Source organism: Pseudomonadota bacterium, assembly GCA_013285445.1.
Lineage (GTDB): Bacteria > Pseudomonadota > Gammaproteobacteria > Xanthomonadales > Wenzhouxiangellaceae > Wenzhouxiangella.
The window spans coordinates 112,028-225,828 of sequence record CP053448.1 but is presented as its reverse complement, the minus strand read 5'-3'; the positions used below and the strand labels follow the sequence as shown (position 1 = coordinate 225,828).

The 113,801-nt window shown below is 62.0% G+C and carries 113 protein-coding genes, 2 tRNA genes, 1 pseudogene and 2 riboswitches (1 of these 118 cut by a window edge); of the genes and pseudogenes, 81 read left to right on the top strand and 35 right to left on the bottom strand.

The features are described 5' to 3' along the window. Positions 1-54: 54 nt before the first annotated feature. From HND55_01165 to HND55_01155, 3 genes are all read left to right on the top strand, one after another. Positions 55-2,133 carry a S9 family peptidase gene (locus HND55_01165; GenBank protein QKK01373.1) on the top strand — a complete coding sequence of 693 codons (2,079 nt, stop codon included), beginning with the start codon at positions 55-57 and terminating at the stop codon, positions 2,131-2,133. A 207-nt stretch (positions 2,134-2,340) separates the two neighbouring features. Then, positions 2,341-2,772, top strand: coding sequence for an META domain-containing protein (locus HND55_01160; GenBank protein QKK01372.1), 432 nt, complete (start codon positions 2,341-2,343; stop codon positions 2,770-2,772). Positions 2,773-2,958: 186 nt separating this feature from the next. Continuing rightward, positions 2,959-3,034, top strand: a tRNA-Ala gene (locus HND55_01155). 21 nt (positions 3,035-3,055) lie between these two features. Here HND55_01155 and HND55_01150 read toward each other — a convergent pair. The 3 genes from HND55_01150 to HND55_01140 form a co-directional block, all read right to left on the bottom strand. Further along, positions 3,056-3,132, bottom strand: a tRNA-Arg gene (locus HND55_01150). A gap of 6 nt (positions 3,133-3,138) precedes the next feature. Then, the gene (locus HND55_01145; protein ID QKK01371.1) at positions 3,139-5,490 is read right to left on the bottom strand and encodes a hypothetical protein; all 2,352 of its coding nucleotides are present in this window, start codon (positions 5,488-5,490) and stop codon (positions 3,139-3,141) included. 67 nt (positions 5,491-5,557) lie between these two features. Further along, entirely contained in the window at positions 5,558-6,310 is a 753-nt protein-coding gene (locus HND55_01140) for a protein-L-isoaspartate(D-aspartate) O-methyltransferase (GenBank protein QKK01370.1), read from the bottom strand. Between the two features lie 452 nt (positions 6,311-6,762). On the opposite strand from HND55_01140, the gene HND55_01135 reads away from it, so the two are divergent. The 5 genes from HND55_01135 (at position 6,763) to HND55_01115 (ending at position 11,010) form a co-directional block, all read left to right on the top strand. Continuing rightward, on the top strand, positions 6,763-8,451 hold the full coding sequence (locus HND55_01135; GenBank protein ID QKK01369.1) for a VWA domain-containing protein: 1,689 nt from the start codon (positions 6,763-6,765) through the stop codon (positions 8,449-8,451). Between the two features lie 56 nt (positions 8,452-8,507). Then, positions 8,508-9,071, top strand: coding sequence for a sigma-70 family RNA polymerase sigma factor (locus HND55_01130; GenBank protein ID QKK01368.1), 564 nt, complete (start codon positions 8,508-8,510; stop codon positions 9,069-9,071). After that, positions 9,068-9,709, top strand: coding sequence for a hypothetical protein (locus HND55_01125; protein QKK01367.1), 642 nt, complete (start codon positions 9,068-9,070; stop codon positions 9,707-9,709). The genes HND55_01130 and HND55_01125 overlap by 4 nt, the downstream gene beginning before the upstream one ends. A gap of 47 nt (positions 9,710-9,756) precedes the next feature. After that, positions 9,757-9,975, top strand: a complete 219-nt coding sequence (locus tag HND55_01120; protein QKK03941.1) for an EF-hand domain-containing protein — start codon at positions 9,757-9,759, stop codon at positions 9,973-9,975. A 171-nt stretch (positions 9,976-10,146) separates the two neighbouring features. Then, on the top strand, positions 10,147-11,010 hold the full coding sequence (locus HND55_01115; protein ID QKK01366.1) for a VPLPA-CTERM sorting domain-containing protein: 864 nt from the start codon (positions 10,147-10,149) through the stop codon (positions 11,008-11,010). An 83-nt stretch (positions 11,011-11,093) separates the two neighbouring features. Here HND55_01115 and HND55_01110 read toward each other — a convergent pair whose 3' ends face one another. Genes HND55_01110 through HND55_01100 form a run of 3 tightly spaced genes read right to left on the bottom strand, consistent with a single transcriptional unit; the run spans position 11,094 to position 14,345 of the window. After that, positions 11,094-12,179: a homoserine dehydrogenase gene (locus HND55_01110; protein QKK01365.1), complete on the bottom strand. Its 1,086-nt coding sequence runs from the start codon at positions 12,177-12,179 to the stop codon at positions 11,094-11,096. Further along, a complete protein-coding gene (gene metB / locus HND55_01105) occupies positions 12,166-13,374 on the bottom strand; it encodes a cystathionine gamma-synthase (GenBank protein QKK01364.1) in 1,209 nt (402 codons plus the stop codon). The genes HND55_01110 and metB overlap by 14 nt, the downstream gene beginning before the upstream one ends. After that, positions 13,371-14,345, bottom strand: a complete 975-nt coding sequence (locus HND55_01100; GenBank protein ID QKK01363.1) for a homoserine O-succinyltransferase — start codon at positions 14,343-14,345, stop codon at positions 13,371-13,373. The genes metB and HND55_01100 overlap by 4 nt, the downstream gene beginning before the upstream one ends. Before the next feature lie 113 nt (positions 14,346-14,458). Next, positions 14,459-14,576, bottom strand: a riboswitch (SAM riboswitch). Positions 14,577-14,696: 120 nt separating this feature from the next. Next, positions 14,697-14,772: riboswitch (SAM riboswitch) on the top strand. Between the two features lie 61 nt (positions 14,773-14,833). On the opposite strand from HND55_01100, the gene HND55_01095 reads away from it, so the two are divergent. Beyond that, positions 14,834-15,841, top strand: a complete 1,008-nt coding sequence (locus tag HND55_01095) for a LysR family transcriptional regulator (protein QKK01362.1) — start codon at positions 14,834-14,836, stop codon at positions 15,839-15,841. Between the two features lie 21 nt (positions 15,842-15,862). Here HND55_01095 and HND55_01090 read toward each other — a convergent pair whose 3' ends face one another. From HND55_01090 to HND55_01075, 4 genes are all read right to left on the bottom strand, one after another. Next, entirely contained in the window at positions 15,863-19,354 is a 3,492-nt protein-coding gene (locus HND55_01090; protein ID QKK01361.1) for a DUF11 domain-containing protein, read from the bottom strand. Positions 19,355-19,430: 76 nt separating this feature from the next. Continuing rightward, on the bottom strand, positions 19,431-20,165 hold the full coding sequence (locus HND55_01085; GenBank protein QKK01360.1) for a phosphoadenylyl-sulfate reductase: 735 nt from the start codon (positions 20,163-20,165) through the stop codon (positions 19,431-19,433). Then, the gene (gene cysI / locus HND55_01080; protein ID QKK01359.1) at positions 20,162-21,847 is read right to left on the bottom strand and encodes an assimilatory sulfite reductase (NADPH) hemoprotein subunit; all 1,686 of its coding nucleotides are present in this window, start codon (positions 21,845-21,847) and stop codon (positions 20,162-20,164) included. Before cysI ends, HND55_01085 begins: the two co-directional genes overlap by 4 nt. After that, positions 21,847-23,643 carry a hypothetical protein gene (locus HND55_01075; GenBank protein ID QKK01358.1) on the bottom strand — a complete coding sequence of 599 codons (1,797 nt, stop codon included), beginning with the start codon at positions 23,641-23,643 and terminating at the stop codon, positions 21,847-21,849. Before HND55_01075 ends, cysI begins: the two co-directional genes overlap by 1 nt. 201 nt (positions 23,644-23,844) lie before the next feature. Between HND55_01075 and cobA the strand changes: the two genes are divergently transcribed. Together cobA and cysK are read left to right on the top strand one after the other, a co-directional pair. Further along, positions 23,845-25,302 (top strand): uroporphyrinogen-III C-methyltransferase, encoded by a 1,458-nt coding sequence (gene cobA / locus HND55_01070; protein QKK01357.1) that lies wholly within the window; start codon positions 23,845-23,847, stop codon positions 25,300-25,302. A gap of 32 nt (positions 25,303-25,334) precedes the next feature. Continuing rightward, positions 25,335-26,297: a cysteine synthase A gene (gene cysK / locus HND55_01065; protein QKK01356.1), complete on the top strand. Its 963-nt coding sequence runs from the start codon at positions 25,335-25,337 to the stop codon at positions 26,295-26,297. A gap of 140 nt (positions 26,298-26,437) precedes the next feature. Here cysK and HND55_01060 read toward each other — a convergent pair whose 3' ends face one another. Next, complete coding sequence (locus HND55_01060) at positions 26,438-26,701, bottom strand: RNA-binding protein (protein QKK01355.1); 264 nt, start codon at positions 26,699-26,701, stop codon at positions 26,438-26,440. A 370-nt stretch (positions 26,702-27,071) separates the two neighbouring features. Here HND55_01060 and HND55_01055 point away from each other — a divergent pair, with 370 nt between their 5' ends. From HND55_01055 to HND55_01045, 3 genes are all read left to right on the top strand, one after another. After that, positions 27,072-27,281: a cold-shock protein gene (locus HND55_01055; protein ID QKK01354.1), complete on the top strand. Its 210-nt coding sequence runs from the start codon at positions 27,072-27,074 to the stop codon at positions 27,279-27,281. A 168-nt stretch (positions 27,282-27,449) separates the two neighbouring features. Next, complete coding sequence (locus HND55_01050) at positions 27,450-28,502, top strand: DUF2891 domain-containing protein (GenBank protein QKK03940.1); 1,053 nt, start codon at positions 27,450-27,452, stop codon at positions 28,500-28,502. Between the two features lie 2 nt (positions 28,503-28,504). After that, a complete protein-coding gene (locus tag HND55_01045) occupies positions 28,505-29,584 on the top strand; it encodes a hypothetical protein (protein ID QKK01353.1) in 1,080 nt (359 codons plus the stop codon). A 141-nt stretch (positions 29,585-29,725) separates the two neighbouring features. Here the strand turns inward: HND55_01045 and HND55_01040 are convergent, their stop codons facing one another. Then, entirely contained in the window at positions 29,726-30,886 is a 1,161-nt protein-coding gene (locus HND55_01040) for a DUF819 family protein (protein QKK01352.1), read from the bottom strand. A gap of 285 nt (positions 30,887-31,171) precedes the next feature. Here HND55_01040 and HND55_01035 point away from each other — a divergent pair, with 285 nt between their 5' ends. Together HND55_01035 and HND55_01030 are read left to right on the top strand one after the other, a co-directional pair. After that, positions 31,172-32,632 (top strand): DUF853 family protein, encoded by a 1,461-nt coding sequence (locus tag HND55_01035; protein ID QKK01351.1) that lies wholly within the window; start codon positions 31,172-31,174, stop codon positions 32,630-32,632. A 111-nt stretch (positions 32,633-32,743) separates the two neighbouring features. Beyond that, the gene (locus HND55_01030) at positions 32,744-35,494 is read left to right on the top strand and encodes an alpha/beta fold hydrolase (GenBank protein QKK01350.1); all 2,751 of its coding nucleotides are present in this window, start codon (positions 32,744-32,746) and stop codon (positions 35,492-35,494) included. Positions 35,495-35,623: 129 nt separating this feature from the next. Here the strand turns inward: HND55_01030 and HND55_01025 are convergent, their stop codons facing one another. Next, entirely contained in the window at positions 35,624-36,115 is a 492-nt protein-coding gene (locus HND55_01025; protein ID QKK03939.1) for an RNase III inhibitor, read from the bottom strand. Positions 36,116-36,473: 358 nt separating this feature from the next. On the opposite strand from HND55_01025, the gene mutM reads away from it, so the two are divergent. The 3 genes from mutM to HND55_01010 all read left to right on the top strand — a co-directional run bounded on the left by mutM (position 36,474) and on the right by HND55_01010 (position 38,763). Further along, positions 36,474-37,286, top strand: a complete 813-nt coding sequence (gene mutM, locus HND55_01020) for a bifunctional DNA-formamidopyrimidine glycosylase/DNA-(apurinic or apyrimidinic site) lyase (protein ID QKK01349.1) — start codon at positions 36,474-36,476, stop codon at positions 37,284-37,286. 94 nt (positions 37,287-37,380) lie between these two features. After that, positions 37,381-37,587, top strand: coding sequence for a DUF3185 family protein (locus HND55_01015; GenBank protein QKK01348.1), 207 nt, complete (start codon positions 37,381-37,383; stop codon positions 37,585-37,587). 39 nt (positions 37,588-37,626) lie between these two features. After that, entirely contained in the window at positions 37,627-38,763 is a 1,137-nt protein-coding gene (locus tag HND55_01010) for a cystathionine beta-lyase (protein ID QKK01347.1), read from the top strand. 215 nt (positions 38,764-38,978) lie between these two features. On the opposite strand, the gene HND55_01005 is transcribed toward HND55_01010, so the two are convergent. From HND55_01005 to HND55_00985, 5 genes are all read right to left on the bottom strand, one after another. Further along, positions 38,979-41,021 (bottom strand): S9 family peptidase, encoded by a 2,043-nt coding sequence (locus HND55_01005; GenBank protein QKK01346.1) that lies wholly within the window; start codon positions 41,019-41,021, stop codon positions 38,979-38,981. A 102-nt stretch (positions 41,022-41,123) separates the two neighbouring features. Beyond that, positions 41,124-41,642 (bottom strand): DUF3299 domain-containing protein, encoded by a 519-nt coding sequence (locus tag HND55_01000; protein QKK01345.1) that lies wholly within the window; start codon positions 41,640-41,642, stop codon positions 41,124-41,126. A 35-nt stretch (positions 41,643-41,677) separates the two neighbouring features. Further along, positions 41,678-42,943 carry an ABC transporter permease gene (locus tag HND55_00995; protein QKK01344.1) on the bottom strand — a complete coding sequence of 422 codons (1,266 nt, stop codon included), beginning with the start codon at positions 42,941-42,943 and terminating at the stop codon, positions 41,678-41,680. Next, positions 42,940-43,635: an ABC transporter ATP-binding protein gene (locus tag HND55_00990; GenBank protein QKK01343.1), complete on the bottom strand. Its 696-nt coding sequence runs from the start codon at positions 43,633-43,635 to the stop codon at positions 42,940-42,942. Before HND55_00990 ends, HND55_00995 begins: the two co-directional genes overlap by 4 nt. Next, positions 43,635-44,210 (bottom strand): DUF2796 domain-containing protein, encoded by a 576-nt coding sequence (locus HND55_00985; GenBank protein ID QKK01342.1) that lies wholly within the window; start codon positions 44,208-44,210, stop codon positions 43,635-43,637. Before HND55_00985 ends, HND55_00990 begins: the two co-directional genes overlap by 1 nt. 396 nt (positions 44,211-44,606) lie before the next feature. Here HND55_00985 and HND55_00980 point away from each other — a divergent pair, with 396 nt between their 5' ends. After that, positions 44,607-45,968, top strand: coding sequence for a sodium-dependent transporter (locus tag HND55_00980; protein QKK01341.1), 1,362 nt, complete (start codon positions 44,607-44,609; stop codon positions 45,966-45,968). A gap of 120 nt (positions 45,969-46,088) precedes the next feature. Here the strand turns inward: HND55_00980 and HND55_00975 are convergent, their stop codons facing one another. From HND55_00975 to HND55_00965, 3 genes are read right to left on the bottom strand one after another with little or no spacing between them, the layout of a single operon-like run. Further along, positions 46,089-47,444, bottom strand: coding sequence for an MBL fold metallo-hydrolase (locus tag HND55_00975; protein ID QKK03938.1), 1,356 nt, complete (start codon positions 47,442-47,444; stop codon positions 46,089-46,091). Position 47,445: 1 nt separating this feature from the next. Beyond that, positions 47,446-48,210 (bottom strand): glutamine amidotransferase, encoded by a 765-nt coding sequence (locus tag HND55_00970; GenBank protein ID QKK01340.1) that lies wholly within the window; start codon positions 48,208-48,210, stop codon positions 47,446-47,448. Positions 48,211-48,228: 18 nt separating this feature from the next. After that, the gene (locus HND55_00965; protein ID QKK01339.1) at positions 48,229-49,602 is read right to left on the bottom strand and encodes a choice-of-anchor B family protein; all 1,374 of its coding nucleotides are present in this window, start codon (positions 49,600-49,602) and stop codon (positions 48,229-48,231) included. Positions 49,603-49,751: 149 nt separating this feature from the next. On the opposite strand from HND55_00965, the gene glyQ reads away from it, so the two are divergent. The 3 genes from glyQ to HND55_00950 are packed head-to-tail and all read left to right on the top strand — an operon-like array spanning position 49,752 to position 53,205. After that, the gene (glyQ, locus tag HND55_00960; GenBank protein ID QKK01338.1) at positions 49,752-50,651 is read left to right on the top strand and encodes a glycine--tRNA ligase subunit alpha; all 900 of its coding nucleotides are present in this window, start codon (positions 49,752-49,754) and stop codon (positions 50,649-50,651) included. After that, positions 50,648-52,729, top strand: coding sequence for a glycine--tRNA ligase subunit beta (locus tag HND55_00955; protein QKK01337.1), 2,082 nt, complete (start codon positions 50,648-50,650; stop codon positions 52,727-52,729). The genes glyQ and HND55_00955 overlap by 4 nt, the downstream gene beginning before the upstream one ends. Beyond that, on the top strand, positions 52,726-53,205 hold the full coding sequence (locus HND55_00950) for a hypothetical protein (GenBank protein QKK01336.1): 480 nt from the start codon (positions 52,726-52,728) through the stop codon (positions 53,203-53,205). The genes HND55_00955 and HND55_00950 overlap by 4 nt, the downstream gene beginning before the upstream one ends. Before the next feature lie 45 nt (positions 53,206-53,250). On the opposite strand, the gene gyrB is transcribed toward HND55_00950, so the two are convergent. The 4 genes from gyrB to dnaA all read right to left on the bottom strand — a co-directional run bounded on the left by gyrB (position 53,251) and on the right by dnaA (position 59,497). After that, entirely contained in the window at positions 53,251-55,641 is a 2,391-nt protein-coding gene (gene gyrB, locus HND55_00945) for a DNA topoisomerase (ATP-hydrolyzing) subunit B (protein ID QKK01335.1), read from the bottom strand. A 61-nt stretch (positions 55,642-55,702) separates the two neighbouring features. Next, positions 55,703-56,755 (bottom strand): DNA replication/repair protein RecF, encoded by a 1,053-nt coding sequence (gene recF, locus HND55_00940; protein ID QKK01334.1) that lies wholly within the window; start codon positions 56,753-56,755, stop codon positions 55,703-55,705. Between the two features lie 114 nt (positions 56,756-56,869). After that, the gene (gene dnaN, locus HND55_00935; protein ID QKK01333.1) at positions 56,870-57,967 is read right to left on the bottom strand and encodes a DNA polymerase III subunit beta; all 1,098 of its coding nucleotides are present in this window, start codon (positions 57,965-57,967) and stop codon (positions 56,870-56,872) included. A gap of 228 nt (positions 57,968-58,195) precedes the next feature. Continuing rightward, on the bottom strand, positions 58,196-59,497 hold the full coding sequence (dnaA, locus tag HND55_00930) for a chromosomal replication initiator protein DnaA (protein QKK03937.1): 1,302 nt from the start codon (positions 59,495-59,497) through the stop codon (positions 58,196-58,198). A gap of 306 nt (positions 59,498-59,803) precedes the next feature. On the opposite strand from dnaA, the gene rpmH reads away from it, so the two are divergent. The 7 genes from rpmH to HND55_00895 all read left to right on the top strand — a co-directional run bounded on the left by rpmH (position 59,804) and on the right by HND55_00895 (position 66,251). Further along, positions 59,804-59,950 (top strand): 50S ribosomal protein L34, encoded by a 147-nt coding sequence (gene rpmH / locus HND55_00925; protein ID QKK01332.1) that lies wholly within the window; start codon positions 59,804-59,806, stop codon positions 59,948-59,950. Between the two features lie 9 nt (positions 59,951-59,959). Then, complete coding sequence (gene rnpA, locus HND55_00920; GenBank protein QKK01331.1) at positions 59,960-60,307, top strand: ribonuclease P protein component; 348 nt, start codon at positions 59,960-59,962, stop codon at positions 60,305-60,307. Next, positions 60,304-62,043: a membrane protein insertase YidC gene (yidC, locus tag HND55_00915; protein ID QKK01330.1), complete on the top strand. Its 1,740-nt coding sequence runs from the start codon at positions 60,304-60,306 to the stop codon at positions 62,041-62,043. The genes rnpA and yidC overlap by 4 nt, the downstream gene beginning before the upstream one ends. Before the next feature lie 367 nt (positions 62,044-62,410). Beyond that, entirely contained in the window at positions 62,411-63,730 is a 1,320-nt protein-coding gene (gene mnmE, locus HND55_00910; GenBank protein QKK03936.1) for a tRNA uridine-5-carboxymethylaminomethyl(34) synthesis GTPase MnmE, read from the top strand. A gap of 98 nt (positions 63,731-63,828) precedes the next feature. After that, complete coding sequence (locus tag HND55_00905; protein QKK01329.1) at positions 63,829-64,257, top strand: CBS domain-containing protein; 429 nt, start codon at positions 63,829-63,831, stop codon at positions 64,255-64,257. Positions 64,258-64,293: 36 nt separating this feature from the next. Further along, a complete protein-coding gene (locus HND55_00900; protein QKK01328.1) occupies positions 64,294-65,169 on the top strand; it encodes a fructosamine kinase family protein in 876 nt (291 codons plus the stop codon). 95 nt (positions 65,170-65,264) lie between these two features. Beyond that, the gene (locus HND55_00895; protein QKK01327.1) at positions 65,265-66,251 is read left to right on the top strand and encodes a glutathione S-transferase family protein; all 987 of its coding nucleotides are present in this window, start codon (positions 65,265-65,267) and stop codon (positions 66,249-66,251) included. 114 nt (positions 66,252-66,365) lie between these two features. Here the strand turns inward: HND55_00895 and HND55_00890 are convergent, their stop codons facing one another. From HND55_00890 to HND55_00875, 4 genes are all read right to left on the bottom strand, one after another. After that, positions 66,366-66,998 (bottom strand): response regulator transcription factor, encoded by a 633-nt coding sequence (locus HND55_00890; protein ID QKK01326.1) that lies wholly within the window; start codon positions 66,996-66,998, stop codon positions 66,366-66,368. Beyond that, on the bottom strand, positions 66,995-68,140 hold the full coding sequence (locus HND55_00885) for a sensor histidine kinase (protein ID QKK01325.1): 1,146 nt from the start codon (positions 68,138-68,140) through the stop codon (positions 66,995-66,997). Before HND55_00885 ends, HND55_00890 begins: the two co-directional genes overlap by 4 nt. Positions 68,141-68,236: 96 nt before the next feature. Next, positions 68,237-68,878: a thymidine kinase gene (locus HND55_00880; GenBank protein QKK01324.1), complete on the bottom strand. Its 642-nt coding sequence runs from the start codon at positions 68,876-68,878 to the stop codon at positions 68,237-68,239. Between the two features lie 12 nt (positions 68,879-68,890). After that, positions 68,891-69,412 carry a hypothetical protein gene (locus HND55_00875; protein ID QKK01323.1) on the bottom strand — a complete coding sequence of 174 codons (522 nt, stop codon included), beginning with the start codon at positions 69,410-69,412 and terminating at the stop codon, positions 68,891-68,893. A gap of 113 nt (positions 69,413-69,525) precedes the next feature. Here HND55_00875 and HND55_00870 point away from each other — a divergent pair, with 113 nt between their 5' ends. From HND55_00870 to HND55_00850, 5 genes are all read left to right on the top strand, one after another. Beyond that, the gene (locus HND55_00870; GenBank protein ID QKK01322.1) at positions 69,526-71,520 is read left to right on the top strand and encodes a UvrD-helicase domain-containing protein; all 1,995 of its coding nucleotides are present in this window, start codon (positions 69,526-69,528) and stop codon (positions 71,518-71,520) included. Between the two features lie 136 nt (positions 71,521-71,656). After that, positions 71,657-74,071, top strand: coding sequence for a S9 family peptidase (locus tag HND55_00865; GenBank protein QKK01321.1), 2,415 nt, complete (start codon positions 71,657-71,659; stop codon positions 74,069-74,071). A 70-nt stretch (positions 74,072-74,141) separates the two neighbouring features. After that, a complete protein-coding gene (locus HND55_00860) occupies positions 74,142-74,591 on the top strand; it encodes a DUF192 domain-containing protein (GenBank protein ID QKK01320.1) in 450 nt (149 codons plus the stop codon). A 323-nt stretch (positions 74,592-74,914) separates the two neighbouring features. Beyond that, the gene (locus tag HND55_00855) at positions 74,915-75,148 is read left to right on the top strand and encodes a hypothetical protein (GenBank protein ID QKK01319.1); all 234 of its coding nucleotides are present in this window, start codon (positions 74,915-74,917) and stop codon (positions 75,146-75,148) included. A gap of 188 nt (positions 75,149-75,336) precedes the next feature. Continuing rightward, entirely contained in the window at positions 75,337-76,110 is a 774-nt protein-coding gene (locus HND55_00850; protein ID QKK01318.1) for a hypothetical protein, read from the top strand. Between the two features lie 535 nt (positions 76,111-76,645). On the opposite strand, the gene HND55_00845 is transcribed toward HND55_00850, so the two are convergent. Beyond that, positions 76,646-76,798, bottom strand: a complete 153-nt coding sequence (locus tag HND55_00845) for a rubredoxin (protein ID QKK03935.1) — start codon at positions 76,796-76,798, stop codon at positions 76,646-76,648. A 239-nt stretch (positions 76,799-77,037) separates the two neighbouring features. Between HND55_00845 and hemL the strand changes: the two genes are divergently transcribed. Beyond that, complete coding sequence (gene hemL, locus HND55_00840; GenBank protein QKK01317.1) at positions 77,038-78,324, top strand: glutamate-1-semialdehyde 2,1-aminomutase; 1,287 nt, start codon at positions 77,038-77,040, stop codon at positions 78,322-78,324. Positions 78,325-78,507: 183 nt separating this feature from the next. On the opposite strand, the gene HND55_00835 is transcribed toward hemL, so the two are convergent. Beyond that, entirely contained in the window at positions 78,508-79,467 is a 960-nt protein-coding gene (locus tag HND55_00835; GenBank protein QKK01316.1) for an integron integrase, read from the bottom strand. Positions 79,468-80,264: 797 nt separating this feature from the next. On the opposite strand from HND55_00835, the gene HND55_00830 reads away from it, so the two are divergent. The 3 genes from HND55_00830 (at position 80,265) to HND55_00820 (ending at position 81,700) form a co-directional block, all read left to right on the top strand. Then, entirely contained in the window at positions 80,265-80,450 is a 186-nt protein-coding gene (locus HND55_00830) for an addiction module toxin, HicA family (GenBank protein ID QKK01315.1), read from the top strand. Between the two features lie 8 nt (positions 80,451-80,458). Then, positions 80,459-80,668, top strand: a complete 210-nt coding sequence (locus HND55_00825; GenBank protein ID QKK01314.1) for a type II toxin-antitoxin system HicB family antitoxin — start codon at positions 80,459-80,461, stop codon at positions 80,666-80,668. Positions 80,669-81,139: 471 nt separating this feature from the next. Next, the gene (locus tag HND55_00820; protein QKK01313.1) at positions 81,140-81,700 is read left to right on the top strand and encodes a hypothetical protein; all 561 of its coding nucleotides are present in this window, start codon (positions 81,140-81,142) and stop codon (positions 81,698-81,700) included. Positions 81,701-81,908: 208 nt separating this feature from the next. On the opposite strand, the gene HND55_00815 is transcribed toward HND55_00820, so the two are convergent. The 3 genes from HND55_00815 to HND55_00805 are packed head-to-tail and all read right to left on the bottom strand — an operon-like array spanning position 81,909 to position 84,144. Next, positions 81,909-83,447, bottom strand: coding sequence for an IS66 family transposase (locus tag HND55_00815; protein QKK01312.1), 1,539 nt, complete (start codon positions 83,445-83,447; stop codon positions 81,909-81,911). Between the two features lie 18 nt (positions 83,448-83,465). Further along, a complete protein-coding gene (gene tnpB, locus HND55_00810; protein ID QKK01311.1) occupies positions 83,466-83,849 on the bottom strand; it encodes an IS66 family insertion sequence element accessory protein TnpB in 384 nt (127 codons plus the stop codon). After that, entirely contained in the window at positions 83,833-84,144 is a 312-nt protein-coding gene (locus HND55_00805; GenBank protein QKK01310.1) for a hypothetical protein, read from the bottom strand. Before HND55_00805 ends, tnpB begins: the two co-directional genes overlap by 17 nt. 168 nt (positions 84,145-84,312) lie before the next feature. On the opposite strand from HND55_00805, the gene HND55_00800 reads away from it, so the two are divergent. From HND55_00800 to HND55_00605, 40 genes and pseudogenes are all read left to right on the top strand, one after another. After that, positions 84,313-84,696 (top strand): hypothetical protein, encoded by a 384-nt coding sequence (locus HND55_00800; protein ID QKK01309.1) that lies wholly within the window; start codon positions 84,313-84,315, stop codon positions 84,694-84,696. Between the two features lie 461 nt (positions 84,697-85,157). Further along, the gene (locus HND55_00795; GenBank protein ID QKK01308.1) at positions 85,158-85,547 is read left to right on the top strand and encodes a MerR family transcriptional regulator; all 390 of its coding nucleotides are present in this window, start codon (positions 85,158-85,160) and stop codon (positions 85,545-85,547) included. A 60-nt stretch (positions 85,548-85,607) separates the two neighbouring features. Further along, positions 85,608-85,991, top strand: a complete 384-nt coding sequence (locus HND55_00790; GenBank protein ID QKK01307.1) for a MerC domain-containing protein — start codon at positions 85,608-85,610, stop codon at positions 85,989-85,991. Next, entirely contained in the window at positions 85,973-86,188 is a 216-nt protein-coding gene (locus HND55_00785) for a hypothetical protein (GenBank protein QKK01306.1), read from the top strand. Before HND55_00790 ends, HND55_00785 begins: the two co-directional genes overlap by 19 nt. 1,981 nt (positions 86,189-88,169) lie before the next feature. Beyond that, entirely contained in the window at positions 88,170-88,757 is a 588-nt protein-coding gene (locus HND55_00780; protein ID QKK01305.1) for a hypothetical protein, read from the top strand. A gap of 98 nt (positions 88,758-88,855) precedes the next feature. Further along, positions 88,856-89,398, top strand: coding sequence for a hypothetical protein (locus HND55_00775; protein QKK01304.1), 543 nt, complete (start codon positions 88,856-88,858; stop codon positions 89,396-89,398). Between the two features lie 609 nt (positions 89,399-90,007). Then, positions 90,008-90,802: a hypothetical protein gene (locus HND55_00770; protein ID QKK01303.1), complete on the top strand. Its 795-nt coding sequence runs from the start codon at positions 90,008-90,010 to the stop codon at positions 90,800-90,802. Positions 90,803-90,900: 98 nt separating this feature from the next. After that, positions 90,901-91,323 carry a hypothetical protein gene (locus tag HND55_00765; GenBank protein QKK01302.1) on the top strand — a complete coding sequence of 141 codons (423 nt, stop codon included), beginning with the start codon at positions 90,901-90,903 and terminating at the stop codon, positions 91,321-91,323. 94 nt (positions 91,324-91,417) lie between these two features. Beyond that, positions 91,418-91,969 (top strand): hypothetical protein, encoded by a 552-nt coding sequence (locus HND55_00760; protein ID QKK01301.1) that lies wholly within the window; start codon positions 91,418-91,420, stop codon positions 91,967-91,969. Between the two features lie 49 nt (positions 91,970-92,018). After that, the gene (locus HND55_00755) at positions 92,019-92,501 is read left to right on the top strand and encodes a hypothetical protein (GenBank protein ID QKK01300.1); all 483 of its coding nucleotides are present in this window, start codon (positions 92,019-92,021) and stop codon (positions 92,499-92,501) included. A gap of 110 nt (positions 92,502-92,611) precedes the next feature. Continuing rightward, the gene (locus tag HND55_00750) at positions 92,612-93,562 is read left to right on the top strand and encodes an FRG domain-containing protein (GenBank protein ID QKK01299.1); all 951 of its coding nucleotides are present in this window, start codon (positions 92,612-92,614) and stop codon (positions 93,560-93,562) included. 1,209 nt (positions 93,563-94,771) lie between these two features. Beyond that, entirely contained in the window at positions 94,772-95,236 is a 465-nt protein-coding gene (locus HND55_00745) for a hypothetical protein (GenBank protein QKK01298.1), read from the top strand. 72 nt (positions 95,237-95,308) lie between these two features. Further along, entirely contained in the window at positions 95,309-96,049 is a 741-nt protein-coding gene (locus tag HND55_00740) for a hypothetical protein (protein QKK01297.1), read from the top strand. A gap of 98 nt (positions 96,050-96,147) precedes the next feature. Continuing rightward, a complete protein-coding gene (locus HND55_00735) occupies positions 96,148-96,846 on the top strand; it encodes a hypothetical protein (protein ID QKK01296.1) in 699 nt (232 codons plus the stop codon). Positions 96,847-96,923: 77 nt separating this feature from the next. After that, complete coding sequence (locus HND55_00730; GenBank protein QKK01295.1) at positions 96,924-97,394, top strand: hypothetical protein; 471 nt, start codon at positions 96,924-96,926, stop codon at positions 97,392-97,394. A gap of 450 nt (positions 97,395-97,844) precedes the next feature. Continuing rightward, positions 97,845-98,393, top strand: coding sequence for a hypothetical protein (locus tag HND55_00725; protein ID QKK01294.1), 549 nt, complete (start codon positions 97,845-97,847; stop codon positions 98,391-98,393). 72 nt (positions 98,394-98,465) lie between these two features. Further along, positions 98,466-98,990 carry a DUF1780 family protein gene (locus tag HND55_00720; GenBank protein ID QKK01293.1) on the top strand — a complete coding sequence of 175 codons (525 nt, stop codon included), beginning with the start codon at positions 98,466-98,468 and terminating at the stop codon, positions 98,988-98,990. A gap of 46 nt (positions 98,991-99,036) precedes the next feature. Continuing rightward, positions 99,037-100,266, top strand: a complete 1,230-nt coding sequence (locus tag HND55_00715) for an ISL3 family transposase (protein ID QKK01292.1) — start codon at positions 99,037-99,039, stop codon at positions 100,264-100,266. Between the two features lie 92 nt (positions 100,267-100,358). Further along, positions 100,359-101,156 carry a hypothetical protein gene (locus HND55_00710; protein ID QKK01291.1) on the top strand — a complete coding sequence of 266 codons (798 nt, stop codon included), beginning with the start codon at positions 100,359-100,361 and terminating at the stop codon, positions 101,154-101,156. Positions 101,157-101,859: 703 nt separating this feature from the next. After that, positions 101,860-102,450 (top strand): hypothetical protein, encoded by a 591-nt coding sequence (locus tag HND55_00705; protein QKK01290.1) that lies wholly within the window; start codon positions 101,860-101,862, stop codon positions 102,448-102,450. A gap of 126 nt (positions 102,451-102,576) precedes the next feature. Further along, on the top strand, positions 102,577-103,191 hold the full coding sequence (locus HND55_00700) for a DUF5343 domain-containing protein (protein ID QKK01289.1): 615 nt from the start codon (positions 102,577-102,579) through the stop codon (positions 103,189-103,191). After that, positions 103,188-103,766 carry a hypothetical protein gene (locus HND55_00695; protein ID QKK01288.1) on the top strand — a complete coding sequence of 193 codons (579 nt, stop codon included), beginning with the start codon at positions 103,188-103,190 and terminating at the stop codon, positions 103,764-103,766. The genes HND55_00700 and HND55_00695 overlap by 4 nt, the downstream gene beginning before the upstream one ends. Before the next feature lie 66 nt (positions 103,767-103,832). After that, entirely contained in the window at positions 103,833-104,375 is a 543-nt protein-coding gene (locus HND55_00690; protein QKK01287.1) for a hypothetical protein, read from the top strand. Positions 104,376-104,479: 104 nt separating this feature from the next. Next, a complete protein-coding gene (locus HND55_00685) occupies positions 104,480-105,067 on the top strand; it encodes a hypothetical protein (GenBank protein ID QKK01286.1) in 588 nt (195 codons plus the stop codon). 98 nt (positions 105,068-105,165) lie between these two features. Continuing rightward, positions 105,166-105,636 (top strand): aspartate ammonia-lyase, encoded by a 471-nt coding sequence (locus HND55_00680; protein QKK01285.1) that lies wholly within the window; start codon positions 105,166-105,168, stop codon positions 105,634-105,636. A 97-nt stretch (positions 105,637-105,733) separates the two neighbouring features. Further along, positions 105,734-105,970, top strand: coding sequence for a DUF4160 domain-containing protein (locus HND55_00675; GenBank protein ID QKK01284.1), 237 nt, complete (start codon positions 105,734-105,736; stop codon positions 105,968-105,970). Next, positions 105,951-106,244, top strand: a complete 294-nt coding sequence (locus HND55_00670) for a DUF2442 domain-containing protein (protein ID QKK01283.1) — start codon at positions 105,951-105,953, stop codon at positions 106,242-106,244. The genes HND55_00675 and HND55_00670 overlap by 20 nt, the downstream gene beginning before the upstream one ends. Before the next feature lie 675 nt (positions 106,245-106,919). Beyond that, the gene (locus tag HND55_00665; protein QKK01282.1) at positions 106,920-107,177 is read left to right on the top strand and encodes a type II toxin-antitoxin system Phd/YefM family antitoxin; all 258 of its coding nucleotides are present in this window, start codon (positions 106,920-106,922) and stop codon (positions 107,175-107,177) included. Beyond that, a complete protein-coding gene (locus tag HND55_00660; protein ID QKK01281.1) occupies positions 107,165-107,473 on the top strand; it encodes a type II toxin-antitoxin system RelE/ParE family toxin in 309 nt (102 codons plus the stop codon). The genes HND55_00665 and HND55_00660 overlap by 13 nt, the downstream gene beginning before the upstream one ends. A 491-nt stretch (positions 107,474-107,964) precedes the next feature. Continuing rightward, the gene (locus tag HND55_00655) at positions 107,965-108,150 is read left to right on the top strand and encodes an addiction module toxin, HicA family (GenBank protein ID QKK01280.1); all 186 of its coding nucleotides are present in this window, start codon (positions 107,965-107,967) and stop codon (positions 108,148-108,150) included. A gap of 8 nt (positions 108,151-108,158) precedes the next feature. Continuing rightward, the gene (locus HND55_00650) at positions 108,159-108,368 is read left to right on the top strand and encodes a type II toxin-antitoxin system HicB family antitoxin (protein QKK01279.1); all 210 of its coding nucleotides are present in this window, start codon (positions 108,159-108,161) and stop codon (positions 108,366-108,368) included. 93 nt (positions 108,369-108,461) lie between these two features. Next, positions 108,462-109,160: a DUF4386 domain-containing protein gene (locus HND55_00645; protein ID QKK01278.1), complete on the top strand. Its 699-nt coding sequence runs from the start codon at positions 108,462-108,464 to the stop codon at positions 109,158-109,160. A 72-nt stretch (positions 109,161-109,232) separates the two neighbouring features. Then, positions 109,233-109,469 (top strand): hypothetical protein, encoded by a 237-nt coding sequence (locus tag HND55_00640; GenBank protein ID QKK01277.1) that lies wholly within the window; start codon positions 109,233-109,235, stop codon positions 109,467-109,469. After that, positions 109,466-109,663, top strand: coding sequence for a DUF2283 domain-containing protein (locus HND55_00635; protein QKK01276.1), 198 nt, complete (start codon positions 109,466-109,468; stop codon positions 109,661-109,663). Before HND55_00640 ends, HND55_00635 begins: the two co-directional genes overlap by 4 nt. 88 nt (positions 109,664-109,751) lie before the next feature. Further along, on the top strand, positions 109,752-110,036 hold the full coding sequence (locus HND55_00630) for a hypothetical protein (GenBank protein ID QKK01275.1): 285 nt from the start codon (positions 109,752-109,754) through the stop codon (positions 110,034-110,036). Between the two features lie 48 nt (positions 110,037-110,084). Continuing rightward, complete coding sequence (locus HND55_00625) at positions 110,085-110,549, top strand: hypothetical protein (protein ID QKK01274.1); 465 nt, start codon at positions 110,085-110,087, stop codon at positions 110,547-110,549. A 140-nt stretch (positions 110,550-110,689) separates the two neighbouring features. Continuing rightward, positions 110,690-110,981: pseudogene (locus tag HND55_00620) on the top strand (type II toxin-antitoxin system RelE/ParE family toxin). 6 nt (positions 110,982-110,987) lie between these two features. Continuing rightward, a complete protein-coding gene (locus HND55_00615) occupies positions 110,988-111,311 on the top strand; it encodes a putative addiction module antidote protein (GenBank protein ID QKK01273.1) in 324 nt (107 codons plus the stop codon). Positions 111,312-111,411: 100 nt separating this feature from the next. Continuing rightward, entirely contained in the window at positions 111,412-111,678 is a 267-nt protein-coding gene (locus tag HND55_00610; GenBank protein ID QKK01272.1) for a BrnT family toxin, read from the top strand. After that, positions 111,671-111,922 carry a CopG family transcriptional regulator gene (locus tag HND55_00605; protein ID QKK01271.1) on the top strand — a complete coding sequence of 84 codons (252 nt, stop codon included), beginning with the start codon at positions 111,671-111,673 and terminating at the stop codon, positions 111,920-111,922. The genes HND55_00610 and HND55_00605 overlap by 8 nt, the downstream gene beginning before the upstream one ends. A gap of 405 nt (positions 111,923-112,327) precedes the next feature. Here the strand turns inward: HND55_00605 and HND55_00600 are convergent, their stop codons facing one another. After that, entirely contained in the window at positions 112,328-112,567 is a 240-nt protein-coding gene (locus HND55_00600) for an addiction module protein (protein ID QKK01270.1), read from the bottom strand. Positions 112,568-112,748: 181 nt separating this feature from the next. Here HND55_00600 and HND55_00595 point away from each other — a divergent pair, with 181 nt between their 5' ends. Both HND55_00595 and HND55_00590 read left to right on the top strand, forming a co-directional pair. Further along, entirely contained in the window at positions 112,749-113,021 is a 273-nt protein-coding gene (locus HND55_00595; protein QKK01269.1) for a hypothetical protein, read from the top strand. A gap of 176 nt (positions 113,022-113,197) precedes the next feature. Then, positions 113,198-113,801, top strand: partial view of a hypothetical protein gene (locus tag HND55_00590; GenBank protein ID QKK01268.1) — the 5' portion only. 47 nt of this gene lie beyond the right edge of the window; only the first 604 of its 651 coding nucleotides appear in the window; its start codon is at positions 113,198-113,200; its stop codon lies off the right edge, out of view.

The window sequence follows — 113,801 nt, the reverse complement described above, 5'->3', positions numbered from 1 at the left end:
CAGCCGTTGACTTCATGGTGGCTACAATGCCCCGGTCAAAACCCGGAGAAGACCATGATCAGGCACCTGTCGATGCTTGTCTGCATCCTGCTGCTCGCCGCGCCGCTGGCGGCCCAGGATGCTCAACTGCGGCCCGTGTCCCACCAGGACGTGTGGCTGATGAAGCGGCTGAGTGGACCGGCGGTCAGCCCGAATGGCCGCCTGGCCGTGGTCGCGGTGACCGAGCCGGCCTACGAGCAGGACGAAGAAGTCTCGGATCTCTGGCTGATTACCGTCGATGGTTCTGCGCCGCCGCGCCGGCTCACCGCCACGCCCGAAGGCGAATCGGGCGTCGACTGGCGGCCCGACGGCGGCGCGATCGCCTTCAGCGCCAAGCGCGGCCAGGACGAAAACGCCCAGCCCCAGATCTACGTCATGGACATGACCGGTCCGGGCGAGGCCCAGCGCATCACGAACCTCTCAACCGGCGCGTCGAACCCGAAATGGAGCCCGGACGGCCAGCGCATCGCTTTCGAGAGTCGGGTCTGGCCCGATGCCGCCGGCGACGAGGCCAACACCGAGCGCAGCAAGCAGGAAGAGGAAGACGGCATCAACGTCTCGCGCTACGAGTATTTCCCGGTTCGTGACTGGAACGCCTGGCGCGACGAGAAACAGCTGCGACTGTTCGTCCAGGCCGCGCAGGCCGGGGCCGAGCCGGCCGACCTGCTGTTCGGCACCGAGCTGGTCTCGGGGCCGGGCTACGAGGGCGGCCTGGAGGCGGCCTGGACACCGGACGGCAAAGCGCTGGTCTTCACCGCGACCGAAAACCTGCATGAGGCCGCCCACTCGGTGGTGCGCCGCCACATCTATCGCGTGTCCGCGCAGGGCGGCGAAGCCGAGCGCCTGGTCGGAGACGCATCGTTGAGCTGCACGGGGCCGATGTTTTCGGCTGCCGGCGACTGGCTCTACTGCGCCTTGTCGCCGATCAACGAGTGGGTCTACAACCACACGGAGATTGCCCGCATCGGCTGGAGCAACAGCGGCATCGACAGTGAGCTGCAGGTGCTGACCGGCGAGTTCGATCGCTCGGTGCGCGATTTCGACCTCAGCCCCGACGGGAAACGGCTCTATCTGACGGCCCTGGATCATGGCCGCGGGCGTCTGTTCACGCTGCCCGCCGGCGGTGGGCAGGCCGATCCGCTTGACGCCGAAAGCGCCGGCGTCTATTCGGGGGTCAAGGCTGCCGACGGTGCGCTGCTTGCGGTCTGGGAAAGCTCGACGGTGCCGGCCGAAGTGGTTCGGGTCGAACCGGACAGCGGCAACCGTTCGGCGCTGAGCGCATTCAATGCCGAGCGTCTGGAGGGTCTGGACCGGCCGGCGTTCAAGAGCTTCTGGTTCACCTCCAGGAAGGGTCGGGATATCCATAGCTGGCTGGTCCTGCCGCCGGGCTTCGATGAGAATGAACGCTATCCGCTGGTCCTGTTCATCCATGGCGGGCCGTTCAGTTCATCGCTCGACGCCGACCACGTGCGCTGGAGCCCGCATCTGCTGGCCGCACCGGGCTACGTCGTGCTACTGACCGACTACACCGGCTCGGTCGGCTACGGCGCCGAGTTCTCGCGCAATATCGAAGGCGATCCTCTGGCCACGCCCGGAGAGGAGCTGATCGAGGCCGCCGACGCCGCCATCGAGCGCTTCGCCTTTATCGATCCGAATCACCAGGCAGCCACGGGTGCGAGCTACGGCGGCCACCTGGTCAACTGGCTGCTGGCAACCACCGACCGCTTCGATGTCCTGGTCGGCCACGCCGGCCTGGTCGATCTCGAAGGTCAGTGGGCCACCAGCGACGTGGTCTACCATCGCGAGCGCATGAACGATGGCCTGCCCTGGGAAAGTGAGGTCTGGACGGACCAGAGCCCGTCGACCTACGCCAGCAGTTTCTCGACACCGACCATGCTGACCATTGGGGAGAAGGACTACCGGGTGCCACTCAACCAGACGCTCGCCGCCTGGACCTACCTGCAGCGCATGCAGGTGCCGTCCCGCCTGCTGGTCTTCCACGACGCCGATCACTGGATCATGAACGGCAAGGAGGCACGCTACTTCTGGGAGCAGGTGCATGTGTGGCTGGCCACTTATCTCGGCGGTGACTGACAGCCTGCGCCCCCAGCCGCGCCGTGGTCGGCAATCCTGGCCCGGGCGATTGGATAACGAAAACCTCATATTCACGCGGCTGATCGGGATCGCTGATGGCAGGCGGTTGCCTGTCAAGCGACGCGGGCCGCTGACTGAGTCTACCTGCGTGTCAACGGCGCCGGGTTTGGTGTAGAGTGAGGCGAGGTCGTCATCAACAGGCGGATCATGAACCGAACCCTGGCCCTGATCGCGGGCGCATCGGCGCTGCTGATCGCCTGCACGAATGGCGAACGAACACCGGCAGCCAGCGAGGCCGGCGCCTTGACGGAATTGCTGACCGGCCAGCCGTGGCAGGTTCGGAGTCTGGCCGGTCAGCCCATTGCGAAGAACTCCCGAATCACGCTCCAGTTCAGAAGCGAGCATCACCGGGTGACCGGCAACGCCACCTGCAACAACTACAGCGGCAGTTTCGAGCTGACCGGCGATCAGCTGCAGATCCAGCTGTCGGCCGTCACCCGAATGGCCTGCGCCGATCCGGCACTGTCGGAACAGGAGCAGCATTTTCTTCGCCTGCTGGCCGGATCCTGGCGCATCGAATTCGACCAGGCCGGCCGTCTGCTGCTCCGCGGCGAAGACACGATCGTCGCCGAGCGCTGAACTGACCTCGCCTGCGCCTGCAATCTGACACCGTCTGCGACCTGTCGACGAATCAGCGGCCACGCGGGCCCCGACGTTTCCTCCGAACCGGGACGCAAACGCGACCTTTGAGACCGACGGGGGCCGGCGGGCCAGGTGACTTTCGGACACGAAATTGGTTAAAATGCCCGGCCAGCCTGATCCTGTGGGGCCGTAGCTCAGTTGGGAGAGCGCAGCATTCGCATTGCTGAGGTCAGGGGTTCGACTCCCCTCGGCTCCACCATCCTCCCCGGGACCGAATGGCTGGCGCGCCCGGAGGGACTCGAACCCCCAACCGCCAGGTTCGAAGCCTGGTGCTCTATCCAATTGAGCTACGGGCGCATGCGGTCATGCTAACCGATCACGGGGCCTGGCATCGCCGCGCCAGCTCAAGGCCAGTCCCGCCGCTACGACATAGCCAGCAAATCCTGCGGCCAGGGTCGCCAGCTGGCCGGCGTGCACCGCCACCAGCGGCGCCAGCGCGGCAGCGGCCACCGACGCAAAGCCGTTGATGGCCCAGCCCCAGGGCATCCAGCGCGGCTGACCGACGAGCTGGGCAAGCGCCCAGGGAAACGGCCGCCCCATGGCCCAGGCCAGCGGCGCGAGCGCCGCCACCAGCGCGGCGATCCGAACGCCCTCGGGCCAGTGCAGCAGCGCGTCGGTGGCCAGCCACAGCACGGCCGCAGCCAGGACGCCGGCCAAAGCCAAGGCACCGAAAATCCGGAGGATGGCAGACCGGCGTGGCGGCATGGCCGCACCTGCCCCTGCGCCCAGAAGGAAAACCGAAAACACGACCGTGGCGGCGACTAGCGGCCGCTCCAGATACAGCACGCTGCGCTGGAAAACCGCCATCTCGACCAGCATGAAACCCAGACCCAGCGCCAGAAAATAACCGGCCAGCCGCGAGCGGGCGCGCAGCGGCGGCCGCAGCGGTGGCATGCGCCCCAGCGGCAGCACAATCAGAACAGCGGCCAGCAGGCTCACGACGATCATCGCGGCCAGTGACATCACCAGCGTCCAGTCGAGCAGGCTTGCCACACGCCGGCCGAGCCGCTCGTACAGGTCAGGCAGTTTGCTCCACCGCATCGCGTGCCAGAAGTAGGGACGATCGAGCGTGGCCGGTTCGGTCGCGAACCAGGCGGCTCCCGCCGGCATCGGCCGCTCTCCGAAGACCGCCGATGCGGCCTGGAAGAAAAGCGGTTCATTGAGCTGGTGGTGACGGTTGACCTGATCGCCCTGGATGCCGGGCAACCAGACCCGATCAAAACTCCATCGTTCAGCAAAACGCTCGATCTTCCGGAGGTCGCCGGGCCCGAGCGGACGCTCGCCGACGACGACCAGCAGCGACTGCAAGCCGCGCAGGGCGGCAACGTGCGCCGCCGGAGTCTCGGCGCCCTGGCGATCGAGCGCAGCGGCGACGGTCGCGAACAATCGCGGCCCGTCACGCGGCGGATAACTGGTCTTGATCGGTATGGCCAACAGGCCGCCGGGGGCCAGCCGGGCCAGGGCGGCCGCGATGCCTTCGCGGGTCAGAACCGGCGCCTCGCCGGCTGCATCGCCACCGCGATAGGCATGATCAAGGCTGATCACTTCGAAACGCGTCGATGCCGTGCGCAGGTAACGATAGTAGCCATCGCTCAGCGGCCGGAAAGAGACTCCGCGCGAACGCACAAGTTCGGTGATGCGCCGATCCGGCTCCAGCCAGCTCAACTCCCGCCCGGTTGCAAGCAGGGGCGTCGACCAGGTGGAGCTGCCAACTGCCAGCACCGCGCCGGTCGGGCGCAGCCGCAACGCCAGGCCACCCAGGGTGGCGGCCCTGAACGCCTCGCCAACCGGAGCCGCCGAGGGCAGCACCACGACCTGGTCGCTGCCGATGACGGCAACGTCACGCACCGGCACTTCACCGGTATAGTTCAGGCTCAGTCCGGGGGCAATGCGCAGGCTGGGTGAGCGCAGTTCGCTGAGCCGGCCCGACAGCCCGAACTCAAGCGACAGCAGCCGGATTCCAGGCAGTTCGCCCAGCCTGGCCAGGGCCTTGAAATCTGACACCGCCGGCGGCGGCGGCGCATACGCCAGCGGGCCGGCAAGCATCGCCAGCAGCAGGCTCGCCAGCAGCAGCGCGCGCTGGCGTCGTGCCAACGCCAGCAGCAGCACCGCCACGGCCAGCAGCAGGGCCAGTGCGGCCACCGCCCGTTCAGGCGAAACAAAAGCCAGCGCAGCGCTGGCCGTCACGGCGCCCAGGCCGGAGCCGATCAGATTGACGCTGTAGAGCCGGCCGGTGTGCGACCGCCAGCGCGGGAAGACCTGGCCGATGGCCAGGCCGGCGCCAAAAAACGGCAGAAACGCGGCCAGGTCCACGGCCAGCACACGCAGCAGCTCGGTGCCATCCCAGGCCGCCAGCAGCGGTCTCAGCGCGATGCGTGAGTTGAGCCACAGCACCAGCACAAACCCTGCCGCGGCAATCAGCATCCCGGCGCCGAACCAGCAATCGCCCCCGGCGAGCGCGCGTTGCCCGACCAACGCCAGGACGGTGCCGGCGGCACCCAGACCGAGCAGAGCCAGCGCGATCGACAACCCGGCGAAGTGATGCCAGTGGCTGAACTCGAACAGCCTGAGCAGGGCAATTTCAAAAGCCAGTACCGAACCGGACACGACGGCCAGCGCGGCCAGATCGAAACGACGCGGGGTCGGGTCAGTCATGATCGGGCGTTTCGGCATGCGGCGCTGCAGGCGGGTGTCACCCCGTGACGACCCACGGAGAATGCGTTCAATGATCGCCGGTCAGCGGGACGAAGGAGACCGCCATGAGATTGCGCGTCCGGGTCTTGCCGTCCCCGGTCTTTTCGACGCGCAGCAGATTCTGCGTCCAGCCGGCACGACCCACCGGGATGACCATGCGTCCGCCGGGCTTGAGCTGTTCGATCAGCGGCGGCGGCACATGTCCGGCCGCGGCGGTCACGATAATCGCATCGTAGGGTGCGTGTTCGGGGTCACCGTAGTAGCCGTCGCCGTGCAGCAGACGAATCGAGCCAAAGCCCCGATGCTCGAGTCGCTCGGCGGCGGTCTCGGCCAGCGGTTCGATGATCTCGATGCTGACCACATCGACACCCAGGGCCGCCAGCACTGCTGCCTGATAGCCCGAGCCGGTGCCGACCTCCAGTACGCGGTCGCCCCGGCCGACTCCGAGCTCTTCGGTCATGACGGCCACGATGTAGGGCTGGGAGATCGTCTGGCCGTGGCCAATCGGCAGCGGGTGGTCAGCGTAGGCGCGACGCTGCAGCCGTTCGGGCACGAACCAGTGACGCGGCACGGCCCGCATGACGTTCAGCACGTCCTCGGCGGACACGCCGCGCGCAGTAATCTGCTGTTCGACCATCTGCTGCCGCTCGGCCAGGCGCGTCTCGGGAAACTGCTGCGGCGCTTGTCCGCCGCCTTCAAGCAACAGCCGGACCTCGGCCGCTGCGCTCAGGGCCAGGACCATGCCGAAAACCAGGATCATCAGGTACAGGGCTCGATTCATCGCAGAACGCTCCGTGCCGCACGATCTGCACCAACCCTAGCAGACGATCAACCCCTTTTCCATGGCCCGGGCGTTGTTACTGACGAGTCCTGAACATTCCGAACAGGGCAGAACACAACCCAAGGAGAACACCGATGCAGGCAATGAATCGCAGTGGCCGCGCGCCGATCCTGCAGGCGCTGCCATTAACCCGGCAATCATACAGATCGCATTCAGGGCTTCAGGAATGGCTCGAATCAGGGCGTCGCTCGCCGGGAAGGATGATCCCCGTTGCAACAGCGACAACGCCAAGCGAGGCCATTTCCGGAGCCCCTGACTTGTTGACATTGAAAGACAGGCCGGGCTGTGCCTCCCGACAGACGGCCTTGTCGAAACTTGCTGTAGCCCCACCACTACAGCGGCGTTTGGCTGCCTTGCTGTCGGGATGCACGGCACGTCTGCACGCGATTTGTATGGTTGCCGGGTTAATCATGCTGACGGCCTGTAGCACGGGTCCCGGCCTGGACGAGCCAGCCGACAGCGGTGAAGAGGATTCCCGGCCCAGCGCGATCGAGCCGGACAACCCGACTCCCCGGCAATCGCCCGACCGCCTGCAGGCCCGGCCCGAACCCCGGCATGAGGCCGCTGATGTCGCGATGCTGCCGACCGCCCGGGTTCGCGAGGCCGCCCGGAGCCATGCCGCAGCGCCGCCGATGCCGCAGCGCCTTCAGCAGGTGGTCGATCGCGAGAACTATCATGCCTTCGACGACAACCCGGTGCACCGGGTCGCCGAACGGCCCGTTTCGACGTTTTCGATCGATGTCGACACCGGCAGCTACGCCAACGTGCGCCGCATGCTGGGCCAGGGCCGGCTGCCGCCGACCGATGCGGTCCGGGTCGAGGAGATGATCAATTACTTCGACTACGACTATCCCGCGCCGGCAGCGGGCCAGGCGCCGTTCAGCGTGACCGTGGAACAGGCGCCCACGCCCTGGAACCCCGCAACGCGCCTGCTGCAGATCGGCATTCGCGGCGCAAGCCCCCCCACCGAAGCCATCCCGCCGGCCAATCTGGTCTTCCTGATCGATGTCTCCGGTTCGATGAACTCGGCCGACAAGCTCGGTCTGCTGAGAAATGGTCTCAAACTGCTCGTCGGCCAGCTCGATGCCCACGACCGCGTTGCCATGGTGGTCTATGCCGGCACCACCGCGGTCGTGCTCGAATCGACACCCGGCGACCGCCACGGAACCATCAACGCCGCCATTGACCGGCTCAGCGCCGGCGGCAGCACCAACGGCGGTGCCGGAATCGCGCTGGCCTATGCGCAGGCGCGCCAGGGTTTCATCGAGGGCGGGATCAACCGGATCGTGCTGGCCACCGACGGCGACTTCAATGTCGGCACGGTCAGCTTCGAGGCCCTGCTCGACCAGGTCAAGCGCCAACGCAAATCCGGTATCGCCCTGACCACGCTCGGCTTCGGCACCGGCAACTACAACGACCACCTGATGGAACAGCTGGCCGATGCCGGGGACGGCAACCACGCCTATATCGATACGCTCAACGAGGCCCGCAAGGTGCTGGTTGAGGAAATGCACGCCACGCTGATGACCATCGCCCGCGACGTCAAGATCCAGCTCGAGTTCAATCCTGCCGTGGTCGCGGAGTATCGGCTGATCGGCTACGAGAACCGGGCGCTCAGACGCGAGGACTTCAACAATGATGCGGTCGATGCCGGCGATATCGGTGCCGGCCACACCGTCACCGCGCTGTATGAAATCGCACTGACCGGCTCCGGCGGCGAGCGCGTGGACGTCTTGCGCTACGGTTCCCGATCGCGCGCCACGACAATCGACGGCTCATCACGCGAGCTGGGCTTTCTGCGCCTGCGCTACAAGCGTCCCGGCGACGACAGCAGTCGTCTGATCGAGCAGGCCATCGAGCGTCAAGAACGCGACGACACAGGCTATCGCATCGGTTTTGCCGCCGCCGTTGCGGCCTTCGGACAGTATCTGCGCGGCGGCCGCTATCTGGAAGGCTATGATCTGTCGGCCATTCACGAGCTGGCCAGCCGCTCGCGCGGCGAGGATCCATCCGGCTACCGCGGGGAGTTCCTGCAGCTGCTGCGCCTGGCCGACAGCCTGTCGCCGGCCGACAGGGCCTGATCGGAATCTGCGCCCGGGCGCTGGCGCTCGGGCGTTCGGTTCGCTAAGCTCGGTTCATGCCCGACCCGCGCTGCGATGATGAGCTCATGCTGGCCTATGCCGGCGGTGATGTGCGTGCCTTCGAGATGCTCCATGACCGCTATCGTCAGCCGCTCTACCGCTATCTGGTGCACGCGGTCGGTGACCGCACGCTGGCCGACGACCTGTATCAGGAGGTGTGGGCGGCCATCATCGACCACCGCGATCGCTTTCGCCGCAAGCAGGGCTTTCGCCGTTACGCCTTCCGGATTGCCCACAACCGGGTTGTCGACCACTGGCGCCGGCGGGCACGCCAGGGCCAGCACGACAGCGACGCCACCGCCGGGCTGGTCGACGAACAGGCCACGCCGGAGCGGGCGGCCGAACGCCACGATCGCGCAGCCGCGCTCAGGCACGCGCTGATGTCGCTGCCGGTCGAACAGCGTTCGGCATTCCTGCTTCAGCAGGAGGCCGGCCTGTCGCTGACCGATATTGCCGAACGCCAGGGGGTCGGGCACGAAACGATCAAGAGTCGGCTGCGATATGCCGTGCGCAAACTGCGTGAGCGACTGTCGCCGGACGCTCAGCCGGAGCCACCATGAACGATCCCAAGAGCCAGCTGCCGCCGGACCAACGCGAGCGCCTCGCCGCGCTCTACCGCAAACAGCCCGATCTGGAACCACCGGCCGACATCGACCGAGTGGTCCTGGCCCGCGCCGCCGAGTCTGCCCGACGGCACAAGCAGCGCACACCCGTTCGCTGGATCGGGGCGGTCGCAACCGCCTGCGTGGCGGTGCTGGCCATTGGCGTGGTGGTTCGGCAGATGCCGCCGCAATCCGGTCCGCCCGCGCTCCACAAAGCCGATCGCGACGAAACGGTCCGGACCGAAGAACCCGCCGGCTCGCCTTCGCCGCCAGCGCCCCGGCGGCGGGCACCCCAGGCCAGCGATCGATTCGAGGTTTCCGAGCACCGAGAGGCCGGCGCCACCGATCAGGTCGCCGAACCGACCGCTGCCCGCGCCTCAGCCGAACAATCCCGGATCGCGCCCCGGATGCCGCGCGCGGCGGAAGAACAGGCCGACGCACTGCCGGAACCCGATGACTGGCTGCAAACGATTGAAACGCTGATCGAGCGCGGCGAGACCGAACGGGCGCGGCGCGAACTCGAGCGGCTGCTGACAGCCCATCCCGGGGCCGAAATTCCGTCCGCCATCCGCGAGGCACTGGCTGAAGCAGACTGAACTTCGCTACAATCAGCGCCTTCATGTCCCTATCCAGGAAGTGCCAAATGGAGCGAGAGGAGCTGGTTGACGCCCTGTTTCGGGAAGTGGATACGAACGGCGACGGCGTACTCTCTCGCGGCGAGTTCGTCGAGCTGATGCGCTGCCTGACCGGGGAACACGGCGTCGGCGTCAGTGCGCGCGTGTTCAACGAGTTCGACAGCAACCATGACGGCGTGATTACCCGCGATGAACTGATGGAGCTGATTATCCAGTATGCCCTTTGATCGGGTCGGACGGCACAATCGTGGCGACCTGATGCGTCATCCGGACATGTGGCGCAGCTTGCAAGATGGCAGGATTCGGGTGCACACTACGTTATGGGGTCGGGTGTCGTGGCTCGCGACGGGCGCACGACAACAACCGCCTCTGTTCACACGCACTGGAGGGACAACCACATGCTCTCAATTCGCAACACTGCAGCGGCCCGCTTCATCCCGGCCGTTGCCATCGTCGGCGTCCTGATCGGCGGGTCGGCGTTCGGCCAGGCCATCGAGTCCGGCTTCAATGCCAATACCCTGCCGCCGAACGACGATGGCTCGGCCGGGCCGGTCGCGCTCGGCTTCGACGTCAACTTTTTCGGCGTTACCCGCAATCAACTGTGGGTCAACAACAACGGCAATGTCACCTTCGACGCGGCACTGAGCACGTTTACGCCGTTCGACCTGACCTCGACCGGGCAGGAAATCATCGCCCCGTTCTTCGCCGACGTCGATACCCGCAATGCCGGCGACCCGGTCACCTACGGGCCAGGCACCTTCGAGGGACGGCCCGCGTTTGGCGTCAACTGGATCAACGTCGATTACTTCAGCAGCAGTGCGGCCCACACCAACCGCAACAGCTTTCAGCTGATTCTGGTCGATCGCTCCGATATCGGCGCCGGCGAATTCGATATCGTCTTCAACTACGACCAGATCCAGTGGGAGACCGGTGAAGCCAGCGGCGGCGATGCCGATGGGCTGGGCGGTGACTCGGCCCGGGTCGGCTACTCCAACGGCACCGGCGACCCCGACACCTTCTTCGAGCTGCCCGGTTCAGCGGTCAACGGCGCCTTCCTCGACGGTGGCCCCGACGCACTGGTCTCCAATCGCCTCAACAGCAATATCGACGGGCGATACATTTTCCAGTCGCGCGGCGGCGCGATCGGCGGCCCCGAGCCCTTCGACCCGATTCCGGTCCCGGCCGGTTCATTGCTGACCTGGCTGCTGCTGGTGCTGGCCCTGATCACAGCAGGCACCCTGGTCGTTCGTCGCTTCAGCTAGGAAACTGCTGAGCAAGCCTGTGCGGGCGTCCGGCAAGCCGGACGCCCGCTGTCTTTTCCGGCCGCTGGACGGGCGGGTTACGGTCACTGCCGAGCGGTCGCAGCCAGCCCGGCACAGATCTGCAGCGCCGTCACGCCGGCTCCGGCACCGGGACCGCGAATCCAGATCGGCTTCGGCGCATAGCCGGCACTGTGGATGGCAACGATGTTCTCGCCGGCACCGATAGCCGCAAACGGATGAAGCCTGCTCACGCGCCGCAGTCCAACGCGGGCACGCGCTGCGCCATCAACCGTGCGGGCCACTTCGCCGACATGGCAGAGCATCTCGCCCTGACCGGGGGCTGCCGCGACCGCGCCTGACCAGGCATCATCGATGCGCCTGTGCGCCGCGAGGAATGCCGGCAACGGCAGTCCGGCCAGATCCGGATCGAGCCACGCCTGAACCTCCACCTCATCGAGCTCGAGCGCCAGTCCGCCGGCCCGGGCCGCGATGACCAGCTTGCGGGCAACGTCCATGCCGCCGAGATCCAGGCGGGGATCAGGCTCGGTCAGCCCGTCGCGGTGCGCTCGCAGCAGGCTGTCGGCGAACGAGCGACCGTTGGCAACCTCGGCGAGCAGCGCGCTCAGAGTGCCCGACAGGACGCCATCGATGCGCTCGACCCGGTCACCGGCACGACGCAGGGCGCGCAGGGCGTCGAGAATCGGGAGTCCGGCACCGACGGTCGTGGCGTCGAAATAGGCGCTGCAGTCCAGTCGCGCCCAGCTGGCGGCCGGGCCGCAAGCCGCCCACTTGTTGGCGGTCACGATGGCGAAACCGTCAGCCAGCCAGCCGGGATGGCGTTCGGCCACGGCGCGCGAGCCAGTGACATCGACTATCACGTGGCGGGCGTGCGGCTGGCGGCCAACATGGGCAGCCAGCCGCTCGATGTCCGAACGCGCCCCGGCAGCAGCCAGGCGAGGCTTCCAGTCCGGAGCGGCCAGATCACCCGGGGCCAGCAGCATCCGGCGCGAGTTGGCCAGCCCGACCACGGTCACCCCCTCCGGGCGCTGGTCTGCCAGCCGTGAGAGCACCCGACTGCCCACCTTGCCGGATCCGATCAGGCCGACGGCCGTGCCCGGCACTGCCTGCGCGTATCGCCCGCGACGGCTGAGCCGTTCAACGCCGGACATGTCGTTTCTCCACGCCGGGGGCACGGCCGCCCGGCAGCGCCAGTGCCCGGTCGAGGCCGGCCGACAGGTCAGCCACCAGATCACTGGCCGCCTCCAGCCCCACCGACAGCCGCAGCAGGTCCTCGCCGATCCCCGCCCGGGCGCGATCCTCGGCCGGCATGGCGGCGTGGGTCATGGTTGACGGATGCGCGATCAGGCTTTCCACCCCGCCCAGGGATTCGGCCAGCGAAAAGCACTCGAGCCCCTCGAGCAGACGCCGCACCGCCGGCTCGCCGCCCTTGAGCTCGAAGCTGACCATGGCACCGAAACCGTCCTGCTGTCGGCGCGCCAGCAGATGGCCGGGGTGACCAGGCAGGCCCGGGTAGTGCACCCGCTCCACCGCCGGGTGGCGTTGAAGCAGCGCGACAAGCCGGGCTGCATTGTGTTGATGAACCGCCAGACGGGCCGACAGCGTGCGCAGACCGCGCAGGGTCAGCCAGCTGTCAAACGCCGAAGCCGTCACGCCAATGCAGTTGGCCCACCAGGCCAGCTGCTCACCAACGCTTTGCTCGACGGCGATCACCGCGCCACCGACGACATCGCTGTGGCCGTTGATGTACTTGGTCGTCGAGTGGACGACGATGTCGGCTCCAAGCGTCAACGGCCGCTGCAGCGCCGGCGACAGAAAGGTGTTGTCGACCACCACCAGCGCGTCACGTTTGTGCGCCTGGCCCGCCACGGCCTGAATGTCGGTCACCCGCAGCAGCGGATTGGACGGGGTCTCCAGCCAGACCATGCGCGGCCGGCTGGCCAGCGCGGCAGCCAGCGCCCGGCTGTCGCTGAAATCCAGCCACTCCAGAACAAAGGCGCCGCGACGGGCGCAGGCATCGAGCAGCCGGAAGGTGCCACCGTAGCAGTCATGCGGCGCCAGCAGCCGGTCGCCGGGCACCAGCAGCTGCAGCACGGTGGTGATGGCGGCCATGCCGGTGGCCGTGACAACGGCCGACCGGCCGCACTCCAGCTCGGCCAGTGCGCCAGCCAGCAGATCGCGGGTCGGGTTGCCTGAACGGCTGTAGTCGTGGACCCGCTTGCGGCCGAACCCGGCAAAGGAATAGGTGGTGCTCAGATGAAGCGGCGGCACCACGGCGCCGAACTGCGTGTCGGACTCGATTCCGGCACGCGCCGCGGTGGTGGCCGGGCCGTAGCGGGCATTCATCGGCGGTCTCCGCCGAGTGTGTGTTCGATCAGGGCATTGATGGTCCGATCCTCCTTGAGAAATGCATCATGTCCGAAGCGCGAGTGAATCTCGTGATAGCGGGCGCGTGGTCCAAGTTGATTGGCCAGGGCGCGCAGCTGTTCAGGGGGCACCAGGGCATCGCTGTCGGCCGCGACGAGATCAACGCTGCAGCGAACCGCGGCGGGATCGACCCGGTGGCGATCGAGCGATTCGGACAGGCAGCGATAGCGGGCGGCGCTGAAACCGGCCTGAAACCGTTGACCCTGGCGCCGGAAATAGCCGGCCAGTGACTCGAGCACCTGGCCGGGATCGTCGTGCCCGAACTGCTCGGCGAACAGGCGGTCGGGTCGATACGTGGTCAGCGCCAGGGCGCGGGCAAGCTCGAGGCCCTCCGCCGCACGCCCGGCCGCGATGCCCAGATCGACAATGCGACGCTGGATCAGACGCCGCGCCACGGCCATCGGATGCGTCCGATGGGCGCCGCTGATCGCCAGCAGCCGTTCGAGACGTTCCGGAAATCGGGCCGCAAAGGCCAGCCCGATCATGGCGCCGTAAGACGCGCCAATTAGCCCATGAACGGTGGTCAGCCCGAGTCGGTCGAGAACGCTGGCCAGGGCCGTTGCCTGCTGGATTGTTGTGACCGCGCTGCCGTCGGGCCAAAAGCGACCCAGCCAGTCCATGCCCAGAATTCGCCATCGGACTGGATCGAGACCGTTGCCGAACACAGCCGGCCACCAGCGATCGCAGCGCCGGGTTGCGCTGATGCCGCCCAGGGCGATCACAACCGGCGCGCCCGGCGGCCCCCAAAGACTGTAGCGGACCGTCACCGGCCGGCGCTGGCCGGCCGCATAGCTGATCGTCTGTCGCAGCGTGCCATCACGGCGACCGGACTGCGGCACGGTGGCCTGAAAAGCCGGCACCCGGGCCGACGCAATGCACTGGGTTGTCACCTTGGCTTCCTCCGTCGTCAAGCCGAATAAACGGGCTCGATCAAGCCGGCGGCGCGCAAGAGATGGGTCGGTGTCGCCCGGAACCCGGGCGCAATCAGCCGGGGCAGGAGGGACACTCATCTCTCGGCCGGAACCGATCGGGTTCCGCCGCAGGAATTGGCACCTGGCAAAACGGGTTTGCTGGTTGCCCCGGCGTCAAAGGGCCTGTCCCTCAGCCGGTCTTGATGAGCTTTGCGCATTACCCTAACGTCATCGCGCGCCAGGGACAACGAAGTTTTCGTTATATCCCGACTGGCCAGCGCTCACAGAAGCCGGCACAGGCGCTTGACATTGATGCCGGGGTTGAGGATAGTTGGGCGCAGCGCCGATTTGAGCCAGCTTGCGGGCGCTTTAAAAGTTCAGCTAAAGCGGTCGGCCTTGCCGCCTTCCTCTTTTGTCCTGACCCCCGCACCGGCTCGATCGGCCCCGCATGCACTCGGGACGATGCCATGAAACTGCAGCAGCTCCGTTTTCTGGTCGCCGTGATCAACAGCGGCCTCAACATCACAGCCGCGGCCGAAGCCCTGTTCACTTCGCAGCCCGGGGTGAGCAAACAGATCCGCCTGCTCGAGGACGAGCTCGGACTGAAGCTGTTCGTGCGCCGCGGCAAGCGGCTCGAATCGCTGACGCCGGCCGGCGAGCAAATCGCGGCACGGGCCGAGCGCGTGCTCAGGGAAGTCGAGCACATGAAAGCCATGGCCGGCGATCTGCGCGGCGAGCAGGCTGGCGAAATCCGGTTGGCCACCACGCAGACCCAGGCGCGCTACGTGCTGCCGCAGGTGATCGATGCTTTCCGCCGTCAGTTCCCCGATGTCGACTTTCATCTCCATCAGGGCACCTCCGAGCAGATTGGCCGGATGATCGCCGAACGCCAGGTGGAGTTCGCGCTGTTGTCAGGCCGGTCCGATGCGTTCACCACGCTGGTGACGCTACCCATCTATCAGTGGGACCGCGTCATTCTGGTGCCGGAAGACCATCCGCTGGCGGCGGCGGAATCGCCGGATCTCGAGGCGCTGGCCCGCTACCCGCTGGTGACCTATCTGTTCAGCGACCGGCCCGAGTCATCGCTGATGAGCGCCTTCACCGAGCATGGCCTGACCCCGCGCATCGCCTTTACCGCACGTGATGCCGATATCATCAAGACCTATGTTCGGATGGGGCTGGGGGTCGGCGTGCTGGCCAGCATGGCGGTCGAGCCGGATGCCGACGACGACCTCGTGGCCGTCGACGCATCGGACCTGTTTGCGCGTCTGACGACCTGGCTGGGCTTCCCCGAGGACCTGCTACTCAAGCGCTATCACTGTAACTTCATCAGGCTGCTTGCACCACATCTCGACGACGGGCTGCTCGACGACCTGTGCCGCCGGCAGCCCCAGGCCGATATCCACCGTCGACTGGCCGGAGTCGAGCTGCCGCTGCTGACCGGACCGGCCGGGTCAGGCCGGCAATCCGGCTGAACCGGATCGCTGGCCGATCGTTCAGGGCGCCCTGAAGCGGTCGGCGAAGACTGAGTCGATATCCCGACCGGGCGCGAGCACCACCACCAGACCGTCATGATCGGACGAACGCGCCAGGGTGCTGTCGTCATCGCCAAACCCGACCCAGTAGTCGGCATTGCCGCGCATGTAGCCGAAATCACTGAAATACCAGCTCGCGGCACGACTGAGCAGGGCATGGTCGAGCACCTGGGAGACGCCGCGGAAGATGAACGAATAGCGCTGCCCGGCCGGCAGCGAGTCAAGCGGGCTGACCAGCGGCGGGCTGACCCGATTGTCCGGATCGAATCCGGGCGTGCCGGCGTTTTCGATGTTGACGAAGTTCTCAGCGGGATTGGCAAGGCCGCGAATCAGCCCGATCACGTCGACATACCCGTCGGAGAACTGGAACGCGTTCTTGTCGCCGACAAGCACGATCGGCAGCAGCGGATCGGCCTGCTGCAGGGCCTGAACGCTGGCGGCCACCGACTGGGCCTGCTCGTGACGCTTCAGACGGGTGCGCGCACTCGAGTCGATGCCGCCGAGCGAGCGCAGGTGATTGTTCATGACCACGAACGGCCAGCTGTCGCCACCGGCAATGAAGCGCGCCTCCAGCAGCAGCGGCGGACGATCATGCAGCGGCGTGTCGTCCAAGCTCAGGCATTCATCGGCGCCAAGCTGGGTTACGGCGTCGACCGCGACCCGATCGGTGTTGACCAGGAATCCATTGTTGATGTTGCCACGATCGTTGCCCGGCAGCAGATAGGGCGTGTAGACGAGAGCGCCGGCCGTCAGGATCCCGACCTGGTCGGCCAGATCCTGCAGCGTCGACTCGCTCTCGACTTCCTGCAGCGCCAGCACGTCGGGGGCGTTGAGCGCCTCGACAATCGTGGCGGCCAGCTTGTCGAGCTTGGTGGCGTATTCGGCCGGCGAGAGCACCTCGCGATCATTGGCGATGTAACCGGCGCCGCAGGCCGGAATCGGCCGCGGTCCGTCCAGCTGGCTATCGAACAGATCCAGCGCGTTGAGCGATCCGATGCTGAGTTCATCGACCCCTGCCTGGGGTGCGGCCACCGGCAGCGCTGGCGCGGCACCCAGGGCGTAGTCGGTCGGCCACAGCTCGTAGCCGCTGAATTCGAACCCGAGCACGCCGGTGGCCGAAACAGTGGTGCCGGCGGCGACGGTGGGGTTGGTCAGACCAAGGCGATCGAAGTCGATCTCGAAGACCTCCGGGGCGCCGGACCACACCGGGCAGGTCGGACAGGCGGCGCCGAGACCCGGATAGGCGACACCTGGGCCGCGCACAGCGCGCATGCCGGTGGCGGTGAGGAACGCCTCGGCGACCGGATCGGAGCCGAATCGCTGATTGGGCGCCGTGATCAGGCCGCCGGGGACGCTGATCCGCATGCCCTCGAAACACTCGAAGTTGTTGATTCCGCAGCTCGGGACCGCCGGGTCCGGCGATGGCGTGTTGGCGTCGTAAACCACGGGCAGCGGCAGGGGCTGGCCGCTGGCGATCACCTCAACCGAATCGGGATTGGCGATCTGGCTGAAGTCATGGAACTCGGCGACCGCGCCGGTGACGTGCACTTGGTCACCCACGGCCACGGCCGGCGCCGAGCCGGTGAACACGAACAGCCCACGAGAGGCCAGCGGCAGGTCGCTGGAATCGCGGTCGTCGGGCATCTGGATGAAGAACCCGTTACCGGCCAGTGCCGTCACGATATTGTGCTCGGTACGCACGACCGTCCCGGGGTCGTTGCCCGAGACCGGCGCAAAGGGCGAGCGCAGTCCTTCGCCCTGGATCTCGTGGATGTCGCGGAGCTCGGGCACGAAATCGATGTCGGCATTGCTGCGCGGCTGGATCTTGTAGTTGTCAAAGGAATACCAGCCGATCCCGCGCAAAAAGGCGTATTGATCGCCGACCTGCGGCGTGACGGTGATGCTGCCGGCATCGTCAGCGCGTGCCGGACCGCTGCCGTCGTCGAACAGCCACTCCCCGAAGCCCGGCAGACCGGTGACCTCGACATCGGTAAACGCCAGCAATACGCCTTCCCAGGGTTCTGACGCGGCCGGCAGCGCATCCGGAAAATCGGCCGTCGTCAGCGGGGCCGGCGCCAGGGGTCCGGGCGAGCCGCGCACCTCGACGGCCAGCCCGGCAATCCGGGTCAGTCCGAATGGTTCGATCACCTCGCCGAGCACCCGCAGCTCATCGCCGCGCGCCACCGACAGCGCCGAAAAATCGGCGTTGACGACCAGACCGCTGTAGGGTCCGCCCAGGCCATCCTGGATCACCGCCACGCCCGGACCCTCGATTTCGCCGGGCGCCGCCGTTACCACCCCGTCGACGAATACCGTGCTTCCCAGCAGCGGCGAGCCGTCATCGGCCGAGGGATCGGCGACGGTCTGAATGTCGAAAATCGATACCAGCTCGTAGACGTCAACCGACCAGTCGGCCTGATCATCGACCGGAGACCCGTTGAGCTCTGCGGTCACTTCGGCCTGGTTGACCAGACTCGCCGGTGCGGTACCGGCGCTGACGCTGGCCACGAGCGTGAAGGAAACGCTGCCGCCGGCGGCCAGGTCGGCCAGCGACCAGACCAGGGTACCGGGCTGTGGCTCGGTCGGCGTCGTGCCGCTGGTATCGGAGACATACACCAGGCCTGCAGGCAGTTCATCGGTCACGACGAGGTTGGTCAGAGGTGCGCTGCCGTCCAGATTGGACACGACCAACTCGAAGCTCAGGCTGTCGCCATCCGTTGCGAATTCGGGGCCGGACTTGGCGATGGACACGGCCGGCGCCTGGATGATATCGACCTCGATCCCGGTGATGCCAAGCTCATCGCGACTGCCGCCACCGCTGACGTCATCGCTTTGCCAGCGCAGGTAGAGCGTATCGCCCGGGTCCAGACCCAGACCGGTCAGCATGGTCGAACGATCGATGAGCTGCCAGGCCGGGCTGGCATCGGCGGCCCCGGGGGTGGTGTAGTCCAGCGCGCTCACCGCAGTATAGGCCGAATCATCGGTCGACCAGGCAAGCTCGAGCGAGTTGGCGCGTCCCTGGTCGTTGTAGACGCCGATACGGTAACTCAGCTCGACGGCGTCGACAAACGCACCGCTGGTGTTCTCCAGCCGCAGACCGAAGCTGCCGGGCGTGAAGTCCGAGCCGGCCGGCTGCACGCCAAGCAGGGTCGCGCTGCCAACATCAAAGGCATAGACACCGCCCGTGGTCACGCCTCCGGGCGAAGCGCCACGGGCGAAGTCGCCTGAATCATGCTGCCCCCCGAAACTGCCGTCGCCGTCGGACAGGCCGAGCGCGCGCCAGCGGGCGGAGTCGAGCTGGCCGGCGCCTGGCGTCGCCGAAAAACCGCTGCCTTCGAAGGCGGCGAAGTCTTCGCTGAACCAGGGTATCGTGGAGCCGGCCCGGGCCTGGAGGCCGGCCAGCAGCAGCGCCGCGGCAACGAACGGCAACAATCTCACGGGGTTTGCGCGCATCAAGGGCTTCCTGAAGGTGGCGAATCGGAACGGCCGGCATTGTAGCGGCCGGATATGACGCCGGGGTTTCTCTGCTCTACCGTGAGTGTCGCCCGGTCTGTCGGTGCAGACCACATTCACGCATCAGTCCGAAAAAGCGTGCCTGGTCCTCGCTGTCGACCTCGCTGAGGGAACGCGTCGTGTGCCAGTCGCCGATACTGACATAACCGCGTTCGCGCAGCGGATGGTAGGGCAGCGCGTGTCGGGTCAGATAGGCGTGGACGTCGCGGTCGGACCAGTCTGCAACCGGATGGACCTTGATGCAGCGCCACTGCCGCGTCACGAAATCGAGCTGCGCGCGCGTTGCCGACTGGCTGCGCCGCAGTCCGGACAGCCACGTGCCGGCGCGCAGCTCGCCGAGGGCGCGCTGCATTGGTTCGACCTTGCTGTCGCGGTTGTAGCGCTCCAGGCCGTCACGCCCCTGCTCCCAGCGCCGGCCATGGCGCGCTTCCTGCCAGGCGGCCGACAGCCGTGGGCGGTACACCTTCAGGTTCACTTCCAGCCGTTCGCTGAGTTTGTCGACGAAGCGGTAGGTCTCGGCAAAGTGATAGCCGGTATCGATGAAAATCACCGGCAGGCCCGGTGCGACCTCGCCGACCAGGTGCAGCATCAGCGCGGCCTGCACCCCGAAGCTCGACGAGAGCACGTGGCCGCCCGGCAGGCACTCCAGGGCCCAGGCGATGCGATCACGGGCATCGAGCGCGGCCAGGGTCCGGTTGACCCTGGCCAGATCGACCGGCCTGTGGCACGGGCTCGGTGCCGGCGCGGTCATGGCCGGCCGGGACGGTTGACCTGACTGCCGTGCTCGACGGCCTCGATGATGCCGGCACGCACCAGGAAATCGCCAAACGCCTCACCGGGCCCCCGTTCGGCGCCGTAGCGCGCGAACAAGGCATCGATTTCGGCCAGAATGGCCGCCTCGTCGGCGTTGTCGAGATAGAGCCGGTTCAGTCGCGATCCGTCGAAGGCCGCCCCGAGGTACAGGTTGTAGCGGCCAATGGCGCGTCCGACCAGGCCGATTTCGGCCAGATAGGGCCGCGAGCAGCCGTTTGGGCAACCGGACATGCGCACGGTGATCGGCTGGTCGCCAAGCCCGTGCTTGATGGCCAATTCCTCGATGAGCGTGATCAGATCCGGCAGATAGCGTTCGGCTTCGGCCATGGCCAGGCCGCAGGTCGGCAGCGCCACACAGGCCATCGAGTGGATCCGGATCGACGAGCGCCGGGCGTGGCCGAGCCCGGCCTGCGCGATCTGCGCATCGACGGCTGCGCGCTGCTGGCCCGCCACACCGGTGATGACGAGATTCTGGTTCGGCGTCAGGCGCACGTCGCCGGCATGGCGCTCGATGATTTCGCCGAGCGCGGCACGGTGATCCGGCAACAGACGGCCGTTCTCGACAAACATGGTCAGCTGCCAGCGGCCGTCGCGCTGGGCGATCCAGCCGTAGCGATCACCATTGTGCTCGAACACGAAGGCCCGGGCCGGTTCGAGGCGCGTGCGGGCGCGCCATTCAAGCTCGCGCCGGAAGTGGTCAATACCCATCTGCTCCAGGGTGTATTTGAAGCGCGCGTGCCTGCGTTGGCCGCGGTCGCCAAAATCGCGCTGGATGGTCGCCACCGCCTCGGCGACGCTGATCAGGTCGGCGGACCGGACGAAACCGATGACGTTGCCGAGGCGCGGATAGGTCTCTGGCTCGCCCGGTGTGCAGCCCATGCCGCCGCCGGCAACCACGTTGAACCCTTCGAGCCGGTCGTCTTGGGCGATGGCGATGAAGCCGAGATCCTGGCTGAACACGTCGATGTCGTTGACCGGCGGCAGGGCGATACCGATCTTGAACTTGCGCGGCAGGTAGGTCGTCCCGTAGAGCGGTTCGACCTCGAAAATGCCGGCCGGCTCAACTCGCTCGCCGTCGATCCAGATCTCGCGCCAGGCGCGGGTTCCTGGCAGCAGATGGGCGCTGATCCGGCGCGCCCAGACCAGCGTCTGCTCGTGTATTGGTCCGGCCTCGGGCTGGATGTGGCACATGACGTTGCGATTGACGTCGCCGCAGGCGGCCATCGAGTCGAGGCCGACCGAATCGATGCGCCGCATTAGCGTGCGCAAATTCTCCTTGGCCACACCGTGGAACTGCACCGTCTGCCGGGTGGTCAGCCGGATCGTGCCATTGGCGATCTCGCCGGCGACGGCGTCGAGCGCTCGCCACTGGTCCCGGCTGACCACGCCGCCCGGAATTCGCAGCCGGAGCATGAACTGGTAGAGCGGCTCCAGGCGGGCCTGGCGACGCCCGGCGCGGCGCTCGCGGTCATCTTGCTGATACAGACCGTGAAACTTGGTCAGCGCCGTGTCGGCCTCGGCGACCGCCCCGGTGGCCGGATCCTGCAGACTCTCCTTCAGCGTGCCGCGCAGCCCGCGGCTGTCGGCCTTGAGCCGTTCGATATCGAGCCGGCTGATCATCAGTAGACATCCCTCTGATAGCGGCGATCATGCTTCATCTGCGTAAGCACCTCCCCGGCGGCCTCGGGCGTCCGGCCGGCATGCTCTGCGATGACCTCGACCAGCGCGCTGTGAACATCGGCGGCCATGCCCCGACCACTGCCGCATACGTAGACGTGTGCGCCGTCTTCGATCCAGGCATAGAGTTCGCGGCCTTGCTCCCGAATGCGGTGCTGCACGTAGATCCTGCTCGCCGGGTCGCGCGAGAAGGCGACCGACAGGCGATCGAGCGCGCCTTCTTTCAGGAAACGCTGCCAGTCAAGCTGATAGAGAAAGTCGGTGCGCCGATGCTGCTCGCCGAAGAGCAGCCAGTTGCGCCCGCTGTGACCGAGCGCCTGGCGATGGCCGACGAAGGCGCGGAACGGTGCCACGCCGGTGCCCGGCCCGATCATGATGATCGGCCGGTCGCCGTCGGCGGGCAGACAGAAACGGTCGTTCGGCTCGATGTAGACCGGCAGCGTGTCGCCGGGCGCGAGCCGCTCGACGAGCTGCCAGGACGCCGCGCCGGCGCGCAGCAGTCCGTCGCGCGCGCCGCCTTCGAGCTTGACGGTCAGGTGGACCTCGTCGTCGGCGACCAGCGGGCTGGAGGCAATCGAATACAGCCGCGGGGCGATGCCCCGCAGCGCGCCGACCAGGGTGGCCGGTTCGATGCCGGTGACCGGATAGGCACGGATGATGTCGGCGACCTGGCGCTGGGTTACGAATGCCTGCAGCCGCTCGCGGTCGTCGAGCAGTTCGGCCAGCTCGCGCGCCCGCGACTGCTCCGCCCAGGCTTCGAGGAAGGGCCGCACCACCTGGGTCAGTTCCAGACGTTCGCTCAGCCAGGTCGAAAGCGGCAGCGACTGCCCGTCGCGTTCGACCACCGCCCCGGCATCGGCGCCGGTCAGCTCGAGAATCTCGTCGACCAGCCGGGCGTCGTTGGTCGGCCACACCCCGAGGGCGGCGCCGGGCTGGTAGGCCAGGCCACTGCCTTCGAGCAGCAGCGCGACGTGGGCGACGCGTTTGTTCGATGGGGCTACCGTCAGCGGCGACACGCCCAGAACCTCGGCATGAAAAGGATTTCGCCGGTCATGCCGGGCCGGTGCCGCTTTGTCCTCACGCACCACATGGAGACGCGGCCCGATGTGAGCTGATTCGCCAGCTTCGTTGCCGAACAGCGGCGCGATCTTGTCCAGGACCCTGGCACGCCAGGGATCCTCGTGGGTTTCGATATCGACGTCGCTGTCGATCCGATCGAGCAGGCGCTGGGCGCCGAGCGATTGCAGACGCGCATCGACATCGCGACCGACCTGGCAGAAGTCCGGATACGAGGAATCGCCGAGCGCGAACACCGCGTAGCGCAGCGCATCGAGCTGCGGCGCCCGATCGGAGGCCAGATACTCGAAGAAGGCTTCCGTGCCCTCGGGCGGATCGCCCTCGCCGTGGGTGGCCACGACCAGCATCAACAGATCGACCTTGCCGATCCGGCGCGGCGGCACGTCGGCCAGGCTGGCCAGCTCGACGGCGTAACCGATTTCCCGGGCAGCGTCAGCCAGGCGCTCGGCCACGCCGCGGGCGTTGCCGGTTTCGGTTGCGTACCAGACGGCAAGGATCTCGCCGGCGGCCGGCAGCGCGGAAGTCGCGTCAGCCGGGCCATCGGCCGCGGCCAGTCCGGCCATGTAGCCGGAGGCCCACAGCAGTTCGTCGGGCGCCAGCGATTCGCTCAACGCGCCGAGCTGCGTTTCGATTTCCTGCTGACGGGCCGGCGACAGCGCCATCGGATTCGATCCTGTTGCAAACGAACCGTCAGCCTAGCCAGCGACGGCGCGCAACGGAACGATTTGATGGTTATACGCTTATGCCGATCCGTATGGGTCGGGCGTGTCAGTGCTTTGGGTAAGGCCTGATATAACCAATGTGCATAAGGCCCTGACCACGAAATATTTCCGCTTTTCGCATGCCGTCATTAGTCTGTCGGCATGTCGCAAGCCGCCATTCAATCCGAGTCGGCCTTCTTTCCGCTGTTCGTGGATCTGCACGGGCGGCGCGTGCTGGTCATCGGCGGCGGCGCGATCGCCGGCCGCAAGATCGGCCGCCTGCTGCGCGCCGGCGCCGGGGTCGATGTGGTCGCCGATGCGCTCGATGACGGCCTGCAGGCGCTGGCCGACGCCGGCCGCATCCGCTGGCTGGGCCGGTCGCTCGACTCGACCCATCTGCCCGGCCATATCCTGATCCTGGTGGCCGAGGCCGATGCGGCCACGCGCGATCGCGCTCGCGACTGGGCCGAGGCCAACGATGTGCTGATCAACGTGGTCGACCAGCTCGCGGCCTCGTCGGCCATCGTGCCGGCGGTCGTCGATCGCGCCCCGCTGACCATTGCCATCGGTTCGGCGGGGCAGGCGCCGGAGCTGGCGCGCATGATCCGCAGCCGCATCGAGCAGCTCTTGCCGCGCAGCCTCGGCCGGCTGGCAGCCCTGGTCGGCGAACTGCAGCAGCGCATCCGCCGCCGGCTGCCGGAGGTGGCGCGGCGACGGCAGTTTCTCGACTGGGTGCTGACCGGCCCGCCTGCCGACGCCGTCGCCGCCGGGCGCGAGGCGGCGGCCCGGGTGCAGATCGGACAGGCGCTGGACGCCGACGAGATGGCGCTGCCCGGGCGGGTCAGCCTGGTCGGCGCCGGTCCCGGCGAGCCCGAACTGGTCACGCTGCGAGCGCTTGAGCGCATTCAGTCGGCCGATGTCATCGTCCACGACGGGCTGGTCGATGCCCGCATTCTCGACTACGCGCGCCGCGATGCCGAACTGATCGACGTGTCCAAGCGCCCCGGAAACTGCCGCGTCAGTCAGGACGAGATCCACCGCATACTTGTCGAGCAGGCGCGCGCCGGCCGCCGGGTGGTGCGCCTGAAAGGCGGCGATCCGATGATCTTCGGCCGCGGCGGCGAAGAACTGGCCTGGCTGCGCGCCCATGATGTCGACTACGACGTGGTGCCGGCGGTCACTGCCGCGGCCGCCTGCGCCGCCTATGCCGGACTGCCGCTGACCCAGCGCGGCATGGCCCAGTCGGTGCGTCTGATCACCGCCCACTGCGAGCGCTCGATCGACTGCCTCGACTGGCCGGCGCTGGCCGCCGACTACCAGACGCTGGCCTTCTACATGGCCGTATCGCGGCTCGGCGTCACCGAGTCCAGACTGATTGCCCACGGCCGCTCGCCGGACACGCCGGTGGCGCTGGTCGAAAACGGCACGCGCGCCGGTCAGCGCGTGGCCGTCGGCCGGCTGGGCGAGCTGGAGGCGCTGGCCGATGCTCACGCCATCAAGGCGCCGGCCATGTTATTCGTCGGCGAGGTGGCGGCACTGGCCGTCAGACTCGGATGGTACGGTGACAAGCCACTGCAACTGAGCGCCAGTCAAGCACCGAGCGCGGCGGCACTGGCCTGAACGGCAACTCACTCACGCGGAGCGATTCGATCATGATCCACGACAACATCCTAGAGACCATCGGCCGCACGCCGGTGATCCGCATCAACCGGCTGGCCCCGGCGCATGTGGATTTCTACGTCAAGGCCGAGTTCTTCAACCCCCTCTCATCGGTCAAGGACCGACTGGCCATCGGCATCATCGAGGACGCCGAACGCAGCGGTTCACTCAAGAAGGGCCAGACGGTGGTCGAGGCCACCTCCGGCAACACCGGCATTGCGCTGGCCATGGTGTGCGCGGCCAAGGGCTATCCCTTTGTCGCCGTGATGGTCGAGACCTTCTCGGTCGAGCGGCGCAAGCTGATGCGCGCCCTCGGCGCCAAGCTGATCCTCACGCCGGCGGAAAAGCGCGGCACCGGCATGGTCGAAAAAGCCGCCGAACTGGCCGAAAAGAACGGCTGGTTCCTGGCCCGACAGTTCGAGAACGAGGCCAACCCGGCCTACCACCGCAACACGACCGGCCCGGAAATCCTGCGCGATTTCGCTGGTCGCCGGCTGGACTACTTCGTGTCCGGCTGGGGCACCGGCGGCACGCTGACCGGCGCCGGCGAAATGCTCAAACTGGCCCGGCCGGATATCCGCATCATCGCGACCGAGCCGGAGCAGGCTTCTCTGATGGCCGGCAAGCCGTGGCAGTCGCACAAGATCCAGGGCTGGACCCCGGACTTTCTGCCCAAGGTGCTCAAGGTCGACATTGCCGACCGGATCGTGACCGTCACCGACGAGGAAGCCCGCGACACTGCCCTGGCGCTGGCCAGCAGAGAGGGCATTCTGACCGGTATCTCCGGCGGAGGCACCGTGGCCGCGGCGCTTAAAACTGCGGTGAGCGCCGAGTCGGGTGCGTCCATTCTGGCCATGCTGCCGGATACCGGCGAACGCTACATCTCAACCTTCCTGTTCGAGGACATCCACGAGGGCTCCGACGACGAGTGGCTGGCCGAGCACACCGGACGCTGACGCCGGCAGGGCCGGTCGGCTATCTGTATGGTGGAGTTCACAAGGGCCCGGCATCGCCGTATCGCATAACCGCAGTCGCGAGTCACGGATCCGCCAGTCAGCCTGTCACTATCTGGACGAGAGCCTCCAGTCCGGGCAGACTAACGACGGCCGCCGCGCTTGCCACGCGGGCGTTCCTCACGGACCTGAATCTGCTGGCCGTTGAGCATGGCGCCGTCAAGACCGGCCAGTGCGGCACGCGCTTCGTGGCCTTCCATGTCGATCATCGCCACACCCTTGCAGCGACGGGTAAAGATATCCATCGGCAGCTTGAGACCGCGTACGGTGCCGTGGCGGGAGAACAGCTCGCGCAGATCCTTTTCGCGCGTTTCGGGATGAATATTGCGGACAAACAGGGTTTTCATATCGGTGGCGGCCTCCGGGCCGAACATGGGTGACGGACATCTCCGCCAGGTCATCGGATGACGCGGCGCGGGCGATGGGCAGTTGCAGTGCCGTCGGAAAGCTTGGGTGCGCGACCGGCGCCATCGGGGCCGGTGTCCCCCTATCGTGGGTGCAGTCGGTCCCAGTTGCAAGACCGGCAGGCACAAAAAGCTACCCTTTTGAGATGGAAGCCTGTATAGTGGGCGGCGCTGCGGAACAAGGCAGTGGTCGAAACTGAAGTATTCCTTCCCGTTTACCCTCATTTTCCACCATTCTGGATCTACAGCATCACCGGGAACGGCCGTGTGGCCGCGCCCTGCTCATTTACGTTTGAAAAGGTATAAAGACATCATGTCCAGCAACACCGGAACCGTAAAGTGGTTCAATGACGCAAAAGGATTTGGCTTCATCTCCCAGGATGGCGGCGGCGCCGATGTGTTCGTTCACTTCAGCGCCCTGACCGGCTCGGGCTTCAAGTCCCTGGCCGAAGGCGCCAAGGTCAGCTTTGACGTCACCAACGGGCCCAAGGGTCCGCAGGCGGCCAATGTCGTGACCCTCTAGGCAGACGCTCTTAGAGCGTGTGTCCAGGAACCCCGCCTCGGCGGGGTTCCTTGCATTCAGGGACCCGGTTTTGCGCTACCCTTTCGACATGATCGAACAACTGGAGCCGCCATGTCTCACTTTGCCCGTCTTGCAGTTGCCCCGGTTTGCGGTCTGCTGGCCTTGCTGATGACAGACACCAGCCAGGCACAGTCACCGCGTGAGCTCACTGTCGGGACCGCCGGCCGCTTCGCCGCGCTGGCGCTGGACTGCGTTGATCGGGAATACCCCAACCTGATCCATCACGTGCTTTCCGGCGATGACGATGTCGCACCGCCGCGCCAGCTCACGCCGGGGTTCTACGGCTGCTTCGACTGGCACTCGGCGGTCCACGGCCACTGGCTGCTGGCGCGACTGGCGCGGCTGTTCCCCGACGCCGCATTCACCGAAACCGCCCGGGAGAAACTTGGTGCCAACCTCACGCGCGAGCACCTGCTCGCCGAGGCCGCCTACGTCAGCCATCCCGACCGCGCCGGCTTCGAGCGCCCCTACGGCCTGGCCTGGCTGCTGCAGCTCGTCACCGAGCTCGATCAGTGGAATGACGCGCAGGCCAGCCAGTGGCGCGCGTGGCTGCGGCCGCTTGAGACCATTGCCGTCGAACGGCTTTCCGAGTGGATTCCGAAGCTGCACTATCCGATCCGCATCGGCGAACACGACCAGACCGCCTTCGCCTTCGGTCTGGCGCACGACTATGCCCGGCAGGTCGGCAACGACGACCTGGTCGCCGTCCTGGACGACGCCGCCGAGCGCTTCTATTCCAGCGACCGCGACTGTCCGCTCGACTACGAGCCGTCAGGCCACGACTTTCTGTCGCCGTGCCTGGCCGAAGCCGATTTCATGCGCCGGGTCATGACCCCCGGGGCCTTCGCCGACTGGCTCGAGGGCTTCCTGCCCGCCATCGGCGAGGACGACTGGCTGCCGGTCGCGGTGGTCACCGATCGCGCCGACGGCAAGCTCTCGCATATCGACGGGCTCAACCTGTCGCGTGCCTGGATGCTTGAGGGCATTGCCTCCGGTCTGCCGGCGAGCGATTTGCGCCATCAAGCGCTTGCCTCGGCTGTGCGTGAGCATGCGGAGGCCGGGCTTGCCGGCGTCACCGACGCCCACTATGCCGGCGGTCACTGGCTGGCCAGCTTTGCGGTCTATCTTGAAACCCGTCGGGGCCTGCCAGGGTCACAATAGTCATGGACTGGCTGATTGCACCCGTCGCCTGGCTGGGCATTATTCTTGGCGAGGCGCTGCCGCCGGCGCCGGAAACAGTCATGGCGCTGCCGCCCGAGCTGGCCGCCAGAATCGAGCGCGATATCGTGGCAGCGACGGCATCCCCGGCCGCGCGTATCGACCGGCTGACCGAATACATGTTTCTGGAGTCCGGCCTGGGCTTTGACTATCAGGACCTGCCCACGCGCAACGCCGCCGGGACCTGGTCAGCTGGCCGGGGCAATTGTCTGAGTTTCACGCTGCTGTTCCTCGCCATGGCGCGCGAGGCCGGCCTGAACGCGTTTCCGCGCGAGGTCAGGGTTCCGGAATCGCGGCGGCGGGACGGCACCATCGTGTTTTCCATCGGCCATGTCAACGTGGGTGTCGAGGGCGGAGGCCGCAGGGCCACGGTGGACTTCGAGCCGGACCTGATGCGGGCACAGCGGCTGGCTGCGAGTTTTCGCGGCCAGCGCATCAGCGACGCGCGTGCACTGGCGCACTTCTACAACAATCGCGCCGCGGAACTGTTGACCGAAGGGCAGGCCCGGCTTGCCCGCCTGTGGATTGAGCAGGCACTGGCGCTGGACCCCGATCTGCCCGCCGCCATCAACACGCTGGGCGTCATTGAACGCAAGCTCGGAGACCCGTCAGCCGCAGAGGCCGCTTTCGAGCGTGTACTGGCCATGGATGACGACAACATCAACGCGCTGCTCAACCTGATCGGGCTGCTGCAGGGTCAGGGCCGGACCGAGTCGGCGGCCGCCTATCGACAGCGAGTGAGCCGGCTGCGTGCGCAGGATCCGTGGTTTCAGCTGGAGCTGGGTCACTTTCACGAGAGTCTCGGGGCATACGAGCAAGCACGCGAGCATTACTGGCAAGCAGTGCAGCTGAGCGAACGGCCCGATGCGCTGATGTATGCCCGGCTGGCGCGTGTGCTCGACCGTATGGGTGAACGCAGCGCCGCAAAGCGCTACCTCGTGCAGGCCGTCCGGCACAGCGACGTTGAAGAGCGTAAGGGCTATGCCGAGAAACTCTACGCCTTCAAGTCAGCATCGCCGAAGTAAACGGCGCCATCCGGCCGCGCGCCGCGACGGCGCGGCAAACCCCCGTCGCCCGGGAACGGCGGCCGGAAGCCCTCGGAGGCGGCGGCGCTGTTGATCGCGATGGCCCTTCCCTCGGCCAGACAAGCCATCTGCATCCGCTTTCTACAGGGCGCCAACCCACTGGCAAAGCTGCGCGGTCAGGATGGCCAGGTAGTTGCCCAGCGCATAGCCGATCAGGGCCATCAGGATGGCGACCGGCACCAGGGCCTCGCGATGGTAGGCGGCCACGACGGGAGCCGACGCCGCGCCGCCGACGTTGGCGGCCGAGGCAATTGCGGCCGAGTGGACGTCGACGCGGAACAGCCAGGCGCCGAACAGGCAGAACGCACCGTGGATGAAAATCCAGATATAGGCGCCGAGCAAGAACAGCGGTGCCTGGTCGAAGCCGGCCAGGGAGGCCCGCGCGCCCATGCCGGCGACGAACACGTAGATGATGGCCATGGCCAGGGCATGCGAGCCGGGCACACCCCGCACCGGCGTGGCCGACAGGGCCAGAGCGAAGGTGGTCACCAGCAGCACGGTCCAGGTCGAGGTGGTGAGCACCTCGCCCACTTCGGGCAACAGTGGCGCGATCAGCTTCGCGGCGGCGGCCACGAAAAGCGCCCAGAACAGCAAGTAGAGATAGTCCTGCATGCGCGGCACGGTTTCCCTGCGCGTCTCGGCCGCAGCGGCCGTTTCCATACGCTCGATCCGCTCGGGCGGCACCCTGGCCCAGCGGTTGAAGCGATCGGCGAATGCCTTGGAGCCGAGCAGGATCGGCAGCCAGACCACGTAAACGAGGTTGTCGGCCAGCACCGCCAGTCCGAGCATTTCCGGCGGCGTGTCAAGCGCACCGGCGACGCCGGCCATGTTGCCGGTGCCGCCGATCCAGCTGCCGGCCAGCGCCCCGTAGCCCTTCCAGGCCAGTGGATCGAGGCCGCTGTGCACGATGGCGTAGGAGACGACGCCGCCGACGACGATGCCGACGGTGCCCAGCAGCATGACCAGCACCCCCTTGCCCATGATGCGCACCGCCGAGGGCACGTTGACGTTGAACAGCATCAGGGCGATGAACACCGGCAGGGCGTAGTCGCTCAACCCCCCGTAGACCGGCGAGTCGGACGGAATGACGCCGATATTGTTGAGCACCACCGGCGTGGCGTAGATGAACAAAAGCGGCGGAAAGTAGTTGAATAGGGTCCAGCCCGTCTTCTGTTCAAGATAGAAAAACAGGGCGGCCACGCCAGCCAGTACGGCAAGAACCGCCATTGGTGTTTCAATCATCGTTCCCTCTCCGTAGTGTCGATCAGCTCCGTCTGAACCCAGCGCAGCAACCGCTCGGCTGTATGCCGGCCTCCGGACTTCAGGCAGGATCTGTCGCCGAAGATACTATCGAGCCGGGGGTTCTGTCGATTGCCGCGACCCGTGCAAAGCGAGGCCGAGCCTCATGGCAGGCTCACAAGCCGCCTGAAATCTGCCCATCACCTGCCGCGCAACGCTTGAAGGCTTGCCCCGATTTGGCCATGATGAGCAATCCCGTTTCGGGCTGGGCCTTAAAGCGACGACTGAATGAACAACGACATCCTCCTCGGCGGCGCCGATTCACAGGTTTTTCTGCGTGGCCGTTACGCCAACCGTCATGGCCTGGTTGCCGGGGCAACCGGCACCGGCAAGACCGTCACCCTGCTGGTGCTTGCCGAAGGATTCTCGCGCCTGGGGGTGCCGGTGTTCATGGCCGACGCCAAGGGTGACGTGGCCGGCCTGGCTGCGGCCGGCACACCGCACGAGCGCATCACCGAGCGGGTGGAAAGGATCGGCATCGGTGACTACCGCCAGGAAGCCAGCCCGGTGGTGTTCTGGGACCTGTGGGGCCAAGCCGGGCATCCGGTGCGCACCACCGTGACCGAGATCGGTCCGGTTCTGCTGGCCCGCATGCTCGAGCTCAACGACACCCAGCAGGGCGTGCTCAACGTGGTCTTCCGCGTCGCCGACGAGGCCGGTCTGCTGCTGATCGACCTGAAGGACCTGCGCGCCCTGCTGGCCCATGTGGCCGAAAACCGCCAGACGGTCAGCGCCGAATTCGGGCTGGTCAACACCGCCAGCATTGGCGCCATTCAGCGGCGTCTTCTGGCGCTCGAGGATGCTGGCGGCGCGCAGTTCTTCGGCGAACCGGCGCTCAGGCTCGGCGACCTGATGCGCACCGACCTGTCGGGGCGCGGCATCATCAACATCATGTCGGCCGAGTCGCTGATTCTCAGGCCCCGCCTGTACTCGACCTTCCTGCTGTGGCTGCTCTCGGAGCTGTTCGAGGAACTGCCGGAGGTTGGTGATCAGGATCGTCCGCGCCTGGTGTTCTTCTTCGACGAGGCCCACTTGCTGTTCGACGATTGTCCGCCGGCGCTGCGCCAGCGCGTCGAGCAGGTGGTGCGCCTGATCCGCTCCAAGGGCGTGGGCGTGTATTTCTGCTCGCAGAACCCCGACGACGTGCCGGGCGAGATCCTCGGCCAGCTCGGCAACCGCGTGCAGCATGCGCTGCGCGCCTACACGCCCCGCGACCGCAAGGCGGTGCGCACGGCGGCCGAGACCTTCGTGCCCAACCCCGGCATTGACGTGGTCGAAGCCATCACCACGCTGGGCGTGGGCGAGGCGCTGGTCTCGACCCTGGGCGACAAGGGTATCCCCCAGCCTGTGCAGCGGACCCTCATCGCCCCGCCGCGCTGTCGCATGGGCGTGATCAGCGACGAGGAACGCGCTGCCGCACGCAACCGCAGCCCGGTCGGCGACCGCTACGATGAACCGGTTGACCGTGAGTCCGCCCATGAAATGCTCAAGGCCCAGGCTGAAGCGGCTGCGAAGGCGGCGGCTGAAGCCAAGGCCAAAGGAGCGTCCAGGCCGGCCGGTCGCAAACGCTCGAGTAACCGCCAGAGCGCCGCGGAAGCGTTTCTCAAATCGACCGTGCGGACCATCGGCAGCAGCCTGGGACGACAGATCTCGCGCGGCCTGTTCGGGGTGCTGTTCAAGCGCGGCTAGCCGAAACGTGACCAATGGCCTATTGGCCGCGGCAAGCGGGCAGGATAGGCTGCAAAGATGTGATTGAGTTCGCATAGTTTCGGCCCGATCTTTCCCCAGGAGTCTACCCACATGAAAACCATTCCGTTCACCCGCCTGCTGGTTGCGCTGCTGGCGCTGGGCAGTATCGGTGCCGCCCTGGCCAACCCGGCCAGCGCGCTGAGCTACCTCGATGAGCTGCCCCCGCTGCTCGACCGACAGCTGTTCTTCGATGATCCCGAAATCTCCGGCGCCCAGATTTCGCCGGACGGAAAGCACCTGACTTTCATGCGACCGTACGAGGGCGTCCGCAACATCTGGATCAAGGGCATCGACGAGGACTTCGATGACGCCCGTCCCCTGACCGACGACGACCGTCCGGTGCCCGGCTACTTCTGGAGCCGCGACAGCGAGTACGTGCTCTACGTCCAGGACAAGGGGGGCAACGAGAACTTCAACGTCTGGGCCGTCGACGCGGATGCCGAGCCGGCCGAGGGCGAGAGCGTACCGGCAGCGCGCAATCTGACCGACATCGACGGCGTGCGCGCCCAGATCTATTCGCTGCCGAAGTCGACACCGGGCGAGATCATCGTCGGCCTCAATGACCGCGATCCGGCCCTGCACGACGTCTATCGGGTCGACATCGAATCCGGCGAACGGGATCTGTTGATCGAAAATACCCAGAACATCGCCGGCTGGGGCGTCGGCCTGGAGGGCACGGTGCGCCTGGCGGTTCGCCAGACCGAGGATGGCGGCACCGAGACCCTGCGCGTGCGCGACGGCGAGGTCGGCGAGACGCTCTATTCCTGCTCCTGGCAGGAGACCTGCGGCCCCAACCGTTTCCACGCCGACAACGATCGCGTCTGGTTCCAGACCAACAAGGGCGAGGAAAACAACCTGGTCGGCCTGTATCTGATGGACATCGAAACCGGTGAGCTGGAGTTCGTAGAGCGTGACCCCGAGGGCGAGGTCGACTTCAGCGGCGCCGTCTACTCCAACGCGACCGACGAACTGCTCGCCACCGTCTACGTGGGCGACAAGCCGCGCATCTACCCCAAGGCCGAGCGCTTCGAGCGGGCACTCGCTTTTCTGAGAGAGCAACTGCCGGAAGGAGAAATCGGCCTGCGGTCGCTAACGGCCGACGACTCGCTCGCTCTCGTGAGCCTCTCACGCGATGTCGACCCTGGCACGACCTACCTGTTCAACTGGGAAGAGATGGAAGTCCGCGAGCTCTACCGTTCGCGCCCGGAGCTCCCGGTCGAACACATGGCCGAGATGACGCCGATCCGCTATGCCGCCCGAGACGGCCTGGAGATTCCCGCCTACCTGACCACGCCCAAGGGTGTCGAGGGTGAAAAACTCGCCCTGGTGGCGCTGATCCACGGCGGCCCCTGGGCACGCGATACCTGGGGCTACAGCTCGCTGGCGCAGTTCTTGGCCAACCGTGGCTACGCGGTGCTGCAGCCCAACTTCCGCGGCTCGACCGGCTACGGCAAGGCCTTCCTGAACGCCGGCAACAAGGAGTGGGGCGATGCCATGCAGGACGACATCACCGACGGCGTCAATCACCTGGTCGAGCGGGGTCTGGTCGATCCCGAACGCGTGTGCATCATGGGCGGCTCCTACGGTGGCTACGCCACGCTGGCCGGCATGACCTTCACGCCGGATCTCTACGCCTGCGGCGTGGATATCGTCGGCCCGTCGAACCTGATCACCCTGCTCAATTCGATTCCGCCGTATTGGGGCCCGATTCGCAAGATCTTCACCCTGCGCATGGGCGACCCGAGCACCGAGGAAGGGCGGGCGCAGCTCGAGCGCCAGTCGCCCCTCAATCACGTCGACCAGATCGCCGCTCCGCTGCTGGTGATCCAGGGCGCCAATGATCCGCGCGTCAAGCAGGCCGAATCCGACCAGATCGTCGTCGCCATGCGCGAGGCCGGCTTGCCGATCGAATACATTGTCGCTCCCGACGAGGGCCATGGTTTCCGCGGCCGCGACAACCGCCTGGCGATGTTCGCACGCACCGAGGAGTTCCTGGCCACGCACCTGGGCGGCCGTCACCAGGACAGCATGGAAGAGGCCGTCGCCGCGCGCCTGGCCGAAATCACCGTGGATGTCGATTCGGTCGCTGTCGAGGACCTGGCCGACGAGCTCGACGCGGCCAGGACCCTGCCGCTGCCCAACAGCGATGCCGAAAGTATCGCTACCGGCAGCTTCGCTTACTCCACCACCCTGAACATTCGGGGCAACGAGCTGGAGATGGAAGCCGAGCGCAAGATCGTCATGGAGGACGGTGACGACGGCAAAATGATGGTCATCACCAGCGATACCCGCTCGGCCATGGGTGCGGCCAGCGATCAGATCGTGCTCGACGGCAATACGCTCAGGCCGGTCAGCCGCAAGATCGCGCAGGGCCCGGCGGTCATCGACGTCGAGTACGGCGCGCGCAAGGTCACCGGCACCATCCAGGCGGGCCAGGAAATCCCGATCGACATCGAACTCGACGCGCCGGTCTACGGCAGTGAAGCGGCGCTCGAAGCGGTAATCCTCGGCCTGCCGCTGGCCGAAGGCTACAGCGCCCCGGTGCGCATTGCCGAAGTCGGCATGCAGCAGCGGGTGCGCTACTTCACCATCAGCGTGGCCGGCCGGGAATCCGTCGAGGTGCCAGCTGGCGAGTATGACGCCTGGAAGGTGGATCTCGAGGCCATCGACGGCGAAGGCGGCGACCTGACGCTTTGGGTCTCGGCCGAGCCCCCGCGCATGGTATTGCGCGCGGCGGGCCATCTGCCGGCCCAGATGGGCGGCGGGGAGTACCGCACGGAGTTGACCCGCGCGGGCGAGTGACGCGCGAAATTGGCGATATCCAGTGACAGAGGCCCGGCACCGCCGGGCCTTTTTCCTGCCGGGTTATTAAACCCGCAGCGGCCGAGCCGGTGGCTTCGCCCTACAGATCCAGGTCGCGGCCCCGACGACCTACCGCAACAACGCCAAGAAGGCCTCCTTCGTCTTCTCATCGAACAGCACGAAGCGGACAACAAGCGCCGTCGGTGCGTGCCGTTGCACCGTCTCGATTCCGATGCGGGCCGCCTCGTTGATCGGGTAGCCAAAGGCGCCGGCCGCAAGCGCCGGAAAACCAACCGACTCCACGCCGTGCTTTTCGCACAAACCCAGGGCGTTTCGATAACCCCTTGCGAGCAGCCTGTCGGCCGGTTTGTCGATGCCGTAACGTGGGCCAAGCACATGGATCACCCAGCGGTTGGGCAGGCCGAAGGCTTCGGTGATGACCGCTTCACCGGGCTGAATCGGCGCCATTGGACGGCAGGCCTCGGCCAGTTTCGGGCCGGCGGCTCGGTGCAGGGCGCCGGCCACACCGCCGCCGGGCATGAGTTGCGCGTTGGCGGCGTTGACCACCGCCCCCAGGTCCGGCTGGTTAGCGATATCGCCTGCTCCGATTTCGATCGGCATGCTGCCTCCATCCGAATTGAGCCCGGCCTCATCATGCCATGGCGACGTTTCAGTCGCCGCCTGCGGGCGCAAATTCCGGATAGGCCGCCATGCCGCAGTCGACGCGGTCGAGCCCGGCAAGCTCGTCGTCCAGGTGAGCCCGCAGACTGACGCTCGAGCGCAGAAGGGCTTGATGATGGCCGTGACCGGTTTCATGACCAATCTCAAGTGAGTGTTCGACAGTCGGCCACACGGTCAACCCGGTCACGCCCGGAGTCTCTGTGCAGGCGCAGGTCAGAATCGATGCAGCACCTCGACCGTTGAAGCGGTGCGCTGCGCCATAATGCGCTGGTCACTCCGAGCCGCCGGTGTCCTGCACATGCCCGAGTTACCCGAAGTCGAGACCACCCGCCGCGGCCTGGGCCCGCTGGTTGAGGGCCGGCGCATTGCGGAGGTCATCGTTCGCCAGCACCAGCTGCGCTGGCCGATCCCGCGGGAAGTCCACGGCATTGCCGGGCAGGCGATCACCGCCCTTCAGCGGCGCGCCAAGTGGCTCATCTGGCGTCTGGAATCCGGTTCGCTGCTGTGGCATCTGGGCATGTCCGGCTCGTTTCGCGGCTGGCAGGACCCGCCCGGTCCGGGTCCGCATGACCACGTCGACCTCCAAATCGAGGACGGCTGCCTGATCCGCTATACAGACCCGCGCCGCTTCGGGGCACTGTTGTGGGGCGGCGAGAATCCGCTGCGACACCCGCGCCTGGCCACCCTGGGGCCCGAGCCCCTGGGCGAGGCTTTCGACGGCGAATGGCTCTGGCGCCTCGGCCGGGGCCGGAAAGCGCCGGTCAAGCTGTTCGTCATGGACGCGAAAACGGTCGTCGGTGTAGGCAACATCTACGCCTCGGAGGCCCTGTTCGCCGCCGGCATCCATCCGCGCCGGCCGGCCGGCCGGGTCAGCCGCCGGCGCTACGAGATGCTCGCCAAAACCCTCCGGCGGACGCTGTCCGATGCCATCGAGCTCGGCGGCACCTCACTGCGGGATTTTACCGTCGGTGACGGCACGCCCGGGTATTTCGGGCAATCACTCAGGGTCTACGGGCGAGACGGTGAGCCCTGCCGCGGCTGCGGCAAACCCGTCCGCCGCGAGGTGATCGGACAGCGCAGCACGTTCTACTGTCCGAATTGCCAGCGGTAGTCTTGGGCCACGGCCGCCAAGAAGGGGAACTGTACAGCCCGGGCCCGGCCGAGCTATGCTCCGTGTGAAGGGGTCTCATCCAGGGAGCAGATCCATGAGCACCAACAGACTGATCGGCATCATCCTGATCGTCATCGGCGGCGGATTACTGTATTTCGGCCTTCAGGCCACCGGCTCGCTGGCCGAGGAAGTCCACGAGACCTTCACCGGCCGCTTCACCGACGAGACCACCTGGTACCTGCTCGGCGGCGGCGCGGCGCTGGTCGTCGGTCTGATCATGGCGCTGCGCGGCGGGAAGTAAGCCGCGCTATAGTGAGGGCAACCCCGACCGTCCCGCACCATGACCCGGAAATCCTCGATCGACACCGCCTGCGTGCACGCCGGTGAGCGGCACGGCGACATTCGTCTCGGCCTCAACACCCCGATCGTGACCAGTACCGCCTTCGACTACCGCGCCGGCGGCGTGCGGTACCCGCGCTACGTCAACGCGCTCAACCACGATGTTGTCGCCGGTAAACTCGCCGCGCTCGAAGGAGCCGAGGCGGCGCGCGTTACCGCCTCGGGCATGGGCGCGATCAGTGCCGTTTTCCTGAGCCTGATGAAGCCCGGCGACCACGCGGTGATGCTCGAGGGGCTCTACGGTGGCACGACGGATCTCATCGAAGGCCTGCTCGAACCGATGGGGATGCGGTTTTCAACCTGGGACGGACAACCGGCCTCGCTCGGGGCGCTGTTCGAGGACGACACGCGCCTGCTGATGGTCGAGTCGCCCACCAACCCGCTGCTGGCAGTCGTCGACCTTGCCCGGACGGCAAAAATCGCCCGCCGCCACGGTGTCGTGAGTCTTGTCGACAACACCTTCGCCACGCCCATACTGCAGCAGCCGATCGAGCAGGGCTTCGACCTGGTCATGCATTCGGCCACGAAATTCCTCGGTGGCCACTCCGACCTGCTCTGCGGCGCCCTGGCCGGTTCGAAGGCCATGATCGACTGCATTCATCCCAACATCGTGCGCCTGGGCGCCACGCTCAATGGCCAGGACCTGGCCCTGCTCGAGCGCTCGATCAAGACCCTGGCGGTGCGCGTCGGGCGCGCGTCGGATAATGCCGCCGAGCTGGCCAGACGGCTGGAGAACGACCCGCGCATCAACGAAGTGCGCTATCCGGGCCTGACGGCTCACCGCGGACATGATGTCGCGGCCCGGCAGATGAGCGGCTTCGGCGGAATGCTGAGCTTCTGGCTGGGCGCCCGGACCGAGCCGGACGCGTTCCTCGAAGCACTCGGCATCATCCGGCCGGCCGTCAGTCTGGGCGGGGTCGAAACCACAATCTGTCAGCCCTCGCGGACCAGTCACGCCAAACTCGCTGCTGAACAGCGCAAGGTGATGGGCATTGACGATCGGCTGATGCGGCTGTCGGTGGGGATCGAAGGCGTCGATGATCTGTGGGGCGACCTCGACCAGGCATTGGAGGTCTGAGCGAGTCGCACCAGTGAAAGCGTCTCCGATTCGGCGCAGATCACATGTGAGAAAAGATTGATCAGATCCGGCGCCTCGTCCGTCGCGGATGCGACCGCGACCCACGAGTCCGGCGTCACCATCACGGACGATGCCCGCAGGTAGGTGCGAGGCGAAAGGCGGTAGGTCGGGGCCGCGGCCCCGACGGATGACCGATTGGTTGTTCCGGAACGGGCCTATCGCCCGCCCGGCTCCGCGAACTTCGCCATCCACTTCTCGACCTCGTGGTACCAGTAGATCGAGTTGTTCGGCTTGAGCACCCAGTGGTTTTCGTCGGGGAAGTAGATCAGGCGCGACTCAATGCCTTTGCTCTGCAGCGTGCGGAACAGCTCGAAGGCCTGGCCAACCGGCACGCGCAGGTCGTTCTGACCGTGGATGATCAGCGCCGGGGTGTCGAAGTCCTTTGCGTAGTAGTGTGGCGAGATCGCCTGGTAGATTTCGGGCACTTCCCAGAAGTCGCCGAAACGCTGCGCATGCACGGCGAAATCGGCGGCCATCTGCGAGTACATGTTGTAGACCGGGGCGTGAATCAGCAGCGCATTGAACGGATGGTCCTTGCCGAGCAGGATCGATGAGAGATAACCGCCGTAGCTGCCGCCACCGGCGACCATCCGTTCCTCGTCGATCCAGTCCTTGTTGGCAAACCACTCGGCCGCGGCAATGGTGTCATGGTATGGCGCGGTCACCCAGTCGGGGTTGATCGAGTCGGTGAATTCCTGGCCGAAACTGGCCGATCCGTGGAAGTTGTGCCAGGCGGTGACATAGCCCCAGGAGGCGAAGGTCTGGGCGTTCCAGCGGAAGTGGAAGGTGTCGGAGATCGCGCCGTGCGGACCGCCGTGAATGAGCAGGAACAGCGGGTATTCCTTGCTTTCGTCGAAGCCCGGTGGATAGTTGACCCACATCTGAATGTCGGCACCGTCATGGCCGGTATAGGTCACCGACTCGTAGCTGCCCATGTCGACGCCGGCCAGAATGTCGTCATTGATGGTATCCAGGCGCGTCACCGCGCCGGAGCCGGTATCGATGCGCACCAGCCGGGGTGGATCGGTGAAACTCTGGCGGGTGCCGACCAGGGTGCCATCGTCGGCAATGGCGAGGTCGCCAAAGGTATTGTCGGTGGTCAGGGCCCGCGGCTGGCGACCTCCGGCGTCGATGAAGTAGACCCGCACGCGGGCCTGGTCGGCGATGGCGCCGTAGAAACCGGATGCATCCGGCGCCCAGACCAGGCCCGTGGCCGAGCGATCCCAGCCGGCGGTGATATTGCGACGCTCCCCGCTATCGAGATGGTAGAGGACGATGTTGTTCTGGTCGCCGTAGAAACCGGCAATGCGCTGCTCGAGATAGGCCAGAGTGCGACCGTCTGGACTGAACATCGGCGTACCGTCGCTGGCCTCATTGTCCGCGGTGAGATTCTCGGCTTCGTCGCTTCCGATGCGCGCGACGAAAATATCGTTGTCGGGCTCGACGCCACCCTCGCGGCTGTTGGCGACAAACGCGAAGTGCGTTTCTTCCGGGTGGACGTCATAGCTGCCCGCCCCGGCCGACGAGCGGGGAAGCTGCCGGCCGGTCGGGCCGGTCAGCGCCTCGATCTGGCCGCCGTCGGCCGGAATGCGGAACAGGTGGGACTGGCGCTCCTCGTCGATCCAGTGGTCCCAGAAGGAATAGGGCAGCGCATTCCACTGACGCGCAGAGATTTTCGATTCCTCTTCGGCGGACTTGCGCTCGGCCATCGCTTCCCAGTCTCCGATCTCCGGCCAGATGCTGGAAATGAAGTACAGGTGCTCACCGACCCACTTCACGCCGCTGACGCCGGTCGGGATTTCAGTCAGTCGCTGGGCCTCGCCCGGGCCCTCCATGTCGAGCAGGTAAATCTGGCTGGCCTGGTCGTCATCACGCTTGGCGGTGAAGGCGAGCCGGTCCCCGTCTGGGGCGAACACCGGATTGGAGGCGGAGTAGCCTTGCGCGGTCAGTGGCCGTTCGACCGAGCCGTCAGACGCGAACAGCCAAAGCCGGGTCTCGCTTTCATCGGACTCCACATCGTAGTCGGTTACCGGCGCAACGATGCTTGCGCCATCCGGTGAAATGACCGGCGAACCGATACGGTCCAGCGCCCAAAGCACTTCGACTGACAATCCATTGCGCCCTTCTTCGGCGCTGTCGTCCTGGGCGAGCGCCAGGCTGGGGGCGAGGAGTAACAGGGACAGGAGGAGGTTTTTCATTCTGGTGCCCTCTTCTTAGCGGTTAATGAACGACAAGCGCCGAATGCACTGCGATCGCCGGGTTCGTGCTTCTGAATCCAGTGTATTCGGTGGTTCCCTTGTTCATCCGGAGTACGGTTTGAGCGAGTCCACCGCCATCGTGTAGGCCGAGTCGGCAGTCTCGTTCGTGACTTCTTCGACATGCAGCGTGCCCTCCATCCAGAAGGCATCCCAGATGTTGACCATCTCGATCGGCTCGGCCAGCCGACCGTAGACGATCTGGTTGGCCGGCGGCGGCGGCACGTGAATGCAGGCGCCGAAATACGGCACCAGGAAGAATTCGGTCAGCCGGCCTTGCCCATCGGTTTCCACCGGCACCACGAAACCGGGCAGGCGGACTCGCTGCCCATCCAGTTCAGACACCGTGTTCCAGGACTGAAACGGATCGGGTGCGGTATAGCCGGAGTGATCGACGTTGCCGGATTCCGACAGCCAGGACTCGGCCTCTTCGGCCGGCATCAGATCGAGCCACTCAAGCTCACGCGCGTCATCGGCTGCCGCCGGCAGGGCGAGGAGTGCGGCGACCAGCGCGGTCACAATACGGTGGCGTGCCTGTTTCATGTCGACCCTCTGCATGTGCATCCAGAACTTTCTGACCGGCAAGAGGCGGATTTCGTTCACAATCTTGTCTGCATGCCGTCGGCGAGCGTTCGCCGGTAGGCCATGATAGCCGGCACCAGCGCGACCAGCAGACCGGCCGCGAAGATTCCGGCGAGCACGCCGAGCTGCCACCATTCCGGCCAGCCAAGACCGATGGCCAGACCGAACCGGTCGAGCACCCAGGGCGCTGCTGCCAGGATCGCGATGGTCGCCAGGCCGGTGCCAACGACGATACCGGCGCCGCTGATCAGTCCGGCCTCGAAGACGAGCAACCCGGCGATCTGCCAGGGCCGGGCGCCGTTGGCCCGCAAGATGGCCATTTCTCTCCGGCGCTCGTTCAAGGTGGTCAGCAGCACGGTGAGCATGCCCAGCAGTCCCGCAATCACGACCATGGCGGCAACCACGCGCAGTACCTGCTCGGCCACGCCGGTGATGCGCCACAGCTGCTGTAGCGTGATGCCGGGCATGATTGCGGTCAGCGCTTCGTCCCGGTATTCGTTGATTTCGCGCTGCAGGCCGAAGACGGCGGCGCGGGTTTCAAGTCCGATCAGGGCAGCGGTGATCGAGTCGGGAACCAGCTCGTCGGCGCGCCGGCGCGCCTGGTCGGGATCAAGCCCGCCGCCGGGTCGGCGTACGCCCGATTCCCAGCCGATATGGATGGCCTCGTGAGCCGCCAGCGAGATGTAAAGCGTGTGGTCGACCGGCGTGCCGGTCGGCGCGAGGACGGCGCTGACGGTAAACGGATGGTCGTCGTGCCCCTGCAGGCTGACGTTGCCGCCACCATGGGCCAGGGCAAGCCGCATGCCCGTCCCGTAGCCAAGCCTGCGCGCGACCTGATGGCCGATGACGACATCATAGAGATCCTCGAACGGTTCGCCGGCGGAAAATTCCAGCGACTGCCGGTCTCCGTATCGAAAATACTCGAACAGTGCGGTGGTCGTGCCAACGACGCGATAGCCGCGGTGGCTGTCGCCAAGGGACATCGGGATGGTCCAGTCGACGCCGGGTCGGCCAGCCAGCTCCCGATAGCTTTCCCAGGACAGATTGTTGGTGGGACTGCCAATGCCAAAGACCGAGTAGAGCAGCAGCTGCACCGGGGCGGTTCGGGCCCCGACGATCAGGTCGGTACCGCTGACGGAACGATAGAAGCCCTCACGTACTTCGCTTCGCAGCTGCTCGACCATGACCAGCAGGGCGATCGACAGGGCGATCGTGACAACGGTCAGCGAGACCGCGAAGGCGCGATTGGTCAGCGAGCGCAGGGCCAGCGGAAGCAGGGTCATGCCGGCGCTTTCACGCGGTTGATCTCGGGCAGGCTCAGGCTGCGGTCGAAGCGCACGGCAAGATCGCGGTCGTGGCTGACAAACAGCAGCGCGCTGCCGGTCGACTCGAGCTGCCTGAACAGCAGATCGAGGAACACCTGGCGGCGCTCGGCGTCCAGTGCCGAGGTCGGCTCGTCGGCCAGAATCAGACCGGGCTGGCCGATCAGCGCGCGGGCCGCGGCCACGCGCTGCTGCTGACCGACACTCAGGCGGTCGGCGCGACGCTGCCGCAGGCCGGGCGCCAGGTCCATGCCGTCGAGCAGTTCATCGGCGGACCGGCAGGGGTCACCAGCCCGGCGCGCACGCTCCTTCGAAAACCGCAACGGCAGCATCACATTGGCGCGCACGTCGAGCCAGGGCAGCAGGTTGAACTGCTGAAAGATCACGCCGAGATGGGCTGCGCGGAATCGGTCGCGCGCCGGTCCGGACAGCGAGCCGAGCTCGGTGCCGGCCAGTCGGATCGTGCCGGCATCCGGCACCACCAGACCGCCAATCAGCGCCAGCAAGGTGGATTTGCCGGAACCGCTCGGCCCGTAGAGAAAGACCTTTTCGCCCTGTGCAAGCCGCAGCTGCTCGACCGCCAGCACGGGCCGGTCGTCGCCAGGCCAGGCGAAGCGCAGATTGTCGATGGCCAGGAGTTCGCTTGCGGCCATCAGCGCAGCCTCACGCGAGGCCGGTCGGTGCTCAGGTGAATGCGGTCGATGCGGGCTTCGGTCAAAACGTCCAGCTCGATTTCAGCCGATGCCGGGCGTTGGCCGGTCGGCGCCAGCTCGATCCAGGCCAGGCGATCGGCGCGGGCGCACTCGATCTCCGCCCGGACACGGAATTCGCCGTGGTCTCGGTGAGCGTGCCCGCGACCACCGGCCTGCGACCCGACCGGGTCGGTTACGCCATAACCGACCGTGGCGACAGTAACCCTTGGTTGGGCGCACTCGCCAGCCTGGTCCAGGGCAATCCAGTTGCCCGCGACCAGCCGCTGACGGGCCGAATCCAGCGCCGCGCGCTGGGCGTCATCATGCGGGGTGTGCTCGAAGCCCACCACATTGACACCGGGAATGGACAACGTGAGCTCGAACCGATCGCCGTCCTGCGCCAAGCTACCGTCAATCCGGCCGTGTTCATGCGCACTGTGCCGGCGCTGCGGCTCCCCGGCCGACGCGGCAGCGATCAGCATCACCGATGCGACTACGGCGGCCAGCACCCGGACCGGATGGTCGCGGTCGTTCACTACAGGTCTCTCCATTCATTAACCGACACTGTTATTATATAACGAATGTTGCACCGATCAGGCAGACGGGTTTGTCCAGTGTCTTGTTCGCACCGCTAAGCCGACCGGTTCGGCACCCCCTTGGCATTCGGCATTGTGCCGCAATGAACGTCGTTTTTCTGTCCCTGCCGGCGTCGTGGCGCAATCGGCGACTTCAGCAAGCGGGTCTGTAACCAATCCAGGCCTGCTCCGGTTCCAGGGACACTTCGGGTCTTCGAGCGCGCTGATCGGCGGGATTCCGATTGTCGGTCCGCATGGGCCCGGACCGCACCAGACTGCGTGTTTGCACCAAAACGGTGCATGAAGCACAATTGCCACCCTGTAACGCGATAAACCTCTTTCGGGGACCAAAAAACAATGAAAACCACCTCCATTCACGGCATGTGGTCATCACGGCTGGCCTTTATCCTGGCCGCCACCGGATCGGCCGTTGGCCTGGGCAACATCTGGCGCTTTCCCTACATCACGTCAGAAAACGGCGGCGGCGCTTTCGTTCTGATCTATCTTGCCTGCATTGCCGTTGTCGGCCTGCCGGTGATGTTCTCCGAAATCGTCATCGGACGGCGCGGCCGGATGAGCCCGATCAATTCACTCAGGGAACTGTCTGACGACGCCGGTGCCAGCCGGGCCTGGACGGGAATCGGATGGATGGGCATTATCGCCGGCTTTCTGGTGCTGTCGTTCTACTCGGTGGTGGCAGGCTGGACCCTGCATTACGGCTTTATCTATCTCAAGCAGCTGTTTGGCGGCGCAGCGATCGCCGATCCGGAGGCGACTTTCGGCGCCCTGCTGGCCAACCCGGCCGAGCTGACGTTCTGGCACGCCCTGTTCATGTGCATGACCCTGGGCGTTGTGGCCTTCGGCGTCGAGCGCGGCCTCGAACGCGCGGTCAGCATTTTGATGCCGGTTCTGTTCTTCCTGCTGCTGATCCTGCTTGGCTGGGGCATGAACACCGGCCATTTCGCCGAGGCGGTCGGCTTTCTGTTCAGGCCCGACTGGTCGCAGGTCTCCGGTACCATGATCGTCACCGCCATGGGCCAGGCCTTCTTCACACTCAGTCTGGGCATGTGCGCGATCATGACCTACGGGGCCTATCTGCCGGCAGGCGTGAGCATCCCGCGCGTGGGCGTCACCGTCGCCGCGGCCGACACCGTTGTGGCGCTGATTGCCGGTCTGGCCATCTTCCCGATCGTGATCTCTTTCGGCATCGATCCCGGATCCGGCGGTGCCGGTCTGATCTTCACCTCACTGCCGCTGGCATTCAATGAAATGCCTTTCGGGACCCTCTACGGCATGATGTTTTTCCTGCTGCTGTCGGTGGCGGCCTGGACCAGTTCGATCTCGCTGCTGGAGCCGGCCACAGCCTACCTGGTCGAGAGCACCAACCTGGGTCGCAAGGGTGCGGCCGCGGTCATTGGGGCACTCGCCTGGCTGGCGGGCATGGCATCGGTGTTCTCGTTCAACGTCTGGTCACATGTCTCGATTGGCGGGCGTGACGTCATGAGCGCCATCGAGCACGCCGCCAACAACATCATGATGCCGCTCGGCGGCATGCTCATCGCGGTGTTTGCCGGCTGGGTGCTGTCGAGCAAGATCACGCACGAGGAGCTGGACAAGAAGATGCCCGACTGGGCTTTCAACGCCTGGCTGTGGCTGGTGCGCGTGGTGACCCCGGCAATGATTCTGGTGGTGCTGGCCAGCCTGATGGGTCTGATCTGATCGACCGGCAGTGCGTTTGCGGATTCGCACGGCGCGGGGGAGCCCCGCGCAGCCGGCCGGCCGGCTGTTTCACGCCGCGTCAGGAAGCCTTGTATCGGCTGGCTCCCCGGGGCCGTTCCATCACAGCGCGTACTCCCGACCTTCTTCGGGGATCCCTGCATTCCAGCCGAGCTCCTCTTCAATGCGCAGTCTGAGCGTATCGGATGCGTTCGCCTCGCCGTGAACGATGAAGGTCTGGCGGGGCGGTCGCGAAAATCCGCGCAACCAGTCCATGATCTCGCCGGCATCGGCATGCGCTGAGAGCATATCGAGATTCTCCACGCGGGCACGAACCGGCCAGTACTGGCCATGAATCTTGATGGATTGCTCACCGGCAATCAGTCTTGCGCCGCGCGTACCGCCGGCCTGGTAGCCGGCAAACAGGATGGTGTTGCGTGCATCGGGTGCATACACCTTGAGATGATGAACCACTCGCCCACCGGTGGCCATGCCGCTGCCGGCGATGATGATTTTCGGCCTGTCGACATCCAGATCGAGCGCCCTGGATTCCTCAACGCTGTTGACATATCGCGGCAGCGCGCATGCCGCCTCGACCTCGGCCACGCTCAGCCGGTGGTCATCGGGATGATCGGCCCAAACCTCCGTGGCATTGATTGCCAGGGGGCTGTCCAGATAGACCGGAAGTCCGGGAATGCGTCCGCCTCGCATCAGCCGTTCGAGGTGGACCAGTATCAACTGGGTGCGGCCAACGGCAAAGGCCGGAATGATGACTGAACCGCCGCGGGAGGCCGTTTCATTGACGACGCGCGCAATGGCTGCTTCGGCGTTTTCGCTGCTCCGCTTGCGGTTGCCGTAAGTTGATTCGACCACCAGATAGTCAGCGCGATCGACCGTGTCCGGTGCCACCATGGTGGCGCTGTCCGGATTACCCAGGTCGCCGCTGAAAACAATCCGTAGTCCATTGATATCCAGCTGGACAATTGCGGCGCCCGGGATGTGGCCGGCATGGCGAAACAGCAGCTGCAGGTGAGTGTCGCGGTATGGCTCGCCGAACCGCACGGCACGGAAACAACGCAGGCAGGTCTCGGCTTCGGCACGGGTGTAGAGGGGCCGCGCGGGCTTGTGGCGGGTCGATCCGTAACGGTTGGCGTCGGCCGCATCCTTTTCCTGGATGAAACCGCTGTCCGGCAACAGATGGCGGCAGAGATCGCGCGTCGCGGGGGTCGCCAGGATTCGGCCCTTGAAGCCTTCCCGGCACAGCACGGGCAGCCAGCCCGAATGATCAATATGGGCATGCGTCAGGATCACATCGTGAATGCGCTCGGCAGGGAGCGGCAGCGCGCGCCAGTTGCGCAAACGCAGATGCTTGTAACCCTGGAACAGACCGCAATCGATGAGATAGCGGGTGCGCTTGCAGCGCAGCAGAAACTTCGAGCCCGTCACGGTACCCACGGCACCGAGAAAGGTCAGGGACAAATCAGGTGATCGGGGCATGTGCAGGTGACTGTTGTCGGCGGCAGAGACGGCCAAAGCGGGCCAGCAGATCGGTGCCGGAGTCCGTTTCGGTCACCGCCTGGAGCAGCCGGTTCGGGTCGAGGCCCTCACCATCGAGCAGGCTGGCACGCGCCTCGATGTAGCAGCGCATGATCCCGGCAGTGAATTCCGGATGGAACTGGACCCCCCAGCTGCGACCGCCAAAATGCAGGACATGATAGGGGTCACCCTGACTGTGGCCGATCACCCGCGCACCCGGAGGCGGATCGAGCACGGCCTCGAGGTGGGTGACATGAACGGACGCACCCTGTTCCAGGGCGCCTGTCAGCGGATCGTCCGTGTCAATCCACTCAAGCGCAACCGTCCCCATGCGACGCCCATGCGGGTTGGGGCCGACGTGCCCACCCAGCGCATGCGCGATCAGCTGATGGCCATAACAGACCCCCAGGAGCGGCGCTGCATCACGATCGATGATCTTGGCCAGCCAGGCCGCCGCTTTCTCCGACCACTCATGACGGTGCGAGACCATCGCCGGTGAGCCGGTCACAACAACACCAGCATAGTCGCCGATGGCATCCGCTACCGGGAGCGGCTCGTGCTCATGAACGTTGACCGTATCGAAACCGAAACACTCCTCACCCAGAGCGCGGCGGAACCAGTCGTCGAAGTCTCCATGGCGGCGGATTGCCTCGGCAAAGGCCGAACCGGTCTTGACGATCAGAAGACGGGGTCTTTTTTCATCGCTCACTGGAACGGGCTTCCACTCTCAAAGCTCGAATCGATCCTCAAGCAGCTCTTTGCGCAACGCATCGGCAATATCAGGATCATCAATGCGAAGAATAAACAAACCGCGATTGATATCCGACACCAGCACGTAAGGATTACCGAAGTAGGGAAAGACACTCCAAGCGCCGTTGAACGTAACCGTCCCGGCTTCCGGATAGGTGTCGAACCAGGCCACCTCGCTCAGGGTGGCCCGGGCGGGATCGTCAATCCGGAGAATGCGCAGACCACTCTCGTAGTTGGCCTGAAAGACATAGTTGCCGATGACATACTGGTTATGGTCGATCGACAGCTGACCGGCCAGGTATTCGGCCGGCGGCGGCGCCTCCTGCAGGTCGGCCAGATCGAAAATCAGGGTGCGGGTGGCCGGCACGATTCCCTGGTGCTCGTCAAGCTCGTCATCGAGCAGAAAATAGCGATGGTCCTCGGTCAGCCAGCCCTGGTGAACGTAAGCCGAATCGTACTGGTGCCGGGCGATCAGCTCAGGCGTGTCCTTGTCCGTGACATCCACGATGGTCAGGCTGTTTTCGTTGCTGGCCAGGCAAATCTCGTGGCCGCGATAGCGCTGATCGGGTCCGTGATAAATGACGCACTGGACGTCGTGGGTGTAGCCGTCACCGGCGTAGCAGCCGGCATACGACGGCGACAGCGGCTGCTGGATATTGACCATGTAAAGACCACCGCTGCACTTGTCGCTGCCGACGACATAGGCGAAGCCGCTTCGTTCGTTGATCGCGATGTTGTGGGCGCGGTTTAGTACATGGTCGCCGGACACCCCGGCGTAGCGTGCGTCATAGCGGAATGTCCGCGGATTGTCCGGTTCGACATTGAGCAGGCGCGTCAGATCAAAAACCAAGATTCCATGACCCTGCACTGAATCGGCAACGATAAAGGCATGGTCCTGATAGGTCTTGATGTCGGACCACACGCTTTCGGAAACGCCGGGCGGGCGCGGCAGATTTCCCAGATAGCGCGGATCTTGAGGATCGGTGATTTCGACGAAGGCCACGCCGTTGGAGCGGCCCATCAGGGCGAACATGCGGCCGCTTCGGCGATGAACCCAGCCCCAGTTATCGGTACCGTTGGCGCCGCCGCCGATCTCGTCAAGCGGCAGCCAGCCGGCCAGACTGACCTGATGACAGGCAAAGCCGCCGGCAGTGCTGCCAACGCAGTCGGCCGGTCCGCCGAAGGTGAAGTCGATCTGCTGCTGCGCGTGCATCTGGTGGGCGAGGTTTTCAAAGTCCAGGTCGGGGTGCTCCTTGCCGAGATCCCGGGCACGCTCGCTGGTAAAGCACGCCCAGGCCAGCATTGGCAGCGCCAGGCCGGTCAACAGCAAGCCAGGTGAAAGCAGTCGCATCGCCATTCTTTCCTCGTTTCAAGCCTGTCAGCCGAACCGGTCGAAACCCGTCCCGGCAGTGCCGAGCGCCATGATAGCCTGATCAAGCGATACGAATCGATCATCGGCCGTTATACTTAGCCTCTGCCCGACAACGCCGACACCTATTCGTGTACTTTCAGGACTTCATACGCCGCCTGGATCGATACTGGGCCGAGCAGGGCTGCGTACTGACCGCGCCACTTGATATCGAGGTCGGAGCCGGCACCTTCCACCCGGCCACCTTCCTGCGCGCGATCGGCCCGGAACCCTGGAACGCCGCCTATATCCAGCCGTGCCGGCGGCCGACCGATGGCCGGTACGGTGAAAACCCCAACCGCTTGCAGCATTACTACCAGTACCAGGTTGTCATGAAGCCCTCGCCGCTGGACTTCCAGGAACGCTACCTTGGCTCGCTCGATGCGGTCGGTATTGATCCGGGAATCCACGACATCCGGTTTGTCGAGGACAACTGGGAGTCGCCGACTCTGGGTGCCTGGGGGCTGGGCTGGGAGGTCTGGCTCAACGGCATGGAGGTCACGCAGTTCACCTATTTTCAGCAGGCCGGCGGTCTGCCCTGCAAACCGGTCATGGGCGAACTGACCTACGGGCTGGAGCGCCTGGCGATGTATCTGCAGGGCGTCGACAGCGTCTACGACCTGGTCTGGACAGAAGGACCGTTCGGCCCGGTGACCTACGGCGACGTGTTCCACCAAAACGAGGTCGAGCAGTCAGCCTACAACTTCGAGCAGGCCGATGTTGACAGCCTGTTCGCCTGGTTCGATACCTGTCATCGGGAAGCCGTGCGACTGGTCGAGGCCGACCTGCCGCTGCCGGCCTACGATCAGGTGCTCAAAGCCTCGCATACCTTCAACCTCCTTGATGCCCGGCAGGCCATTTCGGTGACCGAGCGGCAGCGCTATATCTTGCGCGTGCGCGACATTTCACGGCGCGTCGCCGAGCGCTATCATGCCCGTCGCGAATCACTGGGTTTCCCGGGCCTCGCGCAACAGACCGGGGAGCCGGCATGAGCCGGAAAGCCGACCTGCTCATCGAGATCGGATGCGAGGAGCTGCCGGCCAGCCAGCTGGCGCCACAGCTTGAACTTCTCGCCGAGGGCCTGGCTTCGGGACTTCTGGACGCCGGACTGATCGACGCGACCGATTCGATTGACCGTCTCTGCACGCCGCGCCGCCTGGCGGTGCGCATTCCGGCGGTCCGATCGCGCCAGGCCGACCAGGTGCTTCAGCGCAAGGGCCCGGCAGAAGCCGTGGCGTTCGACGCCGACGGCAATCCGACTCGTGCAGCACAAGGCTTTGCTCGCAGCGTCGGAAGACCGGTGGCCGAGCTCGAGCGGGTCGAAAACGAGCAGGGCCGCTGGTTGTTCGCGCGGATCGAGCAGCCGGGTCGGACGCTGGGCGAGCTGTTGCCGGACCTGTTCGAGTCCACCATCCGGTCCATGGCCGGCGCCCGCTCCATGCGCTGGTCGGATCGCGACGATCGCTTTCTTCGTCCGGTGCGCTGGCTGGTGGCGCTGCATGGTGAGGAGACGATTGATCTTGCCTGTTTCGGGCTGCAGGCCGGCCGGGACACGCGCGGCCATCGCATCCATGCCGGCGGCTGGCACGAGATCGGCGCCAGCAGTGACTACGAAGCCCTGCTCGAGCAACTTAAAGTGCTGGTCGACCCGCAACGGCGACGCACTCGAATTGTCGAACAGGCCCGATCGCTGGCCGACCAGGCCGGGCTGCAGGCCGTGCTCGATCCTGCCCTGGTCGAGGAAGTCGCCGGTCTGACCGAATGGCCGGTGGCCGTGCTGGGCCACTTCGACGACGATTTCCTGGCGGTCCCCGAGGAAGCCCTGATCTGCTCGCTCCAGCAGCATCAGAAAAGTTTTGCGCTGCGCGATGACCGCGGGCGGCTGGCATCACGCTTTATTGCCGTGGCCAATATCGAAAGCCAAGACGTCGCGCTCATGACAGCCGGCTTTGAGCGTGTCGTGCGACCCCGCCTGGCCGACGCACGCTTTTTCTGGGACCAGGATCGTCGGGCCCCCCTGGCCGCGAGGCGCGAGCAGCTCGAGCAGATCCTGTTTCAGGAAAAGCTCGGCAGCGTCGGTGACAAGGTCCGTCGAATCGAACAACTGGTCCGGACGACCGCAGCAGCCGTCAACGCCGACCTGGAAACCGCCCTGCGTGCAGCCGGGTTGTGCAAATGCGATCTGGTCACCGAAATGGTCGGCGAGTTTCCCGAACTGCAGGGCGTGATGGGTCGTCACTATGCGCTGGCCAGCGGCGAACCAGAAGCGGTTGCGGCAGCCATTGAAAGTCACTACCAGCCGCGCCAGGCCGGCGATGCGCTGCCCGGGGACGCGCCTGGACAGGCGCTGGCGCTGGCTGACCGCCTCGATACCCTGCTCGGCGCATTTGCTGCCGGCCAGCGGCCCAGAGGCGGGAAGGATCCGTTTGCCCTGCGCCGTGCCGCGCTCGGCGTCGTTCGCCTGCTCGAGGCCAGCGACAGCAGCACGACGCTGCACGCCCTCCTTGAAGCCGCCGCCGAGGTGCTGGGCGATACCATCAGGATTGATCAGGAACTGCTCGAAGAGGTCGAGCAGTTCATCTTCGAGCGCCTGCGGCACTGGGCCGCAGAACAGGGCATCGAGACCAACACCGTGCATGCTGTGGCGGCCGGACAGCCCGGCCCGATCGCCGATTTCATGGCCCGGTCACGAGCAGTGCAACAGGTCGCCGAAGACCCGGCCATGGGCGCCCTGGTGGCCGCCAACAAGCGTGCCAGCAATCTGCTGAAACAGGCAAAAACCGAACAAATCAAGAACGTTGACGGCAGTTTGATGCAGGAGGCTGCAGAATCCGCGCTGAACGAAGCCATCTCTGAAACCGAAGAACGGGTCAACGCATGTCTGAGCAACAGCGACTACCCGCAGGCCCTGGCCGCATTGGCGCTGCTGCGTGAACCGGTCGACCGCTTCTTCGACGAGGTGATGGTCATGTGTGATGACCCGGTGCTGCAGCACAATCGCCTGGCGCTGCTGGCGCAGCTGCGCGCGCTGTTCCTGCGTATCGCCGACGTGGCGCGCCTTGGCCGATGATGGCGGTCCCGTCAGCGCCGGTACTGGTCGAGCGGGCCCTGCTGCTGGGACGCGGCGAAACGCCGGATGCCCAGCGGATCGAAGAGCTGGTGGTCTTCCAGCGTCAGGGGCACCGGGTGCTGCTGGTCGCACCGAGGCCGCGCAGCTGGCGGCCCACGCGGCGCAACGTGGATCTCGACCTCGCCTTGCAGCAGCAGTTCCACCAGCTGTTCTCACGGGCCGGCGGCGAGCTCGACGGCGTGCTCTACGTCGAAACCGGGCTGTTCAGTCGCCGGGACGCGCAGAAAAGTGAATTCGGGGGAATTGCGCGGCGCTATGGCCGCAAGACCGAGGAGCTGACCCTCATGTGCAGCGACTCAACGCTGATTGAAGCCGCCCAGCACGCGGGCGTCAGACGCTGCGTCGTTGGCCCCGCGCCCGACGCAGACACGCCGGCGTGCGACAGCCTCAAGGCGGCCCTGAGCACGGTGAAGTAAAACCTGACCGCGACCGGCCGCGCGCGACCTCGGTCTGGCGACCGATCAGACATCCAGATTGGAGACCTGCAGCGCGTTGTCTTCGATGAAGTTGCGTCGCGGCTCGACCTCATTGCCCATCAGGGTGGCGAATATCTCGTCGGCGGCGACTGCGTCCTCGATGGCGACTCGCAGCAGTCGTCGGGTTTCGGGGTTGACGGTGGTCTCCCAGAGCTGTTCGGGGTTCATCTCGCCGAGTCCCTTGAAACGCTGAAATGAGCGACCCTTGCGTGACTCGGCCATCAGCCAGTCAAAAACCTCGGCAAAGCGCGTGACCGGATGAGCCTGGTTGCCGCGTTCGACCCGCGCACCCGGCCCGAACAGGTCATGCACGGCCTCACCCACCCGCGCCAGGTGGCGGTACTCGGGCGAGTGGAAGAACGAGGAATCCAGGGCGGTGTTCTGAATCACGCCCTGCGCATGGCGCGAAATCACGACGCCACCGCCGGTCAGCGGCTGCAGCGCCCAGCGCACGCCGGCTGGTGTAGCCGCACGCAGCCGCTCGGTGAACCGTTCCGACCACCCCCCGAAGGAAGCGGCGTCATCGATAGAAAATGGTTCAAAATCAGTAAGTTGATCTATTACGTCAGGATCGTATCGCAACTTGAGCCGGTCGGCTACCAGGCGGGCCTGCTGGAAGTTCTTCAACAGCTCGGCCAGCGCAGTGGCCTCGATCGGCGGGCCATCGTCCGACGGGAACAGCCGGGCGCCGTCGAGCGCGCGTTCGAGCAGATAGCGATTCATTTCCGCTTCGTCTTTGAGGTACCACTCCTGCTTGCCCTGCTTGATCTTGTAGAGCGGCGGCTGGGCGATATAGATATGGCCCCGCTCGATGAGCTCCGGCATCTGGCGATAGAAAAACGTCAGCAACAGCGTTCGAATATGCGAGCCATCGACATCGGCATCGGTCATGATGATGATGCGGTGGTAGCGCAGTTTGCCGATGTCGAATTCGTCCTTGCCGATACCGGTCCCCAGCGCCGTGATCAGGGTACCAACCTCGGCCGAGGCCAGCATCTTGTCAAAGCGCGCCTTTTCGACGTTTAGAATCTTGCCCTTCAGCGGCAGGATGGCCTGGTACTTGCGGTTCCGGCCCTGCTTGGCCGAACCGCCGGCGGAATCCCCCTCGACGATGAACAGCTCTGACAGCGCCGGGTCCTTCTCCTGGCAGTCGGCCAGCTTGCCGGGCAAGCCGGCCACATCGAGCACGCCCTTGCGGCGCGTCATGTCCCGGGCCTTGCGTGCCGCCTCGCGCGCTCGTGCCGCCTCGATCACCTTGCCGACGATGACCCGCGCCTCCTGTGGCTGCTCGAGAAGAAAATCGCGCAGCTTGTCGGCAACCACCGATTCGACAACGGGCTTGACGTCGGAAGAAACCAGCTTGTCCTTGGTTTGCGAAGAAAACTTCGGATCCGGGACCTTGACCGAAAGCACGGCAATCAGTCCCTCCCGGCAGTCATCGCCGGTCGTGTTGACTTTGGCCTTCTTGGCCAGTCCTTCTTCCTCGATGTAGTGGTTGATGGTGCGCGTCAGCGCCGAGCGAAAACCCGCCAGATGGGTGCCGCCATCCTTCTGCGGGATCGTGTTGGTGAAGCAGAACACGGATTCCTGGTAGGCGTCCGTCCACTGCAGCGCCGCCTCCACGCTCACGCCCTCGACATCCTGCTCGAAGTGCAGGGTTGTCGGATGCAGCGGGCTTTTCTTTCCGCTGAGATGCTGCACAAAAGAGCGGATACCGCCCTCATACCGGAACGTGTCATGCTTGCCGGTGCGTTCGTCGATCAGCTCGATGTGAACCCCGGAATTGAGAAAACTCAGTTCACGCAGGCGCTTGGCAAGAACATCGTAGTGAAACTCGGTATCGGAAAACGTTTCGCGACTCGGCAGAAACCGAATCTCGGTACCGGTTTGGTCGCTCGTCCCCGTCGCCTGCAGCGGTGCTTCAGGCACGCCCATCCGGTAGGATTGATACCAGCGCCGGCCCTGTCGGTGGATCACCATCTCGAGGTGTTCGGACAGGGCATTGACCACAGAAACGCCCACCCCGTGAAGGCCGCCTGAGACCTTGTAGGAATCGTCATCGAACTTGCCGCCGGCGTGCAGCACCGTCATGATCACTTCCGCCGCCGAGCGGCCTTCTTCGGCGTGATGGTCGACCGGAATGCCGCGCCCGTTGTCGATCACGCTGACCGCCCCGTCGCCATGGAGAATCACGCGGATCCGGTCGCAGTAGCCCGCCAGGGCCTCGTCGATGGCGTTGTCGACCACCTCGAAGACCATGTGGTGAAGCCCGGTGCCGTCGTCGGTATCACCAATGTACATGCCGGGACGCTTGCGAACCGCGTCCAGCCCCTTGAGTACCTTGATGTTGATTGAGCCGTAGTCGTCTTGCGCCATGAGCTGAACAATCCGGGGGTAATGAAACGCCTGAGCCCGAGCAGCGGGCATGAGTGTCGAATTATATCACTGGCGAGACCCGGCCCTGTTCCACGTGGAACCACCGCGCCGGTACATCCACCCGCTCGGTCGAGGTCACCCAGCACTGCGTCGTCCGGGCGCACAGCCAGGACAGCAATCGCTCCAGATGGGGCCGATCCAGCTCGGAGACGGGATCGTCAACCAGGAGTATCGGCGCCAGTGACTGACCTTCCTGGAGCAGACGAAACTGCGCCAGGAGAAGCGCCACCGCGGCCAGCTTCTGCTGTCCGCGCGACATCTCGGCTGATGGCTGTTCATTGCAGCGAATTTCCAGGTCTGCCCGATGCGGACCCAGCCGGGTGAAGCCACGCTCACGGTCGCGCGAGCGGCCCTCGCGCAGCAGCTTGGCCAGGTCATCGCCACGATAGCCCGGGCGATAGCGCAGCGTGAGCGGCCCCGGCAAGCGAAAAGCAAGCTCCTCCTCGATCCGGCCAAGGGTGACCTGCAGTCGCTCCGCCAACAGGGCCCGCGCCCGGGTCATCTCCTCGGCCCGGTCGATCAGCAGCGGCTCCAGCGCATCGAGGACCGCCCCCGGCGCCACGGACTTCAGCGCGGCATTGCGCTGGCGCAACGCTCTCGCGAATCGTTGCCAGGTGCCGAGGTAATCCGGTTCCACGTGGAACAACTGCCAGTCCACAAAGCGTCGACGCTGCTCCGGCCCCCCTTCAATCAGCGCATGACTGCCCGGCTCGACCAGGACCAGCGGCAACCAGGCGGCAAACTCGCTGATGCGCTGCGAATCTCGGCCGTCGATCCGGCCGCGCCAGCCATCAGCGTTCCGTTCGACACCCAGTCGCTTACCCGTATCGGACCGGCGCACAACCACCGACAGCTGGTTTGATCCATACTGAATGATGCGCGCAACGCGGGTCGAACGAAAGGACCGGCCGCGCGCCAGCAGGTAAATCGCCTCCAGCACGCTGGTCTTGCCCGCGCCGTTGGGACCGAACAGCCAGTTCATGCCGTCGGCCGGCTCCAGCTCGACCGCTTCGAGATTGCGCACGCCCCGGATCGACAGTCGATCCAGACTCAACAGGGCACCCGGACCAGCAGCGCACAGGCCGCAGGTGGCCCGCCGCTAGCTCGCATGCTTCATCGATCGGCGGGCGCGCAGCCCCGGCTTTCGAAAAACACGGCGCATACGGGCCTACAGCTTGAGCGGCATGACCACCTGACGAACCGCGTCGCTGTCGGGGTCGGTCACCAGACACGAGCTGCTGGCGTCCTTGAGCGAAATCGCGACCTTCTCACCCTCCATTGAGCCCAGCGCGTCAAGCAGATAGTTGACGTTGAAACCAACCTTGAGGTTGTCAAGGGAATGCTCCGCCTCGATTTCCTCCGTGGCCTCTTCCTGCTGGGGGTTATGGGCAATGATCCGAAGCGTATCCGGCAGCAGCTCCAGCCGCACGCCACGGTATTTTTCGTTGGACAGAATGGCCGCGCGCTGCAGCGCATGCGCCAGCTCATGCCGTCCGGCGAGCACCGGCTGATCGCTGATCAGGGGGATGACTGCCTCATAATCCGGGAAGCGGCCGTCGATCAGCTTGGTGGTCATCACCACTCGCTCACGATCCACGCGCAAGAACCCCTGTCCCAGCTTGACCTGCAGCGGCTCGTCGACATCCTCCAGGATACGGTTCATTTCCATCACGCCCTTGCGGGGCACGATCACCGCACGAACATCACCGCCCACCTCGGCCGCGCTTTCGGCCAGGGCCAGACGATGACCGTCCGTTGCCACAGCGCGCACCTGTCCGTCCCGAAACTCCAGCAGCAAACCGTTGAGATAATGGCGGACATCCTGCTGCGCCATCGCGAATGCGGTTTTCTCGAGCAACCAGCGCAAGGTCTTCTGGCTGACCTCATATCCCTGCAGCGTTTCGGATTGATCGCTGGACGGAAATTCGCTGGCCGGCAGGGTCGACAGCGTAAAACGGCTGCGACCTGCGTGCAGCGCCAGCTTGTCTTCGTTGAGCTGAACGTCAAGCTGGACCCCCTCCGGCAGTGCCCGGCAAATATCGACCAGCTTGCGGGCCGGTACGGTGATGCTTCCGGTCTGGGCGACCTCCGCGCTGGCTCGGGCGACCACCTCCACTTCCATGTCCGTGCCCGTGATACGCAGACCCTCATCGACCGCCTCGATCAGAAAGTTGGCCAGAACCGGCAGGGTTTGCCGGCGCTCAACCACGTTGACCACCTGCGAAATCGGGGCCAGCATGGCTTCACGTGGAATCGAGAACTTCATTATTGCTCCTTCTTCTACCGGCAGTGATTCGACTGTTTCTGTTTGTTATATTCAAGAAAACACAGTAGTAATAGGGCCTGTTGAAGCTGTTGAGAACAAAAAAAAACATTTACATTCAATAACTTGAACAGCCATAAAACAAACAGCAACATGCCCGTCTATTTGTGCATGGCCTGTGGACAACCAAGCCTTGCATTGTTATCCACAGCTTACCCACCTGCTGCGCACCTAACTGGACAATTCGCGCGTCAGTCGCGCGCGCTCCTCGCGCAGGCGCCCGTCGGATTCACATAAGCTCTCAATTTTACGACAGGCATGCAGCACTGTCGTGTGGTCGCGGCCGCCAAAAGCGTTGCCAATCTCGGGCAGGGAGTGCTCGGTCAGTTCCTTGGCCAGGAACATGGCCATCTGGCGAGGTCTGGCAATCGAGCGGTTGCGGCGTCGCGAAAGCAGGTCGGTCACGCGCAGCTGATAGTAGTCGGCCACGACTTTCTGGATATTTTCGATCGTGATCAGGCGGTCATGGACCGCGAGCACGTCACGCAGGATCTCCTGGGTGTAGTCGAGATCGATCGGCCGGCCCGAAAAGCGGGCATGCGCGATCAGCGAGTTCAGTGCGCCCTCGAGGTCGCGCACGTGCGAGCGAATGCGCCGGGCCACCAGACAGGCCACCTCTTCATCAAGGTCAAGCCCGCGCTCGCAGGCCTTCTTCTGGAGAATGGCGACGCGGGTTTCAAAGTCGGGTGGCTCAATCGATACGGTCAGGCCCCAGCCAAAGCGCGAGCGCAGACGGGACTCGATACCGTCAACTTCTTTCGGATAGCGGTCGCAGGTCAGGATAATCTGCTGTCTCGATTCCAGCAGCGCGTTGAAGGTGTGGAAAAACTCTTCCTGCGAGCGGTCCTTGCCGGCAAAGAACTGAATGTCATCGATCAGCAGGGTGTCGACGGTGCGATAGCGGCGCTTGAACGCGTCGATGCTGTCGCGCCTGAGGGCCTGGATCATCTCGCTGACGAACTTCTCGGAATGCAGATACATCACGCGGGACTCACCGTTGTGTCCCGCAACATGCCGGCCGGCTGCATGCAGCAGGTGGGTCTTGCCCAGTCCGGTGCTGCCGTAGAGCAGTAGCGGGTTATAGGCCTTGCCGGGGCTGTTGGCAACCTGCTTGGCGGCGGCAAAGGCCAGTTCGTTGGACTTGCCGAGGACAAAATTTTCGAAGCAGTAGCGATCGTCGAGACCGAACGCGCCACCGCGCCGGGCGCTGCTGAGGCCGCGCTGCGGAGCGGAGCGCTGGCCGACCTCGATGGTGACAGCCTCGGGCGTGAAGCCATGGTGAACGAAAAATTCCCGTACCATTTCGAGATAGTGTGCAGATACCTGCTCCCGGACCAGATCATTGGGCGCGGTCAGGCGCACACTCCGGCCACCGTTGTCGCCGAGCTGCAGCGGCCGAATCCAGGTGTTGAGCTCTTCAAGGGGCACCTCGTGCTCAAGCCGGGCCAGGCACTGTTGCCAGAGATCGGTCAGGCTGTTGTGCTGCTGTTGCTCGGTCATAAGTTGCCCAGTCTAGTCGTGTTGACCGAGGAATTCATCCCGCCTGATCCGGCGCTCCCTCGCAGCCGGTCCCTGCGCTCGCTGTTGCGTGCCAACATTGACATAACCTTGCAATAGGCCGTAATATTGAAGTCTTTTGTCGCCAATGGGGTGGCCTGACTGCCGGATGTCATCGGCAAGCGGTTGTTGCCCTTGGGAGCTCAAAGTCCATGGACTGGCGTCCGGCAACAACCGGCGCTTTGACGACACCATACTACAACCCGTGCCCAGGATTGAAACATGAAACGCACATTTCAGCCCAGCAAGATCAAGCGACTGCGCCGTCACGGCTTCCGCGCCCGCATGGCGACCCGTTCCGGCCGAGCCATCATCAATGCCCGTCGAGCCAAGGGACGCAAGCGGCTGGCCGCCGGTCCGGGACGCTAAGCCCCACTGATGAGTGGCCGCCTGGGGCTGCCGCGCAGTGCGCGACTGTGCTCGGGTGGTGAGTTCAAGCGCGTTTTCGAAACGCGCAAGGCACACAGCAACGCCCTGTTCCGGGTACACTACGCGCCGTCACAGCAGACCCGTCTGGGCCTGGCTGTCTCGCGCAGGGTCTCGCCACGTGCCGTGGAGCGAAATCGCATCAGGCGGCAGATCAGGGAGTCCTTCCGACACTGGCGCGAGGCGCTCCCGGTCGCAGATTACGTGGTTGTGGCGCGTCCCGAGGCGGCCGGTGCCGAAACCTGCCGGCTGCGGCAAACGCTCGATCAACTATGGCAGCGGTTTAGCGATCATCCATGAATACCCGCAGTTTCTTTCTGTTGCTCCTGGGCCTGCTTGGCCTGCTGCTCTACGTCGAGTGGCAAAAGGACTATGCGCCGCCGCCGCGCCCAAGCAGCGAGTCGCAGCAAACCGGCGAGCGCCCGCTCGACGCCGGCCGTGATCAGGATATCAGCGCTGAAGGCGATGATCGGCCAGCCGTCGCCGATCTACCCGATGTGCCCGATTTCGCCGATGACCCGGATACTACCCAGACCGCCGAAGACGCCAGGCCACAGCTGACTGAAACGCGGGCCAGCCGGCGTATCGAGGTGGTCACCGACGTGTTTGCCGTCGATGTGGACGCCAATGGCGGCACCCTGGTCGACCTGCGGCTGAAGGATTATCCGGTCAGCGTCGACCGGCCGGACACGCCATTCGTGCTGCTGGTCGAGGATTTGCCTGAGCTCTATGTCGCCCAGGCCGGGCTGGTCAGCGCTGATCATCCCGCGCCCAACCATCGCACGGCCTGGCGATTCGATCGCGATCGATACACGCTCGAGCCGGGCCAGGACCGACTCGAGGTGCCGCTGCGCTGGCGGCACGAAAGCGGCCTGGAGGCGATCGCCACCTGGGTGTTCTACCGCGGCGATTACGTGATCGACCTGGAGTTCGAGCTGATCAACAACAGCGATACGGCCTGGCAGGGCGCGCGCTATCTGCAGCTCCAGCGCACCCGGCCCGATCTGAGCAACGGCGGGTTCGCCTTTACCAACCCCGAGCGGTTCAGCTACAACGGCGCCGCGGTCTATTCTCCCGAACAGGCGCTGAAGAAACTGTCGTGGGACCAGATCCAGTCCAGCGCCTATGAAAACACCATCACCGCGGGCTGGGCCGCCATGATCCAGCACTATTTCCTGGCGGCCTGGATTCCGCCGGCCGATCAGCGCCACCGCTACACGACGCGCCACATCGAAGGTGCGCAGCTGCCGCGTTACCTGCTGGCGGCAACCTCACCCCAGGTCACCGTGGCGCCGGGCGGGCAACACCGCTTCAGCGCGCGGCTGTACGCCGGTCCGAAGCTGCAGAATCGTCTCGACGAGATCGCCCCCGGCCTGCGGCTGACCGTGGACTACCGCTTTTTCACCATCATCTCGCGACCCCTGTTCTGGGCCCTCGACAAGATCCACGTGGTGATGAACCACTGGGGCTGGTCGATTGTCGTGCTGACCCTGCTCATCAAGCTGGTGTTCTACAAGCTGACCGAAGCCCAGTTCCGCTCCATGGGCAAACTGCGCAAGCTGCAGCCGCGTATCCAGCAGCTCAAGGAACGCTATGGCGATGACCGGCAGAAGTTCGGTCAGGCCATGATGGAGATCTACAAGAAAGAAAAGGTCAACCCGCTCGGCGGCTGTCTGCCGATCCTGGTTCAGATACCGATCTTTATCTCGCTCTACTGGGTGCTGCTCGAATCGGTCGAGCTGCGCCAGACCCCGTTTCTGTGGGTTCCCGATCTGAGCCGGCCGGACCCGTACTTCATCCTGCCGGTCCTCAACGGCGTTTTCATGATCATCACCCAGCGGCTGATGCCGGCGGCCGGCATGGACCCGATGCAGCGTCGGATCATGCAGTGGCTGCCAGTGATCTTCGCCTTCCTGTTCGCGCTGTTCCCCGCCGGGCTGGTCCTGTACTGGGCGACCAACGCGGGCGTCTCGCTGGCCCAGCAGTGGTATATCCTCAAGCGGCTCGACCGGGAAGAGGAACGCAAGCGGCGCTGAGCGGCGGCGCGTGCCGGGGTTGATGCCACCGGACGGCCTGGCGGCTTCGACACGTCAAAGGCGGTTTCGCCCGGCCTGCTTCGCAGGCGCTTTGGGCGAGGTGCTGTTGCCTCGCGCGGCAACAGTACCCAAAAACGCGCTCGCAAGACGCGGTGGGTCTGCAGGACCAGAGCGCTCCGAGGCTTAACGGAGATAGCGCCTGAGCCTTCGCCATGGCTCGGTCGAGAAACACGGCGTTTTCGACAGATTCTCGGCGTTGCCCGCAACTGGATAATACGGCCTCGATTGCGCCGGCTTCGATGAAAGCTGGCGCCCCAACGCACCAACAAACCAACAAACCTCACCCCTCATGGCAGAATCCCCAGTCATGGACCAGGCCACCGACACCATTGTTGCGGTCGCCACGCCGGCGGGCCGGGGCGGCGTCGGGGTGGTGCGGCTGTCCGGCCCGGGCAGTCCTGCCATTGGCGAAAGACTGTGCGGGCCGCTGCCATCGCCACGCCGGGCGGCTCTGCGCAGCTTTCGCGACAGCGGCGGTACCAGCCTGGACACCGGCCTGGTGCTGGTCTTTCCCGCGCCGAATTCCTTTACCGGCGAGGACGTGGTCGAGCTGCACGGCCACGGCTCACCGGTTGTGCTCGAGATGATCGTGTCGGTCTGCGTTGAATACGGGGCCCGGCGGGCCGGCCCGGGCGAGTTCAGCCAGCGCGCGTTTCTCAATGGCCGCATGGACCTGGCCCAGGCCGAGGCCGTCGCCGACCTGATCGATGCGGCCACCGGCACGGCGGCACGGGCGGCGCACCGCAGCCTGGAGGGTGCTTTTTCGAGCGAGGTGGACGCACTCGCTGATGCGCTGGTGGAACTGCGGGTCTGGGTCGAGGCGGCGCTGGACTTTGCCGACGAGGACGTCGATTTCCTGGCTGATGGCCAGGTCGGTGAACGGGTGAGTGAACTGTGCCGCAGGCAGCAGACGCTGCTGGCCCGGGCCGGAACCGGTCGATTGCTGACCGGCGGTGTGCGTATTGCCATTGCCGGCCGGCCCAATGCCGGCAAGTCCAGCCTGCTCAACGCGCTCAGCCGGCGCGAGGCAGCGATCGTGACCGAGGTGCCAGGCACCACCCGCGATGTCCTGCGCGAGAGGGTCTCCATGGGTGGCCTGCCCGTGGTGGTGGCCGACACCGCCGGTTTGCGGGAAACCGATGACCGGATCGAATCCGAAGGCGTGCGTCGCGCCGAGCGCGAGATGCAGTCGGCGGACCTCATCTTCTGGGTCGTTGACGTCACCGAGCCGGGATCGCAGCCGCCGCCGGCGGGGCATGTGCCGCTGATCCGGATCGACAACAAGATTGATTTGATCGGCGAGACGCCGTCGCGCCGCGAGCGCCACGTCCGGCTTTCGGCGCGGACCGGTGACGGTGTGGAGCTGCTGGAACAAATGGTTATCGACGAGCTGGGCGTGACCGAGACCGGCGACGAGTTCTCGGCGCGCCGGCGCCACGTGGAGGCCATCGAGCGCGCCGGCGAACATCTGCGCCGCGGCCAGGCCGAGCTGGCGGCAAGCGGTTCAGGCGAACTTCTGGCCGAAGAGCTGCGCCTGGCCGCCGAAGCCCTGGGCGAGATTACCGGCCGGATGAGTTCCGACGAGCTGCTCGGCCGGATTTTCGCGAGTTTCTGTATCGGCAAGTAGCCAGCGCGGTGTTGTTGCCGCGGCAGCGGTGTTTGCCCGCTGTGCAATGCAGCCCTATACTTCCGGGTGTCGGCCATGACGCGAACGAGGACGGATGCATGCACACGATTCGCCAGATCCTGAAAGAAAAGGGCGGGACTATCTGGTCGGTCACGCCCGAAAACACGGTCTATGAAGCCATTCGCCTGATGGCCCTCAAGGGGATCGGTGCCCTGGTGGTGCTCGACGACGGCAAACTGCATGGCGTGTTTTCCGAGCGCGACTATGCGCGCAAGGTCATTCTCGACGGCCGCTCGTCGCGCGAAACCGCGGTCGGCGATATCTGCTCCTCGCCGGCCATTACCATTTCACCCCGGGCCACGGCTGATGAAGGCCTGGCGCTGATGACGAGCAAGCGAATCCGGCACCTGCCGGTGGTCGAAGACGGCGAGCTGCTTGGCGTGGTGTCCATTGGTGATCTGGTCAACGCCGTGATCGGTGATCAGCGTCAACTGATCGAGCAGCTCGAACGCTACGTCAGCGGCTGATGCGCCGCCAGGCTCGATCGGAGCCGGAGCGCTGTCGTGGGGGTTGACCTCGAGCATGCCGCGGCCATCGCCCGGGGCATCGGGATCGACGAGCATGGCCTGCGCGTGCTGCCGATCAGCGGTGGCGACATTGCCCAGACCTACGTCCTGCAGTCGCACGACGGATGGATCTTTCTCAAGACCCTGCCGCTGGGCCAGGCTGGGCTGTTGTCGGCCGAAGCCGACGGACTGGAGGCGCTGCGCGAAACCGGCACGGTCCGGGTGCCCGGTGTCATCAAGCGGGGCCTTCAGGATCGTTTCACATGGCTGGCGCTGGAGTATCTCGACCTGCAGGAGCGCAGCGAGCGGGCTGATCGCACCCTGGGCACAGAACTGGCCGCTCTTCACCAGCATACCGGCGAGCACTTCGGCTGGCGGCGCAACAATTATCTCGGCCGCACGCCACAGCCCAACCGCAGCAGCGATGACTGGCGCGAGTTCTTTGCCGAGCAGCGCCTGGTCCACCAGTTCAACCGCCTGATCAACCGCCAGGACGGCGGCGCGTGGCCCGACCTTCGCAACGAAGTCGTCCAGGCCTGGCTGCGGCTCACCCGCGGCTACCGTCCGCAAGCCTCGCTCATTCACGGCGATCTGTGGCGGGGTAATGCCGCCGCACTCGGCGAGCGTCCGGTCGTCTACGACCCCGCCGTTCATTACGCCGATCGCGAATGCGACCTGGCCATGGCCGACCTGTTCGGCGGCTTTGCGCCGGAGTTTTTCCAGGCCTACCAGGCCGGCTGGCCGCTGGAGACGGGATGGGAGCAGCGGCGCCCGTTCTACAAGCTCTACCACCTGCTCAATCACGCCAACCTCTTCGGCGGGGGCTATCGTGACGCCGTTGCCAAACTTTCGCGGCGACTGATCGGCAACTGACACCAAAGCGCACGGCCGGTCCGTGACGGGGTCATCCGGGTGCCGCCCGGAACTTGTTACCATAACGCCGTTGATGTTTTCACCCCGGAGAATGCATGGGCCTTCTGGTGGACGGCAAGTGGCACGATCGCTGGTACGACACGGATTCAACCGACGGGCGCTTCAAGCGCAGCGAGTCGGCCTTTCGCAACTGGATCACGGCTGACGGCTCTCCGGGCCCTTCGGGAAAAGGCGGATTCAAGGCCGAGCCCGGGCGCTATCATCTCTATGTCGCCTATGCCTGTCCCTGGGCACATCGCACTCTGATCTTTCGCAGGCTCAAGGGCCTCGAAGGCATGATCAGCGTTTCGGTGGTCAACCCGATCATGCGTGAAAACGGCTGGACCTTCGAAGACGGCTACAAGGTCACGCCCGATCCGATCCACAACGCTGACTATCTGCATCAGGTTTATACCGCGGCGCAACCCGACTACAGCGGCCGGGTCGTGGTGCCGACGCTGTGGGACCGCGAGACAGCCACCATCGTCTCCAACGAATCGGCCGAAATCATACGCATGTTCAACTCGGCCTTTGATCAGGTCGGTGCCGCCGAAGGCGATTACTATCCCGAGGACCTGCACGAGCAGATCGACGCCATCAATGAGGCGGTCTATCACCGTGTCAACAACGGCGTCTACAAGGCCGGCTTCGCCACCACCCAGGACGCCTACGAGGAAGCGGTTCTTCCGCTGTTCGAAACGCTGGACGAGCTCGAGGAACGGCTGAGTACTGACCGCTACCTGTGCGGCACACGCCTGACCGAGGCCGACTGGCGTCTGTTTACCACCCTCATTCGGTTCGACGCCGTCTACGTCGGCCACTTCAAGTGCAACATTCGCCGCATCGAAGACTACCCGCACCTGTCGAACTACCTGCGCGAGCTGTTCCAGATGCCGGGGATTGCAGAAACGGTCGATTTTCACGCCATCAAGCTGCACTACTACGGCAGCCACGCCACGATCAATCCACACTACATCGTGCCGGTCGGTCCGGCGCTGGACTTTCACCGGACCCACGACCGCGAGCGACTGAGAGCCGACTGAGCCTCGTCCGTCGGGGATGCGACCCCGGCCTACCGGGAGTGGATTGCGTCACGAAGGCAATGCCGGATGCCGGTCGGTCTTTTCCGGGACGACGGGCGCCGTTTTTCCGGCCCTTCAGATGATCTGCAGGGTGATGGCTTTTAGCACCGCTCGCGTCCGGTCGCGGGTGTTGAGCTTGTCGAGGATGTCGGAGACGTAGTTCTTGACCGTGCCCTCGGCCAGGTGAATGGCGCGCGCGATCTCCTTGTTGGAATAGCCGCCGGCGAGCAGGCGCAGGATCTCGATTTCGCGCTCGGAAAAGCGGTCGACCGGCGGCGAGTCGTCGCGGTAGCGATAGCGCTCGGCCACGCGATCGGTGCAGACCGGCTGCAGCCGGGTCTCGCCGGCGACAAGCGCGCGCATCAGTTCTTCGAGATCATCCGGAGAAATGTCCTTGAGCGCGAAACCCCGAGCCCCGGCCTCGGCGGCGGCCAGCATCAGCGCGCTGTCGTCGAAGGTGGTCAGCAGCAGCACCGGCGGTGTATTGTCCCGCTGCGAGAGCCGCCGGCACAGCTCGATGCCGTCGACGCCCGGCATTCGAATGTCGCAGACCACAAGGTCCACGTCCTGTTCGTCCAGGGCCGCCAGCAGCGGCTCGCCCGCGGATGCCTCGATCGCGACCTGCATGTCCTTCATCTCGTTGATCACCGACTTCAGCCCTTCGCGAACCAGGCCCTGATCGTCGGCCAGCGCAACGCGGATGCTCATGGGTAGGGCTCCAGGGGCAGGGTGGCGACCAGCTCCAGTCCACCGGCCGCACCGCGTTCGATCTCCAGCGTGCCGCCAAGCTCGGCCAGGCGTTCGCGCATGCCGGTCAGTCCATGGCCCGGCCGGATTCGATCCGGCGCGCGACCGTCGTCCCCGATGGTCAGGAACAGGCGGTCGGTCTTTCGCTCGAGGCGGACACGCAGGGTTTCGGCCGGGCCGTGCCGCGCGGCGTTGGTGAGCGCTTCCTGGACGACGCGCAGCAGGACTTCGGCCTGGTCGGCCCGGGGGACCCGGGCCGTGTCGTCCACGTCGAGTACCAGGCGCGGTCGGGGAAAGGGCCTTGCCAGCTCCTCGAGGCTTTCGACCAGATCGATTCCCTCGCTCTCGCGCAGATGACGGACCACCGATCGCAGATCCTGCAGCAGCTCGTCGGCCAGGGCGGAGGCGTTTTCGATCTGGCCGGCGACGCTGCCTTCCAGGTTTCGCGCCAGGCCACGCAGGTTGAGCTTGAGCGCGGTCAGCTTGTGACCGGCCACATCATGCAGTTCGCGCGAAAGGCGCAGGCGCTCCCGGTCACGGGCGGTTTCGTCAAGCAGCGAACGCGTGGCCATCAGCCGGGCATTGACCGATCGGAGCTGCTCGGCCATCTGCTCGGCGCGACGCGCGTTGCGCATGACCATCACGGCAAACAGCTGGAAGGCGACAAATCCCATCAGCGACAGGGCGACGTTGCGCGGGTTCGCGTCCCAGACCAGCACCAGAATCGCCGCGAAAACCACGTTGGTCGCGACCAGAGCGGCGACCAGGGCAGGCGATTCGAAGCGATGCGCAAACTGGGTCGCCAGCAGAATCAGCAAAATGGGCGTGGAGCCAGAGGGCGTCACCCACAGGATGGCCAGGGTCAGCACCGTCAGCGCCGCCAGCAACAGATCGACAAGTCGGCGACCGATCACGTCGTCGAGCAGGCAGCCCAGCCAGGCCAGCAGAAAGAGGACCAGCAGGGCATCGACCCACCAGCGCATGGTCGACCAGCCGAAGACGCCGGTGACCGACAGCCAGACCGCCACCCAGGCGGCATAGGACGCCCAGGCCAGCGGATCGGTCAGCAACTCACGTGCAGCTTGCTTCCACTGTTCGTTCATGCCCCCTGTATAGCGGGGCAACCGGCCGACCACAACCGCAAAAGCGCAAGTCATGACTTTCGGCACCTCAACGCGCACCGCGCGGTCTGTCTGATTTCAGTTGCCGAGCAGGTTCCGCTGGGTTTCTGTCTGCACCGGCTCGAAGTCGCGCACCTTCTTGCCGCCGTAGAAGACCAGCTTGAATTCGCGCCGGCTGACCGGCACGTAGCGGTCGTTGCCGCCGATCTCGACCTGTGCGCCGTCGGTCACGGCGTAGCCGTTTTCGTCGACGCGCACGACCATCGTGGCCTTCGAGCCGGTGTGGCAGATGGTCTTGAGCTCCCTGAGTTCGTCGGCCCAGGCCAGCAGAAACTGGCTGCCCTCGAACAGTTCGCCGCGAAAATCCGTGCGCAGACCGAAGGCCAGCACCGGGATCTTCAGGCGGTCGACGATTTCGGTCAGCTGGTAGACTTGTTCGCGGGTCAAGAACTGCGACTCGTCGGTGAGCACGCAGTGGATGTTGCCCGAGGCGAGCGCGTCGTGGACCAGCTCGAACAGGTCGTCATCGCCGCCGACCGCCAGCGCGGGCTGCTCGATGCCGACGCGCGAGCGGATCACGCCCTTGCCGGCGCGATCGTCGATGGCCGGGCTGATCAGCAGCGGGCGCATGCCGCGCTCGAGGTAGTTGTAGGCCGACTGCAGCAGGACCGTGGTCTTGCCGGCGTTCATGGTCGAGTAATAGAAGTAGAGCTTCGCCATCGCGCGCGTGAATCAGCCTTCCCCGCGCGGATCCAGCCAGATATCGACCCAGACCGCCTTCAGAGAGGGCTGTCCGGCCAGCCAGTCGTCGAGGCCCTGCCGCATCTGCACGCAGTCCTCGCAGCCCGAGCGCGCGTAAAGCAGCAGGTAGATGTCGGCGCCCGGCAGGTCGTCCACGCCGAAGGCCTCGCCCCCGGGCGTGAGGGTGCGCTCGAGCAGCTGGTCGATCTCCACCATCGAGCGCTCGCGGCGCCCGTGGTTATAGGTCAGCGCCAGTTCCCGCTCGAATCCGTTCCGGTAGCCATGCAGGTGCCAGGCCGTGCTGAAGTCGGTGAAGTACACGTAGAGCTGCGGCACCCTGCGGATCACCCCCGCCCGCTTGGCCTGGGCGCGGGTGTTGCCGACGAACTGCTGGTGCTTGAGCACCACCTCCTCACGCTGGACGAGCTCGATGCGCGTGATATCGGCGCCGGGGGCCGCTGAACTGGCAATCGACACGGCCAGGAAGAGGGTCAGGGTCAGAAGGGGTCGCATGGGTGGGAGTATATCGTTTTAAGGAAAGGGTTCAGGGGTCAGGTTCCAGGAGCGCCGCCGGAGAGCAAATTTTCCGGCGGGTAGAATCGTCCATCCAGTAAAATGCCGCGCCCATGTCCAAGCCCGCCATCAAACTCAACCCGGCCCAGCGTGCCGCGGTCAAGCATATCGACACGCCGCTGCTGGTCCTGGCCGGCGCGGGCTCGGGCAAGACGCGCGTGATCACCGAAAAGATCGCCTGGCTAATCGACCAGGGTCATTACGGGGCGGGCGAGATCGCGGCGATCACCTTCACCAACAAGGCCGCGCGCGAGATGAAGGCGCGCATCGGCAAGCGTCTGGGCCGCAAGCGCATCGAAGGCCTGACCGTCTCGACCTTCCATTCCCTGGGCTGGCAGATTCTGCGCTCCGAGCCGGAAGCGGCCGGGCGACGCAAGGGCCTGAGCATTCTCGACCAGCATTCGGCCGGCGACCTGGTGCGCGAGCTGCTGCCCTCGGGCGCGCCCAACGACATGGTTTATGCCGTGCAGGCCGGCATCGGCCGCTACAAGGACGCCGGGCTCAGCCCCGAGCAGGCGCTGACCGCGGCAAGCAGCGAAAACGCCGCCCGCGCCGCCGCAATCTACGCCGGCTACCAGGAGCGCCTGGCGGCACTCAACGCGGTCGACTTCGACGATCTCATCGGCATCCCGGCCGGCATGCTCGAAGACCCGGTCATTCGAACGCGCTGGCGCCACAAGCTAAAATACCTGCTGATCGACGAATACCAGGACACCTCCGGGGCACAGTACCGGCTGCTCGGGCGCCTGGCCGCCGACACCGGGGCCTTCACCGCCGTCGGCGACGACGACCAGTCGATCTACGGCTGGCGCGGCGCGCGCCCGGAAAACCTGGCCAGCCTGAAGACCGACTGGCCGAATCTTGCCGTGGTCAAGCTCGAGCAGAACTATCGCTCCACCGGCTACATACTGACTGCCGCAAACGCGGTCATCCGCTGCAACCCGCACCAGTTCGAAAAGAATCTGTGGAGCGAACACGGTCCGGGCGAGAAGATCAGGATCGATGAGTACGCCGACGAAGCCGACGAGGCCGAGTCGATCGCGCGCGCTGTCGTTACCGAGGTGCACGGTGGCCACGCCCGCTTCGGCGACTGCGCGGTGCTGTACCGCTCCAATTTCCAGGCCCGCGCCATCGAGCAGCAGCTGCGCGAGTACGGCCTGCCCTTCGTGGTTTCCGGCGGCCCGAGCTGGTTCGACGCGCGCGAAGTGCGCGATTGCCTGGCCTACCTGCGGCTGCTGGTCAACCCGGACGACAACCCGGCGTTCATGCGCGTGGCCAACGCGCCGCGCCGCGGGCTGGGCTCAAGTGCGATGGCGCGCCTGGCCACCTACGCCGAAGCCACCGGCAAGAGCCTGTTCGAGGCCGCGCTCGAGCCGATCTTCCAATCCGAACTACCCACCCAGGCCGCGCGCGGTTTCCGTTCGTTCACCAACATGCTGATCGAATTCAAGGACCGGGCCGCGCGCGGCAGCATCGGTGAAACCTACACCGAGATGATCGAGCACATCGGCTATCTCGACTGGCTGGTCGGCACCGACGACGATCCGAAAAAGGCCGACCGCCGGCGCCGGTCGATCAAGGATCTGACCGGTTGGGTCGAGCGCCTGGCCGCCGACGTCAACTCCGGCGAGGAACTGATCGCGCGCGTGTCGCTGGCCGCCGGCCCGGACGACGACCGCAACGACGGCGCCGACCTGGTGCGCCTGATGACCCTGCACGCGGCCAAGGGCCTGGAGTTTCCGCGCGTGTGGCTGGCCGGTTGCGAGGAAGGCCTGATGCCGCACAGCCGCTCGGTCGACGAGGACACCATCGAGGAAGAGCGACGGCTGATGTATGTCGGCATCACCCGCGCCGAGCGACGGCTGGCCATCAGCTACGCCCGCCGGCGCCGGCGCGGCGGCGAAGTCGTCAAGACCGCACCCAGCCGCTTTATCGACGAGCTACCCGAGGACGCCATTGTCTGGCCGGCCCGCCACGGCAGCGAGGAGGCCACGGCCGAGTATGCGATGGACACCATCGCGGCGCTCAAAGCCATGCTCGACGGCTGAGCGGCGGAAGGGAAAAGCCGGAACCGACAAGACGCAGGAACGACGCCCCGACTGCCCGCCCGGGACTTCCGGCACGTGAACGCGCCTGGGGTGCTGTGGCTATACTGGGCGCCTTTCGAACAACGAGGTGTCGAGCATGCAGCGCGTATTGGCCGCTTTCCTGATCATCTTCGGCCTGGTCGCCACGGCCGGAGCGAACGAGAATTACCGTGAACCCGATCCTGCGCTGGCCGCCCTGGTCGACGCGCCGCTGACGCCGACCTCGGCCGTGTCGCCGGACAAGCGCTGGCTGGCGGCGTTCGAGTACAAGTGGGTCAAGCCCCTCGAGGAGGTCGCCCGCGATGAGCTCAAGCTCGCCGGCATCCGCATTGACCCCGTGACCGCATTCCGTTCGCGCACGACCCTGCTGGAGTCGATCATGCTCAGCGATTTGCAGACGGGAGACAAGGTCGAAGTCGACGGGCTGCCCGAAGGCGCCCGCATCGCCTCGCCAACATGGTCTTCGGATTCGCGCAACCTGGCCTTCACGCTCGAACACGGGGACAAGCACACGCTGTGGCTCTACAACGTCGATGCTCGAGCGGTGCGCCAGCTCTCCGATCGCCCGCTCAACGGCGTGCTGACCGCCACTCCCTTCAGCTGGCTGGCCGACGGCAGCGCGCTGCTGGTCAATCTCGCCGTCAACCACGGCAAGACGCTGCCGCAGCCCGGTCTCGACGCGCTCGCTCCGGTCATCGAGGAAACCGACCCGGCGAACAAGGCGCCGGTGCGCACCTACCAGGACCTCCTGCAGACGCCGGCCGACGGCGAACAGTTCGAGTTCCTGGCCACCGGGCGGCTGGCTCGCGTTGATCTCGACGGCAATCTCACGCCGCTCGGACAGTCCGGGCTGATCTCGGCATTCGAAGCCTCGCCCGATACCCGCTTCGTGCTGGTCGAGCGCATCAAGCGCCCGTTTTCCTACTCGGTCCCTTACTACCGCTTTGCCGTGCAGACCGACGTGATCGATGCCGCCGGCGCGTTGGTGACGACCATCGCCGACCTGCCGGTGGCCGAAAACATTCCCAAGGGCTTCGACTCGGTCCGCACCGGCCGGCGCGACATCGGCTGGCGCGCCGATCAGGCCGCCACGCTGGTCTGGGCCGAAGCGCTCGACGGCGGCGACATGAGCGCCGAAGTCGAGCACCACGATCAGGTCTACACGTGGGCCGCGCCGTTCGAGGGCGAACCGGTCGAGCTGATCGCCACCGAGCGCCGCTTCGCCGGCATCCAGTGGACCGAGGCCGATTTCGCCATGCTGATCGAGTGGCGCTTCTCCGATCGCAAGCTGCGCATCTGGCGCTTCGAGCCGGACCAGCCCGACGCGGCACCGGTGCTGTTCAACGAGCGCTCGTACAACGACGTCTACAACGACCCCGGCACCCCGCTGACCACGCGCAGCGAGTTCGGCACCGAGGTCATCGACGTGATCGCCGACAGCAAGGTGCTGCTGGCTGGCCTCGGCGCCTCCCCGGAGGGCAACATCCCCTTCCTCGACCGCCACGATTTCTCGTCGGACGAAACCGAGCGCCTGTGGCAGTCGGAAGCGCCCTACTACGAGCGCGTCGTCGACGTGCTCGACCCGGCCGGGCAACGCCTGCTGACCCTGCGCGAGGCACGCGACGAGCAGCCGAACTTCTTCATCCGAGACCGGGTTGCGCAAACGCTGACGCAGGTCACCGGGTTTCCGCATCCGCATCCGCAGCTCAGCGGCATCGACAAGGAGTTGATCCGGTACCAGCGCGACGACGGCGTGGACTTAAGCGGCACGCTCTATCTGCCCCCGGGCTACAGCGAAGGCGACGGCCCGCTGCCGGTGCTGATGTGGGCCTACCCGCTGGAATACCGCGACGCTGGTGTGGCCGGGCAGGTGCGCGAGTCGCCCTATGAGTTCAACCGCATCAGTTTCTGGGGGCCGCTGCCCTACCTGGCGCTGGGCTACGCCGTGTTCGACGACCCCAAGATGCCGATTGTCGGCATCGGCGACGAATTACCCAACGACAATTTCCGGCCGCAGCTGGTCGCCAGCGCCCGGGCGGCCGTGGATGTGCTGGTCGAGCGTGGCGTTGCCGAGCCCGGCCGGATTGCCATAGCCGGGCATTCCTACGGCGCCTTCATGGTCGCCAACCTGCTTGCCCACAGTGACCTGTTCGCCGCCGGCATCGCGCGTTCCGGCGCCTACAATCGTTCGCTCACGCCCTTTGGCTTCCAGGGCGAAGAGCGCGATTTCTGGGAGGCGCAGGCGGTCTACGCCGCTGCCTCGCCCTTCTTCCATGCCGAAAAGATCGACGAGCCGATGCTGATGATCCACGGCATGGAAGACAACAATTCGGGCACCTACCCGATGCAGTCCGAACGGATGTTCGATGCGCTCAAGGGCCTGGGCGGGCAGGCAAGGCTCGTAATGCTGCCGTTTGAGTCCCACGGCTACCGGGCCCGCGCCTCGCTGATGCACATGCTCTGGGAGCAGCAGCGGTGGCTGGAAACCCATCTCAGCGGCGAATCCGACTGATTCGGTGGCTGTGAGGCCAAACGGCAATGCTGTCCCGGGCGCCGCACGGATCCTTGACGGAGCGATGGAGATGAACCGGATCAAGCTCGCAACGATGGCCGTCACGATGCTGATGCTGGCCGGCTGCACTGCCAGCGAGCCTTACGTGGAGGTCAAGGGCAAGCGCTTCATCGTGGAAGTGGCCAACGACGACGCCAGCCGCGCGCAGGGACTGATGTTTCGCGACGAACTGGCCGACGACCGCGGCATGCTGTTTGTCTGGCGCCAGTCGGCGCCGCGCGCGTTCTGGATGAAGAACACGCGCGTACCGCTCGACATCATTTATCTCGACCGCAACCTGCAGGTGGTATCGATCGCGGCCAATACCCCGCCGTGCCGGCTGCGGCAGGGGCGTTGCCCGAGCTACCCGAGCGCCGGTCCGGCCCGGTACGTGCTGGAAATCAACGCCGGCCAGGCCGCGGCGCTGGGCCTCGAGCCCGGCGACCGGATCGAGGTGGGCAACATCGCGGGACTGGAATGACCCCCCGGTCGGGATCATATCCGGCCCCGCGCGGGCCGATCCGGGCCGGTGATGGTTGGGGATGTCTCGTCCGTCGGGGACGCGGCCCCGACCTACGGGCGGGGTTCGCGTTGGCATCGGTCGTCGCGGCGCCGGGGTTGCAGGTCGCGGTCGCATCCGCGATGGGTCGGAGGTCGTTGTGTCACGCGCGCCGGATTGGCGGTCATTGATCACGCATGCAGGGGTCGGAAGCCATCGCGTCCCGCGTGCCGATTCCGGATCTTGTCCGTCGGGGTGTGGCCTTGGCCCATGCGGTTTCAGAACACGACAGGAGGCACCATACGATGTGGATCTTGAGAAAGCTGTTCGGCCCCATCCAGCGTTTTCTTCAGCGCCGGCGATTTCCGACGCTGTTTCTCATTCTGGCCACGCTGCTGGGCGCCAACCTGCTCATCCCGGACCCGATTCCGCTGATCGACGAGATGATCATGCTGGTTGCCACCGTCACCGTCGGGGCCTTCCGCGAGCGGCGGAAACGGGGCGCGCGAGACCAGGGGTCGGTCGAGACCGAGGAGTAGGGTCGGAGGTCGTCCCGTCCCGCGTGCCGATTCCGATCCTCGTCCGTCGGAGACGCGGCCCCGACCTACAGTCTGTCGGGCGCGGCGCCGACCTACGGGCGGGGTTCGCGTTGGCATCGGTCGTCGCGGCGCCGGGGTTGCAGGTCGCGGTCGCATCCCCGACAGGCCACTGCGATATCCTGACCGGCATGAACCTGCCTGCCGCCACCCAGCAGCCCATCACCGTGCTGCAGCTCTCGGACAGTCACCTGCCGGCCGACCCGCAGGCGCGCTACCGCGGCCAGTCGGCGGATGTCAACCTGGCCAGTCTGCGCTCGGCTGCCCGCAGTCTGAAACCCGAGGTCATCGTGCTGTCGGGCGATATCTCCGAGGATGGTTCAGCGGAATCGTACTGGCGCATGGGCGGTTTCGTGCGCGATCTGGCGCCGGTCGTCGGCTGGATCCCCGGCAACCACGACAAACGCGCCGTAATGGCGCCGATCTTCGATGAGCTCGGCTTCGATGCCGGTCCGGTCCTAATCGCCGGGGGCTGGCAGCTGGCGCTGCTCGACTCGGCCTGGCCGGGTCGGCCCGACGGGGAACTCGATTGCGAGCGTCTGGCGCCGCTCGATCAGCTCGACCCGGGCCTGCCGGCACTGGTCTTCGTGCATCACCAGCCCGTACCGGTCGGCTCACCGTGGATCGACAAATATCCCCTGAACAACGCGCAGCGCCTGTGGCGAGCGCTGGCCGGCAAGCCGGTCCGGGCGGTGGCCTTTGGCCATGTGCATCAGGTCTTCGAAGGGGAACGGTACGGGGTGGCCTGTCTGTCGGCGCCTTCGACCGTGGCCAACGGGCTTCGCGATGTACCGAGATTCACTCCGGGCAATCTCGGTCCGGCAGCGCGCTGGTTCCGGCTGTGGCCCGACCGGCGCTGGCAGTCCGGAATACTCGGCGGCGAGCTGTCGGCGCCCGACTGCTAGCCCGCACTATTCATGAATCGCCGCGATGATTGCGCAGGGGATTGTTCGCACAGCGGATTTTCCGACCGAGCGGAATACCAGGCTGTATTTCCGAGGGAGGAACATCCGCTGTGCGGACAAGGCGCAAGCAAGGGCGCGAGTGAATTCATGAATAATGCGGGCTAGTGGGCCATGCGGCTAATGAGGTAACACTCAGCCGTCGCAATCGCGCCTTGCATCTGGCCCCTGAGGCACTCGCTATAAGTCACAAGATGAGTGACGGGGTACACTAGTGGTCCTTCAACCTGATAACTTAGGGTTCAGCGTTCCTGTGGCGTTTCGCCGCAAGGCGCGCCGCGCCGGGAATGGCCATCGCCCTTGCCAAGCGGCGGAACGCAGCAGCGGAGCGCCACAGGAGCGCCCGAAGGGTTGGCCTGTCAGCGTCCATGGCGGCGTTCCGGCTCTTGCAAAGGGCGATGGCCATTCACTGCGAGCCGCGCCTTGCCCTGAACGCTGACAGACCAACTGAACCCTAAATTATCAGGTTGAAGGACCACTAGAGTTCCACCATCTCGAAATCTTCCTTGCCGGCCCCGCATTCGGGGCAGACCCAGTCATCGGGAATGTCCTCCCAGCGGGTGCCGGGCGGGATGCCCTCTTCAGGCACGCCTTCCTGCTCGTCGTAGATCCATCCGCAGACGATGCACATCCAGGTTCGATACGGTCGCTCGTCGCTCACCGGTTGTCAGATCCCTGTTCGAAACGACCCGCCATTTTACGGGATGGACGCCAACGCCGTGTGGTTGACGCGTCCTCTGGCGCAGATCCATGCCGCCGCCGGTTGTGAGCCCGCGGTCCCGGCCCCATACCGTAAACTGTGCGGGTACAAGCCCGACCCGGCCGCTTTGCAGCGGCGAGACGAGCACCACGGGAGCTGCCTGAACCACAATGACGACCAGTCACGACTACTTCACCCGCGCCCGGGCCCGCATTCCCGGCGGTGTCAATTCGCCGGTCCGCGCTTTCGCGTCGGTCGGCGGTGAGCCGATCTTTTTTGACCGGGCCGAGGGTGCCTACATGTTCGATGTGGAGGGCAAGCGCTATATCGACTACGTCGGCTCCTGGGGCCCGATGATCTGCGGCCACGCCCATCCGGCGATCATCGAGGCCGTGCAGCGGGCGGCGGCGAAAGGCCTGAGCTTCGGCGCGCCGGCGCCGGGCGAGGTGACCATGGCCGAGATGCTGTGCGAGATGATTCCATCGCTGGAACGCGTGCGCATGGTCAACTCCGGTACCGAGGCCACCATGTCGGCACTGCGCCTGGCGCGCGCGGCCACCGGGCGCGACCGCTTCATCAAGTTCGAGGGCAACTACCATGGCCACGGCGACAGTTTCCTGGTCAAGGCCGGCTCGGGCGCCCAGACCCTGGGCGTACCGACCTCGCCCGGCGTGCCCGCCGCACTGGCCGAACTGACGCTCAACGCCCGCTATAACGACATTGACAGCGTGCGCCGGCTGTTCGAGGAACACACCGATCAAATCGCGGCGGTGTTCGTGGAACCGGTGGCGGGCAACATGAACTGCATCCCGCCCGCGCCCGGTTTTCTCGAGGGCCTGCGTCAACTGTGTGACGAACACGGCGCGGTGCTGGTCTTCGACGAGGTGATGACCGGTTTTCGCGTCGGTCCGGCCGGCGCCCAGGGCCGCTACGGTGTGGTGCCGGATCTGACTACCTTCGGCAAGGTCATCGGCGCGGGCATGCCCGTTGGCGCTTTCGGCGGCCGGCACGAGATCATGAAACTCGTTGCCCCGGAAGGCCCGGTCTATCAGGCCGGCACGCTGTCGGGCAACCCGGTGGCCATGGCCGCCGGAATTGCCAACCTGGAACTGCTTAAAGAAGACGGCTTCTACGAGCGGCTCGAAGCGCGCACCCAACAGCTCGCTGACGGCCTCAGGCAGGCCGCCGACAGGGCCGGCGTGCCGATGGCCACGGTTGCTGTGGGCGGCATGTTCGGCTGCTTCTTCACCGACGCTGAAGCGGTCACGAACTTCGAGCAGGCCGCGGCCTGCAACGTCGATCAGTTCAAGGCCTTTTTCAGCGCTATGCTTTCAGCCGGCATCTACCTGGCACCGTCTGCCTTCGAGGCCGGCTTCGTCTCCAGCGCCCACACCGCCGCCGATATCACCGAAACGGTCGCCCGTGCCGCCGAGATCTTGCAAGACATCGCCGGCTGACACCGGTCGCGCGGCCGGTAACCCGCCGTCGATTCAGCCGTTCAGACCGATCGGCCATCAAGCAGCAGCGCGCCTTCGAGACCCCGCAACCGGCCCGCGTTTGCCCCACCGCTGCAACTCCCTTACACTTTTCCCCGGGGGCGTGGCCTGTGGCGCGGCCCGTGGCGGTAGCGTGCCCGAAGATCACATCCCGTCCATCGGACTTCTCGCCCCCAGCGCCCCGCGATTGATCACGTGCGTATAGATCATCGTGGTGCGCACGTCCGAATGCCCCAGCAGCTGCTGCACCGTCCGGATATCCGCCCCCGACTCGAGCAGATGCGTGGCGAAACTGTGGCGAAAGGCGTGGCAGGTCACCGGCTTGTGAACGCCCGTCCGTCGTCCCGCCTGCTTGACCGCTCGCTGCACGGTCTGCGCCAGAAGGTGGTGTCGCCGAACCAGTCCTGTCCTTGGGTTGGCTGACAAACGGCGGGCGGGAAACACCCACTGCCAGCCGGGCTCGAAGCGGGCATTGGGGTATTTGCGGCTCAAGGCGTGAGGGAGATGCACCCCGCCGCGAACCCGCTGGCGATCGAGCGCTGCAACGGCCAGGGCCTTTTCCACCTGCACCTTCATCGCGGTGATCGAAGAGTCCGCCAGCACGGTTACCCGGTCCTTCGCGCCTTTTCCGTCGCGAATCACCAGTTCGCGCCGGGCGAAGTCGATATCCTTCACGCGAAGGCGCAGGGCCTCGGAAATTCGCAGGCCGGAACCATAGAGCAAAGCGACGATCCGGTCATGCGGCGCGGGCAGCTCGGCCAGAACAGCCCGGATCTCCGAGCGATCGAGCACAACCGGCATGTTCGCCTTGCGGCGCGCCCGCACAACGTCATCGAGCCAGGGCAACTCCATGTCCAGAACCCTCTGGTAGAGGAAGAGAATGGCGTTCAACGCCAGGTTCTGGGTCGAGGGCGCGACGTGCCGGTCCACCGCAAGATGCGTCAGAAACGCTTCGACATGCCTTTTGCCCAGATCGCGCGGATGGCGAAGATCATGAAAACGGATAAACCGACGCACCCAGTGCAGGTAAGCCTGCTCGGTCCGATAGCTGTAATGCCCGGTTCGCAAAACCCGCCGCATCCGGTCCAGCAATTTCTCGGCCATGTTTGCCTCAGGAAACAAACCCGTGGCATATTCAACAGCAGGCCAGAAGAAATCGCAGCGGCAAACCGGCCTGACCGGCCGTAGGAATTTTCCGAACTATATGTACGAATTTACGCCTAGCAACGTCCGAACGTCAGCAAAAACCGTGCAATATCAGAAAGTTGTGTCCAATGAAACAAAAATCCACAGACTAAACGGCGCATCAGCCGGCTTAGTCACTACAATCCGCTTTTCAAACCTAGTTATAGGTTATAGCACTTGTGCTGTCCAGCAGATGATCCGTTGCCACACTTCGAAGCGTCGCTGCTTCCACTTGAGTGCCGGCAGAGAACTGGTAGCAGCCCTATGCGGCACGTCGCGTTGCCTTTCCGGCCCGCCGGTCAACGTCGCGCTGGTTAGGCTTCGAGCGCGCGGGCTCCGAGTGGAAAGCTCGTTGCCAAACTGGCAGAATTGAGCCATGGGCGGCGGTGGCGCGTTTCGTATTGGTGGTTTCAGCAGGCTGGCGCTTCGGCCCGGCTTTCCTACGGCTCCACTCTGGCCAGTGCCTTCGCTCCAGGCCGCACCCTTCGCCACAGCAGGACGGCAGATGCGCCCCGCGCGCCTTCGGCCTGAAAACAGGCGGCAATCCCGGGTGCTCTGGTATCCATTCAATTTCACCATAGCTCGTGCCATAACAAAGCCTTCAACCGGACGCGGGGTAAGCTGGTGGCCGGCAAAGCCGGGTTGGGTTTACGGGCGCGCCGGTTAAGGCAAACGTTAGGCGAGCAGCGCAGTGAAGCCTGCTGTCGTCGAAGCCGATGAAAGTAAGTGATATTCTTCGGAAACTGAAAGAAGACGGGTGGTATCACCACTCGACACGTGGTAGTCACCGGCAATTCAAGCACCCCTCCAAGCCCGGGAGGGTAACGGTTCCGGGAAAACCTGGAGACGATTTAGCTGTCGGAACAGTAGTCAGCATATACAAACAAGCCGGCTGGAAATAGGTGTAGTCATGAAGTATGCAATCGTCATCGAAAAGGCTAAGGACAATTACTCAGCGTATGTCCCCGATCTCCCTGGTTGCATCGCAACCGGGGAAACAGTCGAGGAGGTGGAGCAGCAAATCCGGGAGGCTATCGAGTTTCATCTTGATGGAATGCGAGAGGATGGGGAGCCCATTCCTCCGCCAAGTAGCCACGTTGAGTACGTTGATGTCGCCTAACAAGTCGCTCAAGTTCGTTCTGGCCCTGTCGGGCCTCCACCGGACGCGCCAGAGGCGCGCCGCTTAGCTCAGACGTTAGCTGTTGGAATGAGTATTTTTAGATCTGCATGGGAGAACGGCCAGAGTGAGGCAGTTGGTAGCTGCAGCCGTGCCACGGGCGCTGGGGCTGCTTCCGAGTGCGGACTTACTAGCCCGGCTTGGCGCTGCCACTTCTTGGTGAGCAGTCCGGCGGGTTGCGTGTTCGCCGCTTCTGCGTGGAAAGGTCGCAGCGGCGTCCGGCTTCCTGCCCGTCGAAAACTGGGGCGGGTTTCACTCAGCAGCTGGGGCGCTTTTGCGGAGAATTCCCCTTCCACAGCTAACAAGTCGCTCAAGTACGTTCCGGCCCTTCGGGCCTCCACCGGACGCGGCTAAAGCCGCGCCGCTTAGCTCAGACGTTAGGTTTGACCAGAGGCAAAGCTGGAGGAGTCATCGATGAAAAAGCCAGAGATTTCGCATACAAAGTCAGATCCGGCACTTGCCGGTACTAGTGGGGACTCCAGCTGGGTTGATGGACGAAACTGTGTGTATAGTGATAGCGCTATCGCCAACTACCGAGTCTCGATTAGAACGCCCAATGGGTGGAAGTCATTCGGTCACTTTAATGACCTTGAAACTGCTTCATATGTGGCAAATATCGCTATCCTGGTCGAGCAATGCGAGGATCGGTACGAGTTGAATACTGGTCTTGGAGAGAAGGACAAACAGGCGCTCGCAAGATGGCGAAATCAGGGTAACAACCGAGAACTGGAGAAGCAAGCTGCCGAACGGTACAAGCGTGTTAAATCTGAGCTAGAGGCCTATAAGAATCAGGTATTAGAAGAGGAGAGGCAGAAGCAGCGCAAAGAAGCAGAGTGGCAGCAGGCGCATGAGGAAAAGATGAGCATGCTGAGAGGCATGACCAAGGAAGAGCTTGTTGAATTTATAAATTCAGCATCTGGGAGTGACCCGTACTATGTTATAGCGAAGGGAGAGCTTCGTAATCGACAGAACTGACATTCGTCATTGAGGTCTCTAGTTAAGTACACCATGAGCAACCCTAGGAAAAAGATTGAAACTATCGAAGAGGCCGTTTCTCTGCTTGAGGAAGATCTTCAAATTGAGCAGGGCTTTCTCATAAAGCTTATAGATGAAGATGACTGGTCGTTCGTCATAAAGAGTCATGCGTTTCTTGAGGCCGCCCTGGCTCACTTAATGTAAGCGCCTACAAATCCCCACCCTTGACGTTGCCCGGCAGTAATGCGTCAATATCGTCGATGGTTTCGGCCAGTGGCAGCTCTTGAAAAACCTGACGCAGGTAGGCATAGGGCTCGATGGCGTGGCCCTTGGCGGTTTCGATCAGGCTGTAGAGGTTGGCGCTGGCGCGAGCGCCCGCTGGTGACTTGGAGAACAGCCAGTTCTTGCGGCCGATGGCGAACGGCCGGATGGCGTTTTCGATGGCGTTGTTGTCGATCGGGTAGCGGCCATCGTCGAGGTAGCGCACCAGCGCTGGCCATTGGTTGTGCAGGTACTGAAGCGCTTCGCCCAGCTTGGTCTTTGGCGCGACACGCGGCAGTGTCGTGGTCAACCAGGCGTTCAGCTGGTCGATGACGGGCTGTGACTTGTCCTGGCGCAAGCGGTGGCGCTCGGTCGGGTTCAGCGCCTGGGCTTCGCGCTCGATCCGGTAGAGCTTGCCGATCAGCGCCAGGGCCTGATCCGGGCGTCCGATCTTGCCCTTTGGCTGGAGCTTGGCGGCATCGAAGAACTTGCGCCGGGCATGGGCCCAGCAGCCCAGACGGGTGATGCCATGGTCTCGACAGGCCGCGCCATAGCCGGAATAGGCGTCGGCCATCAGGGCACCGGAGAAGCCTTCCAGGCGCGCCACGGGCACATCGCCGGCACGACTGGCTTCGTAGTGATAGACCCGCAGCCGCTGCCCTGGTGGGCCAGATCCCATGACCCACATGTAGCTGTTGCTTCGTGCCGGCTTGCCGGGTTCGTCGAGGACCTGGACGGTGGTCTCGTCCATGCCGATGACCGGGGCTTCGAGGATCTGCTCGGTCAGACGATTGATCAGGGGCTGGACCAGCTTGCCGCAGCGGATCATCCAGTTGGCCAGGGTGGTGCGGTCGAGCTCGACGCCCAGCCGCGCGAACTGCTGAATCTGTCGGTACAGCGGCAGGGCGTCGACGTACTTGGCCGTGGCGATGTAGGCCAGCAGGCCCGGTGCGGCCATCGACTTGCCCAGCGGCTGGGCGGGCTTGGTGGCGGTGGCCACATGCCCTTCGCAGCAGGGGCAGGCGTACTTCAGCCGGACGTGGCGGATGACCTTGACGCTCGCCGGAATGATATCGAGCTGCTCGGAGGTCTCCTCGCCGATGCGCTCCAGAACCGCACCATCGTGCGGACAGACCTTGTCGGCCTCGGGCAGGTCGTGAATGACTTCCTCGCGCGGCAGCTCCGGCGGCAGGGCCGGCCGGCCCCGACGCTGGCGAGAGTGCGGCTTGACAGCGACCTCGGGGGGCTCGCTTGCCGCGATCTCCTCGGCTTCGTTGAACAGGCCCAGCTGATCTGCACTGGCCTGCTCGCTGGTGCCGGCAAAGGTCTTGCGCTGGAAAGTGCGGATGATCTCTTCGAGCTGATGAATGCGCGCTTCGCGCGCCTCGAGGGTTGCCTGCTGGCTGGCCAGCTGCGCCTGGAGAGCGGCGATCTGATCGGCCGTTGAGGGATCTGCAACAGAGGCTTTGTTGACGGCCGACGACATGCAGAAAGTATAGCATAATCAATAGCATGAAGCACCACCAATCAACGAATTAGTGGCCGAAAAGTGCAGTTGTTGATGGCCCTGCATGCGCATCACATCAAAACCCTCGAGCAGCCAGTTGAACTCACGCTCGCCCCAGCGGATCACGCCGTCGGCATGCTTGCGCGGCCACTGGAACTTCGCCTTCTCCAGGCGCTTGTACCAGAGGCAAAAGCCGGTCTGGTCCCAGTAGAGCACCTTGAGCCGGTCGCGGTGGCGGTTGCAGAACACGTACAGCGCATCGGCGAACGGATCCAGGGCCATCTGCTGCTCGACGATGGCCGCCAGGCCGTCAATGGACTTGCGAAAGTCCACCACGTCGCGGTGCAGGTAAACCTTGGGCAGGTCACGAAACAGACGCATCGGCCAGCTCCCGCATCAGTTGGGCGACCCAGGCCGGACAAGCCGAGCTTGGAAGCTCCAGCGCGACACCGCGCCACGACACCGCTATCTGGCCGGTGAGCTGAGACGGCATCGGCGGCGCGACCGCGACCAGGCCCTGATGCGTATCCGCCTCGCGCAACGCCTTGCGGCGCCGGTAGAAGGACTTCGGTGTCAGGCCATGGCGCTGACAGAACTCAGCCACCGACTCTGCGCCGGCAGCCTGCTGCGCGATCAGCTCTCGCCACTGATCGGCTTTGAGGTAACGTCTGCTCACTTGCTTGCTCCATCCTGAAAATCGATGGAATCAGCATAGTGATCTATGCGTCGTTGAGAAGAGTGTCGGTTCGTAGGCGCTTACCACTTAATATCCGAAGCCCTGTCCGAGACTAAACTTCATAGTGTCTTCGCTAATATCGAGACTTCAAACAACAAGTCAGGAAAGTTGGCCTTTATAAAAGCCCTGGGCCTGCTTGACGAAGAAGCTCGTAGATTTATCAAGGCAGTCTCAGAACTACGTAATAATCTAGTACATGATATTGCTCAGGTGGACTTCTCTTTTGCGGAGCACATCACTTTGTTGGACCGCCAACAGAAAACGAACTTTCTCAAGTCATTCGGTTACTTTGCAAATGGTGAGACGTTTGAACTTAGCGGCGAATCATTTGACACCTCAGAATTCATGCTTGTCAATCCGAAGAAGGGGGTTTGGTTCAGTGTAATGGCACTTTGCTCTGTCATCTACCTTTCCAAGGAACATGTGGCGCTTCGTAAAATTATTGCCGAACTTAAATCCCAGATTGAGGCAGGGCCTAAACGTGGCACCTAACAAAGGGTTCAACCGGACCCCGGTATGCTTGGCGGCGGCAACGCCGGGCAAAGCCCGTGGCGGGGCCGGTTAACCCAAACGTTAGCTGTTGGAATGAGTGTTTTCAGAACGGCATCCGAGAACGGCCAGAGCTGGGCAGTTGATAGCTCCCGCCGTGCCACGGGCGCCTCGGCTGGTTTTCGGAGGGGAGTCGGAACCCAAGCTCAGCGGTGCCAGTTTCCAGCAAGCAGCCCAGCGGGCCGCGTGTTTGCCGCCCGCGGCGGGGAAGGCTTCTGCCGCTTCTGGCCTTCCGCCAGTCGAAGTCCGGGGCGGACTTCGCTCACCGGCCTAGGTGCTTTGACGGGGTACATCCCTTCCACAGCTAACAAATCGCTCAAGTACGTTCCGGCCCTCCGGGCCTCCACCGGACGCGGCTAAAGCCGCGCCGCTTAGCTCAGACGTTAGATTCCATCCATAGCCCAATGAGAATCGGAGAGCTCGCAAAAAGCGTCGGTGTATCCGTCGAAACGGTTCGCTACTATCAGCGGGAGGGGCTTTTGGATACGCCTGAAAGGCCGTATGGTCAAAACAGGCACTACACCGTTGAACACCTGAATCGCCTGAAATTTATCAAACGTGCTCAGGCACTCGGGTTTTCCCTTGCCGAAGTTGGCTCATTGCTTAGTCTTTCTGCGTCGGACTGCTCCGAAGTTGAAAAAGTGGCTAGTCGAAAGCTTTTGCTCGTTCGTGAAAAACTGGCTGATCTATCCAGAATCGAGTCAGTCTTGGTTGAGGCTGTGGCGGGCTGCAAAGAGCGTCGTTCTTATGAAGGATGTCCCATCATCGAGAGTCTAATCGACGAAAAGGCTTGAAGCCGTACTTAGGTACGGGGTTTATGCTGGCCTCGTTTTCATGTTCGAGGTCACTGAAAAATGAAAGAGTCCTTAGTTGGTGTCGGCGGCATCGGAAGCATCGCGTCGGCGGTTGCTGCTGCAGCCCCTTGTTGTCTTCCTTTCCTAGCATCTGTTGCCAGTGCCGTTGGCCTGTCCACATTATTGCCATACTCAGAGTTTATTTCGTACCTGGTGCAGGCGTTTGGAATCGTTGCGGCAATCGGAGCGTTCTTGTCGTTTCGGCGGCATGGCAAGTACGGCCCTCTGGTCTTAACGGTCGCTTGTGTAGTCAGCCTGGTCATTGTCTACAACTTCTCGCTAATTGCGTGGCTGTTGTACTCTGCACTAGTGGGTTTGGTCGTCGCGGCCATCTGGAACACCTTCGAATCTAAGAGGTGCAATCAATGCTCAGCGAAGGCATAGTGCTTGAGTCAACAATTACTTGCCCGAGCTGTGGCCACAAGAAAACGGAAACGATGCCCACAAATGCCTGCCAGTACTTTTACGATTGCGAGGGCTGCAAAGTGGTCCTAAAGCCCCACTATGGGGATTGCTGTGTTTTTTGTAGCTTCGGTTCGGTCAAATGCCCTCCAATTCAAGAGGGAAAGTGTTGTGGGTAATGGCATCTAACATTTCGCTGCAGGTGACGTTTGCCCCGCCACGCACTTTTGCTACCGCAAAAGCACATGTCGCCGCAAACGCACCTGAGCTCAGGCGTTAGCTGTTGGAATGAGTGTTCCTAGAACGGCACCGGAGAACGGCCAGATCGGGGCAGTTGGTAGCTCCCGCCGTGCCACGGGCGCCCCGGCAGATTCTGGGAAGGGAGTCGGAGGCCTGGCTCGACGGTGCCAGCTTCCGGCTAGCAGCCCAGAGGGCCCGGTGTTTGCCGGCCCCGGCGAGAAAGGCTTCTGCCGCGTTTCGGCTTTCGCCAGTCGAGGGCCGGGGCGGGCCTCGCTCCCTGCAGCGGGCGGCGGGAAGGGATTGGCACCTTCCACAGCTAACAAGTCGCTCAAGTACGTTCCGGGCCTGTCGGCCCTCCACCGGACGCGCTAAAGCGCGCCGCTTAGCTCAACGTTAGGCTATAAACCCTCAAAGGAGTAATGAAAATGGGAAAATCACCAAAGGAGACAGGCGGGCCGGTCGTAAAAACCGGACCAACTGCTGGAAAGAATCGGTCACGAAATAACGACGGTGCGTGGCGAAAGAAGAGAAGTGACAGTGGAAAGTCCAAAAAGAAGTCAGGAGGATGCTTCCTAACGACAGCCGCCTGTGAGTACAAAGGATTGCCGGATGGTTGCTACGAATTGTCTGTGCTCCGCGATTTTAGGGACACTCAGCTCTTAAAGACAGACGAGGGAAGCGCAATGGTTGAGACCTATTACAAAATTGCACCAGCCATTGCTGACACACTCCAGTCGGATGCCGACCTAGAGTATATCTGGCAAATTATCACTTCCTGCGTGCGTTCCATCGAGAACGAACAGTTCGACGAGGCGTTGGCAAATTATAGAAACATGGTGTGCTCCCTGGAGTCTCGGCTGCTCTAGCAATCGCCTAACAAGTCGCTCAAGTACGCTCCGGCCCTTCGGGCCTCCACCGGACGCGGCTACCGCCGCGCCGCTTAGCTCAGACGTTATAGCACTTGTGCTGTCCAGCAGATGATCCGTTGCCACACTTCGAAGTGTCGCTGCTTCCACTTGAGTGCCGGCAGAGAACTGGTAGCAGCCCTATGCGGCACGTCGCGTTGCCTTTCCAGCCCGCCGGTCAACTTCGCGCTGGTTAGGCTTCGAGCGCGCGGGCTCCGATCCGAGTGGAAAGCTCGTTGCCAAACTGGCAGAATTGAGCCATGGGCGGCGGTGGCGCGTTTCGTATTGGTGGTTTCAGCAGGCTGGCGCTTCGGCCCGGCTTTCCTACGGCTCCGCTCTGGCCAGTGCCTTCGCTCCAGGCCGCACCCTTCGCCACAGCAGGACGGCAGATGCGCCCCGCGCGCCTTCGGCCTGAAAACAGGCGGCAATCCCGGGTGCTCTGGTATCCATTCAATTTCACCATAGCTCGTGCCATAACAAAGCCTTCAACCGGACGCGGGGTAAGCTGGTGGCCGGCAAAGCCGGGTTGGGTTTACGGGCGCGCCGGTTAAGGCAAACGTTATAGCACTTGTGCTGTCCAGCAGATGATCCGTTGCCACACTTCGAAGCGTCGCTGCTTCCACTTGAGTGCCGGCAGAGAACTGGTAGCAGCCCTATGCGGCACGTCGCGTTGCCTTTCCGGCCCGCCGGTCAACGTCGCGCTGGTTAGGCTTCGAGCGCGCGGGCTCCGAGTGGAAAGCTCGTTGCCAAACTGGCAGAATTGAGCCATGGGCGGCGGTGGCGCGTTTCGTATTGGTGGTTTCAGCAGGCTGGCGCTTCGGCCCGGCTTTCCTACGGCTCCACTCTGGCCAGTGCCTTCGCTCCAGGCCGCACCCTTCGCCACAGCAGGACGGCAGATGCGCCCCGCGCGCCTTCGGCCTGAAAACAGGCGGCAATCCCGGGTGCTCTGGTATCCATTCAATTTCACCATAGCTCGTGCCATAACAAAGCCTTCAACCGGACGCGGGGTAAGCTGGTGGCCGGCAAAGCCGGGTTGGGTTTACGGGCGCGCCGGTTAAGGCAAACGTTATGCATCCAGGTTGAACATAGTATGGGAATGACTCCAGAGCAATTTTTAGAAGCGTTCGTTGACCAGAATCGCCTCGATTGTCATGAAAGGCCTGGTGACGTTCGACGAGGCTTCAATGCCGCTGTGTCGTGCTCCCACTTAGCTGATCACTATTTCGCCTACAACAAGCGCCACTGCCCCCGAAAGGTCGCTGAGTTCCAAACCATAGGAGACATTGTCGAATACCTCTCCGAACAGACCGATGGCGCCTTCCAGGACATTAGAAGCGTCTCAAATGCCTACAAGCATCTTTATACCGGAACAGGCCCGTTTTCTCGCTATTCCACCGTCGATTCTTGTGGCGCAATAGAAGGGCTCACATTTACCTCCGATGACCAAATCAGCGAGATCCACGAAGAGTATCTTGCCGAAGGTAAAGAGAATTCTCGGTCGGCAGTAGTCGTTAAGAGAAATGACGGATCACAGTTTGAGCTCTTGCCTGCGCTAGACAAGACCGTTCAGGTCTTTTTCGACCTAGTCTACGCCGATGCATAACAAGTCGCTCAAGTACGTTCCGGCCCTGTCGGGCCTCCACCGGACGCGCTTACGCGCGCCGCTTAGCTAAATCGTTAGAGACGAGAAGAAACACAAAGATGTCAGAGGCACAAGACTCCTTCCAATTCGGAATCCAAGACTCCGAAGACCTCCTGGCGCATTTCGATGCGATCAACTGCCAGCCTCCACCGGAAAATGCAGAGGTGTTGAAAAGAGCAAGCTTGGTTATGGCTCTGACCGCATGGGAGACTTATGTCGAGGATCGCGTAGAGGAAGCGCTATCTAAGAAGTTGGCTATTGTTTCTGGGAGCTATGCTGGCAACTTTATTCTTAGGAGGTTAGCAAACGACCTCAAGACCTTTCACAATCCAGACTCAAACAAAACTCGCCGATTATTTTTGGAGTATCTCGAAGTCGATGTTACGGAAGGCTGGAGCTGGGCCAATATGGATCCAGCGAAGGCCAAAAAGACACTCGACGCTTGGCTCAAGAAACGAGGCGATGCTGTACATCGTGCGAAGAAACCTACCAATGGTAGTCCCAGCAAGCATCTCGTGAAACGCGAGGAGCTCGTAAAAGTCATTCGCTTCGTAAAAGAACTTGTCGTTGCTACGGAGAAGCATCTTGCATCGCGTCTCTAACAAATCGCTCAAGTACGTTCCGGGCCTTGCGGCCCTCCACCGGACGCAGCAGAGCTGCGCCGCTTAGCTCAGACGTTATAGCACTTGTGCTGTCCAGCAGATGATCCGTTGCCACACCTCGAAGCGTCGCTGCTTCCACTTGAGTGCCGGCAGAGAACTGGTAGCAGCCCTATGCGGCACGTCGCGTTGCCTTTCCGGCCCGCCGGTCAACGTCGCGCTGGTTAGGCTTCGAGCGCGCGGGCTCCGAGTGGAAAGCTCGTTGCCAAACTGGCAGAATTGAGCCATGGGCGGCGGTGGCGCGTTTCGTATTGGTGGTTTCAGCAGGCTGGCGCTTCGGCCCGGCTTTCCTACGGCTCCGCTCTGGCCCGTGCCTTCGCTCCAGGCCGCACCCTTCGCCACAGCAGGACGGCAGATGCGCCCCGCGCGGCTTCGGCCTGAAAACAGGCGGCAATCCCGGGTGCTCTGGTATCCATTCAATTTCACCATAGCTCGTGCCATAACAAAGCCTTCAACCGGACGCGGGGTAAGCTGGTGGCCGGCAAAGCCGGGTTGGGTTTACGGGCGCGCCGGTTAAGGCAAACGTTGAGCCGACAAAGGAATGAGCGCGACATGACTACCGATTCCCATGACATTCCGAGCCTCCTGGAAATGCTCCGAGAAGGGACGGAGCATCTAACCAACATGGCCAAAAAGCTGGAGTTCCCTTGGGAAGGCGAGACCCAGGATCCGCGACGCCTCCACAACGTGTACGCACGAAACCTCATCACTTGCTACGTCAGCAAGTTTTCTGACCTTTCGAACGGAATTCTGGAGGCGGTGGAAGGGTCAAACTTCCTCACATACGCGCTTTGCGGCCGATCTCTGATCGAGACCACGGCGACCCTCCGGTACTACATTCACCATGAATACAAGCCGCTACTCGACACGGGGGAACTCGGTCCGGACGAGATGCGTAAGCTAGTGGAGATCGATGATCGGCACCTGCGAGGTACGCGCTTCGACTGGGAATCGTTCCTCTTCCGCAACTACGCAAAAATTAAGGAAGACGCGATGGCCCATCTGGATGCGAAACGAAAGAAGAAGATTCCGTCGGCTGCCCAAGAGTCCACCAGCAGGCCACAGGTTAACGTCCTCACGTGTGTAGAGCGATGGGCGGAACAATCGCCCGAGGTTCTCCTCGGCTACAATCTGTTCTGCGATCTCGTACATCCAAACATAGGCAGCAACTTTCTTGTTGCTTCAACGTCACCCGATGGACTCTTCTTTTCTCGGTTCCGTGGTGAACCGGTAGGACGCCAGATCTTCGAGCAGAGCTTGCCGATTCTCCTTTCGATGACGCATAAGCCGTTCGGTCCGCTTCTCACCATGCTTATGGGCACGATATGGCAGGATGATGAACTTTAGCAGAGGAGGCGGCTCAACAACGCCATCAACGCGGACGCGTAAAAGCGCCGCTTCGCTCTGCTTTTGCGCGCCGGTTATGGCGAGCGTTATTCATCAAAGTGAAAATCCATAAGGTCGACGCCGCCCGCAGGCAGATCGAAGCTGCCATTCGGCTTTGGGAAGACGAAGACCACGTCTCGGCTTTAACTTTAGCGGGCGCGGCCGAAGAAATTCTAGGGAACCTGCTTGGCCGATCCAACATGACCAGCTTTCTGAAACGAATTTCAGACCAGGCGGAACAAAGACAGAGCAAACTCCCACCGAAGGAGCTTTACAAAATCGTAAATCGGACCAAAAACGCGCTAAAACACGCAAATGACGATAGCGAGGATGCCGTCGAGTTCGATGTAGAAGATGCCCGTTTGATGGTAACGAGGGCTCTTATCAACTATCAAGAGCTAACTGGCGCGCTGACCTCTAAGATGAGCGCATTCATGGCCAAACACGTAATAGGCTCGTGGCTCCTTCCAGAAGATGAATAACAAGTCGCTCAAGTACGTTCCGGCCCTACGGGCCTCCACCGGACGCAGCTAAAGCTGCGCCGCTTAGCTCAGACGTTAGCAATCAGGGGCCACTATGAACTTCAAAGAAGCGAAAGAGCTATCCTTGGCAAACCCTGGCTCCGTTATAACGCGCGGAGAATCTGGTGGATTTATAGTTCGATTGCCAGATGGAACAATCGCAGAAGATCAAACAGATGAAATTCCTAAACATGCCATTACGAATCTCTATAAACAGCTCGAATCTGCAAACCAACAAAAGTCCGATCTCGAAGATAAATTAGAAGGCGAAATCCAAACACGCCACCAGCTACAAGCGCAACTGGAAAGCCTAAAGACTCGTTGCGATGAGCTTGAAGGGCGACTCGCAGAAGTGCCGGATCATGTATGGGAAGAGATCGAACATCAAAAGGCTAAAATGCAGCATGATCGACTTATTGAGCTTGCGAAGGCCGGAGAGCTTTCCAGCCGTCAACTTCAACAGCTTCTTGATAGAGCGGCACAGTTTGAATTTACAGATGAGGAGAGATCAATGCTTTCTGATAGACTCCAAGAAGCTCGGGAAAATGAAAAGCCTAAGATTACACCTGATTCATTTGTCATACATGCCAAGACTGATGGACAGTAAGTTTTTTGGTCGTCTGTTCTATATCCGAATATAAGTTAAGTTTGCGTATATGAAACCACAGGAGTATGAAAGCCTCGTGGCTAGAGTTGCGCAGGGGATCACGGATTCTGCAGCACATTTGCGGAAAGCCGATATAAAATTGGGCGCAACCAACAAGCTTATCGGAGCTTCGGGTTTCCCCCATCAAGTAGATGTTGGGATCCGAGTTGACACTGATATTTACCTCGTCGAATGTAAGCGTTGGAAAAACAAGGTTGGCGCCGAACAGATACTTGTGTTAGCCGCTCGTGCTAAAGATGTTTGCGAAGCAAACCCTAGTCATAACGTTCACTGCATTCTCGCCGCTACACAGGGGTTTACCCGAGGGGCTTTTCGGCTGGCTAAGCACTTCGATATACAGCTGGAGATTATTAAGTCGCCCCATGAATTTGGTATGAAAATTGGGAATCAAATTCATGTTGCTCAAGGCGATTGCGTCGGCCTCAGCGATGAGGCGACTATAGAAGTGCGGCGCAATGGCAAATTTATATAGAGTGAATCATTACAGGCTTGCTAACAAAAGCGTCAACGCGGACCGGCTTTTCCGCTGGCGCTCCAAAGCCGGCCGGTTACGCTAAACGTTAAGCGAAAAGGAATAGAAAATTGAGTGCCGAAGATTTCTGGAAACCATTTGAAGTAGAAATTTCTGATTTCAATGGTTTGCTTGAAGTTATCAACCAAGTCATGGAGAAGGCAGTTACTAAAAACATCAAATTTGCCTGGAGAGGGCAGATTGATGCGAGTTGGTCGCTCCACAGTTCATTATATCGACGAATGAATCTTACTAAAGGCAAGGTTTTAACAGAAGATGAAATAGCTAAAGAAGAGAGAGAAATACTTGCTGAATTGCACCGGTGGGGGCTTCATTCTTCATCTCAAACAGGTAGGTTATCTATATTGAATCAACTTGCTATGCTTCAACACTATGGCGCTCCTACACGTCTCATCGATATCACTTTTAACGCTTGGGTTGGGGCGTGGTTTGCAGTTGAAGAAAAGTGGAGTAATGGCGAACGAGTTCATGAAGACAAGGACGCAAGACTCTTTGCTTTTGATGTGACTGATCGATTAATCAACGAAAATGAAGATTATCGTTCTTGGGAAGATAATTTCAGCAGGCCTTGGAAGGCGGGTCGAGCAGACGGGATTGATAAAAAAGAATGGACTACATCTGTGTTCGCATGGAAGCCAGCAAATCTCGACGCAAGAATTGCCGCCCAAAACGGCGGTTTTTTATTTGGTGGAGTTCCCGCATCAAATAAACCAGACAACAAAAAGTTTCAGTTCCCAAAGTCGCCGAATTACAAAGACGGTTGGTGGTCGATTGAGGAGGGTAGAAAGGCGTGTTGTATAGCTGCGCGGCCACACGTATTTGAGCCGGCCAAGGGCAAGGGGGCTGGGTCGGGTGCCATGTACACATTTAGAATAAAAGCCGCTGCAAAAGAAGATGTTCGCAAAAGGCTTGATAAGCTATTTGGTTATAGGCACTCAACTATCTATCCAGACTTTTCTGGGTTTTCGAGCTTCGCAACACCCAGAATCAAAAGTTATTGATGAACGTTCGTCCGCTTAACAACGCCATTAAGTCCGACGCTCGTACCTCGCGCGACTTATGGCAACGTTAGCACGCAGGAGAATACATGCGCACAGCACAGGGCGGGACAAGAAAGTGGTGCCCATACTGCGAAGAGACAACGATCTGTAGGGCAGTTAATCCCTCAACTCTCGGGTATGAATCGGGCCAGCGCTGGTACCGAACCAAGCATACGGATGTGCGGTGGTTCCGTCGCGGTCTAATTTGCCAGGAATGCGAGAGTGAATGGCTCACTGCCGAGATTGAAGAATCGTTTCTCGATGAGCTTATTGCTCTTAGAGACGCACTGAAAGATGTGAAGGAAAATGCCGAGCAGTACATTGAGGAGTCGCATAAGGCCTCCGGTGCTCTTCAATCACTTACAAAGTCGCTTAATGTCCTGAAAACCCTACGAGTTTACAAGGCTAAGTAATGCGTGCTAACAAGTCGCTCAAGTACGTTCCGGCCCTTCGGGCCTCCACCGGACGCAGCTAAAGCTGCGCCGCTTAGCTCAGACGTTAAGTGACAAAGTCACGACTACATTACGAGCTCAAGATTCAGTTCGGACTCACTCACGATTGTGTTCGAGCGTGTATCTTCGCCGACCACATAGTTCGTGCCAGTCCAGAGCCTGAGGCATGGGTTAGTTTTGCAGACATCTGTTACTCAGATGCCGTCCTGACGTGGTCGCAGCTTTTTGGAACCGATCGTCAGGAAACTCACTGGAAAAGCTTCCTCGGCAAGCTTTCAAGTCTTCCGGCGGGGCTAAGGCCGTTTTCGTCAGACCTAGTTTGTAATTACCTAAACATAGAACGGGGCGACTGGGACCAATTCCATGACCGAATGGTGCGAACCAGGAATGAGCGCATCGCGCATATTGACAGGTTCTACGATCTGAGCGAATTCCCTGGGCTAGATTGGGTCTTTCGATCCTGCTATTTCTACCGGGAGTGGCTGCTGACGCTGCTCGATGAGTCAACTCAGCCCAGTAGTGACCCCGATAAGGAGCCGCATTCCGGTCGGGAAATGCTGGAGATATTCAGGCGGCAAATCGCGGAGATATGTCCGAGCCATGTCACTTAACAAATCGCTCAAGTACGTTCCGGCCCTTCGGGCCTCCACCGGACGCGGCTAAAGCCGCGCCGCTTAGCTCAGACGTTAGACATCAGTACCAAAGTAGGAGAAACGCCATGAGAACAACCATGAATATTGCAACATTTCTAATCATTTCGCTGGTTGCTTTCCCCAGTAATGCCTGTGACGTAGATACTGGCGAACGGCAGCAGCACGTGTTTCTATCTTGGAACGGGCAGCAGATCACTGACTGGATCGTGACAAATGGCGAAATTCAGCAGGTTTCTTTGCCGAATGGTTTTGAGTTGGGAATCAGCCTCGATGAGCCTGGGCCGGAGGTATATACACAGCAAGCTGAGCGCCACGACTACGTTTGGGAGCTAGTAGAGATCAAGCTGTTTGACGCCAGCAATGAAGAACCTAAGCTTCTTTCTCATACCTATGGTGGCACCAACTCCAAGCAAGGCTTTGGTGCCCGAGGCGGCGCCAACCGGGTTTCAGAGTTGGGCGATCCCGGCATTCTGCTTACTCTTTTAAAGCCCATATGCCTGGAATCAAAATCAGTCGCCGCGGCACCCTGATGTCTAACAATGCATTCAACTCGGACGCCGGCAAAGCCGGCGCCGGTTAATGCAAACGTTAGGTGCTAGAGAATGTCTCCAATTGATCGAGCTCTGGAGGTGATCGAACGCGCTTTCCGAGCAATGGAGGATGCGCTGCCTAGAGCAAAACTGATTTCCAGAGGGCCAACTAAGGTATTCAGGTTCAAGGACCCCGACATACACCATGCAATCGTTATGAAGTTGGCGCGTTTAGTCAGTCTACTAAGAGGCGCCAAATTACTGATGGAAAACGGATACGTGCAGGAGCAAGGGATACTCCATAGGGCTATTGACGAGACGCACGAGGATATCGTCTTTCTAGTGTGTGCAGTAACTAACGACAAAGTTACAGAGCTGCATCAACGATATCTGGACGCTTTCTGGCAAGAGCAATTTGAACACAACGAAGACGGCGCACTTGAAACAAACGCCAGGCCTATGGTCCGCAGGAAGAAAATTAGAGCCTACATATCCAGAATTCTGGGCGGAGGTGGAGATCCGAGCACAGCCAACAAGGTCGGCTATACCATCTATAGTGGGTTCTCGGGATTCGTCCACGGGGCGGCACCACACATCATGGACCTATATGCTGGATCACCGCCAAGATTCCATACTCAAGGAGTGAAGGGAACCCCTCGAGAGGAAGAGTATCGGTACGATTACTGGAACTACGTTTATAGAGGGCTTTTATCTTGTATCTTTGCCGCAAAAGCTTTTGGTGCAGCCGATCTTGTTTCAAATCTGCAACTGTTCACAAAGCAATTCACGATCGAGACTGGTCGTGAACTCTGAAAATGCACCTAACAAAAGCGTCAACGCGGTCCGGCTTTTACGCTGGCGCTCCAAAGCCGGCCGGTTACGCTAAACGTTAGGCCGCGCGCGTAGTAACTATGAAAGATGAAATCGATATCACGTTTGACTTCCGAGCCGATACACCTGAAGGAAGAGATCCGGACGCAGCCAGCCCGACACTTCGTCGCTACCACAAGCTTCTGTGGAGTAAACCTTTACCTGGAGGAGCGATTTTTGAACTGAGCGACTCAAAAGCTGGTTGTTATCTGTATCACGAATCAGACTTAGGAAAGTTTTCCCTGGCTAGTGATACTGTCATTCCATCCTTTCGGAAAATCCCAGAGATAAGGTCGCTGGTCCCGGAAAACGAAATCGAGGTCTTCAACAAGATAGGCTACACGATAGGTGGAATGATGTTATTTCCAGGCAACAAAATCCATCGGAAAATGACGATTAACGGTGCCCGCGGATTCCACCCGTTAATTAAGGACCGATTTGATCTTACCTTGGAATGCATACGGAGGCACTATGCGGGGGAAGAGAGTCCATTAAGCGATCCTCTCCAACGGTATTCTGACTTTTTTGCGCTCTTCGCTGACTTTGATGGATATGTAGAGTTCTTTCTATTGCAGGATCTTGTAGTCGGAAGCGAGGTAAAGCTTTCCAAGCCGTATGATAACTTTCGGAGCTCGCCAGTACCGAAGACTGTCAAGGAGTATAGGGATTATCGTGATGACACAGTAGAATTCATCAATTCACGAAACCGACGCATTCGATTGGCAGCGGCAGCGGCCTAACAAAAGCGTCAACACGGACCGGCTTTTCCGCTGGCGCTCCAAAGCCGGCCGGTTACGCTAAACGTTAGTTTTCTCCAATGAGTGAATGGGAGCAAATTCTCTACACCGCATTCGCGACGCTTATAGGCGGGACAATCCTGTATGTGGTCGGGGAACTGCTATCCAAGCGCTATATCGACCCAATCGACGAGCTACGAAGACAGATTTCACAAGTCAGATACGTGCTTTCGTTCTTTGCTCCCGTTATCCATACCCCAATTTCGAGGAACGACGAACGGTCTACTGAAGCCGCAAGAGCGCTTCGAGAAGTGAGTGCGAACCTACTATCTATGCTCGAGCTCCTGCCCAATGGAGGCCCATTTAGGCGGCTCGCGCTCCGAGCGTTGCCGCCAGAAGAGGATATCGAGGACGCGGCTATCCATCTGAGAGCGCTCTCAACGCACATGCATGAGATGGGCGACGAAGCAGACGAATCAATTCAGCAAGTCAACGCGAGAGTAAGGAAGATACAAAGTTTGTTGGGCTTTAGAGATGAAGACGAAAACTAACAAGTCGCTCAAGTACGTTCCGGCCCTACGGGCCTCCACCGGACGCGGCTAAAGCCGCGCCGCTTAGCTCAGACGTTAGCTGTTGGAATGAGTATTTTTAGATCTGCATGGGAGAACGGCCAGAGTGAGGCAGTTGGTAGCTGCAGCCGTGCCACGGGCGCTGGGGCTGCTTCCGAGTGCGGACTTACTAGCCCGGCTTGGCGCTGCCACTTCTTGGTGAGCAGTCCGGCGGGTTGCGTGTTCGCCGCTTCTGCGTGGAAAGGTCGCAGCGGCGTCCGGCTTCCTGCCCGTCGAAAACTGGGGCGGGTTTCACTCAGCAGCTGGGGCGCTTTTGCGGAGAATTCCCCTTCCACAGCTAACAAGTCGCTCAAGTACGTTCCGGCCCTTCGGGCCTCCACCGGACGCGGCTAAAGCCGCGCCGCTTAGCTCAGACGGTTAGGCATTGCTTGGATGTCACAGTCCGAAGAAGACAAAATACTGGAGATATTGGAGCAGGACCCGCTGCTTGCGTTCTCAATATATACGCAAGTGCAGGTTAAGTTTTTAGAGCAGACAGCGACACGAATCGAGGCTGTGCTTGAGGAAGGGATCCAGGGAACCCACATTCAGGGCGGCTGTTTCAACGAAGCCTACGGCCTGTTTTGGCTATGGGTTCTTGGGGCTTATGAAGTGGTGAGGACGATGTCCCAGCATGGGGACTGCTTCGATAGTGACCTTAGGTCGCGCATTCTTGAAATCAAACGCTACCTGAAGCGGCTTAGGATGCCATTTGCGAAGCAGGAACTTCCTCGTTGGAACCGGAAGGAAGAAACTAAGCCAATATGGGGCGAGCTTTCGGTGACCGATGTAGATACAGCAAACAAGGATTTACGTTTCCGCATGGAGGGCCACGATTTAACCGCAAGAGCTGCCCTTAAGGAGTTTAGGGATTTCATTACGTCAATCGAACTTGCCTCCATAAGGGGTAAGATCCCAACGGGTCCCAGCCCCTATGCCTAACAAGTCGCTCAAGTACGTTCCGGCCTTCGGCCTCCACCGGACGCGCTTACGCGCGCCGCTTAGCTAATCGTTATGAATGATATCGAGAATATGCCGGAATGGAGGGCCGAGAGAGTCCGATCACTCGAAGAATCTGTGAAATTCTGGAGTGACGAGAATAAGTTTCATCGAGAATGCCACGTTGTAATGACGCTTCTACTATCTCTCGGTGAGCAGTTTGAAGTTTCGGAGTTGCTGCCTGCCGAGGAGCCGATAGACGTTCGCATTCGGGATTACAATTTCCAGATCAAGGAAGTAATGCAGTCTGGAAGAAAACGGCACGATGAGTATGTCAAAGCATTAGAAAAAGCAAAACGGGCAAAGCGATATTCTGATCTGCTCACGGAATACACACCCAAGAAAGTGACATTGGAAGAAATTGTCGAGCGGTGCGTAAAACGCAGTATCAATTTAACGAAAAAGTATGGGCCAAGAGAGCGCGAAAATCTCGATCTCGTCTGCTACTTCAATTATATTGAGAATGAAGAAGTATATTCAGCAATTGATTTACCAAGTGAGCATTATTATAGAGACTCTTCCCGGTTTTGTGTGGGCTGACCGGTTCGGATAGCCTACGGGCTGGCCCTGCTGAGAGTCCAGTCCCATGCACGACCGCGAGCTTTACCGTCAGATTTTGGGTATCCAGACGCCGTGGGAGGTTTCTGAAGTGCAAGTCGACCTGCCGGCAGCCGGTGTGACCGTCCATATCCGACATTCCGGAGAGGGCTTGGCCTGTCCGAAGTGCGCGCAGCGCTGCCCGGGCTACGACACCCGTGAGCGCAAGTGGCGACACTTGGATACCTGCCAGTACAAGACCTGGCTGGTCGCGCAAGTGCCGCGCGTTCGGTGTCCGGAGCACGGCGTTCACCAAGTCCCGGTGCCTTGGGCGGAGAGCAACTCTCGGCTGACCGCGCTGTTTGAGGCTTTGGTGATTGACTGGCTCAAGATTGGCACGATTTCGGAGGTGGCCGAGCAGCTGGGTTTGAGCTGGTCGGCGGTCAGCGGTGTCCAGGAGCGTGCGGTGGCGCGCGGCCTGGCGCGTCGCGGCCAGGCCTTTCCGGACTCGATCGGCATTGATGAGACGGCGTTTCAACGTCGGCACCAGTATGTGACCGTGATCAGCAGTGGCGATCGGGTGCTGCATGTGGCTGACGACCGCAAGCGCGAGACGCTGGGGGCTTGGTACGTCGAGCAACCGGCTGAAACGCTGGCCGGCCTGCGCACGGTCACCATGGACATGTGGGGCCCGTTCATTGACGCCACGATGGCGCATGTGCCGGGTGCTGCGCACAAGATCGCCTTTGACAAGTTCCACGTCGCCCAGCATCTCGGCGACGCCGTCGACAAGGTTCGCCGCAGTGAACACAAGGCCCTGCTGGCCGCTGAAGGTGGCTCGCTTCTGAGCAAGAGCCGCTACCTGTGGCTGCAGCATCCCGACAACATGACCGACACGAACTGGAGCCGCCTCAAGGAACTCAAGGCCGCCAACCTGAAGACGGCCCGGGCCTGGGCGATCAAGACCCACGCGATGTGCTTGTGGGGCTACAAGCGCCGAGGCTGGGCGCGCAAGGCCTGGATGAGCTGGTATGGCTGGGCCATCCGATCGCGCCTGGAACCGATCAAGAAGGTCGCCAGAATGGTCAAGCGTCATCTTGAGGGCATCGTGACGGCTGTGGTGACCGGTGCAACCAACGCCCGGGCCGAGGGCTTCAACACGAAGATCCAGAAAATCAAGCGTGATGCCCGGGGCTTCCGGAACAAGGAGCGGTTCAAGGCTGCCATCTACTTTCACCTGGGTGGCCTCGACCTCTACCCGGCGGCGGTCCAGAAATGAACGCCACCCACACGATTCAGTGAAGAGCCATTTTTAATTGGATTGAAGAAAACTATCATCAATTCCAACTACCTCAGACGGATAACATTGAAGTGACTTTAGGTGCTTTAAAGCCTCTGGGTGAGCTCGTTCTTACGTTTGAAATATTCCACAGTTACGGATACAGAAAAGGCGAGTGTGAAAGGTTTATTTCGCGAGCATGGGATGCCGTTAGTGACGGTGAGGTGCTTCTCAATGCTCTGGCGGCTAGACCGGACTTAATAGTCCTGTCATCACTATATGCAAATTTTAAAGAATTTGGCTGCACCAATGATAGGCTTGAAAAACTTGTATTGCATTTGATTTCTACTGATAGTTGTAAAGGCTTAGAGTTTCCCTATTGGCGTAAACTTGATCTCCTTCATGCAGCTGAGAGTCTAGGAATCAACAGCATGCCTGAGGTCGCTGATAAAGATTGCTGGTTTTATAAATGTCCAGAACCTTGGGTCATGTCTAATGATATTGCGTATGCCATTACCCATGATGTGTTTTATCTTTCAGATTTTGGAAGAAAAGGAACTGATAGATTTAGTAAAAACTCGCTTGAGTACCTTAATGTTTGGGTTCCGGCGTGGTTGAAAATTTTCGCTGATCAAGAAAATTGGGATATCGTATCTGAACTTCTTATGGTGTCTCAGTGTATAAATAAAAAACAGCAAGAAGACAGCTTTTATGCATTACTGATTGGTGCACAAGAATCTGATGGATTGATACCTTCACCAGCAGGTGCTGGAAAACAGCTATTGGACTTTGAGTTAAACCCAGATAAACATCGAAAGCGGTTTCTGTCTAATTATCATACTTGTCTTGTGGCGGGCATGGCCTTAGCCATGAAATCAGCAAGCGTATAACAAAGCGCTGCTGGCGGACAAATTTTACGCTGCGCTACAAATTTGCCGCAGAGCGCGGCGTTATACGTTGTCTGTCTGTGACAATTAGCCGCAATGCCAAATGGGAGGCCAGATGAAGCCAGTTAAGAAAACCTTGCTAATCCTTACCGCTGTGGCAATTGCGGTAACCCTTTTGTTCCCACCTTTCCATTTCTTAAGAGGGAACGGCGTTGTGATGAACTACGGGTATAGCTTTATATTCTCCCCTGCCAATCCCACCGGGGATGCTTACGCTACCGTAGACGTTTTACTCCTGCTCGCTCAGTGGATAGGGATACTCCTAGTAGCCGGCCTTTTTTGGATGTGCGCGAATGACGAGAGCTGATATCGTGCGAGCAAAGATGATTGCTGCGTATAACAAGTCGCTCAAGTACGTTCCGGCCCTTCGGGCCTCCACCGGACGCGGCTAAAGCCGCGCCGCTTAGCTCAGACGTTAGGCTCAAGGATCCTTATGCCGACATATCGGATTACGGGAACTGGAATCGAAACGGGCCGGAAGAGAACCCGGACGTATGAGGGGCGAAATGAAGACGAAGCCAAGATCAAAGCCCTTGAGGATGGGACGAAGCCCAGCAGTATCGAGCTGGTGCCCCCTCCACCGCCAACTGAGCGTCAGTTGCAGTACGCCAGAGGTGTAGGGATTGATGTTCCCGCGGACGCTACGATGCGCGAAGTAAGCGACCTATTATCCATACATGAGGACCGAGACAAACCAGCCACAAAACGTCATAGAGGCTTCGCGGAATACTTCGGTGTAGAATCGACACGATATGTCGGGAAGAAAAGGCTGTTTGAGCTTGTATTCGGTGAATTAGCTAAACCAGGGCGAGAGGCTGATTTGGCCCTGTGGTTTACTTTCCGAGTATACAGAGAACTAACGGGCGCCTCCGATACTGCACCAGCTCAACATCCAAGCGATCCCAAACTCGTTTCAATTGCCAATCGGCTTTCCGACGACGAGAAGGTTATTCAGTCCATTCGTCGCTATCGGGGAGAAGACCTCATATGGTTCGGCCAGTGGACGTCGCCGGAGGGCTTCACCTACACCGGAGGCAGCAATCGAACGGCAGCCTATAAGGCCGCTTCAAGTGAGATTAAAACAGAGTTCGGGCTTGCGAAGCCTTCCCCGAAGTCCTCTATTAGTTCGAAAGCGCCATCCAAAGCTTCAGGTTGTTTAGGTGTGCTCGCGCTGGCATCCCTTATGCCGACCGGGGTTGGGTTTTCAATTTGGTTGTTAATAGAAACTCTAGCCTAACAAGTCGCTCCAGTACGTTCCGGCCCTTCGGGCCTCCACCGGACGCAGCTAAAGCTGCGCCGCTTAGCTCAGACGTTATGTAGAATGTAGAAGAAGGAGAACACAGTGGACGTTAATGTTCCGTACATGCCATCGAACAAGAATCTCCATGCCATTTTGGATGCTGCGCAACATGCGGCCGTTCCAGAGAGCTTTTCCTATGAGTTTCTAAGGGATCTAGGGTTTACCAGTTCCAACGATAGGTCGATTATCAAGGTCCTCAAGTACCTCGGTATGCTTGATGCGTCTGGACGGCCTCAGAAAAGCTATCGAGATTTTGTCGATCATACGAAAACAAAGTCGGTGCTAGCTCAGAGGCTCAAAGCGGCATACGACGACCTTTACCTTAGTCACAAGAAAGCACACGAGAAATCAGTTGAAGAATTGAAAGGTTGGTTTCGATCTAAGACCGGAAAGGGTGATGCCGTTGCCTATAAGATGGCTGCGACATTCAAGGGGCTTGCTTCTTATGCCGACTTCACAAAGGAACCGAAAGAGGCGCCAACACATCCAGGAGCAAAGCCAGAAAGTGGTCATGGCGGGGAATCACCGCCACCACCCGGGTCAAATGGTGATGATGGAGGTGGAGGTTTCGGAGGGACTGTGGGCTTAGTCTATCGCCTAGAAATACATTTGCCTGATACTCAGAATATCGAAACGTATCGCGCGATATTTAAAGCTATGAAAGAAGAGCTAGGATGATGATTAAAGATGCCAATGACTTTCTGCTAAAGGGGTTGTTTGCCTCATATTGCGTCCGCGACCTGCAAACGAGCGGCCTCTTACGCACCCCAATCTACAATGATCAAGAGAAAAAAGATCACGATCTATTCGTCTCAGCTTCCGAAACAATACGCCAAGGTTCGTTGTCGATGCAACGATATTATCGAATGCTGTACGTTTTTGAAAACCTCGTCAGAGAGTTCATAATAAACACGTTCATTGACATCGATGGTGAAAATTGGTTTGAAAAAAGAGCAACGAAGGGAATGAAGGATAAATATGAAAGAAGAAAAAGTAGTGAAGAGAAGAATCAGTGGCATACAGGAAGAAATGAGCACCCTATTTTCTACCTAGATTTCGGGGATCTAGGTAATCTGATCACGAACAACTGGGAGGTGTTTGGGGATTTCTTTCCAGATCAAGCGTGGGTAGCCAGTCGGGTTAGTGACTGCGAGCGAACACGAAATGTGATTGCCCACACTAATGAGCTACCTGCGGAGGAGGGGGCGCGATTACAGATGCACCTTCAGGACTGGATTAGACAAATCGGCTAACTACATAACCAAACCATGCAATTGACGCTCGTGCCTCGCGCAATTGATGGTCAGCGTTAGGTTTCCATGAAAGATATGGATCCGGCCGAAAGGAACGCCCAGCAAACATATGCGCTTCTCTATGCTGGTCAGCAGGATTTAAGTCAGGCCGCCTTCTATGCGGATCACTTACAGTCCAAGGGATGGTATTTAGAGCCTTGGGAGGGTTCCTGGCAAGACTATTTGCACCAGGCCGCCTACGTAACCTCAATGGTTATTTCCTACAGTAGGCCCTTTACGGAAAGTCGCGGCTGGCCCAAGTTTCCGAAGCGGATACTGAGGGTGTTGGATACCGAGCAGAAGCAGCTACACAGACATCTGCTCGACCTGAGGAACGAAGTGTACGCTCATACAGATATTGCCGCTCGAAAAAACAGACCAATCACTCTCGGCGGACAACCTTCCGCGATTGAGGTCATCCCGCCGCTCAAATGTTCAGCGGACGAGCTGATGCAGGTCCGCATTCTAATCCGCGATATATCGCTAGAAATCGAGCGTAAGCTGGCCGAACTCGCGGAAACTGTAGCGAAGGAGCATTTCGATGCAGATGGACATCCAAAAGAAACCTAACAAATCGCTCAAGTACGTTCCGGCCCTTCGGGCCTCCACCGGACGCAGCTAAAGCTGCGCCGCTTAGCTCAGACGTTATGTTCCATCAAGGGAGGGGGTAGATAATGAACACTGAGGCACGATTACGGGAAGCAATCGAAGCCGGCGAGGTATTGAAAGTTGTTTACAGTGGCGGCAGCCAGCCTGGCGCTATGAGGGACGTGGCACCTATAAGCATTAAGAACGGAAAAGTACGTGCACGTTGTTTCACTTCTAATGCAGTGAAGTCATTCGTGATTGAAAAAATCACGATACTACAAGAAGAAAATGATATATCCGCAGTCGAATGGAATCCCGATGCCGAGCAGGTCACGCGCTATGAATCAATTAATGATCTTTCCGAAAAAGAGATGGACGCCTTATCAGCCCTTGGATGGCATGTTGAATCTGATGATAATTGCCTAAGCCTGCACAGGCGATTTAAAAACGGGAAGCCTATGAAGGGCTCAGATGTATCAATTGATTATGAGGAATTTACCTACGATTTTGTGGTCGAGTTAGATGGCGAGCTACACGAAGAAAATCGAAGAAAACGGCAGCGGCCTTGGTCAGTCCGAGGCAAGAATCAAGACACGCGATCCTATGGAAGCCTGGATAAGGCAGCTGGGCTATTCCTTGAATGGGCCGCGTCATTTGCACCATCGAGATCATGAAAACGTTAAAAATGGAACATAACCAGGCGCTTCACCCGACCAAAAACCGCGATGCGGTTTTCGTCGGGTGAGCTTGGTCGTTAGCAGCTAGAGGACATATGGATAAATCGCAAACGGGGTTGGCTGGTGAGTATTTCACGCTGGCACAGCTTACGAGAAAAGGGCTAGTTGCCACACTGACACTAGGAAATACGAAGGGTGTCGACATTCTCGTTACAAATCAAGATTTGAATCGTCTCTATAAGGTTGAAGTTAAGACTTCTACTTCGAAACCTAACAAAGCTCGTCTTTTTGGAGACGGTTATTTCTACTCATGGACGATGTCAAAAAAGCATGAGGCCCTAGTTGATGAAAACCTAGTGTATTGCTTTGTAAACCTTCAAGAGGAGGATGAGCTTCCATCGTTTTTCCTCGTTGAAAGCAAAGTAGTTGCAAAATATGTCAAATGGCAGCATGAATTTTGGCTAGACGGAGATTCGGGAAGGAAAGATTCAAACATGCGGGTATTTCGTATCCCAGTTGAAGATCCTGACAGCTATCGAAACAACTGGCAGCTATTGGGTTGCTGATCCACGCTGCTAACAAGTAGCTGTTGCCGGACGTGCCTACGCTGCGCTCCGGCACGCCGCAAAGCAAAGCGTTAGGTGCACGAATAGGGAGGTTTTGGTGCCAACAGTTCTCAGAGAGGGGCCCTATCGTTTCTTCTGGTATAGCCATGAACCTGGCGAACCACCCCATGTACATGTGGATCGCGACGCCTGTTCTGCCAAGTTTTGGCTAGAGCCGGTCGCCCTTGCGAGAAACTTGGGATTCCCGGCGCACGAACTCCGGAGAATCCGAGGTGTTGTAGAATCTAATCAACAGTCACTTCTGGAGGCTTGGAATGGGTACTTTGGCGCTTAACGCCGATGAGCGGGTGGACTCGGTTGAATTTACCGAGGAATTCCTGATTGTCGGCCTTAAGGATGGCCGTCGAATCTCCGTGCCAATAGAGTGGTATCCGCGGCTTGCCCACGCCTCGGTAGCCGAACTCTCAAATTGGCAAATCTGTGGCGGTGGTTACGGCATTCACTGGCCGGACCTCGACGAGGACCTCAGCACTGAGGGCCTCCTGCGGGGCGCGCCGGCACCTAACAAAGGGTTCAACCGGACGCCGGAAAGCTCCGGGGCGGCATAGCCGGGCGAGTTCGGGGGCGGCGCCGGTTAACCCAAGCGTTAGGCAAGGGGATACCTATGAAATCAGCACACATCATTTTCGCCACATGCATCCTGCTTTTTGTAACTAGCCTGCATGCCGAAAACTACGAAATTAGCGTCACTCGGAAGGGGAGTAATCTATACAAGATTGACGGGGAGGACACCTTTATTCATACGCGCTATTGCTACGAGTACGTTTATTACGAGGACTCGTTCCTGAGAATGCGAGGCTATTCAGGCGAGATCGTATTCCTAGATGCCGGTGAGAAATGCGACGTTATAGCCGTGTATGGCGCCTCTGACCAAGACCCAGGAACATACTCTATCAGTGTTACTCGGGAAGAAGATGATTGGTATGAGGTAGATGGGCAGCAGCTATTCATAAAAACCTCCTCTTGTCTTAGTTTGGCTCTTGGCGAAGATGCGGTCCTAAGGTTGAATGCCACCGGCTATGGAGAGCTTCATGTCGGACGTGAAAAATGCTCTGTAGAGGGAGTCTATTCGAAGCTGCGGCTATAGCTTTGCCTAACAAGTCGCTCAAGTACGTTCCGGCCCTTCGGGCCTCCACCGGACGCGGCTAAAGCCGCGCCGCTTAGCTCAGACGTTAGCTTTCAGGGTGCTTGCATTTAGCGATATGATACTTTAGTATCACTGTATGCGAACTGAACTTGTCACGACTCTGAAACGAAAAGCCACAGATCTGCTGTCGGAATTGGCGAAGGATAAGGAGCCAATTCTGATCACGCAGCATGGACTGCCTTCGGCGTATCTCATTGATGTAGATAGCTACGAAGGGCTCCAGGCCAGGATGAAGCTGTTGGAAGGGATAGCCCGGGGAGAGCACGCTGTGGATGAGGGGCGTACCGTCTCGAACGATCAAGCCAAGGCCAAGATGGCCCGATGGCTGAAGTAATTTGGTCTGACCCAGCGCTGGCAGACTTGGATGCTATTGCAGATTACATAGCACTTGAGAATCCGGCGGCGGCAAAGAAGCTCGTTGTGCGAATTTTCGAGCATGTGGATCAACTAGAAGCACACCCGGACAGTGGCTCGAAACCCCAGGAATTTGATGGGTGGCGTTACCGTCAGATTATCGAGCCCCCATGCCGCATCATCTATCGGCACGACAAAGTACAGGGTCGCGTATACATTTTGCACGTCATGCGCAGTGAGCAAAGGCTTCGGCGCAGCAAGCTGGCGAGAGATTAGAGCGCTGAAAGCTAACAAAGCGCTCAAGTTCGTTCCGCGCTTCGCGCTCCACCGGACGCGGCTAACGCCGCGCCGCTTAGCTCAGACGTTAGCTGTTGGAATGAGTATTTGTAGATCTGCCCCGAAGAACGGCCAGAGCGGGGCCGTTGGTAGCTCACGCCGTGCCACGGGTGCCGCGCAAGTTTTCAAGCTCGGGAGTAGTAGCCGGCCTCATCGCTGCCGATTCCTGGCGTGCAGTCCGGAGGGCTATGCCTTCGTCGCTTTTAACCGGAAAGGTCGCAGCGGCGTCCGGCTTTCTGCCAGTCGAGAACTGGGGCGGGCTTCGCCCAGTGGCGGGGGCGCTCTGGCGGAGAATGCCCCTTCCACAGCTAACAAGTCGCTCAAGTACGTTCCGGCCCTCCGGGCCTCCACCAGACGCAGCTAAAGCTGCGCCGCTTAGCTCAGACGTTAGGCGAACAAATGCAGGGCTTATGGCGGGGTATTCGAAGTAGATGAAGGTACGTGATATTCTGCGAAAACTGAAGGAAGATGGCTGGTATCACCACTCGACGCGAGGTAGCCATCGCCAATTCAAGCATCCCTCGAAACCTGGGCGCGTTACAGTGCCTGGAAAACCTGGCGACGATTTGACTGTCGGAACAGTAGACAGCATTTACAAACAGGCCGGCTGGAAATAGGTGCAGCTATGAAGTATGCAATCGTCATCGAAAAAGCAGAGAACAACTATTCGGCATATGTCCCAGACTTGCCTGGCTGTATTGCTACCGGTGCAACAATTGAGGAAGTTGAAAGGCAAATTCGGGAGGCCATCGAATTTCACCTTGATGGTATGAGGGAGGACGGGGAGCCCATTCCCCCTCCTAGCAGCCATGTCGAGTACGTGGATGTCGCCTAACAACCGGTTCAACACGGACGCGGCTAAAGCCGCGCCGCTTAGCTCAGACGGTTAGGCAGCCACCCGCCCCTTGAAAGGACACAGGCTATGACCGTGAACGCTGAAGAGTCGCAATTGATTGGGGCCTCCCCACTTGTTCATGCGAGGGTAGCTGGTCTCGTAGGAGTTCTCGTGCTTGCGAGTGGTTCCTTCGCGGGTTTCGTGGCGTCGCGCCTGATCGTCCGGGAGGATCTGGCGGCAACGTCGAGCAAGATCGTGGCGTCCGAAGCGCTGTTCCGCCTGGGAATCGCCGGCAGTCTGATCATGATGGTCGCTTGGCTGTTCTATGCGCTACTCCTCTACAGACTTCTTCGGTCTGTCGACAAAACGAGTGCGATGGCTATGCTCGGACTCGTCTTGGCTTCCGTTCCTATCTACATGCTCAGTCAAGGCTACCTGTTCGCCGCATTCCTCGCGGCGTCGAGCCAGCTGCAAGAGCAGGTGGAGTTGTTTTTGAACTTGCACCGATTCGGAACTCTGGTTGCGGCGATTTTCTTCGGCTTGTGGCTGATTCCTCTGGGGTACCTGGTCTTCAAATCCGGTTTTCTCCCCCGGTTTCTGGGCGCATTGCTGATGGTGGGCAGTCTTGGGTATCTCGTCCTCTTCTTTCAAGCTTTTTTCTTACCCGGGACCGAGCGCACGCTATGGAGCAATCCGTTTCTTATCGTGACTCATTTGTCCGAATTGGCACTACTACTCTGGTTGTTGGTCAAAGGCGTCAATGTCGGGCAATGGCAACAGCAGGCTGTCTAACAAGCGCATGCAGAGCGACGCGCTAACGCGCGCGCCTGATGCGCAGCGTTATGCGGCCACAAGACTGAAGGCATGAAAACCACACGCTACTTTGAGACCACTCGAAATCGCCCAGATCGTGCCGGAATACGGGACGAGTGGATTGAGCGGGCAGTGGAACGCCCGGAGCAAGAGCATATCCAATCAGACGGGCGAGTTCGAAGGTGGGCCCGAATTCCGGAGGCTGGAGGGCGATATCTCCGGGTAGTTTTGCTTGCGGACCGTCAGACGGTCCATAATGCATTCTTCGATCGAGGATTTAGGCCATGAAAGTCCAGTATTTTGAAGACACGGATACGCTTTACATCGAGTTCCAAGGCAGGGAGATTTCGGAAACCCGGGATCTTGATGAGAACACTCTCCTTGACCTGGACTCAGACGGCAACGTTTGCGCGATTACCTTTGAGCATGCTAGCCAGCGGACCGATATTAGCCATTTGCAAGTAGAAGGCATAGCCGCATAACAAGTCGCTCAAGTTCGCTCCGGCCCTACGGGCCTCCACCGGACGCGGCTAACGCCGCGCCGCTTAGCTCAGACGTTATGTGTCTAGGGTGCAAATCGAAATGCTTAAAGTATTGGCTTGGATCGAGGTCCTGGCATCGATCGTCCTGCTTGGCCTGGCCGCTTGGCCGTTCTCCGGTTTTTGCTCTGGTAGGTTAATGGGGCTTGACTGTGAAAGCCGAGCGATCTTCGGCGTCAACATGTTCGGACCCTTGGGAATACTAGGCGCGGTCTGTTCAGCTTGGTCGCTCAAGTACAAGACAGCAGTGCCCCAATTCGTTTTGCTCTTCGGCTTCTTGGCCATCATGACCTATTGGCTTGCGCATGCGCTATGACATATTTCGGAGACGAGCACATAATTGGCTGTTAGGCGGACGAACACTATGCAGCGATTCTGGCCCCTACTTCTGATTGTTGGCGGTGTGCTGATCGTAGTTGCGGGATCCTTGTATAAGCTCTTCTATGGCGGAGCATGGGGATACCAGGACCCGACGCCAGAGCTGATGGCAAGCGTTGCGTTTCATTCCCGCATCGCCTCGGGGCTCTTTTGGTGTGGAGTTGCCGTTTTCCTTGTTGGATGGGCAGCCGGCATTCGGCGATTCTGGCCTCTATTTCCCATTATCGGCGGCTGCCTGCTGGCGTTGGGGGGCTTCGGCTTCGCCGCGACGTTTTCTGGCAGACCAGAACTGGTGGAGTTTGTACGCATTGCCCACAACGCGACCATAGTGGGCTGGCTTGGCATTCTTGTCTTCCTTTTCGGAGTGGTTTCTGGTGTCATTTGTCTTGTTCCCCGGAAGCCATCCGAAAACCAAGGCAAGCCGCAAGATCAGTCGTTGCCCTCTCCATGACGCGCCTAACCAGGCGCTCAAGTTCGTTCCCGGCCTTGCGGCCGTCCACCGGACGGCCCTGTCGGGCCGCTGCTTAGCTATTCGTTGGGCCTCAAAATAAGCAGATTGACAAGATGTAGCCACAAGGCTACACTAGGCTGGTGGTAGAGGTAAGGAAAACCAAGGTATTTGCCGACTGGTTGGATGGTTTGCGGGATGCTCGGGCCAAGGCCCGGATTCTCGTCCGGCTTCGGCGACTGTCACTTGGGAATTTTGGTGATTGTGAAGTCTGTCGGTAGCGGAGTTTCCGAGCCGAGAGTCGACTATGGCCCTGGGTATCGGGTCTATCTGACCCGGCAGGGAGATTCAGTAGTCATTCTTCTTGCCGGAGGAACCAAAAAGTCCCAAAGTCGTGATATCAAGCGGGCCATTTCATTGGCTCAGGAGTTGTAACCAGCCATGAGCAAAACGCGAACCTCTGAATTTGACGTAGCCGAGCATCTTCGCACTGACGAAGAGATCGAAGCGTATCTCGAAGCATGTTTCGAAGACCCAGAGGCAGACGCCGCATTCATTGCTAAAGCCCTGGGTGACATCGCTCGGGCTAAAGGCATGAGCCGGGTCGCCCGGGACGCGGGCCTGTCACGAGAAAGTTTGTATAAGGCGCTTTCCGGCGAACGCTCTCCCGAGTTTGAAACCATTCTAAAGGTCACTCGAGCCTTGGGTATTCAACTCCATGCAGGCATCGCGGCCCAACAAAATGCTCAAGCGGACGCGGGGTAACTTTCGGGCCGGCAAAGCCGGGTTGGCTCTGTGCCCGCGCCGCTTAGGATCGACGTTGGCCACTGTTGACTGATATGCATACTATATGCATACTAGGCGCATGGAGATCGAATTCGACCCGGAAAAGGCGGCATCTAACCTCCGCAAACACCGCGTCAGCTTTGCGCACGCCGAGCAGGCGCTCCGGGATCCACTTGGCATCACGATTGAGGATCCCGATTCGGAAGGTGAGCCCCGCTTCGTGACTCTTGGCGCAGATTCCTTGGGACGAATTCTGGTCGTTGTCCATACCCCGCGGGACGATCGTATCCGAATCATTTCCGCGCGAAAAGCCAGCCGAAACGAGGCGAGGAACTACCATGCGTAAAGAGTATGACTTCAGCAAGGGTAAACGAGGCCCTGCCGTAGAATCCCCCGGAAAGACCCGCATCACCATCATGCTTGACAACGACATTATTGAGGCATTTCGGGCGCGGGCTGAAGCCAGAGGCATTGGTTATCAGACCGCGATTAATGAGGCACTTCGGGCAGCCCTAAACGACGAGAATGTACCGTTAACTGCCGGCAAACTAAGGGAGATACTTCGGCAGGAGTTGCATCATGCCGACTAACCGCCCAACAAAATGCTCAAGCGGACGCAGGGTAACTTCAGGGCCGGCTTCGCCGGATTGGTTTCGTACCCGCGCTGCTTAGCATAGACGTTAGGGGCTGGTACGATCTCGCCAATAGCCAGGCTTTCGAGAGTGATGAGCAAATGCCACAATGATCAATTCATCGCCACGGCCTACGACGATAATGTCGTATGGGAAACGGCGAAGGATGAGTCTTTTTGCTCCAAGAGTGCCGGAGTTTCCGGGCATAGGAGAAAGGGGCAGAAAGCCGTCTTCTATAACATCAAATGGCAGCTTCGATCGCCTGAGCAAACTCGGCGCCAAGCCCCCGTCGCTCTTGCTCGTACCGGGTGGCCGCTGCTTCCGCTTCTTCGACGGCTTGATGAAGAATTCGAACCTTCGGCACTACTGGCGCTCTAGTTTCGCGCGAATCCTTTCCCGAAACGCGGCCCGCTCAACTAGTTCCGCTTGCCCGGCGTCAATCTCATTGATTCGCCTGGATATTTCTCCGTCCCAGGCATCTTCAACCCCATCATCACGGGGGGCATCGAGGCTCTTGATCAGGTCATGGGCCAATTCTGCCCGTTCGGCCTCGGAAAGTGCCAGGATTTCAGAACGCAGGCGCTCCAGGGGCTCAGCGGTCATGTGGCCTCCAAAGTTTTGTACTATCTTTAGTTTATCGTCAGTAGCCGCCCCTAACAATGGGTTCAACCGAACGCCGGAAAGCTCCAGGGCGGCAAACCCGGCGAACTCTGTAGAGGCGCCGGTTAACCCGAACGTTATGCATTTCGGATCAGATTCTCCCGCAACGACCTAGAAATACAACATGAGTGAAAAGACGAGTAGATCTCCCGCGCTTAGGGCACTGAATGCCGTCTGCGCCACTGCAATCATCGTATCTGGTATTTACCTGTTGGTGGCGGGCCTAAACATCTTTGCCCTGGCAGTAATAGCCAGCTCGGTTGTAGGGTTAGCTGCGCCGGTGGCTATGGCAGCCGAAGGCGTCCTGGAAGCTATCGCGGGTGTCTTTGAGGCTATCGCGGACGGAATCTTGGCAATCTTCGAGGCAATAGCAAGCCTACTAAGCGACATTTTCTGAGTCCAATGCATAACAAGTCGATCAAGTACGTTCCGGCCCTACGGGCCTCCACCGGACGCGGCTAAAGCCGCGCCGCTTAGCTCAGACGTTGAGCAACCAAGATGATTCGAGAAATATTGCTTAATGAGGGACGGTTTCTGTTATTCAGGCGCCCTAGCAACCACTTACGTGACAATATGTCGGCCTATCTGGCTTTCGGCCTTTTGTTCACGTGGCTTGTGGGTATCGGCCGTTACTGGGATAACCCTCGCGCCGATCTTTGGCAATATATTGGTCTCGGTTCGGTTGTCTATGTCTTTGTCCTGGCCGCGATAATTTATTTTCTGGTGTTGCCGCTAAGGCCCCGGAACTGGTCTTATCGCAGCGTGCTTTTGTTTATCACGCTCACTTCACCGCCAGCTGTTCTGTATGCGATTCCGGTGGAGAGGTTTATGGCCATGGATCAGGCCGCTGCGGCCAATGCGTGGTTCTTGGCTATTGTCGCCGCTTGGAGAGTGGCGCTTTATGGGTGGTTTTTGCGGGTATTCAGTGGGCTAGGTTGGTTGGCCACCATAACCTCCTTGCTGTTGCCACTCATACTGATCGTGATCGCTTTAACTGCACTGAATCTTGAGCACGTTGTTTTCAGACTTATGAGCGGAATTCGAGAGCATGAGAAAAGCGCAAATGATCTTGCTTATGGAGTCGTCGTCATGCTCACTTTCCTCTCTATCTGGGCGGCGCCGGTGCTACTCGGCCTTTACGGGTGGTGCATTTACCGAGCGAGAACGGTTGCCAAAC

Bases quoted from the DNA above. Each gene is read 5' to 3' on its own strand.
- HND55_00990 (QKK01343.1), bottom strand. From the start codon at position 43,635: ATGGCCGCAAGCGAACTCCTGGCCATCGACAATCTGCGCTTCGCCTGG.
- HND55_00825 (QKK01314.1), top strand. From the start codon at position 80,459: ATGAAGTATGCAATCGTCATCGAAAAGGCTAAGGACAATTACTCAGCG.
- HND55_00995 (QKK01344.1), bottom strand. From the start codon at position 42,943: ATGACCCTGCTTCCGCTGGCCCTGCGCTCGCTGACCAATCGCGCCTTC.
- HND55_00740 (QKK01297.1), top strand. From the start codon at position 95,309: ATGTCTCCAATTGATCGAGCTCTGGAGGTGATCGAACGCGCTTTCCGA.
- HND55_00665 (QKK01282.1), top strand. From the start codon at position 106,920: ATGCGAACTGAACTTGTCACGACTCTGAAACGAAAAGCCACAGATCTG.
- gyrB (QKK01335.1), bottom strand. From the start codon at position 55,641: ATGGCGCAAGACGACTACGGCTCAATCAACATCAAGGTACTCAAGGGG.
- HND55_00720 (QKK01293.1), top strand. From the start codon at position 98,466: ATGAATGATATCGAGAATATGCCGGAATGGAGGGCCGAGAGAGTCCGA.
- HND55_01040 (QKK01352.1), bottom strand. From the start codon at position 30,886: ATGATTGAAACACCAATGGCGGTTCTTGCCGTACTGGCTGGCGTGGCC.
- HND55_00775 (QKK01304.1), top strand. From the start codon at position 88,856: ATGTCAGAGGCACAAGACTCCTTCCAATTCGGAATCCAAGACTCCGAA.
- HND55_00655 (QKK01280.1), top strand. From the start codon at position 107,965: ATGAAGGTACGTGATATTCTGCGAAAACTGAAGGAAGATGGCTGGTAT.
- HND55_00735 (QKK01296.1), top strand. From the start codon at position 96,148: ATGAAAGATGAAATCGATATCACGTTTGACTTCCGAGCCGATACACCT.
- HND55_00905 (QKK01329.1), top strand. From the start codon at position 63,829: ATGCACACGATTCGCCAGATCCTGAAAGAAAAGGGCGGGACTATCTGG.
- HND55_00670 (QKK01283.1), top strand. From the start codon at position 105,951: ATGGGTACTTTGGCGCTTAACGCCGATGAGCGGGTGGACTCGGTTGAA.
- HND55_01145 (QKK01371.1), bottom strand. From the start codon at position 5,490: ATGACTGACCCGACCCCGCGTCGTTTCGATCTGGCCGCGCTGGCCGTC.
- HND55_01120 (QKK03941.1), top strand. From the start codon at position 9,757: ATGGAGCGAGAGGAGCTGGTTGACGCCCTGTTTCGGGAAGTGGATACG.
- HND55_00855 (QKK01319.1), top strand. From the start codon at position 74,915: ATGTGGATCTTGAGAAAGCTGTTCGGCCCCATCCAGCGTTTTCTTCAG.
- HND55_00885 (QKK01325.1), bottom strand. From the start codon at position 68,140: ATGAACGAACAGTGGAAGCAAGCTGCACGTGAGTTGCTGACCGATCCG.
- HND55_01110 (QKK01365.1), bottom strand. From the start codon at position 12,179: ATGTCCGGCGTTGAACGGCTCAGCCGTCGCGGGCGATACGCGCAGGCA.
- HND55_01000 (QKK01345.1), bottom strand. From the start codon at position 41,642: ATGCACATGCAGAGGGTCGACATGAAACAGGCACGCCACCGTATTGTG.
- HND55_00600 (QKK01270.1), bottom strand. From the start codon at position 112,567: ATGACCGCTGAGCCCCTGGAGCGCCTGCGTTCTGAAATCCTGGCACTT.
- HND55_00895 (QKK01327.1), top strand. From the start codon at position 65,265: ATGGGCCTTCTGGTGGACGGCAAGTGGCACGATCGCTGGTACGACACG.
- cysK (QKK01356.1), top strand. From the start codon at position 25,335: ATGATCCACGACAACATCCTAGAGACCATCGGCCGCACGCCGGTGATC.
- HND55_00700 (QKK01289.1), top strand. From the start codon at position 102,577: ATGCCATCGAACAAGAATCTCCATGCCATTTTGGATGCTGCGCAACAT.
- HND55_00770 (QKK01303.1), top strand. From the start codon at position 90,008: ATGACTACCGATTCCCATGACATTCCGAGCCTCCTGGAAATGCTCCGA.
- HND55_00640 (QKK01277.1), top strand. From the start codon at position 109,233: ATGAAAACCACACGCTACTTTGAGACCACTCGAAATCGCCCAGATCGT.
- HND55_00955 (QKK01337.1), top strand. From the start codon at position 50,648: ATGAGCCGGAAAGCCGACCTGCTCATCGAGATCGGATGCGAGGAGCTG.
- HND55_00820 (QKK01313.1), top strand. From the start codon at position 81,140: ATGAAAAAGCCAGAGATTTCGCATACAAAGTCAGATCCGGCACTTGCC.
- HND55_01115 (QKK01366.1), top strand. From the start codon at position 10,147: ATGCTCTCAATTCGCAACACTGCAGCGGCCCGCTTCATCCCGGCCGTT.
- HND55_01055 (QKK01354.1), top strand. From the start codon at position 27,072: ATGTCCAGCAACACCGGAACCGTAAAGTGGTTCAATGACGCAAAAGGA.
- HND55_01085 (QKK01360.1), bottom strand. From the start codon at position 20,165: ATGACCGCGCCGGCACCGAGCCCGTGCCACAGGCCGGTCGATCTGGCC.
- HND55_00795 (QKK01308.1), top strand. From the start codon at position 85,158: ATGAGAATCGGAGAGCTCGCAAAAAGCGTCGGTGTATCCGTCGAAACG.
- HND55_01035 (QKK01351.1), top strand. From the start codon at position 31,172: ATGAACAACGACATCCTCCTCGGCGGCGCCGATTCACAGGTTTTTCTG.
- HND55_00650 (QKK01279.1), top strand. From the start codon at position 108,159: ATGAAGTATGCAATCGTCATCGAAAAAGCAGAGAACAACTATTCGGCA.
- HND55_01090 (QKK01361.1), bottom strand. From the start codon at position 19,354: ATGCGCGCAAACCCCGTGAGATTGTTGCCGTTCGTTGCCGCGGCGCTG.
- yidC (QKK01330.1), top strand. From the start codon at position 60,304: ATGAATACCCGCAGTTTCTTTCTGTTGCTCCTGGGCCTGCTTGGCCTG.
- HND55_00980 (QKK01341.1), top strand. From the start codon at position 44,607: ATGAAAACCACCTCCATTCACGGCATGTGGTCATCACGGCTGGCCTTT.
- HND55_01095 (QKK01362.1), top strand. From the start codon at position 14,834: ATGAAACTGCAGCAGCTCCGTTTTCTGGTCGCCGTGATCAACAGCGGC.
- HND55_00595 (QKK01269.1), top strand. From the start codon at position 112,749: ATGAGTGAAAAGACGAGTAGATCTCCCGCGCTTAGGGCACTGAATGCC.
- dnaN (QKK01333.1), bottom strand. From the start codon at position 57,967: ATGAAGTTCTCGATTCCACGTGAAGCCATGCTGGCCCCGATTTCGCAG.
- HND55_00880 (QKK01324.1), bottom strand. From the start codon at position 68,878: ATGGCGAAGCTCTACTTCTATTACTCGACCATGAACGCCGGCAAGACC.
- HND55_00605 (QKK01271.1), top strand. From the start codon at position 111,671: ATGCGTAAAGAGTATGACTTCAGCAAGGGTAAACGAGGCCCTGCCGTA.
- tnpB (QKK01311.1), bottom strand. From the start codon at position 83,849: ATGCGTCTGTTTCGTGACCTGCCCAAGGTTTACCTGCACCGCGACGTG.
- mutM (QKK01349.1), top strand. From the start codon at position 36,474: ATGCCCGAGTTACCCGAAGTCGAGACCACCCGCCGCGGCCTGGGCCCG.
- HND55_00850 (QKK01318.1), top strand. From the start codon at position 75,337: ATGAACCTGCCTGCCGCCACCCAGCAGCCCATCACCGTGCTGCAGCTC.
- HND55_00760 (QKK01301.1), top strand. From the start codon at position 91,418: ATGAACTTCAAAGAAGCGAAAGAGCTATCCTTGGCAAACCCTGGCTCC.
- HND55_01060 (QKK01355.1), bottom strand. From the start codon at position 26,701: ATGAAAACCCTGTTTGTCCGCAATATTCATCCCGAAACGCGCGAAAAG.
- HND55_00870 (QKK01322.1), top strand. From the start codon at position 69,526: ATGTCCAAGCCCGCCATCAAACTCAACCCGGCCCAGCGTGCCGCGGTC.
- HND55_00790 (QKK01307.1), top strand. From the start codon at position 85,608: ATGAAAGAGTCCTTAGTTGGTGTCGGCGGCATCGGAAGCATCGCGTCG.
- HND55_00610 (QKK01272.1), top strand. From the start codon at position 111,412: ATGGAGATCGAATTCGACCCGGAAAAGGCGGCATCTAACCTCCGCAAA.
- HND55_00705 (QKK01290.1), top strand. From the start codon at position 101,860: ATGCGCGAAGTAAGCGACCTATTATCCATACATGAGGACCGAGACAAA.
- HND55_00730 (QKK01295.1), top strand. From the start codon at position 96,924: ATGAGTGAATGGGAGCAAATTCTCTACACCGCATTCGCGACGCTTATA.
- HND55_00615 (QKK01273.1), top strand. From the start codon at position 110,988: ATGAGCAAAACGCGAACCTCTGAATTTGACGTAGCCGAGCATCTTCGC.
- HND55_00845 (QKK03935.1), bottom strand. From the start codon at position 76,798: ATGTGCATCGTCTGCGGATGGATCTACGACGAGCAGGAAGGCGTGCCT.
- HND55_01125 (QKK01367.1), top strand. From the start codon at position 9,068: ATGAACGATCCCAAGAGCCAGCTGCCGCCGGACCAACGCGAGCGCCTC.
- HND55_00815 (QKK01312.1), bottom strand. From the start codon at position 83,447: ATGTCGTCGGCCGTCAACAAAGCCTCTGTTGCAGATCCCTCAACGGCC.
- HND55_00690 (QKK01287.1), top strand. From the start codon at position 103,833: ATGAAAGATATGGATCCGGCCGAAAGGAACGCCCAGCAAACATATGCG.
- HND55_00680 (QKK01285.1), top strand. From the start codon at position 105,166: ATGGATAAATCGCAAACGGGGTTGGCTGGTGAGTATTTCACGCTGGCA.
- HND55_01025 (QKK03939.1), bottom strand. From the start codon at position 36,115: ATGCCGATCGAAATCGGAGCAGGCGATATCGCTAACCAGCCGGACCTG.
- HND55_00660 (QKK01281.1), top strand. From the start codon at position 107,165: ATGGCTGAAGTAATTTGGTCTGACCCAGCGCTGGCAGACTTGGATGCT.
- HND55_00695 (QKK01288.1), top strand. From the start codon at position 103,188: ATGATGATTAAAGATGCCAATGACTTTCTGCTAAAGGGGTTGTTTGCC.
- HND55_00755 (QKK01300.1), top strand. From the start codon at position 92,019: ATGAAACCACAGGAGTATGAAAGCCTCGTGGCTAGAGTTGCGCAGGGG.
- HND55_01160 (QKK01372.1), top strand. From the start codon at position 2,341: ATGAACCGAACCCTGGCCCTGATCGCGGGCGCATCGGCGCTGCTGATC.
- HND55_00685 (QKK01286.1), top strand. From the start codon at position 104,480: ATGAACACTGAGGCACGATTACGGGAAGCAATCGAAGCCGGCGAGGTA.
- mnmE (QKK03936.1), top strand. From the start codon at position 62,411: ATGGACCAGGCCACCGACACCATTGTTGCGGTCGCCACGCCGGCGGGC.
- HND55_00635 (QKK01276.1), top strand. From the start codon at position 109,466: ATGAAAGTCCAGTATTTTGAAGACACGGATACGCTTTACATCGAGTTC.
- HND55_00860 (QKK01320.1), top strand. From the start codon at position 74,142: ATGAACCGGATCAAGCTCGCAACGATGGCCGTCACGATGCTGATGCTG.
- hemL (QKK01317.1), top strand. From the start codon at position 77,038: ATGACGACCAGTCACGACTACTTCACCCGCGCCCGGGCCCGCATTCCC.
- HND55_01165 (QKK01373.1), top strand. From the start codon at position 55: ATGATCAGGCACCTGTCGATGCTTGTCTGCATCCTGCTGCTCGCCGCG.
- HND55_00875 (QKK01323.1), bottom strand. From the start codon at position 69,412: ATGCGACCCCTTCTGACCCTGACCCTCTTCCTGGCCGTGTCGATTGCC.
- rnpA (QKK01331.1), top strand. From the start codon at position 59,960: ATGAGTGGCCGCCTGGGGCTGCCGCGCAGTGCGCGACTGTGCTCGGGT.
- HND55_01075 (QKK01358.1), bottom strand. From the start codon at position 23,643: ATGGCGCTGTCGCCGGCCCGTCAGCAGGAAATCGAAACGCAGCTCGGC.
- HND55_00725 (QKK01294.1), top strand. From the start codon at position 97,845: ATGTCACAGTCCGAAGAAGACAAAATACTGGAGATATTGGAGCAGGAC.
- HND55_01140 (QKK01370.1), bottom strand. From the start codon at position 6,310: ATGAATCGAGCCCTGTACCTGATGATCCTGGTTTTCGGCATGGTCCTG.
- HND55_01135 (QKK01369.1), top strand. From the start codon at position 6,763: ATGGTTGCCGGGTTAATCATGCTGACGGCCTGTAGCACGGGTCCCGGC.
- cysI (QKK01359.1), bottom strand. From the start codon at position 21,847: ATGATCAGCCGGCTCGATATCGAACGGCTCAAGGCCGACAGCCGCGGG.
- HND55_00625 (QKK01274.1), top strand. From the start codon at position 110,085: ATGCAGCGATTCTGGCCCCTACTTCTGATTGTTGGCGGTGTGCTGATC.
- HND55_00835 (QKK01316.1), bottom strand. From the start codon at position 79,467: ATGGCCGAGAAATTGCTGGACCGGATGCGGCGGGTTTTGCGAACCGGG.
- HND55_01130 (QKK01368.1), top strand. From the start codon at position 8,508: ATGCCCGACCCGCGCTGCGATGATGAGCTCATGCTGGCCTATGCCGGC.
- HND55_00785 (QKK01306.1), top strand. From the start codon at position 85,973: ATGCTCAGCGAAGGCATAGTGCTTGAGTCAACAATTACTTGCCCGAGC.
- HND55_00950 (QKK01336.1), top strand. From the start codon at position 52,726: ATGATGGCGGTCCCGTCAGCGCCGGTACTGGTCGAGCGGGCCCTGCTG.
- HND55_00715 (QKK01292.1), top strand. From the start codon at position 99,037: ATGCACGACCGCGAGCTTTACCGTCAGATTTTGGGTATCCAGACGCCG.
- cobA (QKK01357.1), top strand. From the start codon at position 23,845: ATGTCGCAAGCCGCCATTCAATCCGAGTCGGCCTTCTTTCCGCTGTTC.
- HND55_01010 (QKK01347.1), top strand. From the start codon at position 37,627: ATGACCCGGAAATCCTCGATCGACACCGCCTGCGTGCACGCCGGTGAG.
- HND55_00830 (QKK01315.1), top strand. From the start codon at position 80,265: ATGAAAGTAAGTGATATTCTTCGGAAACTGAAAGAAGACGGGTGGTAT.
- HND55_00965 (QKK01339.1), bottom strand. From the start codon at position 49,602: ATGCGACTGCTTTCACCTGGCTTGCTGTTGACCGGCCTGGCGCTGCCA.
- HND55_01045 (QKK01353.1), top strand. From the start codon at position 28,505: ATGGACTGGCTGATTGCACCCGTCGCCTGGCTGGGCATTATTCTTGGC.
- rpmH (QKK01332.1), top strand. From the start codon at position 59,804: ATGAAACGCACATTTCAGCCCAGCAAGATCAAGCGACTGCGCCGTCAC.
- HND55_00890 (QKK01326.1), bottom strand. From the start codon at position 66,998: ATGAGCATCCGCGTTGCGCTGGCCGACGATCAGGGCCTGGTTCGCGAA.
- metB (QKK01364.1), bottom strand. From the start codon at position 13,374: ATGAATGCCCGCTACGGCCCGGCCACCACCGCGGCGCGTGCCGGAATC.
- HND55_00745 (QKK01298.1), top strand. From the start codon at position 94,772: ATGAGAACAACCATGAATATTGCAACATTTCTAATCATTTCGCTGGTT.
- HND55_01030 (QKK01350.1), top strand. From the start codon at position 32,744: ATGAAAACCATTCCGTTCACCCGCCTGCTGGTTGCGCTGCTGGCGCTG.
- HND55_01005 (QKK01346.1), bottom strand. From the start codon at position 41,021: ATGAAAAACCTCCTCCTGTCCCTGTTACTCCTCGCCCCCAGCCTGGCG.
- HND55_00865 (QKK01321.1), top strand. From the start codon at position 71,657: ATGCAGCGCGTATTGGCCGCTTTCCTGATCATCTTCGGCCTGGTCGCC.
- HND55_01015 (QKK01348.1), top strand. From the start codon at position 37,381: ATGAGCACCAACAGACTGATCGGCATCATCCTGATCGTCATCGGCGGC.
- HND55_01050 (QKK03940.1), top strand. From the start codon at position 27,450: ATGACAGACACCAGCCAGGCACAGTCACCGCGTGAGCTCACTGTCGGG.